Raw genomic sequence first — 113,725 nt, 5'->3', positions numbered from 1 at the left:
GCGATTCCGGTGGTCGACGGGAATACCGTCAAACGTGTCCCGCCGCCATCGGACGCGGTCGCGATGAAGTCCACGTTCCGGCCGCAGTTCATCGAGACCAATCATTCCCGCAACGTCCTCATCGAGGATGTGAAGATCAGGAACACTCCGTTCTGGATCGTTCATCCGCTCAACTCCCAGAACGTGCTCGTCAGGAACCTCGACATCTACAGCGACAAGACGAAGGACTTCGAGGCGACCGGCTGGAACAACGACGACGGTGTCGACCCCGAGTCCTGCAAGAACGTCGTCCTGGAAGGAAATCGCGTGACCACCAGCGACGACGGTGCCGCGATCAAGGCCGGCCGCAATGTCAACGGCAGGCTGCACCGGGCGCCGAGCGAGAACCTCATCATCCGGGACTCGGTGTACAACAACGACAACATCGGCACCTACTCCGCCGCGGTCTCGATGGGCAGCGAGATGTCGGGAGGCATCCGGAACGTGTTCATCGAACACAACGAGTTCGGTGGACCGGGGCTGGCGATGATATTGAAGATCAAGACGAACTCGTATCGGGGTGGGGCGGTCGAGAACATCTATCTCCGGCACAACCTGCTGAAGGCGGCGCGGTCGGCGATGGTCCAGCTCGACAGTAACTACTCCGAAACCGTGTCATTTCCCAACGCCGACATCTTCAATCCGACCGTACGGAACATCTACATCGACGACGTCGATACCGCGCCGACGATGACCCCGGGGAAGACCACGTTCCAGTTCTCCAGCGCCGCCTCGCGTTCTCCGGTGGAGAACGTCTACTACCGCAACTCCGTCTTCTACACGACGAGCACGCTGCAGGCGGCCTTCAACTCCAACAAGAACATCAAGAACCTGGTCGTGGAGAACGTCAGGTACATCGACCCCTCCAGCGGGGCGGAGACGGTGTACAACACGACGCCGTTGAACCTGCTCGATCAGACGACGGCACACGCCGGCGATGAGAACGTCCGGCTCACCGACGATCCGGACGTGGTCAACAAGGTCTCGTCGCACACCTTCACGGTCAGCGGCAAGGTCGACCTCGCGGCCTATCCCGGATTCGTGAGCGGTGGCACGGTCCGGATCTTCGTCGACCGGAGCACTACGGCGATCCCGGCGACCCTGAGCCCCGACGGTTCTTTCACGAGTGGACCGATCACGCTCGACGACGACCAGTACTGGCACACCGACCGTCACTATGTCGCGGTGAATCTCTTCAACGGCATCAACATCAACACTGTCGTTTATCCGGTGGAGGCAACGTGATCAGACGTCGAGCCGTTCTGCAGGGGATGGGCGGCCTGGGAATGGCAGGGCTGCTCGCCAACGCGCCGGCCGCACGTGCCGACGCGGCCACGGGAGCCATCGACCGTCGCGCACTGGTCGGACGGCATGACATCGAACGCACCGCGAGCGACCCGGATCTGCCGATCCAGGTCGGCAACGGGCGGTTCGCCTTCGGCGCCGACATCACCGGCCTGCAGACGTTCCTGCCGTTCGCCACCATGTCGGACTGGGGCTGGCACGAGGACGCGTTGCCGCCCGGCCAGAGCCCGGCGGACTACGTCGGAGAGATCTGGGACACTCACGGCCGCCCGGTCCGCTACTGGACCGACGACAAGCAACACCCGCAGCTGAACCAGTGGCTGCGGGAGAACCCGCACCGGATCAACCTCGGGCGCATCGGCATGCGGTTGCTCCGCGGCGACGGCCGGGAGGCCACGGAGGCCGACCTGACCGATCGTCACCAGCGGCTGGATCTGTGGTCCGGCACGCTGCACAGCAGGTTCGTCCTGGAAGGCGTGCCGGTCTCCGTGGAGACGGCCTGCCATCCCGAGCTCGACGTGGTGGGGGTGCGCGTCGACTCACCGCTGATCGCCGCGGGCCGCCTCACCGTCTTCATCGACTTCCCGTACGCCACCGCCGGGTCGAAGTTCTCCGCGCCGTTCGTCGGCGTGTGGGACCGGCCCGACGCACATCAGACGCAGCTGCGCCGCCGTGGTGCCCAGCGGGCCGACATCACCCATCGCCTCGACGCGACCACGTACCACGTGTCGCTGTTGTGGCAGGGGCCCGGGAGGCTGACACCCGACGCGACGCACCCGCACCGGTACGTCCTCGACGGCGGCCGCGCACGGCGGTTGGAGGTGGCCTTCGGCTTCTCACCCGACGAGCCGCGCCCGGCTCCGCCGGCACCGGCGGTGTCGGCGGCCTCCGCGGCGTGGTGGCCGAGGTTCTGGCGCTCCGGCGGCGCCATCGACCTGTCACAGAGCGCCGACTCCCGGTGGGTGGAGCTCGAACGCCGCATCGTGCGGAGCCAGTACGCCATGGCGGTCAACGAGGCAGGCGGCTGGCCGCCGCAGGAGTCCGGCCTGGTCAACAACGGCTGGTACGGCAAGTTCCACATGGAGATGTACTGGTGGCACGCCGCGCACTACGCGCTGTGGAACCGCTGGCCGATTCTCGACCGCAGCGCGGGCGTCTACGAGCACTTCCTCGCGTCGGCCCGGGAACGGGCCCGGGAGCAGGGCTACCGCGGGGCACGCTGGCCGAAGATGACGACCCCGGGTGGAGTGCAGTCACCCGGTCTGCAGAACGCCTTGCTGCTCTGGCAGCAGCCGCATCCCATCTTCTTCGCCGAACTGGACTACCGGGCCCACCCGGACAAGAGCACCCTGGCGAAGTGGCGCGAGGTGGTCTTCGCCACCGCCGACTTCCTGGCGTCGTACGCGTTCCACGACCCCGCGACTCACCGCTACGTGCTCGGCCCACCGCTGGTCATCGCGAATGAGGGCCCCGACCCGCGGTCGACGATCAACCCGACCTTCGAGCTGTCGTACTGCCGCTTCGCGCTGCGCACCGCACAGCGGTGGCGCCGGCGGCTGGGTCTGGCGCCCGACCCGGCGTACGCGGACGTGCTGGCCGGCCTGGCACCCCTGCCCGTGCAGGACGGCGTCTACGTGTTCCACGAGGGCATCCAGGACATGTGGACCCGGTGGAACAACAACCACCCCGACCCCGTGGCCGCGTACGGCATGTTGCCCGGGGACGGTGTGGACGTGCCCACGATGCGGGCGACGGCCCAGAAGGTCTACGCCACCTGGGACGTGGATAATCTCTACAGCTGGGACTTTCCGCTGCTGGCGATGAACGCCGCCCGGCTCGGCGACCCCGGCCGTGCCGTCGACTTCCTGCTCCACGAGCGGTTCGGCTTCACCGACACCGGCCTGCCCGCGAGCGGGTTCGCCGGTGTGCCCTCACCGTACTTCCCCGGAGCAGGGGGCCTGCTGTACGCGGCCGCCATGATGGCCGCGGGCTGGGACCGGGGGCCGAAGACCGCCGCGCCCGGGTTCCCGTCGGACGGCAGGTGGACGGTTCACAGTGAAGGCCTCAGCCCGGCGATATGAGCATGACGCGACCTCACGAACCACGGACCCCGGTCGCTACCGGCCCGTGTCACCGAAGAAATGGAGAGAACGAATGAGCGCGAACGAAGGACGCGTACGCGTCGGGCTGGTCGCCGGAGGGCTGGGGGCGTACTGGCCGCAGTTCCCCGACCTGCTGCCGCAGCTGCGACGGTCCGCCGAACGTGTGTCGGAGCGCATGCGCCTTCTGGGCGCCGACGTCGTCGACGCCGGCTTCATCTCCGACGAGCGCGAGGGCGCCGCGGCGGCGGAGAAGCTGCGCGCGGCGGGCTGCGACCTCATCGTCGGGTTCCTCACGACGTACATGACCGCGACCATGCTCGTACCGGTCGCCCAGCGCAGCGGGGCGCCGGTCCTGCTGATCAACCTCCAGCCGACCGAGTCGATGGAGCACGAGACGTTCGACACCGGGCAGTGGCTGGCCTACTGCGGTGCCTGCCCGCTGCCCGAGATGGCCAACGCGTTCCTGCGCTCCGGCATCCCGTTCCGCTCCGTGTCGGGGTACCTGGAGGACGAGCGGGCCTGGGACCGGATCGGCCGCTGGGTGCGGGCGGCCGGCGTACGCGCGGCGCTGCGGCACGGGCGGCACGGCCTCATGGGCCACCTGTACCCGGGGATGCTCGACGTCGCGACCGACCTGACGCTGGTGTCGGCCCAGTTCGGCGGCCACGTGGAGGTGCTGGAGTTCGACGACCTGCGGGTGCGGGTGGAGAAGGTCACCGACGCCGAGGCCGAGGCCAAGAAGAAGGAGGCCACGGACGTCTTCGCGCTGGACGAGTCGGTGAACGACGAGGACTTCGGCTGGGCGGCGCGCGTCGCGGTCGGCCTGGACCGGCTCGTGGAGGACTTCGGGCTGGACAGCCTCGCGTACTACCACCGGGGCCTGGACGGGGAGATCCACGAGCGGCTCGGCGCGGGCATGATCCTGGGCGCCTCGCTGCTCACCGCGCGCGGCGTCCCGGCGGCGGGGGAGTACGAGCTGCGCACCTCGCTCGCCATGCTGATCATGGACCGGCTCGGCGCGGGCGGCTCGTTCACCGAGTTCCAGGCGCTGGACTTCGAGCGCGGTCACGTCGAGATGGGCCACGACGGCCCGGCGCACCTCGCCATCAGCGACGGCCGGCCGCTGCTGCGCGGACTCGGCGTCTACCACGGCAAACGGGGCTACGGCGTGTCCGTGGAGTTCGACGTGAAGCACGGCCCGGTCACCGCGTTCGGCCTCCGGCAGGGCCGCGACGGCCGGTTCGCGTTCGTCGCCTCGGAGGGCGAGGTCGTGGGCGGTCCGCTCCTGCGGATCGGCAACACCACCTCACGCGTGGACTTCGGCGCCGACCCGGGGGAGTGGACCGACGCCTGGAGCGCCACCGGCATCTCCCACCACTGGGCGCTCGGCACCGGCCACCGGATCGCCGACCTGCGCGCCCTCGCGGACCTCATGGAGGTCGACCTGATCGACGTACGCCCGTAGCCAGGGCCTGTTCCAACGGAGTCGGGGGACTCGACCATCAGGAGACGAAGTGACGACTGTCTTCGGCATGTCCGGATTCCTCCGCAAGGCCGCGACCGCGGCCGGAATCCTCGCCGGCGCCGGCGCGCTGACCTTGTCGGTCATCGCGCCGGCCGGTGCGGAGCCGCCCGGCTCCGTCACGGCCACCGGCCTGCGGGCCGACGGCCTGAGCTCACCGCTCGGCATCGACGACGCCGCTCCGGCGCTGAGCTGGCGGCTCGCCTCCCACGAGCGCGGCGCGGCGCAGACCGGCTATGAGATCCGGGCCGCGAGCAGTGAGAACCGTCTGGCCCACCCCGACCTGTGGGACTCCGGCAGGGTGACCTCCACGGCGGTCGGCGCCGCGTACGGCGGCCCCGCGCCCGGGTCGCGGTCGCGTGTCTTCTGGCAGGTGCGTGTCTGGGACGCCCGCGGCCGCGCATCCTCGTGGAGCACCGCGGCGCACTGGGAGACGGGCCTGCTGAAGCCCGGCGACTGGAAGGCGCGGTGGATCTCCAATCCCGGCTGGGCCGCTCGGCGGCCCACCCCGGTCGCCGTCTCACTGCCCGCGCAGACCGCGCGGTACGTCCGGCTGGACGTCACCCGGCTGGGGCTGCCGATCAAGGAGGGGTGGCCGTACAAGGTCTCGCGCCTGCAACTCGCCGAGATCGCGGTCACCGACGCCTCGGCACCCGACACCGACCTGGCGCTGGGCGCGCCGGTGACGGCGACGGACGTCTACACCGCTCCGGGCCAGTGGGAGCCGCGGTTCGTCACGGACGGTTCGCTGACCACCGACAAGGCGCCGTTCGGCTACACGAGCCTGGAACACCAGGACCAGGATCTGACCACCCCGATCGACGTCACCATCGACCTGGGCGCGGCGCGGCACTTCGACCGGATCCTGCTCTACCCGCGGACCGACACGCTGACCGATGACGGCAGGACGCCGAACTTCCCGGAGGACTTCACCGTGCAGACCTCCGGCGACGGCACGGCGTTCGCCACGGCCGCCACGGTGAAGGGACAGGAGGCGCCGCCGCCGATGCACGGGCAGCCGGGCGCGCTGCCGGTCTTCGCCAAGGACTTCGCGGTGGCCCGGAAGGTCCGCAGCGCGCGGCTGTACGCCACCGGGCTCGGCGTGATCGACGCGTCGGTCAACGGCCGGTCGGTCGGCGACGCGGTCCTCGAACCGCCGAACACCGACTACGCCGATCGCATCGTGTACTCCACCTACGACGTGACCCGGCTGCTGCGCCACGGCGCCAACAGCGTCAGCGTCGAGGTGGGCAACGGAATGGCGAATGTGCCGTCCACGCCCGGGCGGTACGAGAAGCTCACCCGGTCCGACGGCACACCGGAGTTCCTCGGCCAGCTCGAGATCACCTACACCGACGGCAGCCGTACGACGGTCGCGACAGACTCCTCGTGGCGCACCGGGCTCGGCGCGACGACCTTCACCAACTGGTACGGCGGCGAGGACCACGACGCCCGGCGCGCGCCCGGCGACTGGACGGCCCCCGTGGAGGTGGCCTCGCCCACGAAGACGCTCACCGCCCGCGCGGACCCGCCGATCGAGATCGTGCAGACCCTGCACGCGAAGAAGATCACCGAGCCGAAGGCCGGCGTCTACGTCGTCGACCTCGGCACGAACTTCGCGGGCTGGGAACGCCTGCGGGTCAGCGGCCCGGCCGGCACCAAGGTCACGATGCGACCGGGCGAGCTGCTGAACAGCGACGGAACGGTCAGCCAGGCCACCACGGGCTCGCCCATCTGGGACACCTACACGTTGTCCGGCAAGGGCGTCGAGACCTGGCATCCGCGCTTCGTCTACCACGGCTTCCGCTACCTGCAGGTCGAGGGGCTCCCCACCGCGCCGGACCAGGACACCGTGACCGGCCTGGTGCTGCGCGCCGCCAACGACACCGCCGGCACGTTCACCAGCTCCAACCCGCTCATCAACGACATCCACACGATCATCGACCGGGCGATCCAGAGCAACATGTACTCCGTCCTGACCGACTGTCCCCATCGGGAGAAACTCGGCTGGCTGGAGGAGGACAACCTCGTCTTCGGCTCGGTCGCCCGGAACTACGACGTCGCCGCCTACTACCGCGAGCTCGTCCGCAACATGGCCGAGGCACAGACCGCCGACGGCCTCGTGCCGGACATCGCACCGGAGTACACGGTGTTCTCCGGCGGTTTCCGTGACGACCCGAACTGGGGCGGTTCGCTCGTCCTCGCGCCGTGGCAGCTGTACGAGACCTACGGTGACACGGCGACACTGCGGACCTACTACCCGAACATGCAGCGGTACCTGGACTACCTGTCGTCCAAGGCAGAGGGCGACCTGCTCGACTACGGCCTCGGCGACTGGATCACCTTCGACAACAGCACGCCCGTCGGCGTGACGGCCTCCTTCGGCTACTACCGGGTCGCCTCGGCCATGAGCGGCATCGCCCGGGTGCTCGGCAAGGCGGACGACGCGCAGCGCTACGCCGCGCTCGCCACCCGCATCGGCGCGGCGTTCAACGCCAGGTATCTCAAGGACGACACGTACGCGTCCGGCAGCCAGGCGAGCGACGCGCTCGCGCTCGACATGGGCGTCGTGCCCGCCGACCGGCGGCAGGCCGTGCTCGACCACCTGACCGCGAGCATCAAGGCGAACGGCTACCACCTGACCGTCGGGGAGATCGCGCTTCCGTCGGTGTTCCGTGTGCTGTCCGCGGCGGGCCGGGACGACCTGATCTACACCGTCGCCACGCAGACCGGCAACCCGAGCTACGGCTACCAGGTGACGCATGGCGCGACGTCGCTCACCGAGAACTGGGACGGCCCCACGTCCGGCAACTCGCAGAACCACTTCATGCTCGGCGCGATCGACGAGTGGTTCGGGTCCGGGCTCGCGGGCATCGGCCAGGCCGACGGCTCCGTCGCCTTCGAGCACCTGCGCATCCGCCCGGCCGTCGTCGGCGACCTGACCCACGCGGCCGCCTCGTACGAGACGCCGCGCGGCACCGTCACCAGCTCCTGGAGCCGCTCGGGAAGCACGCTCAAGCTCGACGTGACCGTCCCGCCGGGCGCGCCGGCGCGCGTCGAGGTCCCACTCCTGGGCGGCACCGGTCGGCCCGCGGCCCCGCCCGGCGCCACCTGGATCGGCGTCCAGGACGGCCGCGGCGTCTTCCAGGTCGGCTCCGGCCACTGGACCTTCACGGCGCGGGGGGCGGCATGAACATCATCGGCAGGCTCGCGGCCCTCTGCCTGGCCGTACTCCTCAGCGGGGCGGCGCTCGCCGCGCCCGCGCGGGCGGCGGTCGACACCGACCTCACGAACTTCGACCCGGCCGGGAACCAGGTCGTGCGCTTCGACACCGACGGGAACGCGGTGGACGCCCACGACGGGGCGATCACGAGGTTCGGCGACACCTACTACCTGTACGGCACCAGCTACGACTGTGGCTACCAGTGGCAGAACAACACCACGTTCTGCGGCTTCAAGGTCTACTCCTCGCCCGACCTCGCGCACTGGACCGACCGGGGGTACGTCGTGCCGCCGCGCGACTGCCGCTACTGCTTCCGTCCGCACGTCGTCCACGACGCCGCGACCCACCGGTACGTCATGTGGGTCAACGACCAGGACGCGGCGGACAGGTTCCGCGTCTACACGAGCGCCCGGCCGACCGGGCCGTTCACCGAACAACCGGTGCCCGACCTGCCGGACCAGACCCACTGCACCGCCGACCTCGACGTGTTCGTCGACGACGACGGCGCGGGCTACCTCGTCTGCAGCAACGCCGGCTGGCACATCGCGGTCATCAAGCTCACCTCGGACTATCTGCGGGCCGCCGGTCCGTACGACATCACCGGGGTGACCCGGGTCGAGGCGCCCTCGCTCTTCAAGCGGAACGGCGTCTACTACCTGACGATGTCCGACCCGAACTGCGGCTACTGCACCGGAACCGGCACGTCGTACCTCACCGCGAGCAGCCCGCTCGGCCCGTGGCACGGCCGCGATGCCTGGACCGCCGAGGACGGCGCGCTGGTCGCCCGCGGTGGCCTGTACGGCCTGTCACAGGAGGGCGAGGACTGGGCCGACTACACCTTCTCCTTCGACGTCGCGCCGTTGCCCACGGCCACCGGCACGGCGGCACAGGCCGGGTTCGCCCTGCGGATGAACACCGACGACCACGGCTACCTCTTCCTGCTGAACGGCGCGGCGTCCGGCAAGGGCACGCTGAGCGTGCTGCGCCGCGCGGGCGCCACGACGGCGAGCCACGTCGTGCCCCTGGCCGAGCCGATCGTCGCGGGGGAGTGGCACCACGTGTCGGTCACGGCGGCCGGCTCGACGTTCACCACCTCGATCGACGGTGTCCAGGTCGACACCTACACCGACGCGACGTACCCGGTGGGCAAGGTCGGCTTCCGTGAGTGGAACGGCGCGAACCTGGAGTCCGCGAGGTTCGACAACGTCCAGGTCACCTCCTCCTCCGGTGCGACGTTGCTGTCCGACGACTTCTCCGGCGGCTTCTCGCGATGGGTCGTCCCGACGTCCGGCGTGAAGATCAGCGACAACTCGTGCGGCGGGCAGCCCGCGCAGGTCGCGACCCTGCCGCAGCGCCACGGCACGCCGGACTACCTCTACTTCAGCGACCTGTGGGACTTCCACACCAACGAGGCCCTGGCCAACTTCTACTGGCAGCCGCTGTCGTTCGCCGCGGACGGTTCCATCCAGCCGCTGACCTGCACGAACGCGCGGATCCACCTGAATCCCGGCCGTCCGGGCCGGCAGCGGCCGATCCCCGGGCTCGACCAGACCAGCGGCGTCACCGGGTTCCGCACGGCCTGTGACATCGCGGGCGACGAACGACGCGAGCAGACCTTCACGGCCGGCCGGAGCGGACGCCTCACCTCACTCGCCGTGACGGCCTTCAAGGACGGGACCGAGGAGGGCCGGGTACTCCGCACGCCGCCGTCCGACCCGCTGACGGTCGAACTGCGCGACGGTTCGCGGACGGTGTGGTCGGCCACGGTCCCGGCGGACACGATCGGCTGGTCCGCCCGTGACGTCGTCCTCCATCCCCGCGTCCACGTCACACGCGGTCACCCGTACGCCCTCGTCCTCGCCTCGGCGACCACCGTCGGCTGTTACGGCTTCGCCTTCGACGACCAGAACCCCTATCCCGGTGGCACCGCGGCGGTGAGCACCGACGCGGGCGGCACGTTCACCCCCGAACCCGGCCGCGACCTGAAGTTCCACACGGAGGTCTCGTGAGACTCATCCCCTTCTGCGCGAAGGTCGCCGTGCTCGCGCTGGCGGCCGGGTGGACGGCGCTGCCGGCCCACGCGTCCCCGGCCGACTCGGGTGCGGCGCGGCTGACCGCCGCGGAACCGCGCACCGACGCTCTGCGCACCCCGCTCGGGATCGACGATGCCACCCCCACCCTGAGCTGGCGGCCTCGCGCCTCCGGGCATGATGAGGCACAGACCGCCTACCAGGTCGAGGCGGCGTCCTCCCCGGCCCGCCTGGACGATCCGGACCTGTGGGACTCCGGCAAGGTCGCCTCGGCGGACCCGAGCGCCTCCTACGCCGGCCGAGCGCCGGCCTCCCGGCAGCGGGTCTGGTGGCGGGTCCGGGTCTGGGACGCCCGCGGCACGGCCTCACCCTGGACCGCGCCGTCGTGGTGGGAGATGGGACTCCTCGACAAGGGCGACTGGTCGGCGAAGTGGGTCGGTGACGACCGGTGGATCAACCGCCGGCCCACCCCGGTGACGGTCACCGTGCCCGCACAGGACGCCCGGTACGTACGCCTGGACGTCACCCGGCTGGGCCTGCCGATCACCGAGGGCGGCTCGCTGCTGTCCCGGCTCCAGCTCGCCGAGATCGCCGTCTCCGACTCCGCTCATCCCGATGAGGACCTGGCCAGGGGCGCGGCGGTCACCGCGTCGGAGGTGCGCGACTACCCCGGCAAGTGGGAGCCGCCCTACCTGACCGACGGGTCGCTCACCACCGAGCGGGCGCCGTACGGGTACACGAGCCCGGCGTACTCCTCGCAGGACCCGGGGCACCACATCTGGCTGCAGCTCGACCTCGGCCAGAGCCGCCACTTCGACCAGGTGTCGCTCTACCCGCGCACCGACGTCATGACCGGCGACGCGAAGACACCGAACTTCCCGGTCGACTTCACCGTGCGGACGTCGGACGACGGAACGTTCACCACGGTGGCGACCGTCACCGGGCAGCGTCCGCCGCCCGCGTACCACGCCGACCTTCCCGCGCTCCCGCTCCTGGCCCGGCAGTTCTCCCTCGACCACGGCGTACGCAGCGCCCGGCTCTACGTCACCGCGCTGGGCCTCTACGAGGCCACGATCAACGGCCGGCCGGTCAGCGACGCGGTGCTGGAACCGCCGAACACCGACTACCGCAAGCGCGTCGTCTACTCCACCTACGACGTGACCCGGCTGCTGCGCGAGGGCGGCAACGCGATCGGCGTACGGCTCGGCAACGGGACCTACAACGTCGCCCCCACCGCCGACCGGTACACCAAGTACGTCGGCGCGCAGGGGCCGCCGCGGCTGCTCGCGCAACTGGAGGTGACGCTTTCGGACGGGTCGACCCGGCGCATCGTCACCGACTCCTCATGGCGCACCGCGCTCGGACCGACCACCTTCTCCCAGTGGTACGGCGGCGAGGACGAGGACGCGCGGTCGGCGAAGACGGGATGGGACCGCGCCGACGCCGACCTGAGCGGCTGGACGCCGGCCGTCGAGACCGCCGATCCGGGCATCACCCTGGCCGCGCGGATGTCCCCGCCGATCGTCCCGGTCGGCGCCGCGCACACCGTGCGGGTCACCCGGCCGGCCGCCGGGACGTACGTCTTCGACCTGGGCGCCAACGTCGTGGGCTGGCCGGTGCTGCACGTCCGGGGCCCGCGCGGAACGACGGTCACGGTCAAGCCCGGCGAGCGGCTGGGCGCGGACGGCCTGGTCGACCAGGGCACCATGATCGCCGGAGGCGACCGCACTCCGCCGATCGCCGACCACTACACGCTCGCGGGCGCCGGCACGGAGACGTGGCATCCGCGCTTCGTCTATCACGGGTTCCGGTATCTGCAGGTGACCGGCCTGCCTTCGCCGCCGTCCGCGAGCGTCGCCGACGCGGTCATCCTGCGCGCGGACAACGCGACGGCCGGTTCGTTCACCAGCTCCGACCTGCTGCTCAACGGGATACACCGCATCGTCGGCAACGCGATCGCCGGCAACATGTTCAGCACCCTCACCGACTGCCCGGACCGCGAAAAGCTCGGCTGGCTGGAGGAGACCCACCTGGAGCAGGGCTCGGTCACCCGTGACTTCGACGTCGAGGCCTACTACCGGGACCTTCTGCGGAACGTCGCCGAGGCGCAGCTGCCCGACGGCCATGTGCCGGACATCGCCCCCGAGTACGTGGTGTTCAGCGGCTCGGCCCGTGACGACCCCAACTGGGGGAGCGCCATCATCATGGCGGCCTGGCAGCACTACCAGGCCTACGGCGACCTCGCCACCCTGCGCACGTACTTCCCGGCGATGCGGAAGTACTTCGACTACCTGACGTCCAAGGCGAGCGGCTCCCTGCTCGACTACGGCTACGGCGACTGGGCGAGCACCGACTCCTCGACCCCGGTCGGGATCGCCGCGTCGTACGCGTACTACCGGGACGCGGTCGCGCTCGGCGCGATCGCGCGCCTGCTCGGCGAGGACGCGTCCGGCTACGAGTCCACGGCCCAGAAGATCGCCGGGGCGTTCAACGCGAAGTACCTGAAGAACGGGACCTACGGCTCGGGCAGCCAGGCGGGAGACGCCTTCGCACTCGACATGGGCGTCGTCCCGGCCGATCAGAAGAAGGCCGTCACCGACCACCTGGTCGCGGCCATCCAGGCGAAGGGCTACCACCTCACCGTCGGCGAGATCGCGCTTCCCGCGGTGTTCCGCGCGCTGTCCGCCGCCGGCCGGGACGACGTGCTCCTGGGCGTCGCTCAGCAGGTCACCGCGCCCAGCTACGGCTACCAGGTGGTCCACGGCGCGACCGCGCTGACGGAGTACTGGGACGGCCCCACCGGCTACGGCTCGCAGAACCACTTCATGCTCGGCGCGATCGACGAGTGGTTCAGCGCGGGCCTCGCGGGGATCCGCCAGGCCGACGGCGGCACCGCCTACCGGCAGCTGGTGATCCGGCCCGCCGTGGTCGGCGACCTCCAGGCCGCGAGCGGCACCTACGAGACACCGCGGGGCCGGGTCGCGAGCGCGTGGCGGCGCGAGGGTCGTACGCTCCGGCTCGACGTCACGGTCCCGCCGGGCGCCCCGGCGCGCGTCGAGGTCCCGCTGTCCGGCGGCAGGGCGGGCGCCACACCGGCGGGCGCGACGTACGTGGGAGTCCAGGACGGCCGTGCCGTGTACCAGGTCGGCTCGGGGCACTGGACCTTCACCGCGCCGGCCACTCCGGTGGCGGCGCCCGGCGACCAGCTCGCCGTCGAGCCGCCGTTCGGCACGTCCGTGCCGATCGTGTCCGGTCACCCGGCGAGCGCGCGGTTCCGCGTGACGAACCTGGAGGACCACGCGGTGACCGTACGGCCACGCGCGACGGCGTCGTCCGGCCTGTCCGTCTCGGCCCCGTCCGGCGCGGTTCGGATTCCCGCGCACGGTTCGGCGGCCGTCCCGGTCACGGTGAGCGCGGCCCCGGGCACGTCGAAGGGCATGGTGACGCTGGCGGTGGGTGCGCGGAGCGCGGTGATCCCGGCCGAGGTCACGGCGAACCTCGTGCGCGTCGCGACGATGTCGGCGTCGAGCACGCACAGCGGCTCGGACCCGGCGTGGGCGAATGACGGCGGCACCGGCTCCGAGGTCTGGCTGAACGGCGTCGGCGGCTGGAACGACGACACCGCGGGCGACTTCCCCGACACGCTCACCGCGACCTGGGCCGCTCCGGTCTCCCTGGGGCGGGTGCGCGTGCTGACCCTCGACAGCGGCAAGTCCCCGGCGTCGAAGGTGGGGCTGCGCGACTTCGACGTCGAGGCGCTCGTGGACGGCGACTGGCACACGGTCGCCACGGTGCGCGGCAATACCGCGGGCACCGTCGAGCGGACGTTCGGCCAGGTCTCGGCGTCGGCTCTGCGACTCGTCGTCCGCGACTCGAACGACCACAAGTACAGCCGGGTCATGGAACTGGAGGGCTACGGCTCGTGACGACACGCTGCCTACTAAGATTCTCTGAGTAACTCAGGAAAAATGTGAGGAGCGTTCGTCGTGGCCAAGCTGGAGATCATCGTCGCGAGCACCCGTCCCGGGCGGGTCGGCCTGCCGATCGGGCAGTGGGTCGAGAAGGAGGCGGCGGCGCACGGCGGCTTCTCCGAGGTCGAACTCGTCGATCTGGCCGAGGTGAACCTCCCGTTCATGGACGAGCCCAACCACCCGAGACTCCGCCGGTACACGCACCAGCACACGCTCGACTGGAGCGCGAAGGTCGCCGAGGCGGACGCGTTCGTCTTCGTCATGCCCGAGTACAACAGCGGCATCAACGCGCCGCTGAAGAACGCCCTCGACTACCTGAACCACGAGTGGCACTACAAGCCGGTCGGCCTGGTCAGCTACGGGGGCGTCTCGGGCGGGGTCCGCGCCGCCCAGATGGTCAAGCAGGTGGTGACGACGCTGCGGATGACCCCGATCCTGGAGGCCGTCGCCATCCCGTTCGTCGCGCAGTTCTTCGACGAGGAGGACAACCTCCTGCCGAACGACGTCATGATGGCATCGGCCAAGGCGATGTTCGACGAGCTGTTCCGGGTGGCCGAGGCGCTGCGCCCGCTGCGCGAGGCCGCCGAGACGAGATGAGGGAGGGCCATGGACGAGGTTCGCCGGGTCTGCCGGCGTTACCACGCCGCGATCGAGCTGATCGGCGCTCGCTGGAGCGGGGCGATCCTCCGCGTCCTGTTCACCGATCAGCACCGGTACGCCCAGATCAAGGCGGCGGTGCCGGGCCTCAGCGACACGATGCTGGCCGAACGCCTGCGCAGCCTGGAGGCCGACGGCCTCATCGAGCGGCGGGTGATCCCGTCCTCGCCGGTCCAGGTCGAGTACCACCTGACGGACAAGGGCCGCGACCTGGAGCCGGTGCTGGAGGCGGTGATCTCCTGGGCGCACAAGTGGATCCCGCTGCCGGATGACGCGCACGCCCCGGCGGCGGGATCGCGGGTCAGCGGTCCCCGCCCGGCGCCGGAGCGCTGACCAGGCGCGGCTCCGCCCGGCGAGCCACGCGGCCGACGCCGGCGACGGTGAGCCGGGTGACCGGGCCCCGGCGCGCCATGAGCGTCGCCTGGGCGAGGACGATCGCGGTCAGGACGGCGATGACCACGTCGTACGGCACGGCCGGCAACCCGGCGTGGACCATCGACAGGTGGCCGAGGAGGAGCAGGATCATGCTGCGGCCGACGACGGCGATCGCCGAGATGAGGCGCTCGTCCCTCCGTACGCCCCGGTCGGCCGCCAGGGCCCGGATGAGGCCGAGGGCCACCGCCAGGCAGACCGTCTCGGCCGCGAGCAGCGCGCCGGACGGCCGGCGCGCGGTGGCCAGGATCAGCGCGGTTCCGGCCGTCCAGCAGCAGCCGCTGAACACGCACGTCCACACGCGGCCGTGGCGGACCAGGAACGTGCGCTTGCCGAACATCGCGTCACCGCGGACGTCGCGGAAGTCCTTCAGCAGGATCCGGCCGACGAAGCCCGCGTACAGGCCCGCGAGCAGCAGCAGATCGCCCGGGCGCGCGCTCGCCCGTACGGCGAACACGCCCAGCAGGTACGGCACCGCGACGTAGCACGCGGGCAGTACCAGGGACGCCACCGCGCCGCGCTCGGCGAGGCGTACCGGGCGCAGTGAGTAGCCGGCGCTCAGCGCCAGGCCGGCGGCGGTGACGGCGACCGCCGGCCAGTGCAGCGTCGCGCTCACCGCGAGTGCGCCGGCCGCGCCGACCACGCCCGTCACCAGGAGGTCGTGGCGGCTCGCCGCGCCGGTCACCAGCGGGCGGCGCGCGTCGTCCGGCAGGTTCACCCGGTCGATCGCCTCGTCGGCGAGGTCGTTGCAGGCGACCGAGAAGACCAGGAAGCCGGCGACGACGGCCAGCACGCGGGCCAGGAGCAGACGGTCCTCGCCGTGCCCGGCCTGGGCCAGGCCGGTCGCAGCGAACATTCCGAGCAGCATGATGACCGCCGGGCGGGCGACGAGCACGAGCAGGCGCAGACGGCGGATCATTTGTTGCTCCCGAAGCCGTTCATGATCAGTACGAGGGCGGCGGTCACCGCGAGGGCGACGAGGCCGTAGAAGAGCGCGACGGTGATCATGGCGGCGGCCACGGCGGCGAGGCCGAGCAGGAGGGTGCGAGGCCACGACCGGCGGCGTGGCGGCGAGAGAGTCCCATCGGGGTTCATGCCCCCGAGCATCCGCCGCCGCGCCGCCGGGCGCCTGAGCACGATGACCCGAGTGCGGCTGAGTATTACTACCTACTCGATGCCCTCTTCCAGGGCGTAGCGGACGAGCTGGGCCTTGTTGCGCAGTTGCAGCTTCGTCAGGGTGTTGTGCACGTGGTTCTGCACCGTACGGGGCGACAGCACGAGGCGTTCGGCGATCTGCGGATAGGTCAGGCCCTTGGCGACCAGCCGCAGCACCTCGGTCTCCCGCGCCGTCAGCCGGGGCGTGTCCGGTGCCGGGCCGGCGGCGAGTTTGCGGTACTCCCCGAGCACCAGGCCCGCCAGCCCCGGGGTGAAGACCGCCTCCCCGGCGGCCGTCGCGCGCACCGCCGCGATGAGCTCCTCCAGCCGCGCCGACTTCACCAGGTAGCCGGTCGCGCCCGCGGTCACGGCGTCCAGGACGTCCCGGCGCTCGCCGCTCGCCGACAGGACGAGCACCCGGAGCGACGGCCCCCGCATCCGTGTGATGAGCTCCGCGCCGGAAAGGCCGGGAAGGTTCAGGTCGAGCAGGACGACCTGCGGGCGCGTCGCGGCGGCCACCCGCAGCGCCTGGGCCCCGTCGCCCGCCGTGCCCACCACCGCGAAGCCCGCCTCGGTAAGGTCCCGCGCGACCCCGTCGCGCCACATCGGGTGGTCGTCGACCACGAGCACGCGGATGCGGCCGTCCTCGGGCCCGCCGCCCGGGGGCCCGGCCTCGTACGGCCCCTCGCCGTACGGCTCGCGCTCATCGCGTGACACTGAGCTCCACCTCGGTCCCCTGACCCGGCGACGACGTGACCTGGGCCGTCCCGCCGATCTCCCGCATCCGGCCCACGATCGACTGTGCCACGCCGAGGCGCCCCGCCTCCACCGCCCGCGCGAGCCGGTCCGGCGCGAACCCGGCGCCGTCGTCGCGGACGCTCACCGTCACGACGTCGCCCTCGTCCTCGACGAGCACCCACGCCGAGGCGTCAGCGCCGGCGTGGCGGCGCACGTTGTCCAGCGCGGCGCCCACCGCCGCGCCGATCGCCTCCGCGGTGGCGGTCGGCAGCGGTACCGGGTCGGCCGGGCCGGAGACGGTGACGCGTTCGGCGGCGTACGGCTCCAGGAGGGTGCGCAGGTCCAGCTCTCCGGAGGCGGCGGCGGGGGGTGCGGCCACGAGCGTGCGCAGTGCCGTCTCGCCCTCACCGGCGAGCCGGCCGAGCTCGGCCGCCTCGCCGCCCAGCTCCCGGCCGCGCCGGCTCACCAGCGCCAGCACCTGCAGCACCGAGTCATGGACCTCGCGGGCGATCCGCTCCCGCTCCGCCGTGGCCGCCTCCAGCCGGGCCACGCGCTCCACGGCGGTCTCGGCGCGGGTGCCGAGGCGTACGACGTAGCCGCCGACCACCCCGGTGATCAGCAGGAGCACGACGCCGTTGAAGGTGTTCGGCGCGAGGGTCGCCCGCTCGGCCACGTCGGCGGCCGAGACGGCCGCCGCCCCGGCCAGACCCGCCCACGGTCCGCCGGTGACCGCGCAGGCGAGGACCGACGCCGCCGCCCACGACACCGGCAGGGTCGGCGAGCCGTGGTCGATGTGGAAGGCCGTGTCGACCCAGCGCGTGCCCAGAACCAGCGCCACCGCGACCAGGACGTCGGCCACGACGAACGCGCGGCGGCGCAGCGCGGGCCGCGCGTACACGGCGGTCGCCAGCGCGGTCCACCCGGCCATCACCGCGAGGGCGAGCAGACCGCCCAGCGGATGCGCGTAGCCGTGCCGGTGGCGGAGGATGAGCGCGGCGGCGTACACGAGCGTGGCCAGGCGGAACGCCGCGGTCGCCCGCCACAGCTGTACGACCACGGCGGAGCGGTCCGCCCGGTCAGGCGTTCCAGGCTTCGGTGAACTCCGCCTGGTTGATCTTGCCGTCCCGGTCCTTGTCGGCGTGCTCCCAGATCGAGTCGATCTCGTCGCCGGTGACCTGCTCGCGGCGCGCGGTCATGGCGAGCTTGAACTCCACGGCGGTGATGTAGCCGTCACCGTCGTAGTCGAATTCCTTGAACGTCGCGGCGGCGTCGTCGGGCGTGGTCACGGCGGGCTCCCGGTGCTCGAAGTACTGCGGCGTTCAGCATGAAAGCACACATTCAGGTCGACACACGCCGAAAACCCGGCGGCCGATGGAAGACGTCCCACCGGCCGCCGGGTTTTCGGCACGGTGTCAGGTGCAGGGGCCCTCATCGGACCAGACGTCGGCCGTGCCCGGCGTCTCGCCCTGGGTCCACCACTTGGCCTTGTACGTGTGCTTGGAGTAGGTCACCTCCATGCCGCCCGTGTAGACGCTCGTGGCGTTCCAGGCGGGCGCCGTGCACGCGCCCGGCGCGGGGTCGGTGGGCGGGGGAGAGGCCGGCGCGCCGCCGAACGCCGCGGTGAACTTGGTGAAGTCCCAGGCGCCCTGCGTGACGCTGGAGCAGGTGCCGGAGGTCTGCCCGTTGTTGTCCGGCGGGCTGCACTGCCGGTCCCGGTTCACCGACCAGAAGGTGAAGCGCGACAGGCCGTGTGAGGTGGCGTAGTCCAGCACCGCCTGGAAGTCGGCCTGCCGGAAGTACTCGCCGGTGTCGGAGCGTCCGTTCATCAGCGACACGCCCTCGTGGGCGTACGCGGTGGCGCTGCTCCAGCCGAACGTGCTCATCAGCGTCGAGTGGAAGCCCTCCAGCGCGCTGATCTGCGCCGCCGAGCCGTTGAACCCGCCGTCGAACGGCATGATCGCGTAGTTGGCGGGGGTGAAGCCCTGGCTCTTGGCCTCGGCCAGCATCTGCTTGCCGAACCAGCCCGTGCCCTCGCCGCCGGTCGTGCCGGCCGTGGTGACCGAGACGTACAGGCCGGGGTTGTTCTGTTGCAGGATCTTGGCCGCGCCGATCTCGTTGTGGATCGCCGTCGCGTTCTCGTACTCCGGCTCCTCCAGGTCGAAGTCGATCGCCTTGAGCGCGTACTTGCTGATCACCTGCTGGTACGCCGCCGCGGTCGAGGACGGGTCGCCGCAGGTCTGGCCGAGCTTGGTGCCGCCGTAGCCGCCGGCCGAGACGGTCACGTCGCCGCCGGCCGCCCGGATCCCGTCGATCACCGACTTGGCCTGCGTGTCGGAGGAGACGGGGTGGGTGCCGTCCCAGGTCGGGCTGCACCCGCCGCCGTTCGGGGCGAGGATGAACGCGAGCTGGAACGACTTCTGCCCGGTCGCGCTCATCACCGGGCCGAGGTCGGGCGGGCTGTTGTCGAACGGCATGACGTACGGCGCCGCGCCGTACCAGTTGCCACCGAGCGCGGCGGGGGCTGCCTGCTCACTCGCGGACGCGGCGGTCGCACCGGAGACGGCCGAGGCCGTGCCGAGCGCCAGGGCGGCCGCGCCGACCGCGGCGGTCGCGGCGGCGAGGAGCCCACGCCGCCGTCCGGTCGTGCCTGCCTTCCATCGCATGGTCGCTTCTCCTTCGGGGGGTTGAACGTACGGACCGGCCCGCAGTCCTGGCGGGGACCAACCGGGGGTGGAAGCGTTCTCTCAACCTTCTCTTAGGAAACCTTCCTGTTTGTTTCCTGGAGAGTACTCCCGAAAGAGCCGTTTGCAGAGACCTACGCCGAATTCCGCTGCGAATACGGGTGTCACAGCGGAAAACGGCACGACCGGCGCGACGTGTCGCCGTGGGCTGCGCATCGGTCGATGCGTGGAAGAGGGACTTCGTGAGGGGCCGGTGGAGTTCAAGCGCGGTGAGCGGGTCGCCGACGACGGTTGGTGGGTGCTGATCGATCCGGGACTCGCGCCGGGGAAACACCGTCTCGACATCCGCGTCTCCGGCATGGCGTCCCGGCTATGGACGCTCATCGTCTCCTGAGCCGTGCCGGCGTAGGGCGTCGAGGTAGGTGCTGATGGCGTCGCGGTTTCTCGTCAGGCAGGCGATCTTGGCGTCCATCTGCTCGCGCTGGTGCTCGAGGGCGGCGATGAGGTCCGGGTCCGCGTCGCGTACGTGGATCGTGCACGGGTCGTCCAGGCACGGGAGGATCTGGCGGATGATGCTCGTCGTCAGCCCGGCGTCGAGCAGCCCGCGGATCTGCGCCACCCGGCCGACCAGGTGCTCACCGTAGTCGCGGTAGCCGTTCGGCAGGCGCCCGGGCGTCAGCAGGCCCTGCTCCTCGTAGTACCGCAGCAGGCGTGGGGGGACTCCCGTCCGCTCGGCCAGCCGACCGATCCTCACGCTGCCTCCCGGTGGACGTCTTGCCTTCACACTAGTGTGAACGTTCGAGCATGGTCCTCCACCTCGCCGCAGCGAAGAGGAGGGGCGCCGTCGGCGGCCGGAACCGGCCGGGTCAGTGCCGTCGGGCATCGGCGGTGGACGATCCGTGCATGCCCGCCCGTACTCTCGGCGGCATCCATGCCTCTCCCGAAGACGGAGACTTCGTGACTGTTGTGACCGCGCCGGCGGCGTCCGCGACCGTACGCCGACCCGCGACCCTGGCCGTACTGTCGGTGGCGCAGTTCCTCATCGCCCTCGACTACTCGATCATCTACATCGCCCTGCCGAGCATCGCCGCCGACCTCGGGTTCGACTCGGCGCTCGCGCAGTGGGTGGTCAGCGCCTACGCGGTGCTGTTCGCCGGCTTCCTCGTCGTCGGCGGACGGCTGGCCGACCGTGTCGGCCCGGCCCGGCTCTTCATCGGCGCGATCGTCACCTTCGGCGTCGCCAGCGCGATCGGGGGCGCGGCCGAGGACGGCGTCGTGCTGCTGGCCGCGCGCGGCGTGCAGGGCCTCGGCGCGGCACTGCTGCAACCCGCGGTCCTCGGGCTCATCGGCACGACCTTCCCCGCGGGTCCGCAGCGCAGCCGCGCGCTGGTGGTCTGGGGTTCGGTCGGGGCGTCGGGCCTGGCCGCCGGGGCCGTCCTCGGCGGCCTGCTGACGACGGCGTCGTGGCGGCTCACCTTCGTCGTCAACGTGCCCCTCACCCTCCTGTGCGCGCTCGGCGCCGCCGTCTGGGTCGGGACCGGCCGGGGCCACCTGCCGACCGGCCGTATTCCAATGCTCGCCTCCGTGGTCGGCACCGGCACCGTGCTCACCCTCGTCATCGGCCTCAGCCTCGGCTCCGACCGCGGCTGGGGCTCCGCGCCGACGCTCGTCTGTCTCGGCCTGGCGGTCGCGTTGTTCGCGGTGTTCGTCCGCAACGAGCGGACCTCGCCCAACGTCCTGATCGAGCACGTCCTGCGGCGCACGCGCTCGCTGCGGTCCGGCGCGGCGGCGACCGCGCTGTACATGGCCAGCGTCGGTTCGGAGTTCTACCTGCTCACCCTGCTGCTGCAGACGACGAAGGGCTACTCGCCGCTCGAGGCGGGCGCCGCGTTCCTGCCGATGGCCGCGATGGTGACCGCCGGCAACGCCGTCGTGGGCCGTGCCGTACGGCGGATCGGACCGGACGGCGTTCTCGTCGGCGGGTTCGCCATCGCCACCGCCGGCCTGCTGTGGCTGGCGCTCAGCCTGGGCGGTTCCTCGTACGCCGCCGACCTGCTGCCCGGCCTGCTGATCAGCGGTTTCGGGCACGGAGTCATCTACACCGGGATGTTCATCATCGGCACCCACGACGTGCCGCCGGAGCACCAGGGCACGGCGGGCGCGCTGCTGACGACCTCGCAGTACCTCGCCGGCGCGCTCACCGTCGCCGTGCTGACACTCGCGCTCGGCCCGTCGCCGGACGACGCGCGGTTCCGCGTGGCCTTCCTGCTCACCACCGGGGCGGCGGCAGCGGGCATGCTCCTCGCCGCCGTGCGCCGCCGGACGGGTCATCCGGCGCCTTGACCCGCGTCGCCGCGCGCCGGCCGTGGCGGCCATCGCCTCGGTGGCCTTCTCGGTCTGGCCGACCAGCGCTGGGAGTCACGCTCACGGGGCTTCGGCCGAACGTGCTTCCGCCGCGAGCATGATCGAACATGTGTTTGAACTCGTCGCGTAGACTGAGGTCATGACGCTTGCGCTCCAGGGGTCCCTGCTGGACTGCGGCGACGAGATCGAGCTCGGCGCGCTCGGCTCGTCGGTGCGGCGCACGGTGCTCGACCGCGGAGCGTGGATCGACCTGCGGCCGGGCTGGGTGACCGGCTCCGACGTCCTGTTCGACCGCCTCGTCCGCGCCGTGCCGTGGCACGCCGAGCGGCGGCACATGTACGACCGCGTCGTGGACGTCCCGCGCCTGCTGAAGTTCTACGGCGAGGACGAGGAGCTGCCCAAGCCGATCCTGCGCGAGGCGCGCGACGCGCTGACCGCGCACTACGCGCGCGAGCTCGGCGAGCCGTTCCGCACCGCGGGGCTCTGCCTCTACCGCGACGGCGCCGACAGCGTCGCCTGGCACGGCGACCGCATCGGGCGCGGACGCCGTGAGGACACCATGGTCGCGATCGTCTCGGTCGGCGCGCCGCGCAGCCTGCTGCTGCGCCCGCGCGGCGGCGGTCCAACGCTGCGCCACGACCTCGGTCATGGCGACCTCCTCGTCATGGGCGGCAGCTGCCAGCGCACCTGGGAGCACGCCGTACCCAAGACCGCCCGCCCGGCCGGCCCGCGGATCAGCATCCAGTTCCGCCCCCGCGGCGTCCGCTGACCGCGCGGCGGCCTGTCTCCCTGATGGGGGAGTGGTCGGCGCGTGAGGTCCGATTCCGTCTGCGGCGTCCACTGATCGCACAGGGGTGGCCGACGCGCGAGAGCCTTCATCGGGGCGAGGGGTTGCCGGATCCGGCCAATCTCCTCCGCCCGTTCCGGTGCTCTCCGCACTCCTGAGCTGGGAAGAGCGGGGAATTCGCCGGTTCCACCGGCGCGGTCGGGATACTTTTCCACCTTTTCTAATGCGGACGCGGAAGATATCTACCTACTAATGGGTATCCACGCCGACCCGGAAGGAGAAGCCCCGCCGATCCCCCGCGGTTCCCTGCCGCCGCGACCGCCGGCGCGAACGCATGGCCCGCGGGAGTGCACGACAGTCCCCAGGTCTCCCCCTCCTTGGAGGATCACGTGGCACTACGCAAGCGCTCATCTCAGACGGCGCGCAGATCGCGTCTCACCGCCCTGTCCGCGGCGGCCCTGCTGTGCGGCGCGCTCCTGGCGACCGCCCGGCCCGCCGGCGCCTCCGCCGACCCGATCACCCATCCCGAACGTGACTGGCTGGGTTCGCAGGTGGCCAAGCACGAGCCGGGCTCCGGCCGGATGCTCATCCGGCCGAACGTCGTCCAGACCCCCGGCCTCGATGTGAGCGGCTGGCAGGGCAACGTCGACTGGGCCTCGGTGGCGGCGAACGGCGCCCGGTTCGCCTACGTCAAGGCGACCGAGTCGACGACCTACACCAACCCGTATTTCTCCCAGCAGTACACCGGCGCGTACTACGCGGGCATCGTGCACGGCGCGTACCACTTCGCCACGCCCGACACCTCGTCCGGTGCCGCCCAGGCCGACTACTTCGTCGCGCACGGAGGCGGCTGGTCCAAGGACGGCATGACCTTCCCCGGCATGCTCGACATGGAGTGGAACCCCTACGGCGCCGCCTGCTACGGCCTGTCCGCCGCCGGGATGGTGAACTGGATCCTCTCGTTCAGCAACGAGTACCACGCGAAGACCAGCCGCTGGCCGGTCATCTACACCGCGACCAGCTGGTGGAGCCAGTGCACCGGCAACACCGGCGACTTCTCCTCCACCAACCCGCTGATGCTCGCCAACTACAACGGCTCACCGGGCCCGATGCCCTACAACTGGGGCTTCCAGACCATCTGGCAGTACGCCGACTCCGGCGTCTTCCCCGGAGACCAGGACTACTTCAACGGCGACTACTCGCGCGTCAAGGCCCTCGCGAACGGTTGACCCGCCGGACCGGTTTCGGTCCCGCCGGGCGTGCCGGGCACGCCCGGCGGGACGCATCCTCCCCTGACCTCCGGCGCGAGCCGGAGCCCCCGCACCGCCGCCTCGGCGGCATCACCCAGGAAGAGAGGCAGCGCACCCTCCGGCGGCGGCCGGAGACCCGTGCGCGGACACCAGATGAACGAACACTCGATCACCCGGCGCAACGCCCTGCTCGCCGGCGCCGGCGCGGCCTTCGCGACGGCCGGCCTGGCCGGGACCGCGCGGGCTGCCGGGCGGAACACCGTACGGCCCGCCGCCCTGACGCCGGAGCAGCAGGCCGGGCAGCGGGTCATCTACTCCTACTCGGGCACGACCGTCCCGCAGTCGCTGCTGGACGCGATCTCCGGCGGCCGGGCCGCGGGCGTGATCTTCTTCGGCGACAACATCTCGAGCCTCGACCAGATCGCCTCGGTCTGTGAGCAGCTGAACGAGGCCAACGCCGCCAGCCCGGTCGGCGCGCCGCTGCTGCTGATGACCGACCAGGAGGGCGGCCAGGTGCGCCGCCTGCCCGGCGGGCCGGCGATGTCGGAGAAGCAGATCGGCCAGTCGTCCGACCCGCTCTCGGCGGCGACCAGCGCCGGGGACGAGGCCGGCGCGCTTCTCGCGAGCGTCGGCATGAACGTCAACCTCGCCCCGGTGCTCGACGTGTACCGCAAGACCGGCGACTTCGAGGACCAGTACGGCCGCTCGTACAGCAAGGATCCGGCCGTGTGCGGTGAGCTCGGCAGCGCGTTCATCACCGCGCAGCAGCGGCACAAGGTGGCGGCGACGGCCAAGCACTTCCCGGGCCTCGGCTCGGCGTCCAAGAACCAGAACACCGACTCCGTACCCGTCACGCTCACCGCCTCCGCGTCCACACTGCGCTCGGTCGATGAGGCGCCGTACCAACCGGCGATCAGCGCGGGCGTCAAGCTCGTCATGCTGTCCTGGGCCACCTATCCGGCCCTCGACCCGGACTACCCGGCCGGGCTGTCGTCGACCATCGTCCAGAACGAGCTGCGCGGACGCCTCGGGTACACGGGCGTCACCATCACCGACTCGCTCACCGCCGGCGGTCTGGCGAACTTCGGCACGACGGCGCAGCGCGCGGTCGCCGCCGCCAAGGCGGGCATGGACCTGCTGCTCGTGTGCGGGGAGAGCCCGACGTACGGCCAGAGTGCGGTCACCGGCCTGGCCGACGCGCTGCGGTCCGGCACGCTCGGCCAGAGCGCCTTCGACGCCGCGCGCAGCCGCGTCACCAACCTGCGCAACAGCCTGGCCTGACGGCGCGGCCGGGGGCCCGCGGGCCCCCGGCCGCTCGCCGACGGCGGGATCGGCGCGTCACCGCTCGTCCGGCGCACGCGCGGGGGACTCCCCCGACGGGAACAGGATCGGGCTGAGCAGGTGCCGGGTGCGCTCCGGCGACGGCGCGTTGGCCATCCGGGGTGCGATCACCGCACGCAGTTCGCCGATCAGCTGGGCGCGCTCCTCGTCGCTGAGCCAGATCGCGTGCTGCCGGTAGCCCACGAGGTCGGCGGCGGGATCGGCGTCGTCGCGGTCGAGGTAGGCGTTGTACTCCGCGAGCAGCGTGGCCATGGCCACGGCGAACACCCGGCGATGGTCCTCCACCGACACCGACGCGGCCGTCTCGGCGTCGACGGTCGCCCGCGCCCGGTGCAGCCGGTAACGGCGTTCGACCGCGCCGCGCGTCCGGTGTTCGTCCGCGACCTCGAGCAGGCCCCCGTCGGCCAGCAGGCCGACGTGCCGGTAGACCGTCGCCTTGGAGACGTCGGGCAGCAGGTCGCACAGCTGTGACGTCGTCAGTGTCCGGCCGCCGGACATCGCGTGCACGACCCGCAGCCGTACGGGATGCAGCAGCAGCTCCACGGCGTCCATGGCCCTATGTTCTCATGTCTGATACCTTTCTCAAACATGAGAATAACGGAGGGTGCGATGCCGCGTACGTCACCGGAGAGCCGGACCGCGCCACCGAGGGGACACCGCCACACCGTCGGCGGGCGGCGGCTGATGCTGCACCGTTCCGGCACCGGAGGCCCGGCGGTGGTGCTGCTGCCGGGGTCGGGCCTGGTCGGCCTCGACTACCTCAACCTGCACGACCGCATCGCCGAGCTGACCACCAGCGTGCTGTACGACCGGGCCGGCACCGGCTGGAGCGACCCGGCGGAGCTGCCCCGCTCCGCCGCCGAGGTGACCGACGAGCTGCGCGACCTGCTCACCGTCGCCGGCGTGCCGGAGCCGTACCTGCTCGCCGGGCACTCGCTGGGCGGGGCGTACGCGCGTCACTTCGCCCAGCGCTTCCCCGACGCGGTGGCCGGGCTGCTCCTGCTGGATCCCTTCCACGAGGACATGGTCACCCGCGCGCCCCGGCGGGTGCTCGACCTGCTGGCCGAAATGAAGAGCCGCGAGCTGCCCGAGCCGTCACGAGAGCAGCTCGACGCCGCACGCGGGCAGCTCCTCGCCTTCTTCGAAGCGTGGCCGGACGACGTCCGGGTCCCGCTCGCCGAACACCACCTCGGGTCCTGGCGGACCGCCTGGCAGGAGGACGGCAACCTCTACGACGAGGTGTCCGCCGAGCTCCGGAGCGGGCCGGGCCTGCCCGACGTGCCGACGATCGTGCTGAGCGCGATGGGGCGCGACGCCGTCCAGGCCCACCTGTGGCCGGAGGACCTGCTCCGGGAGATCAACGACGGCAAGCGCGCCCTGCACGCGGAACTGGCCGCCTCGGTCCCGCGCGGTGAGCACCGCGTCCTCGAGGACGCCGGCCACGGCTGGCTCCACGAGGAACGCCCCGACGCCGTGCTCCAGGCCGTCACCGACCTGCTCGCCTCGAACTAACTCAGGGTCGAGACGAAGCGCTCCGCGTCCGCCGCGGACATCCCGGTCTCGGTCTGGACGAGCGAGACCGCGCCCGGGAGGTCGCCGGCGTCCCGCATGGTCCGCGCCCGGTCGGCGACGCTGCCCTGGCCGCCCGGAGCGTACGGCAGGGGCTCGGGCAGCGGGCCGCTCTTGAGCGCGTCGACGATCCGCTTGGCGTCGACGAGACCCAGGCCCGTGGCCTGCCGGACCTCCTTGACGGCCAGGACCGGCTTGTTCTCCCCGAGCAGCGCCCGCACGCGTACCTGCAGGTCGGCCGGCAGCGCCATGGGCGGGTGCGCCCCGGGCGCCGCCTGCCCTCTCCCTCCCCGGGCAAGGCCCACCGAGATGATCCCGACGAGCAGGACGAGACCGGCCACGAGCGCCAATACAGTCATGGCCGGATTCTGCCAGAACAGGGGCTTATCGCCGGTGTGCTCTGCGGACGTCCATGACGCGCTCAGGCCGCGGCCGGAGGGGTCGGTCCTACGCCTGTGAAGGGATCGCCCCCCAGCGAAGGGACAGCCCGGTGGCGGCACGATCGGCGGTGATCTGCATCATGCTGCCGAGGATCGTCGCCCTGTCCGCCACCAGGGCCGTTCCGTCCGGCCCGTAGGTGATCCGGTCGCTGACCAGCACCGGCGCGCCCTCGTCCTCGTCCAGGTGCCGGGCCATGTGCGCGTCGAGTACATCGGGCCGGATCGTCTCCGATGCCCGGGCCACCACGACACCCACGTCGGCCAGGGCCGCGTACAACGACGTGGTGGTGAAATCCACGTCACCCAGCAGGTCCGCGTGCGGCTCGCGCACCCAGGAGACCTGATGAATCGCCCGGCGGCCGGCGAAGGCGCGAACCCGCTCCAGCCGCAGACCGGTCTCGGTCTCGCGGACCCGCAGCCGCGCCGCGACGCGCGCGGGCACGCGGAGCCGCGCACGCGCGACCACGATGGTGCGGACCTCGTGACCTTGCTCGCGCAGGTCGTCGGCGAAGCTCCGCAAAGATCCCAGCTGGTACGCCAAATGGGGCGGCGTGACGAAGGTGCCCTTGCCGGGGCGCTGGACGATCAACCCCTCGTCGCCCAGCTCCCGCAGCGCCTGGCGCAGCGTCATCAAGGTGACGCCGTACGCGGCGCTCAGCTCGCGCTGTGCGGGCAGCGCCTCGCCGGGGGCGTAGTGGCCGTCGCGGATCTTCGCGGCGAGGTCGGCGGCGATGGCCCGGTAGCGTGCCATGCTGCTCCCTCCTCATCGCCCTCGGGCCGCGCGCCTCGATCGTCGCCGGCGACGATCATCGTACGGCGATCGGCCCCGAAAGCGCGGCCCGCAGTGACGCCACGAACGCGCCGACCTCGGCGGGGCCGGCACCGTCGAGGATACGGCGCATGACGGCCGCGCCGACGATGACGCCGTCGGCGACCACCGCCGCCTCGGCCGCCTGTTCGGGCGTGGAGATCCCGAAGCCCAGAAGGACCGGCAGGTCGGTGACCTCCTTGACCCGGGCGGCGAGGGCCGCGGCGGACGGGGCGAGCCGGTCGCGTTCGCCGGTCGTGCCCATGACCGAGACCGCGTACACGAAGCCCTGGCTGCGCCGGCCGATCTCGGCGAGGCGGTCGTCCGGCGTCGCGGGCGAGGCGAGCAGGCTGACCTCGATGCCCGCTGCGCTCAGCCCGGCCAGCTCGTCGAGCGGCAGATCGGGAACGATCAGCCCGGTGACCCCGGCGGCGTGGAGGGCGCCGGCGAATCCCGGCCGCAGCGCGATGTTGGCGTACGTGCTCGCGACGAGCGGGATGCCGGCGGAGATCGTGGCCAGCTCCGCCAGGACGGACGCGGGGGTGGCGCCCCGGGCGAGCGCCGCGTCCGACGCCTCCTGGATCGTCGGGCCGTCCACCGTGGGGTCGGAGAACGGCAGCCCGACCTCGATCAGGTCCGCCCCGGCGTCCTCGAACGCGGTCAGATAGGCGGTCCAGTCCGGCCTGACCCCGGCGGTGATGTAGGGCATCAGCAGCTTCGTCACAGCTCCGCCTCCGTCATGAGGGTGGTGAGGTCCTTGTCGCCGCGCCCGGAGAGCGTGACGAGGACGGTCGAGCCGCTGGGCAGGACCGATGTCCCGGCGGCGTCGATCACCCAGGCCAGGGCGTGCGCCGACTCGATCGCGGGCGGTATTCCCTCCGTCCGGGCGAGCCGCACGGCTGCCGCGATCGCTTCCGCGTCGGCGACCGTGACGTAGCGGGCGCGCCCCAGATCCCGCAGGTACGCGTGCTCGGGGCCGACGCCGGGGTAGTCCAGCCCGGCCGCGATCGAGTGCGCCTCCCTGATCTGCCCGTGTTCGTCCTGGAGGAACAGCGACTGGAAGCCGTGGAGCACGCCGATCTCGCCGTTGGCGGCGCCGGAACCGCCTTCGGCCTCGACGCCGACGAGCTTCGCGTCCGTGTCGACGAAGCCCGCGAAGGTGCCCGCCGCGTTGCTGCCCCCGCCGACGCAGGCGACGACGTAGTCGGGGACGGCGGCGGGCAGTTCGGTCGCGCACTGCCGCCGGGCCTCGTCACCGATGACGCGCTGGAACTCGCGCACCATCGTCGGGTAGGGGTGCGGGCCGATGACCGAACCCACGCAGTAGTACGCCTCGTCGGCGTCGGCGACCCAGTCGCGCATCGCCGCGCTGGTGGCGTCCTTGAGCGTGCGGCTGCCAGTGGCCACCGGGACGACCTCGGCGCCCAGCAGCCGCATCCGGAACACGTTGTGCGCCTGGCGTTCCACGTCCCGCTCGCCCATGAAGACCTTCACGGGGAGCCCCAGCAGGGCGCCCGCCGTCGCAGTGGCGACGCCGTGCATGCCCGCGCCGGTCTCGGCGATCAGCCGCGTACGCCCCATACGCCGGGCCAGCATCGCCTGCCCCATCACATTGTTGATCTTGTGGGAGCCGGTGTGCGTCAGATCTTCCCGTTTGAGCAGAACGGTCACGCCGAGTTCGGCCGACAGCCGCAGGGCGGGCGTCAGCGGGGTGGGGCGGCCCGCGTAGACCGAGAGCAACCGGGCGAGGCTGCCCCGGAACCCGGGATCGGCCCATGCCTGGGCGAACGCGTCCGCCACCGCCTGGCAGGCGGGGATCAGGGACTCCGGTACGTATCGCCCGCCGTAGCCGCCGAACCGTCCGACGGCCTGGTCGGCCTCTGAGGCAACTGTTATAGAACTCATGAGAGAGTTATAGAACAGTCGCGTCGAGCCTGGCAACCCGGTTCCCCCGACGCCGAGCGCGGGCCCTCGGGGCGGAGCGGCAGGCGCCGGCCCTCGTCCAGGGAGGTGCTCAGGCCGGGGCGGGCCGGGTGGGCGCCGTCCAGCTGTCGAGCAGGCGGATCGCCTCTGCGGTCGGCGAGTTCGGCTCGACGTTGTAGACGCAGAGCGTCTGCTCGACGTCGCCGGCCGGTTGGAACGACTCGTAGGAGAAGACGAGGTCGCCGGCCAGCGGGTGGCGGTAGCGCTTGGTGCCGTGGGTGCGCCGAAGCACCCGGTGGTCGTTCCACCAGGTGGTGAACTCGGGCGAGCGCACGGTGAGCTCGCCGATGAGGTCGGCGAGCCGGCGGTCGCCGGGGTGGCGGCCGGCCTCCAGACGCAGCATCGCGACGGTCTCGGCGGCAAGTTGTTCCCAGTCGACCACCCGTTCCCGCGCGGCGGGGTCCAGGAGGTAGAAACGGGCGAGGTTCCGCTGGGGGACCGGCAGGGCGTCGAAGTCGGTGAGGATCGCCCGGGCGAGCCGGTTGGCGGCCAGGACGTCGGTCCGCCGGCCGAGGACGAAGGCCGGCACCCGGTCGAGGGTCTGGAGCGTCAGGTGCAGGCCGGGGCGGACGCGCTGCGGGCCGCCCGAGGCGCCGCGGCGCGCCGGAGCCGGGCGGGAGCACAGGTCGGTGAGGTGCTCGCGTTCGGCCTCGTCCAGTTCGAGGGCGCGGGCCAGAGCGTTCAGGACCTCGGGGGAGGGGTTCGCGGCCCGGCCCTGCTCCAGCCGCGTGTAGTACTCGGTGCTGATGCCGGCCAGCCGGGCGACCTCGTCCCTGCGGAGCCCCGGCACGCGCCGTGGACGGGCGTCGGCCGGTAGCCCCGCTCGGTCGGGGGTGATCCGGGCCCGGCGTGAGCGGAGGAAACCGGCGATCTCCGAGGTGCGGTCCATACCCCCAGTGTGGCCGTGAGCGTTGGGTGACCGGCCCGCGGAGGTGGTCCTGCCGGTACCTGTTTCGGCGTTACCCGCCTGGTCAGGGCATGCTGTGCCGCCGTGACGAGGCCTCCGGAGGTGGTGGAGTTGAGGAGCGCGGGGAACCGCCGGTCACCGGACCGCGACGGTCGCCCCGCGAACACGACTTCTACCGGAGGTACAGCACATGTCGAAGGAGTCCACGCCCCTGTCCGGCCGGGTGGCGGTGGTCACCGGGGCGTCCAGCGGAATCGGCGAGGCGTCGGCGGAACGGCTGGCGGTGCTCGGTGCGAAGGTCGCCGTGCTCGCGCGCCGGGCCGAGCGGCTCGAGGACCTGGTCGCCAGGATCGGTGCGCGTGGTGGCACCGCGCTGGCGGTGGCGGCCGACGTGACCGACGCGGAGGCGGTCCGTGCGGCGGCCGAACGGGTGGAGGCGGAGCTCGGCGCCGCCGGCCTGCTGTTGAACAACGCCGGAGTGATGCTGCCCGCGCCCGTCGAGGAACTGCGCACCGACCAGTGGCGGCACCAGATCGACCTGAACATCACCGGACTGATGAACGTCATCGGGGCGTTCGTCCCGCAACTGGTCGCGTCCGCGGCCCGGCTGGGCGTGGCCGACCTGATCAACACGTCGTCGATCGCGGCGCGGAACATCTTTCCCAACTTCGCCGTCTACTCCGCGACCAAGGCCTACGTCACGCAGCTGTCCCGGCACCTTCGGGTCGAGCTGGGGCCGAAGAACGTCCGGGTCTCGGCGATCGAGCCGGGCATCGTCGGCACCGAACTGCAGAGCCACGTGACCGACGAGGGCGCCCTGGAGTGGCTGAACGGTTCGAGGGAGACGATGGAGTGGCTCGCTCCACAGGACGTCGCGGAGACCATCGGCTTCCTCGCCGCGCTGCCGCCGAGGGCGAACCTCCAGCAGGTCACCATCATGCCCACCGGCCAGGCGGCCTGACGGTCGGCTCGAAGCACTCCGGGTCCGCCGGGTCCTCCCGGCCCAGGACAGGGCGCTGGCGTGTGGCCGGACGGTGAGCCGGGGGCCCGGCGAAACGCGACAGGAGCGCCCCCGTGCGGGGACGCTCCTGTGCGTGGTCGGCTAGGGGTTCAGTCGCGCCAGACCTTGCGGCGCTTCTCACCCAGCGGCTCGGTCGAGGACCAGATGCGGCGCCAGTGCGCCACCTGCTCGCCCGCCCCCGCGCCGGTCTTGCCGTTCTTGCCCGCCTTGGACTCCCCGGCCCGCTCCGCCGTGGGCTCCTCCCGCGCCAGCGCGCCCGGCCGGACCGAACGGGCGCCGCCCGGGACCTCCAGCCGGTCGTCCGCCGCCGCGCGCAGCGCGCCGTACCAGCCCAGGTCTTCCTCGGCCGCGAGCTGGCTGACCGCCTTCGCCATCCGCACCCGGAAGGCGCGGACGTCCTCGCCCTCCTCCGGCACGAGCGGACGGCCGTAGCGGACGGTCACCCGCGGCTTGCCCGGCTGCGGCCAGTTGCGGCCCCGGGGCATCGCGGCGTACGAGCCGCGCAGCGCGATCGGCACGCACGGGATGCCCTTCGTCACGCACAGCGCCGAGGCGCCGAGCTTGAAGGGGTTCATCCAGCCGTCCTCCGAGCGCGTGCCCTCGGGGTAGAGCAGCAGGCTCCAGCCCTCGTCCACCAGGTCGAGGGCGAGGCTGCGCAGCCGCCGCGAACCGTAGCGCTCGACCGGGAACGCGTTGAAGAAGATCGCGGTCAGGGTCGCGCGCCAGCGGACGTCGAAGAAGTAGTCCGACGCCGCGCCCACCGCGACCCGGTCGGCGAACCGCTCCGGCAGCGAGCCGAGGATCAGCGGGGTGTCCAGATGGCTGGTGTGGTTGGCCACGAAGACCACCGGGCCGCGCACCCCGTCGAGGTACTCGGTGCCCTCGACCACCGGCGTCGTCTGGCTCCACACGACCGGCTTGAGCAGCGTCCGGCGCAGGCCCGCACGGGCCCGGACGGCCGTGCGGGTACGGGCCCACGCGGTCGGGAACTCCCGCTCCTCATGCTCCAGCTCGTGCGGCTGCGCCGACTTGGGCACCGTGGAACGGCCGCGCCAGTCCCGCCCGTGCCGCAGCAGCTTGACCTCTCTGCGGATGCTCATCGGTCGCTCACCCCGTACGCCGGCCGCTCGTGCTGGAGACGCGCCGAGATCGCGCCGCGGCGGGTTCGCTCCCGGCTCATCGGACGTCCGCCAGGGTCAGCGGCGGGGCGTGCTGATAGGTGATCGACGGGCTGGAGCCGACCGTGTCCTTGGCCATCTCCAGGGCGTCCGCGAGCGTCGTCGCGGAGCGGAAGCCCATGCGCGCGGTGGTCTTCCGGTTGCCGCCCACGAAGATCACGTCACCGAGGTGCTCCAGCGCGTGGGCGCCCCAGTACCACATGTAGAACGGGTGCACGCCGTGGTACGCGTAGCTGTTCCGGTAGAGCTGGATGTACCAGGGGTCGGTGGCGAACTGCTCCTCGTACTTGGTCTCCAGCAGCACCGGGTCGGTGCTCTCGGTGAGGATCTCCTCGAAGAAGTCGATGTAGCTCGGGTGGTGCACCGGGTGGAACTCGTTCGGCACCGGGTGGTAGAAGATCGCCACACCGCCCTGCCGGACGATCGGCTTGTTCTTGTACAGGTTGAAGAAGTAGCCGAGCCCGAGCGACATCACCAGGATCGGGTTCATCACGGAGTTGACGTTGTACGGGCAGATGTAGGGGAGCCCGTAGATCGCGACGTCGGACTGGCCGTTCACCTCGGTGAGCTGCTGGCGGTGCACGTTGCTCAGCGTGATCGGGTGCACCTCGGACTGCAGGCCCGCGTGGACGCCCGTCACCCCGTACGGCGCGGCGGTCGACTGCCAGATGCGCCGCCGGGTCTTGGCCGGCAGCAGCTCGTTGGCCCGCTTCACCGCGACGTACGACGCCTGGTCGCGGACGTTCCACTCCCACTCGCGCTTGTTGAGGAAGCCCATCGAGGACGGGAACGTCTCGTTGTTGAGCGTCGTCTCGATCGTGAAGACCTTGACGTGCTCGTCGATCAGGCCCTTCATCCGCTCGTACGAGTGGTGCATCGCGGAGTTCGGCGGGTCGTTGAAGGAGTTCGAGTGCCGCAGCGTGTGCACGTTGTGGTGGTGCTTGAGGCTCTTGTAGCTCGCCAGCCCGACCGACACCGACTTCGCGCCGCCGCTCATCGCCGTCAGCGTGATGTTGACGTAGACGATCAGGTCGCTCTCCGCGGCCCGGCGGTTGATCTCGACGTCCTCGCCGTGCTTGGTCTTGCCCATGTGCAGGAGGTTGTCGTGGTCCTCCGCGTCATGGTTCTTCAGGTGGTCGGGGAAGAACGCCTGGAAGACGCGGTCGCCGACGGTGCGCCGCAGCTCGGCCGGGGTCATCCGGCGGTGCAGGGCGTTGCCCGCGATCAGCTCGACGTCGTCCACGCCCTTGGCCGCGGCCATCTCCAGCACCTGCTCGATGATGCGCTGCCGGACGTCCGGCGTCTGCATCGGCGGCAGCGGCAGCGACAGGTCATCGAAGACGATGGTCAGCCGCATCCCGGGCGTGAGGAGCTCGGGCAGCGGCTCGGTGCCGTGCGGGTTGAGCAGCGCGTGCTTGATGGCGGCGTCGACGTTCCGGATCCCGGGCAGGGAGTCCGGCGGGTAGATGACCTTCGCCCCGAGCGGCAGCCGCTCCAGCCGGAAGCCCTCACCCTGGTGCATGAGCAGCGGTGGTGTCCGCTCATCCACGTCGAGTACGAAGCCTGGTCTGCTCACTCTCAACCTTCCTAACGAGCCGGGGCGAAGGCAACCTTGACGGTGCCAAGACGTCCGGCGTCGGCCGCATGCGTAAGGGCCTCCCGCCAGCGGGCGAGAGGATAGGTCGTGCCGACGTATCCGTCGAGGGGCGCGGACTCGGCGAGCCGGATGGCGTCGGCGAAGTCGGCTCCGTCGGCGCCGGAGGCGTACGCCCCCACCAGTTGCAGCTCGCGGTACCACAGCGGGGTCAGGTCGACGTTGCCCCCCGGCATGCCGGACACCACGACGGTACCCCCGGCCTGGACCAGCCGGAGCGCGGTGTCGAGGCCGCCGGCGCCGCCGGTGCATTCGAAGGCCACGTCGACGCCGCCGAGGAGGAAGTCCCCGCCGCGCTCGGGCGAGTGCATCCGCGCGGTGGTGACGCGCCGCAGCGCGCGTACGGCCTTGCCGGGCTCGATGATCGCGGTGGCGCCGAGCGCCTTGGCCTTCTCCTGCTGGTGACCGTGCTTGGCGACGACGTACACCGCGCCGACGTCGGTCAGCTGACGCAGCGCGAGCAGCGTGAGCAGGCCGACCGTGCCGGCGCCGATGATGACGGCGGTGGACCCGGACGCGACCTTCACGCGGCGCACCGAGTGCACCGCGCAGGCGAGCGGCTCGGCCAGGACCGCGCGGTCGTCGGGGAGCGAGTCGGGCACGACGTGCAGCTGCCGGGCGTGCGCGACGAACTGCCGGCTCCAGCCGCCGCCCGTGTCGGCGCAGAACCCGGTCTGCAGCCCGGCGGAGATCCGGCCCGCGGTGATGTGGTCACAGCGGCTCTGCTGGCCGGAGGCGCACCAGCGGCACTCGGCGGTGCCGCGCGCGGCGCACGAGAGCACCGGGTCGATCACCACCCGCGAGCCCTTGGGCACGCCGGGCACGTCGTCCTGCGTCTCGCCGACGATCTCGTGACCGGGGACGAACGGCATCGAGGTCATCGGCGACAGGTACGGGGAGGAGCGCCCGGTCAGCAGCCCGAGGTCGGAGCCGCAGATGCCGGACAGCCGAGGCGTCACGCGCGTCCATCCCTCGCCGGGCAGCTCGGGCGCCTGCCGGTTGACGAGGCGCATCGGCGAGACGTTGCCGGCGATCATGCCGCTCATCTTGCCGCCGGCGCGGGTCGCCGTGAGGCCGCGCGCCGCCAGGAAGCGGGCCGGCGAGCGGTGGTACTCCAGCGCGAGGATCATCGGGCGCTCACCGTTCCGGTGATGGTGTCCATGAGCACGTCTCCGCGTCCGCGGGTATGGGCGCCCCACTCGTAGATGCGCCAGTGCTTGCGTTTGGCATGGCGGTACAGCGACGGGTCCGGGTTGACCGCGCCCGGGTTGCCGACCGCCTCCAGGAGCGGCCGGTCGGAGTAGCTGTCCGCGTAGGCGTAGGAGCCGTCGAGGTCGATGCCGGTGTCGGCGGCGTGCCGGCGCAGCCAGGCGGCGCGGGCCTCGTCCACGAGCGGCGGCGAGTCGAGGTAGCCGGTGAGCACGCCGTCGCGGGTGTGCATCCGGCTGGCCACGACCTCGTCGAACAGGCCGGCGAGCGGGCGCACGAACACGTCCACCGTGCCGGTGATCAGGATGGTCTTGTGCCCGGCGGCCCGGTGCGCGCGGATCCGGCGTACGGCCTCGGGCATGACCCGCTGCAGCAGCGCGTCGCCGAGGGTGTCGTCGACGAGGTCGCGCAGCTGCGCCATGTCGGCGCCCTCGTAGCGGCGCAGGAACGCGCGGACGAAGTCGCCCCGGTCGCGGCGCTCGGCCCGCAGGTAGCGGGGGAGCGAGCGGGCCAGGTCGGCCAGTTCGCCGCCCCACTGCGACCGCGGCAGCGACGACAGCCGGGCCCACAGGTAGGACTCGATGAGGTTGGAGGCGACGATCGTGCCCTCGAGGTCGAACACGGCCGCGATGTCGGTGCGCTCCGGCAGCGCGGGCGCGGCCGAGCGGCGGCTGCCGCCGCCGCGTCCGCGCGAGAAGCCGCGCATCAGCTCGGTCACGCTGGGGGAGTGCACCTCCTGCAGGTAGTGCCCCCAGTCGATGACCGACGGGTCGAAGCCGAACTCGTCCACCAGCTCCGGCGGGATCGTACGGTGCAGCGCGTGCGTGCGGCTGTCGTCGTAGATGACCTCGGCCTGGGTGTAGGCCTGGTAGAGGTCGGCGTAGCGGCGCAGGAAGTCGAGGTTGGTCTGCTGCCGGTGCACCGCGGTCATCCACTCGCGGGTCTTGCCCGAGGCCGGCAGCCGCAGCAGCGCGCGCTCGGCCATCGCGGTGGCGCGCTCGCTGCCGCTGAGCATCATCTCGACCTGCCGGCTGCCGGGGAACCGCCACTGCGGCACCCGGATGTGACCGCGCTCGCCGGCCGGCATCGGGTGCTTGCGGAAGTAGTCGCGGACGTTCTCGTACAGGCCGCGGAAGGGCAGCGGGTTGCGCGAGCCGGACCCGACGTGGAAGTAGGCGGGCGTGCCGCGCTCGGGTGGCGCCGCGGCGACCGCGAGCGTGGCGTTGACGACGTGGTCGACCGGGATGATGTCGACGACGCTGTCGGGCAGGCCCGGGAACTCCGGCAGGATGCCCCGCCCGTACGCGATGATCAGCGGATCGGCCATCTTGTAGCCGTCGATCCAGCCGGGGTGCGGGTGGCGCAGCGAGCTCTCCACGATCGCCGGGCGGACGATCGACAGGCGGCGCTCGCCCCACAGCTCCTCGGCCGCGCGCTCGCCCAGGGCCTTGGTGAAGGTGTAGACGTCCGGCCAGCCGAGGCTCTGCGCGCGGGCGCGGCCGTAGTCGACCAGGCGGTCGGTGACCCACTCCTGGCGGGCCTCCTCGGCGGCGGCGACGACCGACTGCGGGCCGGCCTTGCGGTGCTCGCCCTGCGCCCGCGACACCGACTTGCGCAGCACCTCCGGGCGGCGCGAGTCGCGCTCGACGTCGGCGCGGGTGGCCAGCGCCCCCTCCAGCTCGGTGCGCCAGTCGACCGTGTGGTCGAGGCGGGCCTCCGGCACCACGCCCTTGCGCACGCCCGCGACGTACGCGGTCGACACGTGCACCACGTGCGGGTCGGCGCCGGCCTTGCGCAGCGCCTCGTAGAGGGTGACCACGCCGGAGACGTTCGTGCGGAACGCCTCGTCGATGGGCGGGTCGAAGGAGACCGTCGACGCACCGTGAACCACCACGTCGATGTCGCCCGGCAGCGTCACCTCGCCCAGGTCGCCCTCGATCACGGTGACGCGTTCGGCGGCGATGCGGCGCAGCTCCTCCTCGCCGAGCCGCTCGCGCAGCTCGCGGAAGACGGGCTTGCGGAGCAGGCCGTCGAAGCGACGCTGCGCCGGCTGGTTCGGCCGGGGCCGGATCAGCACCGAGACGCGGGTCTCCGGGTGAGAGGACAGGAGCTTCTCGAGAGTCGCCTGTCCGAGGAAGCCGGTGGCGCCGGTGAGAAGTACGTGTGAGCTGCCGAGACGGTGGAACTCATGTCGGTCTGGCGTCATCCGCTGGCTTTCTCCGATCGTGGGCATGAGCCGTCCCGTCGCGAGCTGTACCGGGCAAGAGTAACGGCTGGAAGTCCGGCGACCAACGGCCGGGAGGGTCTGACCGAATTCAGGTCTCGTTCATTCTCCCGTATCCGAATCCACCAGAACGTCGTTCATGGATCCGGACCGGAAGATCTCCACGCTGATGGGGGCCGAAACGAAGCCCGCGTCGCGGATCGCGACGCCGACGGCCTGGTCCTCGCGGGCGCGTTCGACCAGCTCAGGGTCGATTTCGAGACGCACGGCGTCGCCAAGGTCACGGACGCGCAGGTCGCGCACGGTGCCGCCCAGGACGCCGCGGACGGCCGCCTCGGCCCGCTCGATGCGCGCCAGCCGGGCGGGTGTGACCGAAATCCCGTACGCGACGCGGCTCGCCATGCAGGCCGCCGCCGGCTTGTCCCAGACGGGCAGGTCCCAGTGGCGCGCGATGGCGCGGACCGCCGCCTTGTCGAGCCCGGCGTCGGCGAGCGGGGTGCGGGCGCCGCGCTCGGCCGCGGCGCGGATGCCGGGCCGGAACCCGGCGACGACGTCGGAGGCGTTCGTGCCGGTGGTGATCGTGTCGTAGCCGAGGTCGGCGGCGAGAGCGTTCGCGGTGTCGAGCAGGACGCTCTTGCAGAAGTAACAGCGCCGCGGGCCGTTCTCGCGGTAGCCGGCCACGTCCATCTCGTTGGTGGCGGGCGTGTGGTGCGTGACGCCGAGGCCGGCGCAGAACTCCCGCGCCGCGGTGAGTTCGGCGGCCGGCAGCGATGGCGAGACCGCGGTGACCGCGGCGACCTGACCGGCACCGAGCGCGCGCACCGCGGCGGCGAGGACGACACTGGAGTCCACACCACCGGAGAACGCGACGAGAGTTCTGCCGTAGCCTGCCATCTCGGCCAGCAGATCCTGGGAGAGGACCGCAACGTCCACCATGCAACACCTATCAGTCGAGGGACTCCGATGACGGTATCTCAGCCTGACGGAGTCACCGACCTGGGCTTCGCACGTCTCGACACCGCACGCGCCGCACGTACCGGCGACCCGGAGGTGGTGTTCGGGCAGGGCAAGACGCCTGGGCAGATCGTCGCCGCGCTGCGCGCCCTGCACGAGGCGCATCCCGACCGGGCGATCCTCGCGACCCGCCTGTCCGAGGAGGCGCTCGCGGAGTGCGCCGAGCACCTGCCGGACGCCGTGCTGGACCCGGTCGGCCGCACGGCCGTGCTCGGCCGGACCGAGACGCGGGGCCGGGTCGCGGTTGTCGCCGCCGGCACGTCGGACCTGCCGGTGGTCCGCGAGTGCGCCACGACCATCGGCGTGTTCGGCGCCGAGCCCGACGAGATCGTGGACGTCGGCGTCGCCGGCATCCACCGGCTGCTCGCCCAGCGCGAGCGGATCGGCGAGGCCGACGTCGTCGTCGCCGTGGCCGGCATGGAGGCCGCCCTGCCGTCGGTGCTCGCCGGCCTGGTCGGCGCGCCGCTGATCGCCGTGCCGACCAGCGTCGGCTACGGCTGGAACCTCGAAGGCGTCACCGCCTGGCTCGCCACGGTCAACAGCTGCGCGCCCGGCGTCGTCTCGGTCAACGTCGACAACGGGTTCGGCGCCGGGGTGGCCGCCGCCCGGATCGCGCGCAGGACCGCGCGGTGAAGGCGCTCTGGGTCGACGCGGGCAACGGCGCGGCCGGGGACATGCTGCTCGCGGCGCTGCTCGACGCCGGCGCCGACGTCGAGGCCGTGCGCTCCGGGCTGCGCGGCCTCGCCGTGGGCCCGCTCGAGGTCGAGGTCGCGCCGGTGCGGCGGCACGGCCTGCGCGCCCTGCACGCCGACGTGCGCGTGCCGCCGGACGACGTGTCGCGGAACCTGTCGGACGTCACCGCGATCCTGTCGGAGGCCGCGCTGCCGGACGGGGTGCGCGCGTTCGCGCTGGCCGTCTTCGAACGGCTGGCCCGCGCCGAGGCGCGCGTGCACGGCGTGGACGTCTCGCGGATCCACTTCCACGAGGTCGGCGCGCTGGACGCGATCGCCGACGTCACCGGCTGCGCGCTCGCCCTGCACAGCCTGGACCTGCTCGACGCGCCGGTACGCGTCGTGTCGCCGGTGGCGGCCGGGTCCGGCGTCGTCCGCGCCGCGCACGGACCGCTGCCCGTCCCGGTGCCCGCCGTGCTGGAGCTGCTGACGGAGGCCGGGGCGCCGCTGCGGTCGCACCCGGCCACCATGGAGCTGTGCACGCCGACGGGCGCGGCCCTGCTCGCCACGCTCGCCACCGGCTGGGGACCGATGCCCGACTGCGTGCCCACGGCGGTCGGCGCGGGCGCCGGCACCGCCGACCCCGAGGGGCACCCCAACATCGTCCGCGTCGTCGTGGGATCGGCCTCGTCGTCGTCCGCCGGCTGGGAGTCCGCGGAGCTGCACCGCGTGGACAGCACCATCGACGACCTGGACCCGCGGCTGTGGCCGGACGTGCTGGAGGAGCTGCGCACGGCGGGCGCGGCGGACGCCTGGTGCTCGCCGGCGCTGATGCGGAAGGGACGGCCGGGCCAGGTCCTGAGCGTCCTGGTCGAGCCGGCGCGCCTCGACGCGGTGTGCCGCGTGGTGTTCGAACGGACGACGAGCCTCGGCGTGCGGGTGTCCTCGGTCGAGCGCCGCTCGCTGCGGCGCGACCGTGTCGAGGTGGACGTCGGCGGCGCCGTCGTGGGCGTCAAACGGGGGCTGCTCGGCGGCCGGGTGGTGACCGCGCAGCCGGAGTACGACGAGGCCCGCGCGGCGGCGCTCGCCTCGGGCCGCCCGGTGCACGAGGTGCTGAACGAGGCGCGGGCCCTGGCGTCCGAGGGCTGAGAGGGCCTCGGGCGGGATCACTCCTGCCCGGCGCCCCCGGGGGAGACCGGCCGTTCGACGAGGGTCTCCAGCACCACCGTGGCCCGCGTCCCGCTGACCCCGTCGATGGCGTAGATCCGGCGCAGGACGTCCTGCAGCCGCTCGGTGGTCGCGGTCCTGACCTTCAGCAGCACCGATGCGCTGCCGGCGATGACGTGCGCCTCCAGGACCTCGGGGATCGCGGCGAAGTCCTCGCCCGAGTCGCCCATCCAGGCGACCGAGTCGACCATCACGTAGGCCAGGACGGCGTCGCCCAGTGCCGCCGGGTCCACCTCGACGGTGGTGCGCCGGATCACGCCGCGCTCCCGCAGCTTCCGCACGCGTTCGTGCGCCGCTCCGGCGGAGAGGCCCACGGCCCGGCCCAGCGCGGCGTAGGACTGGGTGGCGTCCTGCTGGAGGCACGTCAGGAGGACGCGATCGGTCTGGTCCACGAGACTCCGTTCGGTTTCATGCCTAGGATGTCATATCCCATCCTGTTATCGTCCTTGGTGGTCGAAGCATATTCGGCGTTTGCCTGGATGGGGAGGACCTCGATGAGCGGCGAGCGGCTCGCGCTGTACGAGATGTTCGACGACCGGTTCCGTACCGGCCGGTGTATGTACGGTGATGACCGGTTGGAGGTCCTGTACACCGGCTGCCGCTGGGCCGAGGGACCGATCTACCTGCCCGCCTGGCGCCAGCTGATCTGGAGCGACATCCCCAATGACCGGCTGCTGCGCTGGGACGAGGAGACCGGCGCCGTCAGCGTCTTCCGCCGCTCCGCCGGGCACGTCAACGGCAACACTCTCGACGGTCAGGGCCGGCTGGTCAGCTGTGAGCAGGGCAACCGCCGCGTCACGCGAACCGAACACGACGGCACGGTCACCGTGCTGGCCGAGCGCTGGCGGGGCAAGCGCCTGAACAGCCCGAACGACGCGACGGTCAAGTCCGACGGTTCGATCTGGTTCTCCGACCCGGACTTCGGCATCACCAGCGACTACGAGGGCTATCACGCGCAGAGCGAGATCGGCGCGGGCAACGTCTACCGCATCGATCCCGCCACCGGCGAGGTGCGGCTGGTCGCCGACTGCTTCGATGCTCCGAACGGGCTCGTCTTCTCGGCCGACGAGCGGCGGCTCTTCGTCTCCGACACCCGGGCAGGCCGCATCCGGGTCTTCGACGTACGCGACGACGGCACGCTGTCCGACGGCCGGATCTTCGCCGAGGCGCGGGGCGCCGCGCGCTTCGACAACCTCCGCTTCGACGACGCCGGCCGGCTCTGGGCGGCCGCGATGGACGACGGGGTGCACTGCTACGACCCCGACGGCACGCTGATCGGGCGGCTCAACATCCCCGAGAGGGTCGCCAACATCACGTGGGGCGGGGCCAAGCGCAACCGCCTGTTCATCACCGCGCGGACCGGCCTCTACTCGGTGGTCATGGGCGTCACCGGCACCCACCCGACCGGACCGGGGCGCAGGCCCTGGGCGGCCACCGTGGCGGCGTCGTGATCGGTGTGCGCGGCACGACGCGTGTGCTCGGAATCATCGGAGATCCGCTGGCCCATGCCCGTGCGCCGGAGATGGTGAACGCCGTCATCGCCGAGCGCGGCGCGGACGCGGTGCTCGTCCCGATGCTCGTCCACGTGGGAGAACTCGCGCCGGCCGTCGCCGGCCTGCGCGCGATCGGCAGCTTCGGCGGGGCGGTCGTGACGATGCCGCACAAACAGGCGATCGTGCCGTTCGTCCAGCGGCTCGAGCGGTCGGCCGCGGAGACCGGTGCGGTGAACGTGATCCGCCGGGAGGCGGACGGCACGCTCACGGGCGACATGCTCGACGGCGGGGGTTTTCTCGCCGGCCTGCGCTCGATCGGCCAGGACGTCGTCGGACGGCGCGTGCTGCTGCTCGGCGCCGGTGGCGCGGCGATCGCGATCGCCGTCGCGGTCGCGCGCGCCGGCGCCGACTCGATCACGATCGTCAACCGCACCCACGCGCGCGCCGAGGATCTCGCCGCTCGCGTCGAGGCGCTCGGCGTCGCCGTGAGGGTGGCGAACGACGCGCGCGGCGACCACGACGTGGTGATCAATGCCACGAGCGCGGGCATGCGGCCTGACGACCCGATGCCGCTCGACCCCGCCGTGCTCCGGCCCGGCATGGTCGTATCGGACATCATCGTCGGGCCACGCAGAACGCCGCTCGTGGAGGCGGCGGAGGCCCGCGGCTGCGTCGTCCAGAACGGGGACGCGATGCTCGCCGGACAGACTCAACTGATGGTGGACTTCCTGCTCGGAGGCTCCGCGGCGGGGTGACGCGGGGCTCCTGGCGGGTCCATCTCCCAGGACCGCCGAGCGGGGCCGGTCAGCTCGGGGCGGCGGCGACCATGAGCCACTCCGCCTCCTTGACGGAGTAGTCGAACTCCGCCCGCAGGTGCTCGACGACCGCCGGCATGTGCCCGGCGCCGTACACCACCGCCACCGTGATCGGCCGCTCGCGATGCTCCTGGTAGAGCGCGGACAGCCGACGGTTGAGCGCGTCGTCCCGCCGGTCGACGACGCGGTCGCGGAACCACCGCGCGGCGCGTCCCTCCACCCAGCGCTCGTCGTACGACTCGGCCTGGTCGCGGCTCGGGAGCTTGAGCGGATCGCCGTACCGCCCCAGGAGGCGCAGCGCGACCGCGCCGAAGGCGTCCTCGGCCGTGTGCCGGACCCGCTCGGCGGGCGTCCGTGCGGGAGGCGGCACGGCCTCCCAGAAGACCGGGATGCCCAGCGACCCGAGGTCGAGCGCGTTGTTCTGGTCGACGAGGTGGTCGAGGCGCAGCCGGGACATCCGCTCCTGCAGGGGCACCGTGCCGGCCGGCGGCCCCTCGGCGACGATGATCGCGCACTTTCGCACGCGCGCCGTGACCTCGGCGTAGAAGGAGGGCTCTCCCACGTGGACCATGGGAAAGAGCATGAACCGTAGCGGGCTCGTGCGGCACGTCAGCGTGATGACCGCCGACCGCAGCCCGACGATGCTCGACTCGATGAACTGCACCGGGCCCCCTGTCGTGTCGGCCGCCCCACCAGTGAGACGGCCGGCGCCCCCGTGCGGTTCACTCCGGGCGGCGACCCCAGGCCGCGACCATCGGCGCGGTGGCCAGGTCCATGCCGCCCGCCGCGACGTTGGCCAGGTGCCGCTCGACCTCCTCCTCGGTCGCGTGGCCGCCGGCGACCAGCCCGTCGCGGATGTGGGCGATGGTCGCCGTCTCCAGCAGGTCGCAGGCAGGGGAGGCGATCGGGAAGTGCGCCTCGGCCGCAACGTCGGTCAGCCCGGCCGCCCGGAGCGACGCGGGGAGCCGCCGGCCGTACGCGAGGTCGGCGCCGCGTTCGGCCAGCATCGCGCGGAACCCGGTGCGGATCCGGTTGGCCAGCCGCTCGCGCGGCCCGTCTTCGTACGGGGAACTGAGCGGCTGCAGAGCGGGGTCGGCGTCCTCCAGGAGGATCCAGCCGCCGGGCCGCAGCGCGGCGACCATCGACCGCAGTGCACGCTCGCGGTCGGCGACGTGCACCAGCACCAGACGCGCGTGCACGAGGTCGAACGCCTCGTCCGGCGGGTCGTCGCCGGCGACGTCGTGCCGGCGCACCTCCACGACCTCGCTCGCGGCCGCACGCGTCCAGCGGACGTCGATGTCGGTCGCCAGCACCCGTCCGGTGGGGCCGACGCGCTCGCCGAGCGCCGTCGGGACGGACGGCCCTCCGGCCCCGACCTCCCAGCACCGCCACCCGGCCGCGATCCCCAGCCCGTCGATCCGCCGGAACGTCGGTGGGTCGAATATCGCCGACAGCGCCTCGAACCGCGTCCCGGCCTCCGCCCGCGCGTTGGCGAGCAGGTAACCGTCCTCATCCGTCATGGAGACGATGATGCCCCCGTTCCCGCCGGCAGGCGGCCGTCAGGGGTTGGAGTAGACGCGGTCCGGGGTGAGGAGGACGGCGGTACGGCCCTCCTCCGCCATGACGCGGTCGTAGGTGTCCCAGTCGTCGTGTTCGCCGCCCGCGGCGGTGAAGACGTCTCTCAGCAGCCGCCGGAGGCCGTCCGGGCCGAGGCCGTCGAGCGGGTCGGCGGGCCCGGCGAGCTCCACCGGCCCCTCCGCCGTGACCCACTGCCATCCGGCCCGGATCGTGACGGTGGCGCGTGGGCGCTCGCGGAGGTTGGCGAGTTTCCGCGTGCCGCCGCGTACGACGAAGCCGACGACGTCGTGGCCGCGCACCGGATGCGGGAGCACGCCGGCGTTGACCACGGTCGACTGCACGCTGGTGTCGGCCCGGAGCGTGGAGACGACCACCAGGCCGTGTTCCGCGGCGACCAGCCCACTGAAGTCAGTGATATCGGTCATCATCGGACCGTAACCGATGATGTCGGCTCTGTTCCGGGCGCCGCGCCGCTACGGTGGTGCGCCGAGCCCGGCGGTACGAGCGACCGGCGGGCGGATCACGCATGCATTCAGCACGGAGGGCAAGCGAAGGGTCATGAGTGGCTTCCGGAAGTTCATCCTGCGCGGGAACCTGGTCGACCTCGCCGTAGCGGTAGTGATCGGGACGCAGTTCAGCGCCCTGGTCAAGCAGTTCGTCGACTCGTTCATCAACCCGCTCCTCTCGCTGGTCGGGGGCAAGCCCAACTTCGACGGCCTCGTGCTCCATGTCGGCAGGACCTCGTTCAAGTACGGCGCGTTCCTCACCGTGGCGATCTCGTTCCTGATCTCGGCGGCGGTCGTGTACTTCGTGATCGTGCTGCCCGTCGCCCGCCTGCTCCGGCTGTTCGAGCGTGACGTGGAGGCCACCGAGCGCGAGTGCCCGGAGTGCACGCGCAACATCCCGATCCGGGCGCGGCGCTGCCCGGAGTGCACGGCGGAGATCGTCGCGCCCGGTCCGACGCGGACGGTGCCCGCGCCGCGCTAGCCAGGGTCCGCGGACGGGGGCTTCGAGACGGCCCCCGGAAACCGATCGATCACGATTCGGCATTGAAACCGTGCGCCTGACGTTCACGTCATAGGTGAACTTGCCATGCTCTGTTACCCGGCCGATGCCCGCAGGGCTCGCCGGGACCCGGGGGGAAGAGGTGTTGGGACAGATGAACGAGGGCGTCAGCCCGCTGTGGAAGGCCGGCGGCAAGCCGCTGTCGCAGCTCACAAGCGAAGAACTGACCGAGGCGATCCAGTACGTCGGAGGGCGCGACGAGACCGACGCTCCGTTGCTGAAGGCGCTGCGCGAGCTTCAGGCCCAGCGCGCCCTCGACGAGGAGCCTCAGGAGCAGCAGGACGACTCCGGCCCGCCGCTGCTGGCCTGCGGCTGACCCGGGCGGCACGCGGCCGCCGGCGCCTCGGCACAGGTCGCGTCTCCACCTGAGGCGCCACGCGGCGAGCGCGTGTCGTCGCCCGGAAGCGCCGGGCCGGTTAGGGTCGCGGTGTCATGGCGCGAACACGAGGACGGGCGGCGGCCGCCGCGCTGGTCGCCGGTACGCTGACGGCCGCGTCGTGCGGGCATCACGTGCCGACCACGCCGCCGATACGGGTCGGAGCACCGCGGATCGCGGCCTCCACGCTGAAGCTCGCGCCGGCCGAGGCCGACGGCCTGACGCGCTTCGACAGCTGGCCGAAGGCCTGTGAACTGCTGACCGCCGATGACCTCAAGGCCGTTCTGCCGCAGGTCACCAAGGTCGAGCAGACACCGCACGAGCAGCAGATCCGCGTCACCAACCTGGGTGAGGCCGCCGGCGACGACGACCGCGACGCCCCCGGCACCGCCTGCGACACGCGGTTCTGGGTCGCCGGCGACGAGAAGAGACCGCGATCCCAGCCCGACCTCGTGCGCGTCGAGGACGTCGCGGTCGGCGACAGCGACACGGTCCAGGACAACTACGACACCCTCGCCAAGGGGCGGCCCCGCGTGCCCGGGGGACTCGGCGCGCGCGAATGCGTGCTGGTGGGCACCGACTACTACTGCCGCATGTCCCACATCGCCTTCTCGGTCGGCACGGGGCCCACGCTCTTCATCGACAGATTCACCGGGCAGCCGAAGCGGACCGACGCACACGCCTACTGGGTGCACACCGTGCTCCCCGAACTCGTACGGTCGGTCGCCTCCAAACTCCCCGTTACCTGAGCCGCGGGAAGGCACGGGGCCGCGGTACGGAAAACGCACTCCATCCGCCTCCGGGCCGAACGGGAAAGTGTCGCGCATGGGCGTGAATCCACGAGCGGGCCACGAGGTGCGGTCCCGCATCGGGTTCCGGTCATCGCAATGGCCGGCGCGAGCTCCGTAACGGCGGCGGCGGTGGTGCGCTTTCCTCCGCGCGGGCGGGGCCGCTAAGATCATCTGTGGTGGAGAAAGCCGATGTCAGCGTCACGATAGACGACGGCGGTCGAATCTCGATTAAACCCTGATTACCCGATAATAGGCCGCGACTATAACATATTTTCGGTCTTTCCGGAACACCGGTGACCTCTGCTGGCCTTGAGTCTTGAGTCCGCCTCGGAAAACTCCGCACAATCCAATCGCCGGCGGATTCACGAATTGTGTTATCAACGAGCGCTGCCCGTCCCCCACTCACGGGAGGTTCTGTTGGGAACATCACCGGACGCGTTGCGACACTCGGCGGTGGTCGCGGCTCCGGACCACGCCGCCGGCCGTACGGACGTTCGCCGTCGCACCGGCGTGCTGCTCACGGCCGCCCCGCACCGCGCCGTCGCGGACTTCGCGGGCGAGCGGCGCCTGGCCGCCGACCTGGAGGAGTGCACGGCGGGCGTCGCGTCCGCCGTCGTCGGCGACGTGCCGATCATCGGCGAGACCGTGACCGAGATCCTCGGGGGCGGCAAGCGGCTCCGTCCGCTGCTGGTGCTCGCCGCCGCGTACGCCGGTTCGGGGGAGCGGGAACGTTCCATCCCGTCGGGCGTCGTCGTCGAGCTGCTGCACCTGGCGAGCCTCGTGCACGACGACGTCATGGACGAGGCGGCCCAGCGGCACGGCGTCACCAGCGCCAACGCTCGCATGGGCAACGTACGCGCGGTGCTCGCCGGCGACTATCTGCTCGCCCGCGCCCTGGCCGTCGCGTGCGAGCTGGGCCGGGCCGAGGGCTCGCTGGCGGCCGGGACGTTCATCCGGCTGTGCGACGGCCAGGCGCGCGAGTCCGCCGCGCTGTTCGACCCCGCGCGGTCGGAGAACGACTACTACGCGGCGATCGAGGGCAAGACCGCGGCGCTGTTCGCGACCTCCTGCCGGCTGGGCGCGATGGCCGGCGGCCTCGGCGAGGAGGCGACCGCCGCGCTGGCCGAGTACGGCCTGCAACTCGGCATGGCGTACCAGATCGTCGACGACCTGCTCGACCTCACCTCGACCTCGGGCACGATGGGCAAGCCGGCCGGCCACGACATCGCCGAGGGCGTCTACACGCTGCCGGTGCTGTGCGCGCTGCGGGAGCGGCCGGAGCTCGCCGGCGTCCTCGCCCGCGTCCGGCCCGATGGCGTCAACGGCGCTCCCGCCGACCCCGAGGCGGTGCGCGAGGCGGCCGGCCTCGTACGCGACAGCGGCGGCATCACCGCCGCGCACCGTGCGGCCGAACGGCGCACCGACCGGGCGATCGCCGCGCTCTCCGGCGCCGCCGGCGAGGTCGGCGCCGAGCGGATCGCGATGCTGTCCGACCTCGCGGCCGTGCTGGCGGGCCGGGGAAGCTGAGGAGCCGCCGCGCCGGCCTCTCTCTCGTCCGCCGCGCCCTTTCGCGCGGCGCCCACGACTGCGAGGCCGTCGCGGCCGGTGCCTACGCCCGCGGGGCCGTCGCGGTCGGCGCCGGGCGGCTCAGTACCAGTGGTGCGCCTGCCAGAAGCCCCAGGCCTTGCAGGGGTTTCCGTAGCGGGAGCCGACGTAGGCGAGTCCCCAGGCGATCTGGGTCATCGCGTTGTTGCGCCAGTCGGCGCCGGCCGAGGCCATCTTGGAGCCCGGCAGGGCCTGCGGGATCCCGTACGCGCCGCTGCCGGGGTTGGTGGCGTGCTCGTTCCAGCCGCTCTCGTGGTTCCACATCGTCAGCAGCGAGCCCCAGCAGCCGCCCCAGCCCTTGAGCGCGTTCATCTTCTTGGCGTAGGCCTGGTTCTCGGCCGCGCTCGGGTTGTGGCTCATGCGCCTCTTGAGCGCCTCCCACTCGCGCTTCTCCTTGAGCGCCTTGGCGCGGGCGGCCGCCTTCTTCTTGGCCGCCTTCTCCGCCGCGACCGCCTTCTCGTAGGCGCGGCGCTTGGCCTGCGCCTCGGCACCGGCGACGACGGGGTCCATCTGGTACCCCGACAGCTCCTTGAGCATCTCGTTGGTGGACATGTCGGCCGCGCCGGGCGGCGGCTTGCCCTTGCCGAAGTTCGTCTTCGCCACGATGACGAAGACGAGGACGATGACGAGCGTCATGATCACGGCAGTGCTCGTGGCCGCCCGCTTGGCCAGGCGAAGAGCGCGTACGCCCTTGGGCTCCGTGAGGTCTTCGGCGTACGGATCGCGCTCTGCGTCGTATGAACCGGTGAGTTCATCCAAGTCGTAGGCGCGCGGGGGTCGCCGCGTCTCCTGGTGCCGATGTTGCATAGCACCATAGCTTGCACTATCTAAACGCTTCTATGGTCGTTTGTCCGTGTAGTTGGGGTGCAGATCTCATCCGTCCCGGGACGAACGGCGTCGCCGGAGTCGGACGGCCGTGGGGGAAACGCTCCGAGTCCGGCCCGGGCCGGCGCCCCGCCGTGAGCAGGTCGGCGCCGCCGTGCTCGGCCCGGCCGGCGGCGGCTTCTCGGCAAGATCGTCGGGCACGCCGCCCGGGCGCGGCCGGTCCAGGACGGCGTCGCTGAGCCCGGCCACGTCCGCGGCGGTCGCTCAGCCGTGTCCCGTGGCGTTGCCGGGCGCCGCTCCCGTCATGATCGCCACCGCCTCGGCCATGTCGACGTCCCCGGGCTCCACGACGGCCACTCGCCGGCCCAGGCGCTGGATGTGGATGCGGTCGGCGACGTCGAACACGGTCGGGATGTCATGACTGATCAGGATGACCGGAAGCCCGCGTTCGCGCACCCCGCGGATCAGGTCGACCACCATGCCGGACTCCTTGACGCCGAGCGCGGCGGTCGGCTCGTCCATGATGACGACGTGGCGGGCGAACGCCGCGCTGCGGGCGACCGCCACGCCCTGCCGCTGACCGCCGGACAGCGTCTCCACCGCCTGGCTCATCGAGCCGACCCCGATCTTCAGGTCCCGCAGGTGCGCGTTCGCCTCGGACTGCATCCGCCCGGTGTCCAGCATCCGGAAGACCTTCCCGAGAACGCCCTTCCGCCGCACCTCACGTCCGAGGAACAGGTTGGCCGCGATGTCCAGCGCCGGCGCGACCGCGAGGTCCTGGTAGACGGTCTCGATGCCCGCCCGCCGCGCGTCGACCGGACTGTGGAAGCGCACCGGGCGCCCGTCGAGCAGGATCCGTCCCTCATCCGGGACGAGCGCGCCGGAGAGCGCCTTGATCAGCGTGGACTTGCCGGCGCCGTTGTCACCGATGACCGCGAGGATCTCACCCGGCAGCAGCTCGAAGTCCGCACCGTCCAGCGCGGTCACGTGCCCGTACCGCTTGACCAGCCCGTAGGCCTCCAGAATCGGGCCGTCCTGGTCGGCTCGCTCAGTCACGAGCCCTCCTTCGCCGCTCGCTCACATGCGCCTCCTTCGTGCGAGCCGGTCGACGCCGACGGCGAGGATGACCAGGATTCCGGTGATCAGTACCTGGTACACGGCCGCGACGCCCATCAGCTGCAGGCCGTTGCGGATCACTCCCACGATGAGCGCGCCGAACAGCACGCCGACGATGCTGCCGCGCCCGCCGAACAGGCTGACCCCGCCCAGCACGACCGCGGTGATGCTGTCGAGGTTGTCGGTCTGGCCGGCCTGCGGGTCGCCGACCGTCGTACGGCCGACCAGGAGCAGCCCGGCGAGGCCGTACACCGCGCCCGCGATCGTGTAGACGGTGATGAGCAGGCGGCGGTTGGAGATGCCGGTGAGCCGCGCCGCCTCCGGATTGTCGCCGACCGCGTACACGTGGCGGCCCGCGGCGGTGAAGCGGAGCACGTACCAGGCGACGGCGAACAGGGCGAGCATGACCACCGACCCGTACGTCACGTCGGTGTTGCCGAGCGGGAACGTCTGCCCGAGCGCGGTCAGCGCCTTCGGCAGCCCCGTCACGGTCTGCTCGTGGGAGTAGATGTGGGTGAGGGCGAACGCGATGTTCAGGGTGCCGAGCGTGACGATGAAGGCGGGCAGCCGCGCCATCGTCACCAGGCCGCCGTTGACCGCTCCGAACGCCGCGCACACCACGACGCCGATGACGATCGCGAGGGGCGCGGGGACGTGGCCGCCGACCGCGAGGCGGGTCATCACGATCGTGCCGAACGCCATGACGGCGCCGTTGGACAGGTCGATGCCGGCGGTCAGGATCACGATCGTCTGGCCGACGGCGAGCGTGCCCACCTCCATCACCTGCTGGACCACGAGGGAGAGGTTGCCGCCGGTGAGGAACCGGTCGGTGTTCAGCGAGAAGAACAGGCAGGCGAGGAGGAGCGCCGCGAGGGGGCCGACGGTCGGTACGGCGGCGAACCGGGCGACCGTCGCGGGGACGTCACGGCCCCGCCCGGCCCGGTCCGCGACGGCGGGGCCGCTCGTCTCCGTGCTGGTGGTTTCCGGCATCGGCGTCAGCCCCAGCAGTTCGCCAGGCCGAACCCGACGTCTTTGGACTCCAGGCCCGCCTGCGGCTTCGCGGTGATCAGGTTGACGCCGGTGTCGGTGTAGCCGCTCGCCTTCTTGCCACCGTGCGCCCAGGCGACGATGGAGTCCACGCCCTGGGCGGCCATCTTCAGCGGATACTGCTGGGCGGTCGCCGCGATCTGCCCGGCCTGCACCGCCTTGACGCCCGTGCACCCGCCGTCGATGGAGACGATCATCGTGGAACCGGTCCGGCCGGCCGCCTTCAGCGCGGTGTACGCCCCGAGTGCCGCCGGCTCGTTGATGGTGTAGACGAGGTTGATGCCGGGGTCCTTCTGCAGGCAGTTCTCCATGGCGGTCTGGCCCTTGGCCTGGTCCCCGGCGGTGTACTGGGTGCAGACGATGCTCGGATCGCCGTCCTTGATGCCGTAGCCCTGCAGGAAGCCGTTGTGCCGGAGCACGCCGACGGTGATGCCCGGGTTCAGGTCGAGCATCGCGATCTTGACCGGCTTGCCGCTCTCGACGCTCTTGGCGTACCGGCCGATCAGCGTGCCGGCGGTGAGGTTGTTCGTGGCGAAGAGCGCGTCGGCGGCGCTCTGCGGGTCCGGCGGCGTGTCCAGGGCGATGACGTCGATGCCCTTGGCGCGCGCCTTGGCGAGGCTCGGTACGATCGCCTTCGTGTCACTGGGCACGATGAGGATGCCCTTGACCCCGGCGGCGGTCATGTTCTCCATCGCGGTGACCTGGCTGGCGTTGTCACCGTCGAAGCGGCCCGCCGCGGTCATCAGCTTGACGCCCTTGGCCTTGGCCTCCTTCTCGGCACCCTCCTTCATCTTCACGAAGAACGGGTTGGTGTCGGTCTTGGTGATCAGGCCGATGGTGATGTCCTTGCCGGAGCCCTTCGCTCCGCTGCCGCATCCGGCCGCGACGAGCGTCAGGGCCACGAGTGCGGCGAGGCTTCCGGAGAGGGGACCTGGTGTGGGGAATCCACGTCTCATACCGACTCCTCCCAGCGCGCCGCGCTGGCCGTGCGGCGCATGTTCTTGACAGTGGGCGGCACGCAGGAAACGTTTTCTGGAAACGTTTCCCAGAACGTAGATCGGCTTTGGGGACCTGTCCAGAGGGAGAATCGACCGGCTTAGGGCCTGTCTCGAAGTCCCCGTTCGTGGCGAGGCGTCGTCTGGGCGCCGCGCGGTGGGACAGCGGGGCTGTGAGACAGGTGCCAGGCGGGAGAGAGCGGCATGCAGGACGGCGAACGGCGGCGTTCGGTGACCATGCGCGACGTCGCGCGGCAGGCCGGTGTGGGCCTGGCCACCGTGTCCCGGGTGATCAACGGCAAGCCGGGCGTGGCCCCCGAGCTGGTCCGCCGGGTCACCGAGACCGCCCGCGCCCTCGGTTACCGCCACGACGTCACCGCCAGCAGCCTGCGGCGGGCCGATCGGCGCACGGCCACCATCGCACTGGTCCTGGAGGACGTCGCGAACCCGTTCTCCTCGGCGCTGCACCGCGCGGTCGAGGACGCCGCTCGGGAGGAGGGCATCCTCGTCCTGGCGGGCAGCAGCGACGAGCTGCCCGAACGCGAACGCGAACTCATCGACGCGTTCACCCTGCGGCGGGTGGACGGCCTGATCGTGCTGCCCACGGGGAGCACGGACGAGCAGCTCGCCGCCGTCCGCGGGCACGGCACACCGATCGTGTGCGTCGACCGCCTCGTGGAGATCGACCGCGTCGACACGGTGACCGTCGACAACCGCGACGGCACGTGGTCCGCCGTACGCCGCCTGCGGGCGCTCGGGCACCGCCGGATCGCCTTCCTCGGCGACCTGGACTCGATCTGGACGGCGCGGCAGCGGTTCGCGGGGTTCGCCGACGCGCACGCGGAGGCGGGACGGCCGGTCGAGGAGCGGCTGGTCCGCCGCGGCCTGCGCAGCGAGGAGGCGGCACACGCGGCGACGACCCGGCTGCTGACCGGCGGCGAGCCGCCGACGGCGGTGTTCGCGGCGCAGAACCTGCTGACGATGGGCGCCCGCCGCGCGCTGCAGGGCCTGGGCGTCCAGGAGGAGGTGGCGCTGATCGGCTTCGACGACTTCCCGGTCGCCGACCTGCTGACGCCGGGCGTCTCGGTGGTCGCCCAGGACCCGGCGACGGTCGGCCGGACCGCCGCCCGCCTGCTGCTGTCCCGCGTCCGTGGCGGTGACGACCACCGGCCGGCGCGGCACGTGGTGGTGCCGACCCGCTACGTCGCCCGCGGCTCCGGCGAGATCCCGCCGAGGACCTGATCCGGCCGCCGCCCGGGAACCGCCCTGCTCAGAGCACGCGGACGGCGACCAGGCCTACTGCGCGGGCTCATCCGTGATCGTCGTGATGTCCTTCCTCGGGCAGCAGGACCTCGGCGAGGTGGACGGCGTCACGGCCGGTGAGCTGCGCGATCTGCGTACGGCAGCTGAACCCGTCCGCGAGCACGATCGTGCCGGGCGCGGCGTCGCGGACCGCGGGCGCGAGACCGCGTTCGGCGATCTTCACGGACACGTCGTAGTGCCCCTTCTCGAAGCCGAAGTTGCCGGCCAGCCCGCAGCAGCCGGACTCGGGCCTGGTGACCTCCACCCCGGCCTTGGCGAGCAGCCGCAGGTCGGCGTCCTGGCCCAGCTCGGCGTGCTGGTGGCAGTGGATCTGCGCGATGGCGGTGCGCCGCCGGTGCGGCGGCGTCCAGCCGGCCTCCTCCAGCAGCTCGGCGAACGTGCGGATCCTCAGGTCGGCGAGGCGCTCGTCGCCCGGTAGCAGCTTCTCCCAGTCGCCGCGCAGCGCGGCCGTACAGCTCGGCTCCAGGCCGACGATCGGGATGCCGCGCGCGGCGTACGGGTGGATCGCCTCCAGCGACCGGCGGGCGACGCGGCGCGCCATGGCGAGCTGTCCGGTGCTCATCCACGTCAGCCCGCAGCAGACCTGGCCCTGCGGCACGATCACCTCGTACCCGGCGTCCTCCAGCACCCGTACGGCGGCCCGCGCCGCCGAGGGCGTGAAGTGGTTGGTGAAGGTGTCCGGCCAGAGCAGCACCTGCTTCCGGTCGCCGCCGGGCGCCCGGTGGTGGCGTCGGAACCAGCGCGTGAACGACTGCTTCGCCGGAGCGGGCAGGTCGCGTTCGGGAGCGACGCCGCCGAGGCGCTTGCCCAGCCCGGCGAGCGACCGGGCGAGACGGCCGGGGGAGGAGGCGGCACGGAGCGGGCCGCGGGCGAGCCGCAGCCACACCGGCAGCCAGCCCATCGAGTAGTGCGCCATCGGGCGGAGCCGCCGCCGGTAGTGGTGGTGCAGGAACTCCGACTTGTACGTCGCCATGTCGACGTTCACCGGACAGTCGGAGGCGCAGCCCTTGCAGGCCAGGCACAGGTCGAGGGCCTCGTGCACGGATTCGGAGCGCCAGCCGGCGGTGTCGAGGTCGCCGCGCAGCATCTCCTCCAGCGCGCGGGCCCGGCCCCGGGTGGAGTCCTTCTCGTCGTGGGTGGCGCGGTAGCTCGGGCACATGACGCCGCCGTGGTCGCTGCGGCACTTGCCGACGCCGACGCACCGGTGCAGCGCCTGCCGGAAGTCGCCGTTGTCCGCGGCGAACGGCAGGAACGTACGCGGGCGCGGTCGCATGCCCTCGGTGCGCAGCCGGTCGTCGACCGGCTCGGGGTCGACGAGGACGCCGGGGTTCATCCGGCCCTCGGGGTCCCACACGCCCTTGAACTCGCGGAAGGCCTTGAGGGTGTCGTCGTCGTAGACCAGCGGCAGCACCTCCGAGCGGGCCCGGCCGTCGCCGTGCTCGCCCGACGGGGACCCGCCGTGGGCGGCGACGAGCCGGGTGGCCTCCTCGATGACCTCGCGGAAGGTCTTCCGCCCGCGCTCGGTGGCCAGGTCGAAGTCGATGCGGATGTGCAGGCAGCCCTCGCCGAAGTGCCCATAGGCCGCGCCGTGCACGCCGAACCGGGCGAACAGCGTGCGCAGCTCGCCGAGGTACGCGCCGAGGCGGTCGGGCGGCACCGCCGAGTCCTCCCAGCCGGGCCACGCCTGCGAGCCGTCCGGAGCCCGGGTGGCCAGGCCCGCGCCGTCCGTACGGATCTTCCAGACCGCGGCCTGCCGGAGCGGGTCGGTCTCGACGACCGCGCCGGGGAACTCCCGCGCCAGGGCCCGCGCCCGCTCCTCCGCGTCGTCCCCGGTGAGCTCGATGAGCAGCCAGGACGTCCCCTCCGGCAGGCCGGAGCGGTCGCTGCCGCGCGCCATCTGGACGATCTGCGCGTCCAGCCCCTCGCAGGCGTCGGGCCCGTACTCCAGCACCCGCGGAACGGCCTCGCCGGCCACCACGAAGTCGGGGAACCCCGCGATCACCAGGACCTTGGTCTCGGGCTCGGAGACCAGCCGCAGCGTCGCGCCGAGCGTGAACGCGCAGGTGCCCTCGCTGCCGACGAGCGACCGTGCGACATTGAAGTCGTTCTCCGGCAGCAGGTGCTCGAGGCCGTAGCCGGAGACCTGGCGGGGGAAGCGCCCGAGCGACGTGCGGATCGTGGCCAGGTGCCGGTCGCGCAGCGCCCGCAGCTCCTCGATGAACGGGTCGGCGGGCTCCTTGCCGTGGGCGCCGACCGTCAGCGCCGTGCCGTCGTAGCGCAGCACGTCGAGGGACTCGACGTTGTCGGACGTGCGGCCGTAGACGAGCGCCCGGGTGCCGCAGGCGTTGTTGCCGATCATCCCGGCGAGCACACAACGGCTCCGGGAGGACGGGTCGGGGCCGAACCGCAGGCCGTGCGGGGCCGCCGCCCGGTTGAGATCGTCCAGCACGACGCCGGGCTCGACGCGGGCGATCCGCCGCTCGGGGTCGAGCTCGAGGATCCGGTTCATGTGCCGGGAGAAGTCCACGACGAGGCCCTCGCCGATCGCGTTGCCGGCGATGCTCGTGCCCGCGCCGCGCGCGGTGATCGCCACACCGTGGTCACGCGCCGCGCGCACGGCGGCGGCGACGTCGTCGGCGGACCGGGGGAACACCACGCCGAGCGGCACGCGCCGGTAGACGGACGCGTCGTAGGAGTACTCGGCCCGGCACCGTACGGAGAAGTCGACCTCGCCGTCGATCCCGGCGCTCAGGTCGTTTTCGAGTGTGCTCATCATGCCCAGCGTCGCAGATGGGGGACCGGCGGTGACGAGCGGGCCGCTCAATCGCCGCGCCCGCCGGGGCTCGCGAAGGCCCGCAGCAGTTCGAGCAGCGCGGCGCGCAGTTCGCCGGGGGTGAGTTCGAGCTCGCCGGCGCCGGCGAGATGGTCGAAGATCAGGCCGTCGAGACAGGCGACGAAGATCGGCGCCTGCCGTGCGGGCTCGGTCGCGCCCGCGGCGGCGAGCAGCCCCTCGGCGATGACGCGGAAGCGAGCGCCGGCCGCGACGAGTGAGGCGCGCAGCTCCCCGCGGCGCGTGGCCTCCAGCGCGAGCTCGTACCGGGCCAGCATCCGCGTGCGCCCGGTGGCCACGTAGCGCTCGATCATCGTCGCCAGCGCCTCGACGGCGCCGGTCGCGTCCATTTCGGTACGGCACGAGGGGACGGGCAGCGTCGCGATCTCGGCGGCGTCGAGCTCGGCCAGCCGGTCGACGGTCGCCGCGAGGAGCGCCTGCCGGGTCCGGAAGTAGTACGAGCAGGATCCCTCGGGCACGCCCGCCGCCCGGTCGACCGCGCGGTGCGTCAGCCCGCGCAGGCCCTCCCGCGCCAGCGTGTCGATGGCCGCGTCGGCCAGCCGCTCTCGCCGTGTGATGGCCACCGTCGCTCTCCCCCCCGTTTCTCTACAAATGTAGAGTAAAAGAGGGGCGCTACAGATGTAGAGGGAGCGGTCATGGAACGGACGGCGATCATCGCGGGCGGGGGCATCGGCGGGCTCGCGGCGGCGGTGGCCCTCGGCCGGCGCGGCTGGCGGGTCGAGGTGCTCGAGCGCGCCCCGGCGATCGGCGAGGTCGGCGCGGGGCTGTCGCTGTGGCCCAACGGCGTGCGGGCGCTGGACGCGCTGGGACTGGGCGAGCGGGTGCGCGAGAGCGCGATGCCCGAGACGGAGGGCGGCGTGCGGGACCGGTCGGGCCGCTGGCTGGTGCGCAGCGACACCGCCGAGCTGGAGCGCCGGTACGGCCCGGTCGTGATGATCCACCGGGCGCGCCTGCTCGACCTCCTGAGAGAGGCGATCCCGCCCGGCGCCCTGCGCCTCGGCGCGGAGGTCTCCGGTGTCCGCGACGACGGAACCCGGGTCGAGGTCACGCACGGGGCAGGCGTGTCCCGCGCCGCTCTCCTGGTGGGCGCCGACGGCCTGCGCAGCGCCGTGCGCCGCTGCGTCTGGCCCGAGGCGCCCGGCCCACGGTACGCCGGCTACACGGCCTGGCGACTGGTCGTCGATCCCCCCGAGGGACGCCCGGACACGGGCGGCGAGACGTGGGGGCGCGGCGAGCGGGTCGGCGTCGTCCCGCTCGCCGGGGGCGGGATCTACCTGTTCGCCGTCGCGAACGCTCCGGAGGGGGCGCGAAGCCCCGACGGAGAGCCGGCCGAGCTGCGGCGGAGGTTCGGCGGCTGGCACGATCCGATCCCCGCCCTGCTCGACGCCGTCTCCGAGGAGGCGGTGCTGCGCAGCGACATCTACGACCTGCCGCCGCTGAAGTCCTACGTGAACGGCCGGGTCGCCCTGCTCGGCGACGCCGCGCACGCGATGACCCCGGACCAGGGCCAGGGCGCCAACCAGGCACTGGAGGACGCCGTCACGCTGGCCGCCCTCCTCGACGCCGATCCGGCGGTGCCGTCCGCGCTGGCCGCCTACGACCGGGAGCGCCGGCCCCGCACCCAGACGATCGCTCGCCGCTCCCGGAGTACGGGCGTCGTGGCGCAGTGGAGCTCGGCGCCCGCGGTCGCGGTACGGAACCGGCTGCTCCGCCTCGTCCCGCCGGGAGCGGTGCTGCGGGCGCTCGGCCCGGTGCTGAACTGGCGCCCCCCGGACACACCGTGACCGAGGCGGTCGGTGAGGCGCTCTTGACCGGGAGGCATACCGGGTAGCCCCCGGAAGAGAAGGCCCGATTCCGGTGTGCTCGGCGGGCCCGATCGCGTCCCGTTGAGGCGCCGGCCAGGCGGCTTCGGCGCCCGGTACCCCGTACCGGCTGCCTTCCGCACCCGAGACGAGAGCGGGCGTCGTCCTGGCCGCCGAGCTCGTGCGCTACCCCTCTGGCGTCGCCGTGGTGGTGGCTAAAAACCCGAGCAGTCTTCTTTCGGCGGTAAGGAAGCAGTGGTTCAAGCTGCTACGTCGGGTAGAGCGGGAACGGGCAAGTACCCTAGACGCGATCGCATTAGCGCGCTAAGCCGTGAGGTAGTCAGTATGCAGCGGTTGCGTTTCGTCGCAGGTTCACCACGCTTGATACAAGACAGGGATGTCTACTTCATAACTGGCGATGAGCTAGAGCTAGGCTTACCGTTGGTTGCGACCCTGTGTCTTACCTGCGAAGTTAGAGATGGTCAGTTACTTAATGCATCACAACTTCTCCAGCAAGGCGCAGCAATCGTCCAGTACGAATTGAGCTAGTTGCTCAATAGAGGCCGGACGGATCCCAATATGAGGTTACCGAACGCTGTCGGGTGTACCGCCCTGCGATAGTCCTGGACCTTCATCATGACCAGCGGCGATGGCGTTGAGGTGAGCGGTTGCTAGCCTGCCTTCATGCTTGGAATCTCGCACACTACGTCGTTCCATGCCCTCGATGGCCTACAGCTTAAGGGGACCCTGGTCATGCCGCCCGAGATTCGGGGTAGCGCCACGGTGCTGGTACATGGTGGTGGCGTCACCCGTGATGAGGGCGGGTTCTTCACACGACTTGCTGAGGGTTTGGCCGACGCCGGCCTGCCGTCGCTGCGCTTCGACTTTCGCGGTCACGGCGAGAGCGCTGGGCGTCAAGAGGATCTCACGATCTCGGGTGTCGTAAACGACATCCGTGCGGCTGTCGAGCACGTGCGTGCTGAGACAGGCAGCGGCCCCGTAAACGTCATCGGCGCAAGCTTCGGTGGCGGCATCACGGCGTTCTACACCTCTCGCTACCCCGAGGCCGTTCGTCGGATGGTGCTGTTCAATCCCCTACTCAACTACAAGCGGCGTTTTGTCGACGACAAGCCGTACTGGCACGATGACCACATCGACGAGATGGCCGGCGACGAGCTGGCCGCTCAAGGTTTCGTGGCGCACTCACCGAGCTTCAAGTTGGGTCGGCCGTTGCTCAACGAGGTCTTCTACGTGGAGCCGCACCGCGCGCTCGGGGATGTTACCGCACCGACGCTTATCATCCACGGCACCGGCGACACGTTCATTCCCGTGCAGTCCTCCCGGGACGCCGTGAGCCAGTTCGGCGGCGAGTCGAAGCTCATCGAGATTGAGGGCGCCCAGCACGGCATCGCGGTCCACGATGATCCGCAGTACGCCGACCCGCAAACGCAGGAGTGGCAGGCGTTCGCCATCCGCACGGTGGCCGAGTGGCTCAGCGAAGCCTAGGCGAGCACCGCCGCGCGTAGCTCTCGCACCTGTGCGCGGTCGTGCCACGGCTGGAGCTGTCCGGCTACGCGCAGCACTTCCTGGTGTGTCCGGGCGGAGCTGGTCTCCCGCGCGAGCGTCAGTGCTTTGAGAGCTGCGGAGGATGCTTCGTCCGGCGCTTCTGCGGTGGCGAATGCTTCGCTCTTAAGGGACAGGAAGTAACCGTAGTCCCGACGGGAAAACGTGTCTTCAGACAGCCACGTCTCATACAGGTCCAGCGCTTGATCAGGCTGGCCGGCCTCGCAGTAGCAGATGGCGACTTGCAGTGCGAAGAGTGCTTCGTCGTAGTGCGCAGCTATCGGCGTGCTGCCCTTATCGGGCGACTCCTCGGCGAGTAGAGCGCGCGCCTGGTCGAGCTTCGGTTCCACGAGCGCCAGGTCGCCGCTGAGCATAGCGTGGCCGCGGGCCTCCTGCTGGGCTGCCTCGGCACGTACCTGGGCGGGGAGGCACCACGGTCCTTCTTGCACTGCCTGGGCCAGCGTCAACATTCGTAGTGCGTCGCGCTCATCCCATGCGGCCTGGCTCTTCTTCAGCAGCACGTAGCCCTGCATCGGCAGGTCGCTGGCGGCCTGTGCCCACTCCACAGCACGGTCACGCCAGTAATTGGCCAGCTCGGGCATGGCGACGTCGCGGTATAGCCAGCCGGCGAACTCTGCGGCCTGCGAGCCGACCCTAAGCAGTTCGTGTCGTACCGAGGGCTTGGAATCACCGGCCATCTGTTCGACGGCGGCAATTAGACCAAGCACGATAGGGATGGAGTGCTTGGGGCCGCGTGTGCCGTCCTTCTCGGCACACGCGTTGAGCTGGCGGCGGAAGTAGCCCACCATTGCATGGTCGGTGTAGCGCCGCGCGTTGTTCAGCGCAACAGCGATGTGTTTCAGCTCATCGAGTCCGATAGCAGGCAGTGTGACTGCCGCCATGCCTCGCTTGAGAAATGTGCGGCGCAAGAGCTCGCTCATGCGCAGCCATTCATCATCCGCAAAACGGTCCGTTATGTGTGATTCAACGCCGTATGGTGACGCATCCTCTGATGCGTCTATTCCCACTCGCGAGAACCAGAGTAGCTCGGCGGGAATGTGCAGGGTATGCGCCCACTGGCTAAGTCTGTCCAGATCCTGGACGGGCGGGCCGTTCTCGATGCGGCTTAGTTGGGTCTGGGTAAGGAAGAACCACGAGGCCGCGACGCTTTGCGAAATTGGGCGGCCATGGTACGGGTGTGTCCTAAAGGCTCGCACGACCCGGCCCATATGCTGGCTAGCCAGTGCTTCGTGTAGTTGGGGTGACTCCCAGAACCACGTTGGAACCTCGGGCGCGCAGACCAAGACATCTCGGGCCTTTCGGCGACACGAGCCGCACAGGGCATCGTTGTTATCGCGGGCCAGGAGGGTGCTGCACTGGCGACAAGAGTGCTCCGCGGGTTGGGCATCCATCCGCTTCGCCTTCGTTGAGGTCGGGGGTTACGGCCGTGCTTTTGCAGTCTAACGACGTTACCGGCGACCGTCGCGGACGGTTATGCATGCACTGCATATCGGCCACGCCTGCCACGCATGCGCATTGACGTTAGCTCCGGTGATGGTGGTGACTGACCCACCGAACCACCCTCGGCCGGAGCCAAACGATGACGATCGGCAGTCCGCCCACCAGCAGACCCTCAGCGAAGAACGATGCGTTGTCGGAGATCGGCAGGCATCTCCAGGCGACGCACGGCTTCATCACGGAGCTGGCCGCCGGGTGGTTGCACGTCATCCGTTCGGGTGCTGGCGTCGTGGCCCGGGTGACGGTGAGCGGCAGCAAGATTTATGTGTTCGGCGACCTGTACCTCGGGCGAACGGACGACCCTTCCAACGCCGCTGCGCGCCGGCCTGGTTGCCACGCCGGGCGAGATCATCGCCTACCGGCAGCAACAGTCATGAGGCTTAATGGGTATCCGGCTCGTGGTGAGGCGTCTTCGACCACCTTAACAATGAGCCGTCGCGCACCGCTCCGCACCAAGGCCGGCAAACATCTGTCAGCACTGCAAGTTGCCATGCAGGCCACCCGGCATGCTGACCCGCTATGAGCCGCTCCATATTGGACCGCCGCGGTTGGTGGTGACGAATCCGAAAACGACGCACCTGCAAGAAGTCATCTATGCCGCACCGCGCGACTTGGACACGCCGAACGAGGAGTGGTGCTTTTGGTGGGCTTGGGGTGACCCGATTTGCCCGTGGAACAAGTCCAAGAGGCGGCACGACGGATTGCCATCATGCTGCGGCCGTAACGACTCGGCCGCGTAAGCCGCAGGGCCGGTGTTGTACCGCGGAACTGGTTCTCTTGACCCGTGTTACCAGCGCCCACAGAGCACCGCTCCGACACCGGCCCTGCACCAACCGACAGTTCAGAGGTGAGGCATGAAGGACGTGAGTGAACTCAACTGCTTGCGGCTCGCTGCCTTGCCGAGCGCTGTATCGACTGCCCGTCGGCATGCCGAGTTCCTGCTCGCCAGATGGGGCATGGCGAGCCTGGCAGACACCACGGCGCTGATCGTTTCCGGACTCGTGACGAATGCTGTGAAGGCCGTAGGAGTCGTCGATGAAGCTCCAAGTTGGAGCGACCTGCGCGAGCGCCTCACGACGATTTGTCTGTGTCTCTATTGCTGTCCGAGCGGCGTCGTCGTCGAAGTGTGGGACAGCGAATCACGCCCGCCCAAGCGTAAAGAAGCGGACGAGCGCGACGAAAGTGGCTGCGGTATTCAACTCGTCGAGGCGCTGAGTAAGCAGTGGGGCTATCGCTGGCCGAAGACCGGCGGCAAGTGGGTGTGGTGTGAGCTGACAATTCAAGACGCCAGGTCCTTATCCTCAATCACCGATAGCGGAGGCGAGCTACTGGACGAACGGCTCATTCTGACGATTCCCAAGGAGGATGTATGCACGAACTGATCATTACGCCGTTCCTGGACGACTACGTGGTGCTCTGTCCGGGCAACCACGGTGGCCTCCGGTTGCCCCTGCACCAGTACCGCGAACTCGTCCAGGTCGCGGCAGACGGCGGTCGCTGTCCACCCTGGTTGGCCGACGCTGTGCGTCAGGGATGGCAGTTCGATATCAGTGGCCGGCCGCTCAACGAGTTGGCGGTCGTGCGAGACGAATCGCCGCACGGCTACGTCCGCGCCACCTATGAATTGAACCTCGGCTGTAACTACGACTGCGAGCACTGCTACCTCGGGCTGAAGCGCTTCGAGGGCCTGGCCTGGCCGGAACGCGAGCGGCTGCTGTACATCCTGCGGGATGCCGGCGTCGTGTGGCTCCAGCTCACCGGCGGCGAGCCGATGATCGACAAGCTGTTCCTCGACGTCTACGGCACTGCCTACGAGCTGGGCATGATGCTCACTATCCTGACCAACGGCTCGCGGCTGGCCAATCCGAAGATTTTGGAGCTGCTCACCACCCACCGGCCGCACGAGATCACGATCAGCGTCTACGGCGCGACCGAGGCGAGCTACGACGGACTGACCCGACGCCGGGGCGCGTTCAAGGCGTTCAGCCGCGGTCTGGCCTCGGCCCACGAGGCGGGCTTGCCCCTGAAGCTCAGTCTGATCATCACCAAGACCAATGCCCATGAGGTCGAGCAGATGCAGGCCATGGGTGACGCGCTCGGCATCCCGCACCACCTGTACGTGAACATGTCGCCGACGATCTACGGCGGCGCGGAGACGCTGCCCTCACAGTCCGTCGAATACCTACGAAAGCGCAAGCCGTTCACCGGCTGCAATGCCGGACACACCTTCTTCCACGTCGACCCGCACGGCATGGCCAGCATCTGCAAGATCGGGCGCGACCCGAACATCTCTCTCATCGAAGAAGGTGTCGACGGGCTCGTTCGACTCGGCGAGATCGCGGACTCCCTGCTGCTGCGCCAAGGCGGCTGTACCGGCTGCGGTCTTCAGGGAACGTGCGGCACCTGCATGCCGCTGGTGCAGCTCTACCGCAAAGCCAAGGCTCCGCTGGCGGCCTACTGCCAGCACCGAGAACCGAGAGAGGAGGTAGCGGGATGACCGTCGATCTCATGATCGGGCCGAAGCCGACCGAGGCGCTGCCGGCGCCGATGTTCGTCGACGACCTGGACGCCCTGGTCGAGTCGGCCATGTGTTCGTGCTCGGCCGGCGACGACCAGCCGTACTAATCATCACCAGAGGCAGGGCCGCCCTACGATGTCGCGGGGCGGCCCTCCGCCGTGGCAACGAGGGGACCGAAATGGCAGTGGAACGCATCCATTGGGAAGACCTTCCCCGCGCGACGCGGGAGTCCGTCGAGCAGCACACCGGGACAGTGTGGTCGGCGAAGACGGTGTCTGAGGGGCTGAACTCCGCAGTAGCGGCGGTTCTTTCCACCGAGGCCGGTCCGGTATTCGTCAAGGGACTGCATCGTGACTACCCGCGACGATGGAACCAGGATATGGAAGCAATGATCAACGCGTACGTCGCGCACCTTTCGCCGCGGCTGCTGTGGCGAGTGCAAGGCGAATGGGACGTCCTGGGCTTCGAGCTGGTGGACGGTGAGCACGCCGACTACCGGCCAGGCTCCGCTGACCTGCCGAAGGTCGCCGCGACCATTACGGCGCTCGGGACGATCCAGTGCCCGGACGTACCGGTGAAGCTCGCCGAGCATCGTTGGCGGACGTACGTGGATACGCCCGAAGAGCTGGAATGGCTCAAGGGCGATCGGTTGCTGCACACGGACTACAACCCGCTCAACGTCCTTATGGTCGATGGGCGGGCGTTGCTCATCGACTGGGCCTGGCCAACACGCGGCGCCGGCTGGATCGATCCGGCGTGCTGCATTCTGCGCCTGCTGGCAAGCGGCCACAGCGCGGACTCGGCCGAGCAAGTGGTGGCAGATGTACCGGCATGGCAGGCGGCGCCGGTGGAGGGGGTATCGGTCTTCGCCCGTGCCTGTGCTCGGATGTGGGAAGAAATCGCGGACGGCAACCCCGTGGATTGGACACTCGCGATGGCAGAGGCTGCGAACGGCTGGGCGATGCGCTGGAGAGCGTTGTCACCCCGGTAGCTGAACGCGGCCGTTTTAGGCCGATATCCGCCCGTTATCGCGGCGCGTGGTGTGGCGATGTCAGTATGTCATCCGTGGCACGCGTAACCGTGAAGCTCAGCCGGGACCATCTTCAGGGCCTGATTCGTTCGCCCTTGCAAGGGCTGACTGAACTCATCTGGAACGCCTTGGACGCTGACGCCACGGAAGTTGAGGCAGACGTCGAGCGGGATGGCATCGAAAAGGTACGGTCGGTCACTATTGCCGATAACGGCCATGGCATGACCGAAGAAGAGGCTGACCGAACGTTCGGCGCGCTGGGCGAGTCTTGGAAGCGCTCTGCGGTTGTGACTAGAGAAAAGCGGCGCGTACTGCACGGCAGTAACGGCAAGGGACGGTATTCCGCCTTCGGTATCGGCAGGCGCGTTGCTTGGAGTTCTGTTGCGAAGGATGACGCGGGCGAACGCAAACAGATTGTCATTAGCGGCACCCAAGAGAGCCTTGACGAGTTCGACCTACTGCCAGCGGTGCCAACCTCGGAACGGACGGGCACTCGGGCACGGATCGAGGCGATTCATCCGGAAGCGGAGAGCGCCCTCGACCGCCCCTCGGTGATTCATCAATTGGCAACTACCTTTGCGCTCTATCTCGAATCGTATCCTGCCGACATACGGTGGCAGGGACAGCTTGTAGATCCGAAAGACCTTCAAGACTTTAGAAAGGAGTACGACCTCTCCGAGGTGCTTGGCGACGGCCGTCAGGCTTCGGTGGTTGTCATTGAATGGAAGAAGCCGGTGCGTCGTGCGCTGTATCTATGTGATGCGGATGGGATGGCGCTTCACGACATGCTGCCCAGCGTGCAAGCCCCTGGTTTCGACTTCACGGCGTACGTTCGGTGGCAAGGCTTTCGCGAGCTAGGTCACGACATTCTACTGGCTGACCTCGGTCATGAAGTCATGGCTCCGATTATCGATGCTGCCCGCGATGCTTTGAGGCGGCATTTCAAGGAGCGTATCGAAGCCAAGCGCAGCGAGATGGTGCGCAGATGGAAGGCGGAACGGAGTTATCCGTACGCCGGTGAGCCGGCCAATGAGATCGAGGCCAGCGAGCGTGAACTGTTTGAAGTCGTTGCGGTAAGCGCGGCGAAGTCAGTTGAGGCGGCTGAGACAAGCGCGCGGAAGCTCTCTTTGCGGCTCATCAAAGAGGCGCTGGAAACCAATCCAAGCAACCTTCGCACGGTGCTCGCTGAAGTCGTCGACCTGTCGGAGGAACAGTTAAAAGAGCTCGCCCAACTCCTGCAACGGACTCCGCTGACCTCAGTGATCGTGACGGCCCGCATGATCACTGACCGGCTGGCGTTCATTAACGGCCTGGACGCGTTGCTGTTCGACAAGGCTTCGAAGCAGCAGACACTCGAACGGCGGCAGCTTCATCGCATTCTTGCGGAGGAGACATGGTTGTTTGGTGAGGAGTACTCGCTCACCGGCGACGATGATCGGCTGCTTGTGGTGCTGCGGAAGCATCTGGAGCTCCTGGGCGAAGACGTCGAGTTGGCCGGCACCGAGCCGCTCACGCGGCTGGATGGCACGGAGGCGGTTCCGGATCTAGTGTTGTCGCGGCCGATGCAGAACCGCGACAACCGGCTAGAGCATCTCGTAGTCGAGCTGAAACGACCTAATGTCACGATCCGCCGGAAAGAGTTGCAGCAGATCGAAGACTACGCCTTTGCCGTAGGGAAGGACGAGCGGTTTAACCAGCCCAACGTGCATTGGGAATTCTGGGTCATCGGCAACAAGCTCGACGACTACGTGACCGAAGAGGCTACGTCACCCGACAGACCACCGGGCGTGGTCAAGCAGACCAAGCGGTACCGCGTTATTGCCAAAACGTGGGCAGAAGTCATCTCCGACGCCAAGCACCGGTTGAAGTTCCTGAGCGATAGCTTGCAGTACCGCTCTGGCCGTGACGAGGGCATCGAGTATCTGAGGCGGGCGCATGAGAAGCTGCTGCCGGATGCGTTGAAGAAGGACGAGTCCTAGCTGGCGGCTGCTTGCACCGATGGCCGGAAGAGGGGGACACGATCAACCGCAGCGGCGCGGGCCTTGGCTGCCAGCCAGTCCGCGATGTTGCCCTGCTGCTCCAGGAGGAACAGCAGTTCGTGTATTTCAGCCAGCACGACCACCTTGGATGCCAGCGCCTCAACGCACTGACTGATGGCGCCGTGAGTGTAGCCGGATGCCGAAATATAAAGACCGCGTACGTCGGCACGGTTGTGCACGCGGACGAGATGCTGCGCGGTCACACCAGGTCCCAGCGGCGCGTTCCACCACTTGGCTTCGACAAGGTACTGCTGGCCGGCAAGCTCAATCAGCCCGTCGATCTGCTCGACGACTTCACCGTCCTCCTTGACGGTGAAGGACTCGCGCACCCGGAGGCCGTCCAGCGCGAACAACTCGTTGAGTAGCTTCTCGAAGGCGATCCCCCGCTGGTGAGCGTTGGTCATGGACGCGAGGCCAGCGAGCCGTTGCCTCAACGCCTCACGCTCGGCGCGCTGGCGCTGCAACGCTTCGGCCGCCTCACGCTGTTGCCAGAGGCGCTCGGCGCGCTCGCGCTCCTGCTCTTGGCGCATGCGGGTGAAGGAGTCCTTTGTATTGACCAGGCTGCGAACGTCCGCCACCAGTCCCTTGGCCGTGAGCTGATCCTCTGACCAGCAGGTGGAGAACGCCTCGAACTCGCAGACTCGTCGCACAACCTCACGCCGCGGCCCGAGCGAGCGGTCACCATCCTGATTGAGACGGTTGAGCACCGTTCGCGCGATGGCGTATTTGCTGATGGAGCCACGGTCCGCAGCAACCTGTCGACGCAGATCGGCTGTCATCGGCTCCGGTACGCCAGCGCTACGGAAGAAGTCGAGAACGTCCAGCTTGGAGCGGACGAGCCGTGGGATGGTGTCGATCAGGAGGCCGAGGAGCTCCGAGGGGTAGTGAAACGGGTCGTTGGACACGATGGACTCACCAGTCAGGAGGCGTTCGGGGTAGATGTCCTAGTCTGCCACTTGATCGCGGATGCTACCGCGTTGTTGCGTGGTAGAAGCTGGGCCGCCGGGGGGAATCAGTCCTGTAGTCGGCAAAACGTCGCAGTTAAATCAATCACCGCCAACGTTTTCGAGTGGAAGAGTTCCCAGCCAATCGCAATACATGTTGGAAAGTTACTTATATATGCGAGGAGTGTATGACCAATTCTGGGATCTGAAATCTTGGCGGGATCTACTCCTAGCTTGATTGATCCGTGCCAACAGCTCGACCGGCTCTTCCATCTGCTCGGCCTCAACCGCCGCCGGCTGTCTTCCTCTGGCCACCGCCAGACCACCCCACCATGATCGACCCGGGATAAGGTGGGGCCAGGCCGGGGAGCGAGATAGGAACCGACGAATCTGGTCGGCGTACTCCTGGTAACAGGACGTAACCCATTACCGCCCCCGGCCGCAGACTCGCTAACGCGCTCGAAACGCAAGGACACACCGGACACACAGCCCAGCCCCGGCCGCAGATCATTTCACGCCGACACGGCGTCCCCAAGCCCGGATGACTCTCTAGATCATGCTGAACTGGTGGAACGCCCGCGCCTAGGTGCCCGTTCTCCGCGAACCGGATCACCTACAACGCCAGGGAGTTCAGGACGGCCCGGCCTGACCGCCCGCCCGGCAAGCGACGACCGCGTCAGTCGCCGAACTCGTTCTGTACGCCGGGCGGTGTCACGGCGGCGATGTAGTGCTGTGGCCCGTGGTCCTCGAAGGAGTACACCACGGGCAGCGCGCCCAGCGGCCGGACCCGGCTGCCGGCGAAGGCCAGGGCGGCCAGGCCGAGGCCGCCGAGGAAGGTGGCCGCCTGCCCGGCGAAGCGGGTGTGCTCGCGCAGGGCGCCGCGGTGGACGTCGTACGCGTGGCCGAGGTGGCGCGACAGGCCCAGCACCCCGTGGCGCAGGTGCGGCACCTCGTATCGGTACTCGCGGCCGAAGTGGCGGTACGGCCCGGCGGTCCTGGGCGGGAGATGCGGGACGACGTCGTTGTCGTAGACGTAACGGATCACCTCGCGGGCGAGGAACGGGTCCGCCTCGCAGGCGCGGGCGAAGCGGGGGTCGCCGATCATGGGCTGGCCGTACGTGTAGACGGCCCGGAGCCGGCCGGCCACGTCGTCCTCGTCACGGAACTTGCGCTCGTGCCGGAGCATGACCGCCATCATCGCGGCCATCGCACCGCCGAGGCTGTGACCGGTGACGTACAGCGCCTCCAACTCGGCCATGCGCGCGACGTCCGGCTCGTCGGGGAGGAGGGCGCGCACCGAGCGGCCCCGGCAGGCACGCTTCAACGCGGCCAGGACCTCATAGCGCGTCGCCCGTACGTTGCGGTAGAAGCCGGCGTGCACGGTGGCGCGCGGGTCGCCGAACCGGTACGGCATCCGCTCCGGCTGGACGTCGGCGTCGGTCATCCAGGCGATGCCGTCCGTCGGCGGGGTGCCCCGGTAGCACAGGATCGCGACCCGTCCGCTCGCGCTCTGCACGAGGAACGCGGTGGACCGGACGAACATCGCGTCGACCGACGTGCCGATCATCCGGCAGTGGTTCTGCTCCAGGCCCATCCGCGCCATGATCATCGAGACGGTCTCGGCGCCGGCGTAGGCGTAGGCCGCGCAGGTGGCCAGGACGTGGGCGATGACGGGGTCTGGGTGCCGTGGGGCGCACAGCAGCCGCTCCTCCAGATCCGGGTGGACGGGGAAGCCGGGTGTCGTGCGCGGTCCGTACGGCCTGAGCCGCGCGTACGACGGGCCACGGGTGTCGCGGGTCCACAGGCCGCCGATCTCGAGCTGCTCCCGCAGGCGTTCCTCCCACGCGGGCAGGGGCGGCGCCCCCGGAGGCACCGCGTCGGCGGGCCGGCCGGCGACGGGCGGGCCCGGATGCGGATGCCGGCCGTCGGTCGTCACACCGCACCTCCGGCTCGTCGGTGAGCACTGTCTCGTGGTCAGCACCGTCTCGTGTGAGCACCGTCTCGTGTGAGCACTGTCAACCGGAGGTGATTTCCCGGAGCCCCGGAGCGAACCCCAAGCGCGCGTAATGCCGGGTCGCGGGCCCTGTCTACAGGTGGGGACGGCACGGGTGCGCGCGCCCGGCCTTCGCCTCCCACTCGTTCACCTCGGCGGTCGCTTCGTTCGGCGACCCGGCGGTGAGGAACATCCAGTACTTGATCATCACGTCATGGGCGGTGTCGAGCGGGTAGTTCTCGGACCAGTCCTGCAGGTACAGCCCGCGAGGCGTGATGCGGACACCCCAGGAGTTGCCCTGCCAGGACTCTCCCTGGATCGACACGCCGTTGGCGAACCCTCTCAGCGGTTTCTGGTATTGGGGATGGGATGCCCGTTGGCAAAGGCCTCGTGAATGGTGTGCGCGACATACTGGGGCGTCCAGTTGTCGGGAAAGAATGAGTTCTCGGTTGGTTTGCTCACCCACTGCCCGTCCGGCGCCTTCATCTCAATGCGCGCGGCGTAACAGCCGTTGACGTCCTTCCGGACGACCTGGCTGACCCGGCGATCCGTCGCGTCCTGGCCCACGAACCGGTGATGCCATCCGCTCGCCACCCAGTTGCACCCTACCGAAATGGCGATTTCTTGAAAGTGGTCTTATCGGAAGTCGCGGCTGCGTGTCATCGTGGTCACGGGGAGGCGTCGCAGGCGGGTGGCGACCAGATTCGTGGCGCCGTCGTGGCGTTCGAGACGCGCGTGGACGATCATCGCCTGGGCCTGGAAGGCCATGGTCCGGTAGCGCTCCCAGATCTGGGGGCGGCAGACGACGTTGGCCATCCCGGTCTCGTCCTCCAGGTTGAAGAAGATCACCCCACCCGCCGTCCCCGGGCGCTGCCGGTGGGTCACCACGCCGGCGACCACGATGTTCGTCTCGCCGGGTACGTCGGCGAGTGCGCCCAGGGGGACCACGTCGCGCTCATCGAGCAGATGCCGTACGTGGGCGATCGGGTGATGCCCCGCCGTGCCGGTGGCCCACAGGTCGGCGATGGTCTCCTCGATCGGGGTCATGGCGGGCAGTTCGGGAGCGGACGTGCCCGGCGTCGTGCCCGGCAGCCGTTCGGCGCGCCAGGACGACGAGGCCGGGGGAGTGGCACCGCGCGAGAGCGCGCCCGCCGCCCACAGCGCCTCACGGCGGCCGAGGCCGAAGCAGCCGAACGCACCCGCGGTGGCGAGGGCCTCCAGGGCCGCGGTGGGCAGCGGCACCCGCCGGACCAGGTCCTCCAGGCTCTCGTACGGCCGTCCGGCGGCGATCCGTTCCGCGCCCTCGGCCCCGAGGCCCCGTACGTACTCCAGGCCCACCCGGACCGCAGGCTGCTCGGCGGAGGGCGAGTGCGGGGACCCGCCGGCGGGGGCGTACGGGCCCTCGAGCGTCGCCTTGGCCGCGCTCGCGTTCACGTCCACGCCGAGGACGCGGACCCCGTGCCTCCGCGCGTCGCCGATCAGGGTCTGCGGAGCGTAGAAGCCCATCGGCTGGTTGGCCAGCAGCGCCGCGGTGAACGCCGCGGGGTAGTGCCGTTTGAGGTACGCGCTGGCGTACACGAGATGGGCGAAGCTCTGCGCGTGCGACTCGGGGAAGCCGAAGCTCGCGAAACCGAGGATCTTGGTGTAGACCTCCTCGGCGATCTCACCGGAGATGCCGCGCTCGGCCATGCCGGTCAGCAGGCGTTCGCGGAGCTTCTCGATGCGCTCGGGCGCGCGCTTGGCGCTCATCGCCTGCCGCAGCGCGTCCGACTCCGCCGGGGTGAACCCCGCGCAGTCCACGGCGAGCTGCATCATCTGCTCCTGGAACAGCGGCACGCCCATGGTGCGCGACAGGGCGTTCCGCATGAGCGGGTGCGGGATGTCGGGCGGCTCCTGCCCGCTCCGGCGGCGCAGGTACGGATGGACCGACCCGCCCTGGATCGGCCCGGGCCGGATCAGCGCGACCTCCACGACCAGGTCGTAGAAGCGGTCGGGCTTGAGCCGGGGGAGCGTGGCCATCTGGGCGCGCGACTCGACCTGGAACACCCCGACCGTGTCGGCGTCGCGCAGCATGGCGTACACGTCGGGGTCCTCTTCGGGGATGTTGTGCAGGTCGAAGCGGCGGTCGTGGAAGGCGGCCACGAGGTCGAACGTGTCGTGCAGCACCGACAGCATGCCGAGCCCGAGCAGATCGAACTTGACCAGTCCCTCGGCGGCGCAGTCGTCCTTGTCCCACTGCAGCACGGTGCGGCCCGGCATGCGGGCCCACTCGACCGGGCAGACCTCCCCGATCGGCCGGTCGCAGATGACCATGCCGCCCGAGTGGATACCGAGGTGACGCGGCAGGCGCTGCATCCGGTCGGCCAGCGCGGTGACCGCCTCCGGGATGCCGTCCGGCGGCAGCGGCTCGTGCGGGGAGAGCTGCCGCGACCAGGCGTCCTGCTGGCCGGGGGAGAAGCCGAGGGCGCGCGCCGCGTCGCGTACGGCCATGCGGGGCCGGTAGCTGATCACGTTGGCGACCTGCGCGGCGCGGTCCCGGCCGTACTTCTCATAGACGTGCTGGATGACCTCCTCGCGGCGGCGGTGCTCGATGTCCAGGTCGATGTCGGGCGGCCCGTCGCGGCCGGGCGACAGGAACCGCTCGAACAGCAGGTTGTGCTTGACCGCGTCGACCCCGGTGATGCCGAGGGCGAAACAGACCGCGGAGTTGGCCGCCGAGCCGCGGCCCTGGCACAGGATGTCGGCGTCGCGGCAGAACTCCACGATCTCCTGGACGATCAGGAAGTAGCCGGGGAAGCCGAGGCCGTCGATGACGTTCAGCTCCTCGTCGATCTGCCGGTACGCCCGGCGCGCCCGCCGCCGGGGCCCGTACCGCTCGGCGGCGCCCTCGGCGACGAGGTGCCGCAGCCAGGTCGACTCGGTGTGTCCCTCGGGCACGAGCCAGTCCGGCAGGTCGGGCGCGACCAGTTTCAGGTCGAAGACGCAGGACCGGGCCAGCTCGACGGTGCGCTCGACCACACCGGGGAACCGCGCCGTCCGCGCCCGCATCTCCCGCGCCGACCGCAGGTGCGCGGTGCCCGTGGCCGGCAGCCAGGACTCCAGGTCGTCCAGCCCCCGACGGGCGCGTACGGCGGCGAGCGCCTCGGCGAGCGACGCGTCCTTCGGCGCGGCGTAGTGCACGTTGTTCGAGGCGACGACGCCGATCCTGTGCCTTTCCGCGAGGTCGTACAGGGCGTCGTTGCGCGCGTCGTCCAGGGGCTGGTCGTGGTCGATCAGCTCGGCGTAGACGTTCTCCCGCCCGAACATCTCGATCAGCGTGCGCAGCCCCGCCTCCCGGTCGTCGCCGCCGTGCACCAGGCTCTTGCGGCAGCCGGTGAGCACCGCCCAGTGCCCGCCGTGCGCGTCCGCCAGGTCGGCCAGGTCGTAGACCGGCCTGCCCTTCTCGCCACCGGCGAGCTGCGCGCGGCTGATCGCGCCGCTCAGCCGCCCGTACCCCTCGGCGTCCCGGGCCAGCACCAGCAGGTGCCGCCCACCGGGGTCGGGCTCGCCCTGTTTCGCCGGCAGGTCGAGGCTCAGCTCCGCGCCGAAGATCGTGCCGACGCCGGTGCCCTTGGCGGCCTCCTTGAGCTGCACCGCCCCGTACATGCCGTCGTGGTCGGTCACGGCCACGGCCTCCACGTCGAGCCGGATCGCCTCGTCGATCAGCTCGCGGGGGCTGGAGGCGCCGTCGAGGAAGCTGTAGGAGGAGTGACAGTGCAGCTCCGCCCAGCCGCCTGGGCCTTCACGCCGCCGCGCCGGAACCACCGGCGGCGGCGCGGCCGCCTTCGGCTCACGGCCGCCCCACGACAACCGCCGCTCGAACTCCCGCCACGGAATGTCCGGGTTGTTCCAGCCCATCGGGTCACTCGCCCTCTTCGTTCGCTCCAGTTCATTGGGTCACTCGCCCTCTTCGTTCGCTCCGCGGACGAGCTCGTTCCTCGCCCGTCCACTCCGCTCACTCATCGGGGTCGCTCCAGCCCATTCGGATCCCCTACGCGTATCCGGCTTCGACGTGCCAGTGGCCGCCCTCGAAGACGAGCAGGTGGGCCCGGTCGTCGCCGGTGACGACCTGGAACCGGGCCCGGCGGTGCGCGCGGGCCGGGTCCCACCAGCGTTCGCGGGCCGGCCAGGGGCCCGCCCACGCCGTCACCAGGTGACGGCGCCCGGCGATCTCCACCTCGTGCGGCGGCGCGGACACCGCGCACCGGGCGTCCACCAGGACGGGCGAGCCGTCGGCGTCGGTCACCGTCGCGGGCAGCGGCTCGGGGTGGACGACGGCCGGCGGCGGGTCGGGGACGCGGCCCGGCCACGGCCCCTCGGCGGCCGGTTCCGGCGGCAGGTCGCCGAAGGGCACCCGGACGACGCGTTCGCCCGGCCCGCGCCCGCCGGCCGGGAACGGCCGGGTGATCGCCTGGTGGCCGAGCATCGCCTGGACCCGCGCCGCGGCGCGGGCGATCTGGTCGGAGACCGTGGCCTCACCCCACAGGGCCTCCTGCCGTCCGTCGTCGGCGACGAGCTGGTCGGGCAGGAGCCGCAGCAGCACGACGCCGCCCTCCTGGCCGTCCTCGCCCTGGGTCTCCCAGGACGAGAGCTGCCAGCGGACCCGTTCGGCGACGGCGAGGGCGGACAGCGCCCCGTCGTGCCGCCAGAGCCGGGTCAGCGTACGGCCGTCGGCGCCGGTCACCTCGACCCCGACGCGGACGCAGGTCAGCGCCTCGGCGGCGAGCGCCTCATGCAGCCGTTCGGCGAGGGACTTGGCGGCGAAGACGACCTGTTCGGCGGCCACGGCGGGCGGGTCGAACTCCGTCGACACGCTCAGGTCGGCGAGCGGCGGCCGCGGGGCCGGCGGCCGGGGGTACAGCCCGCGGGCCAGCCGGTGCGCCCGTATCTCGTCGACGCCGAAACGAGCCGTCACGTCGCGTACCGGCAGTGCCGCGAACGCGCCGAGCGTGCGGATGCCGAGCCGGGAGAGCAGGCCGGTGAGCTCGGGCCGGCCGAGGACGCTCACCGGGTACGGGGCGAGGAAGGCGGGTGTCCCGCCCGGGGGCACGACGACGCCGCCCTCACCGGCCCGCGCCGCCAGCTCCGCCGCGAACAGGCCGTCGGCGATGCCCGCACCGCAGTCGAAGCCCTGCTCGACGACGGTGTCCTGCACGTGGACCCGCAGCGACTCCTCGTCGCCGGCCCCCGTCGTACCGCCGCCGTGGTAGCGGGCCGCGCCGCGAACCGGGATCGCGCAGATCCCCGGGCGTACGACCTCGACCCACGGGGTGACGCCGGAGACGGCCGCCGCCACCGACTCGAAGAGCCGCCCCTCGGCGTCGGTGTCCCGGTCGCGTACGACGAGCTCGGGGCAGTGCCGCTGCGCGTCCCGCACCCGCTGCCCGCGCCGTACACCCGAGGCGCGCGCCGCCGCCGAGCACGCCTCGACCTGGGCGCCGGAGACGACGGCGGCGGGGGTGGCGGCGTCCAGTCCGATCGCGGTGACCGGCCAGTCGGGACACCAGACCACGAGAGCGCGCGGCGGAATCACCCGGCCACCGCCACCGGGGCGCGGGACGGTGTCTCCGGGATCGCCTCCGGGATCTCCGCGGCGGGGGCGACGGTGCCGTCCGGCGCGGGGAGCCAGAGCCAGACCCGCCGGCCGGGACCCGCGGCGCCGCGGCCCGAGGAGACCACCAGGGCACGGCGGCCGCGCAGGTGCCCGGTGCCGGTGCCGAGCCCGGACCAGTGCCCCTCCTCGACGCGGAGCCGGAGGTTCGCCCCCTCCCAGGGCCCGGTCACGACCAGCGCGCACCCGTTACGGCGGGCCAGCGCGGTCAGCCGGCGCACCACCTGAGGGGCCGGCCGGTCCGGGGGCCGGGTGAGCACCAGCGCGCAGCCGTCGGTCAGCGCCGCGACGACGTCGGCCCACCGCCGGCCCGGATCGTCCACGAGCAGAACCCTCATCGGGTCGCCCCCCATCGACGCGGCGGCGGGAATGTGCGCCTCCGGCAGCCCGACGACGGCACACCACCGCTCCTCCAGACCGGCCGTCAACGCCAGGGCGAGAGCGGGCGAACCCTCGACCACGGTGACCGACCCCGGCCGCAGCCCACCCTCGGGAACCACCTCGTGCAACACGGGCAGCACCGGCACCAACGCAGGTCGTGACAGAGTCGACAATCCCTCTGTGACCTGCGTCGATAGCTCACTCACGCGACCATCATCGAACAAAGGTTCGAGCTAAATCAAGTTCGTGGGTGCTGGCTTCCCAGGCAGACGCCGGCGATCGGAGGCTCATCCATGGACGAGCCCGGGTTCGAGCAGGACCTGGTACGAGCGCTGCTGCGGGAACAGCATCCGGATCTCGCCGACCTCGAACTCCGCGATGTCGTCGGTGGCTGGGACAACCAGCAGTGGCGCCTCGGGGCGGAGCCGGCCGTGCGCCTGCCGCGCACCGAGCGCGCCCCGGCTCTGCTGCGCACCGAGCAGAAGTGGCCGCCCGTTCTGGCCGAGCGCCTGCCGCTGCCGACGCCCGCCCCGGTGCGCGTCGGCGAACCTTCGGCCCTGTTCGGGCACACCTGGACGATCATGCGCTGGGTCGAGGGCGAGCCGGCGGACCGAGCGCCGATCACCCGCGCCGACGCGGCCGAGACCCTCGCGGGTTTTCTCCGGGCCCTGCATCGGCGGGCCCCGCGGAAGCCCCGGCCGGCTCCACGCGCGGCATCCCGCCGGCGGGGATACGGGACGGGTTCACCAGGGCGTGGAGGTCGTGGCCGGCGACGCGAGCGCCGATGCCGCCCGAGAGATCTGGGAGAAGGCCGTCGCGGCGCCCGCGTGGGGCGGGGCGCCGACCTGGCTGCACGGCGATCTGCATCCCGCGAACGTGGTCGTGCGGCGCTGCACCTGATCAGCATCGGACGCAACGGCAGGCTCGGTCTCCCCGGGGGCAAACCGACGTGGGAACCGGCAGGCCGAGCCGCGCTCGAACGCGCCCTGGCCGTGAACTGACGCGCAGACCACGTCGATCGATCGTGCCTCCTGCCCGAGACGTCGCAGTCCTCGCAACGCCGAGGAGCGCTGGAAACCTCGCCGGCTTCGGCTGGGAACTTCACAGGTCATAACAGCTCATCCGCCGGCTGCCGCCGGGAGCCGTATCGTCTCCGCGAACCCGGCGGACGCGGCGTGCGCCGAGCGACGCGACGGGCGGTGCGCGACGGGACCCGGTCCGTTAGGGTTCGCCCGGTCGCGACACGGCGACCCGGACGAACGGAGCGCCGGATGAACGTCACGAGCGACGGGAAGACCCCCGAGGCCTCGCCGCGGGACTCCTCGTTGGTCCTGCCTCTCATCAAGCGAGCCGAGCCGCCGTCCGGCGACCCGGTCTCCCTGCCGGACCCTCCGGTCATGGAACACCTGGTGGGTGACCTGTTCGTCGCTTACGTGCTGGACCTGCCGGACATGTTCCAGTACGTCAATGAGAGCGGCTGCGGCGACCTCGGTGTTCAGCTGGAAGAACTGCGCTCTCTCGCGGTGCACAACCTCACCCGGCGCCGTCCGAAGCCGGAGATCAGGCAGATTCCGGGGGGCGTCGGGTTCGTGCTCGACGGAGACCTCGAAGCGAGCCTGCTGCTGGTGCCCTGGCTGTGGGACCAACTCGACCCGCAGATCCCCGGCGATCTGATCGCCGCGGTGCCCACGCGGGACGTGCTCATGGTCACCGGCAGCGACGTCGATGGAGGGACGGACGCGCTCGCCGGCGGCGTCGAGCGCGTCTGGCGGGCGGCGGACCGGCGCCTGCTGTTGACCCGTGACCTGCTGACCCGCCGTGACGGCACCTGGCACGTGTGAGCCGCCCGCCCCCCCCGTACGGCTACAGCACGTCGGCGAGCCGGTCGATCTGGTCGGCGTCGCGGGCCCAGCAGTACAGCACCACCTCGTCCGCGCCCAGGTCGGTGAACGCGGTGAGCGCGTCGTGGACCTGCCGTGGCGTGGTGAGCAGGCCGACCCACCCGGGGTCGTCGAGGAACGCGTAATAGGCGCCCATCGCCTCCCGGGCGTCCTCGATCGTGCTCTCCGGGCCGAGCGCGACGTTGACCTGGGCGACCAGACGCGGCCGTCCGGCGCGGCCCGCCGCCGACCAGGAGCGCTCCACGCTGCGGAACAGCCCGTCGGCCATCGCGGGCGGCGACGCGCACAGGTAGCCGTCGCCCCAGCGGGCGACGCGTTCGAGGGCGGCCGGGGCGAAGGCGCCGATGAGCACCTCCGGGCCGCCCTCGCGGGCGGGCGCCGGGCCGATCGGACCGGCGCCCTGGCCGTACGGCTCTCCCGACCAGACCCGCCGCAGGGTCGCGAGCTGCGCGTCCAGACGGCGTCCGCGCGTACGGATGTCGGTGCCGGCCGCGAGGTGGTCGTCGGCCCGGCCGCCGACGCCGACGCCGAGCGTGAAGCGGCCACCGGACATCAGGTCCAGCGTCGCGGTCTGCTTGGCGAGGAGCGCCGTCTCGCGCAGCGGGCCGAGGAGCACCTCGGTCTGCAGGCGGATGCGCGTCGTGGCTCCGGCGAGGGCGGCGAGCGTCACGAGCGGCTCGGGATTGGCGTACACGAGACGGTCGAGCAGGCCGAGCGTCGAGAAGGGGCCGGCGTCGGCGCGCCGCGCCCACGACAGCAGCGACGGCGGATCGGTGATCGGCAGGCCGAGACCCACGTTCATGGAAGAACCTCCGGAAGGGCATGCGAACAACGGTTGTCGCCCCTCCGCCGCCGCGAACCGCGGCGGGCTCCCGTTCTGCGACGTCGTTCTCGGGGAGCACGCGGATCGCGATCATCGTATCGGACGCGCGGCGCCGGCCGGCGCGTCGTGTGGTCAGCTGCGGACGGCGCAGAGGACGCGGTTGTTCCCGTGCTGCCAGAGCGTGCCGACCTCGCCGAACCCCGCGTCGTGGAGTGCCGCGACGTGCGCCGCCAGCGTGCCGGACTCCGAGCCGTGGTGCCCGGCGGCGGCCGAACGGTCCGGGGCGAGCGCGGCCAGCGCCGGATCCGCCGCGGCGGCGTCCCACCACTGCCGCCAGTCCTCGGGCCTGTCGTCGCCGAACCGGCGATGCGTGGCGCGGTCGGCCAGGGCGCGTTCGAGCCGCCGCAACGTGGGCTCGCCGGCGTCGAGGTGGTCGCCGTTGAGGAACAGTCCGCCCGGCCGCAGCGCCGACGCCAGCTCGGTGTACGCGGTGCGGAGGGCGGGCTCGGGCAGCCAGTGCAGCGCGGTGGTGCTGACCGCCGCGTCGGCCGGACGGCCCAGCTCGAGCGCGGCCGCCCAGCCCGGTGTGCCCAGGTCGTGGTCGGCGAACCGCAGCGCCATCCGGCCGGAGTGGGCGCCCCGGCCGAGCGCGAGCAGGAGCGGGTCGGTGTCGATCGCGACGACGGTGGCCTCCGGTATGCGGTCGAGCAGCCGGGCGGACAGCGAGCCGGGCCCGCAACCGAGGTCGAGGACGAGCGGGTCCGGCCGTCCGGCGCCGGCCTCGACCGCGTCGATCAGCGCGGTGAAGCGCTCCTCGCGGTCGGGCAGGTAGCCCTCCTGCTGGCGGTCCCAGCGGGAGATCCATGCCTGTGCCACTGTGGTTGTGAGCATGTGCGACTCCTGTAACTGTCGTCGAAGATTTCGACAGTCACAAACTAGATGAAGCGGTGTAACTGGTCAAGTGAATTTCAACAGTCACATGGATCTGGTCGTCGGCATCGCCGTCGGTCTGGTGAACACGCTCACCGAAGGAGAGCGGCGGGGTCGCCCGTACACCCCGCCGGTCGGTGAGGCGCGGCGTACGGCCCTCATCGAGATCGGCGCCGGCGACCTCGGCGAGCAGGACACCACGGTCCTCGCCGAGATGGCCGTCGAGCTGCGCGCGGTCTTCACCGCGGTCGCCGACGGCGACATCGACGCCGCCGCCCACCAGGTCAACCACCTGCTCGACGTGACCCACGCGCGCCCCCACCTGAACCGCCACGACGGCGAGCCCTGGCATCTGCACTTCCACGGCGCCGGCGGCACCGTGTCCACCGACTGGGTGGCCGGCTGCGCGACCGGCCTGGCGGTGGTGCTCGGCAGTGAGTTCCACGACCGGCTGGGCGTGTGCACGGCGCCGCACTGCGACCGCGTCTACGTCGACACCTCCCGCAACGGCACCCGCCGGTTCTGCTCCACCGCCTGCCAGAACCGCGTCAAGACCGCCGCGTTCCGCGCCCGCGGCCGGTGATGCCGGCCGGGGCGCTCGCGGGCCCCGACGTCGTGGACCTGTTTTACCTGCGGCACCTTTATGTCACATCGAATGGGCCTTGACGTGCAACCGGTTGCATGGAACTTTAAGCGCAACCTACCGGCGAAAGGCGCGAATGCTCACGCCTGGAGGAGGGTGAACGATGCACTTGTTCCACTGGACCGTGTTGCCGGCCTCTTTCAAGAATCGGCTTCGGCAGCGGCTGAACATCACTTCTCCACGGGAGTGCCTGACCATCGGGAAGGTGCGGATGCTTCCGGTCGAGACCGATCCCCCCACCCGCCGCTGGATCCGCCGTGTGACCGCCGCCGCCTGCGCATTCGCCGCAGCGGTCGCGGTGACGGGCTTCGGCGCCTCGCCCGCCTCTGGTGCGACCGGCACGCCGGCCGCACCAGAGGCGAGCGGCCTGCCGCCAGGCCATGAAGTGGCCCTGTTCGACAGCACGTATCGCAGTCTTGCCGAGCGGGTCACGGCGCGCGGGTACGCGCCAACGTCGCTGGCGGGCTACTACGCGGCGATGTACACGCGGGATTCCTCCGTCAACGCGCTGGCGCTGCTGCTGGGTGGAGACGACGCGAAGGCGCGAGCGATCCTGCGTTATATCTTCCGATACAGCGCGGCGTCGGGGCAGGCACGGATGCCGCACCGGATCTACCAGGAGTCGGACACGCTGGCCGCTGCCGGTGAGCAGACAGACGTCTCCGCCCCGACGGTGAGTTTCCGGGGACCCCGCGCGCAGGCAACGCAACCGATTCCGGCGCCCGGCCTGGTCACCGCCACCGACGTGTGGCTGGACAGAACCTCCCAAGCGCGTGGGACGGTGCGCGCGACACTGCTCGCCGGTACCGGCCCGGATGCCCAGGTCGTGGATACCACCAGCATTGCCGTCTCGCAGATCCCGGCCGGCGGCGGCTGGGTGACGCTGCGGTTCCTGCCGCCGCTGTTCAGCAGCCCACCGGCGGGTGGTTACTCGCTGCGGCTTGAAGCGCCGGACACCCCGCCAGGCTCGGTGACCTGGCGCGGAGCCGCGGACGGCACGCTTTCCTACCGGGAGCGGGTCACCGATTTCAACATCTCCGGCTACGACATGTACGACGAGACCGACCAGGCCTACAGTGTGCTTCTGGTCTGGGCCCGCTACGTGCGGGCCAACCCGAGCGACCGGGCCTTCGTCGCCGAGACCTGGCCCTACGTGCGCCGCTACGCCAACTACTACCTCGACACACCCGGCTACCTCGACGCGAGCCTGGACCTGATCCGCAACCCGATCCTCGACGACGAGGGCTATCACAACACCTATGACCTGCTGACGAACGTCTTCACCTCCCAGGCGTTGCACGAACTCACCCCGATCGCTGATCGCCTCGGGGATCCGGCCGACGCCAGGCGATGGCAGTCGATCTCCGAACAGATCGAGCGGGGCATCGACACCAACCTCGTGACCACCGTTGACGGAAAGCGGATCTACGGCGAGAAGTACGAGGTCACCGAAGGCAACCGTTTCCACCCCGGCTACTCCTTCGCCAACCTCGCCCCGATCGCGGTCGACTGGTACGCCTTGGACACGCAGACCATGGCCGACACACTGCGGGCCTACCTCACCCACGAGAGCAGGGACTGGTCCGGCGTGCAGATGCCGTCCTCGATGCATGACTACGCTTTCACCGGCCACAACGACTGGGTGCTCACCAAGGGACTGGCCTGGGAATGGCGCTTCGACCAGGAGAACCGTAACCAGGACCGCATTTCGGCACTGGACGCGTTCCTGCGCCATTACTACCCGGACGAGACACAGCCGATCTCCGAGGGGTGGATCCTCGACTCCGACGAGAACCTGCGGGTCACCGACCCGGGCAACCAGGAACACGCCGGCTGGTACGCCATCGAGATGCTCGAGACCTATCCCGGGCTGCGTGGGACCGCGCGTTCGCTGAACGCGTCGATGCGCCGCACCCCGAGCCTGTACGCCACTGCACCTACCAGCGTGGTCGCAGGCACCCCGTTCACCGTCACCGCGACCCTCTACAACACCACCCGCGAACCGGTCGACTATCAGGCGCTGCGGCTACGCTCGCCCGCCGGCTGGACTGTGAGCCAACCCTCGGTAGGCGGCGGGCAACTGGCCCCGGGCGATCCGATCCCGGTCACGTGGACGGTCACTCCACCCGCCGGCGCGCCCGTCGGACCGGCGACCCTGACCGTGACGACCCGAACGACCGCCCGGCGCGGTGGTGCCCAAAGCGTGTCCGGCGGCGTCACGGTTACCGTCGCGAGGCGATGATCCACGACGGCACGCCTGTCACCAGCGCAAACGGCCCTGCTCCACCACCTGCCAGAACCACGCCAAGGCCGCCGCGTTCCGCGCCCGCGGCCGGCGAGCGACGGGTCAGCGCGGCGAGGCCGTCCACGTGCCGAGGAGCCGCAGGGCCTCCTCGGCACCGCCGTCCTCGCCGGCGTTGTACACGTGCAGCTCCTGGCCCGCCTGGCCCGCGGAGACCGGGAGCTGGAGGGTCTCATAGCGCAGGGTCAGCTCTCCGACCGCCGGATGGCGGAAGCGCTTGGTGCCGCTGCCGCACACCATCACGTCGGCGGACGCCCACAGCGCGCCGAAGTCCTCGCTGCGCACCGAGAGCTCCCCGACCAGCTCGCGCAGCCGCTCGTCGTCGGCGTGCCGGCCCGCGGCGAGCCGCAGCACCGCCACGGTCTCCCGCGCGCGCTGTTCCCAGTCGGGGAAGGTCTCCCGCGAGGCCGGGTCCAGGAACAGGTAACGCGCGTTGTTGTGGTCGCGGCGGCCATCGCCGAGCCCGCCGAACAGCTCCGAGCCCAGCCGGTTCCAGGCCAGGATGTCCTGGCGGTGCCCGGTGATCAGGGCCGGCAGGCCGTACATCGCGTCGAGGAGCCGCTGCAGCTCCGGCCGGACCCGCTCCGGGCGCCGCCGCGACGACCGGCGGACCTTCCGCGGCGCCCCGGTCAGCGCGCGCAGGTGCTCGCGTTCGGTACGGCCGAGGCCGAGCACGTCCGCGAGCGCGTCGAGGATCTCCGGGGACGGCTGCGTCGCGCGTCCCTGCTCCAGCCGTACGTAGTAGTCGACGCTGATCCCGGCGAGCTGCGCCAGCTCCTCCCGCCGCAGGCCCGGCACGCGGCGGCGCGTGCCCACCGTGATCCCCACGCTGTCGGGGGCCACCCGTGCTCGGCGTGAGCGCAGGAACGCGCCGAGCTCCCGGCCGTCGTCATCCATGCTCTTCAGTATGTGCACTTCGCGCACGTTGAACCTGGCCCTGTGAATACCAGGACACCGACGCCGATGGAAACGCCGGGTACTGGTTCCGCGCGCCGCGCGGCGCGACAACGGGATACATGAACGTTCTCATCGTCACCGCACACCCCGAGCCGCGCTCGCTCAACGGCGCGCTCACCGCGTTCGCCGCCACCGAGCTGCGCAGCGCCGGCCATGACGTCCGCGTCTCCGACCTGTACGCCATGCGTTGGCGGCCCGCCGTCGGGGCCGGGGACTTCCCCGGCCACGCCCCGGACGAGCGGCTCGACGTGATCGGTGCCTCCGGCCGCGCGTACGCCGAGGGGCGCCTGGCGCCGGAGATCGCCGCGGAGCAGGACAAGCTGCTGTGGTCCGACGCGCTCATCCTGCAGTTCCCGATGTGGTGGTTCTCGATGCCGGCCGTGCTCAAGGGCTGGGTGGACCGCGTCTTCACGCACGGGTTCGGGTACGGCGTGGGCACGAAGGGCCGGGCCCTCTACGGCGACGGCACGCTCGCCGGCCGCCGGGCCATGGTGTCACTGACCATCGGCGCCGCCGAACGGTCGTTCTCTGCCCGCGGCGTCCACGGCAGCCTGGACGAACTGCTGTTCCCGATCCAGCACGGGCTCCTCTACTACACCGGCATGGACGTGCTGCCGCCGTTCGCCGTCTGGGACTCCATCGAGGTGAGCGACGCCAGGTTCGCCGCGGTCACCGAGGCGTACGCGGAGCGGCTGCGCGGCCTGTTCACCGACGAGCCGATCGCGTACCGGCCGCTGGCGGGCGGCGACTACACGCGGACGATGGAGCTGCGCCCCGAACTGGAGCCGGGCGCCGGCGGCCTGGCGGTCCACCTCAGGCGCCACGGCCCCAGATGAACAGGCCCGCGCCGATGAAGAGCACGCTGAGCAGGCTCGACAGCGTACGTACGTGGTTCCACGCGGTCCACCGGGAGGAGTAGTCGGACCAGACGCGCGCCAGTTCCCCGGCCGACGGCCGGGCGGCGTCCAGCGCGTCGTTCATCGGGATGTTGACCGCGAAGCTCGGCACGAGCGTCCCCAGGACGTAGACCGCCGCCGCGGCGAGGAACAGCAGGCCCGCCGTGCGCTGCCCGAGGACGAGCAGCAGCACGCCCGTGACGGCGCCCGCGACCGGCATCAGCAGGAACGCCATGAGGAACAGGGGATTTTGGATCTTCACGTTGATGGCGCGCATCGCGGCGATGGCCTGGCCCGGCTTGACGGCGTCGAGCCCGATCATCACCGATATCGAGTAGGCGAAGAAGACGCCGGCCAGTGCGGCGGCGAACAGCAGCGTCGCGGTCGCGGAGACTCCCGTCAAAATCTTCATGCCGCTCAGTGAACCGCCGGCCGCGCCGCCGCGGCCATGGGCGAGACGCTCACGCGCATGTCCGTGCGTCCAGGGAGGTCATCCCGTGCGCGGGCTACCCGGCGGTCCGTTGAGCGGCCACGTCGACAGGTGATCTTCCGCTTGTGCGCGTCACTTCGGAATGAGGCCGGTCGCGGCGGCGATCCGGCTCAGGGCCCGGTGCAGGGCCGCCGCCTCGGCGGGGTCGACCGCGCTCAGCAGTTCCCCGTCGTTCTGCCGCGCCAGCGAGAGCGTCCGTTGCCGCAGTTCCCCAACCGAATGATATGGCCGCCTCACTGAATTCTCGTCGGTTCGGCGGGCTCGTCGCGCTTCTCGGGCGCGACCCGGCCACTGGGGGTGCTACCAGGCCGCGGTACGGATCCGGGAGCACCCACCGCCGGGCCGACCGCCCCGGACGACGCCGCTGACGAGCACCTGCCGACGCGACCTCTAAAGTGAGCGCATGGACCCGCTCGCGCGCATACTCGACGGGCCGAGGGCCCGCGACGCGTTCCTGCTGCGGTCGATCCTGACACCCCCGTGGTCGCTGCGGATCGAGGACCGGGCGCCGCTGACCGTGGCGTCGGTCGTGCGCGGCGAGGCGTGGCTGGTGCCCGACGACGACGCCGCCGTACGTCTCCGGCCCGGCGACGTCGCGGTCATCCGCGGTCCCCACCCGTACACGGTCGCCGACCATCCGGCCACGCCGCCCCGGGTCGTCATCCACCCCGGGCAGTGCTGCACCACGCCGGAGGGGGAGTCGCTGTCCGCGGCCATGGCACTCGGCCTGCGGACCTGGGGCGACCGTACGGATGACGAAGCCGGGGCCACCACGCTGTTCACCGGCGTCTATGAGTTCGAGGGCGAGATCAACGGGCGGCTGTCGCGGGTGCTGCCGCAGCGCATCGTCCTGCCCGCCGAGGACTGGGACTCCCCGCTGCTGCCGTTGCTGGGGGAGGAGCTGCACCGCGACGCGCCGGGCCAGCAGGCGCTGCTCGACCGGTTGCTGGACCTGCTGCTCACCGCCGTCCTGCGGGCGTGGTTCTCCCGCCCGGAGGCCGAGGTGCCGGGCTGGTACCGCGCGCAGGGCGACCCGGTGGTCGGCGCGGCGCTGCGGCTGCTGCACGACGAGCCGGCTCACCCGTGGACCGTGGCCGCGCTGGCGGCGCGGACGGGCGTCTCACGGGCCGCGCTGGCCCGGCGGTTCAGCGACCTGGTCGGCGAGCCGCCGATGACGTACCTCACCGACCTGCGCCTGGCGCTGGCCGCCGACCTGCTGCGCGAGCCGGACGCCACGGTCGCGGCGGTCGCGCGGCGGGTCGGCTACGGCAGCGCGTTCGCGCTCAGCGCCGCCTTCAAACGTGAGCGGGGGGTCAGCCCGCAGGAGCATCGCGCCGCGGCGCTCGGCTGAGGGCCTCAGCGAGCAGCGGCGCGAACCCCTCGGGGCGTTCGTGCGCCGGAAGCGGGTCGACGAAGAACGTGCGGACGCCGATCGCCTCGGCGCCGCCGTCGGCCCGCCGGTTATCGCCCACCATGAGCGTACGGGCGGGATCGGCGTCCAGGCGCGCGCAGGCGGTCTTGAACAGCACGGGGTCGGGCTTGCAGTGGCCCTCCTCGTACGACAGCAGGACGGTGTCGAACAGGGCGGCGACTCCGTGGGCGGCGAGCACGGGTCGCGGGTCCCAGCCGATGTTGCTGACCACGGCCGTGCGGATCCCGTGCTCCGTCAACGCGCGCAGGGTGGGGAGCGTGTCGGGGTAGGGCGTCCAGGCCTCGGGCAGCGTGCGGCTCTCGTACACGGCGTCGGCCAGTTCGGGCCACGGCCAGCCGGAGTGGCGGATCAGCCAGGTGTACGCGCCCCGGTGCGCGGCGGCCTCGAGATCACGTCGCTCCCAGGTGGCACGGATCTCCTCGGGGATGTCCGCCGGAAAGTTCCCGCCCGGCAGCCCGCCGGATCTTTCCAGCCGCCGGGCCCACTCGTGGATCTCCGCCTCCGTCAGCTCGATCCCGGCGTCCGCGAGCAACCCGGCCAGCCACCGGTCGGACGGGCCGGCCACCATGAGGGTTCCGGAGAAGTCGAACAGCACCGCTTCCACTGGTTCAGACATGAGGCCGGACCCTACCGCCCGTGCCCGGCGAGGCGCCTCACCACCTCGATGGCCGGTGAGGCGCTGACGCCGGGATCAGCCGCGGTCGGAACGGCCGCGCAGGCGCGCGAACAGCCGCCGGAACATGCCGGCCAGCACCACCTTGACCATGGTGCTCGCCTTGATGGCGCTCGCGGGCTCGGCGGACGACGCCGAGGATGAGGCGGGGGCCGCACCCGCCGTCCCCGTCGGCGCGGCGGCCTTGCCCGCGTCGCCCGCCGTCTTCGCGCCGGTGGCCGCCGCGCCGGATCCCGGGCCCGAGTTCGCGCCCGCGTCTGATTCCGCGCCCGCGCCCGCGTCCGCGTTCATGGTGGGCTCCGTGGCGGCCGAAGGCTTGGTCGTCGCCGGTGGCTCGGTTGCGACCGGGGCTTCGGCCTCGGTCGTGCCCGCGGATGTGCCCGCCTCGGACGGCGCGGCGTCGGCCGCCGCCGTCTCGGTCGCCGGAGCCTCCGTCGCCGGGGCCGCCGCCGGGGTCTCGGTCGCGGTAGTGTCCGGCGTCCCGGCGGCGGGAGCGCCGGGCGTCCCGCTCTCCGGCTCCGCCTCGATGCGCTCGCGCACTCGTGCCGCCAGGTCGCCCACCATCCGGTTGGAGACGTCGGCCATGATGCCGCGCCCGAACTGCGCCAGCCTGCCGGAGATCGTCAGGTCGGTCTTCAGCAGGACGCTGGACCCGCCGTCCCTGGGCTCCACGCGCATCGTCGCGGTCGCCTTCGCCGTGCCCGATCCGCGGGCGTCCTTACCCTCGGCGACCAGCACCGCGACCCGTGCGGTCTCATCCTTCTCGGTGATCCGGGCGGTCCCGGTGAAGGACGCTGTCACCGGGCCGAGCTTGATCTTGACCTTGCCCTTGTACCGGTCGTCGCCGAGGTCCTCGGTGAGCTCGGCGCCGGGGAAGCAGGTGGCGACGTTGTGCGGGTTCTGCAGGAAGCCGAAGACCCGGTCCGGGTCGGCGTCGACGTCGAAGGAGTTCTCGATGAGCATGGGGGTCCTTCCGGGGGAGAGGCCGTCGCCGCGAATCGACTCCACGACGCGCGCGGGCCGTCCTCCACGGCGTTCGCGATCACGGCGGAGCCGGGATCGTACCGCCCTCACCGTCGCCGTTCACACCCCGACAGCGCCGTTCGCCGGAGCGGAGGCCGGCGGGCTCCCCCCGGACGACGGCCGCCGGCGCGCCTCGGTGTGACGATCAGGACATCCATCGTCGATACGAGGTCCGGTGACACAGCCACGGCAGCCGGGACGCGTCCGTTCACGGGCGCCCGCCGCACGACCCGCGCATGCGCCACACTGCCGCGCCGGCAGGCCCTCACCTGCTTCAAGCCCATCCGGCCTGGCCGGTGCACCTAGTCGGCGAGCGCCGGTTTGGAGACGATGTCGTCGGCGAGCGGCGCGACGGCCGCGATGATCTGGTCGATCGTCGGGCCGGGCACGCCCGCACCGCGCAGCGCGTCGACGAGGTGTCCCGCGACGAGGTCGAAGTGCTCCTGCCCGATCCCGCGCCCCCGGTGCACCTCCTTCATCGGGGCGCCGGTGTAGGCCATCGGCCCGCCGAGCGCCGCACCGAAGAACTCCACCTGCCGGCCCTTGAGCCGGGGCAGGCTCGTGCCGACGAAGAAGCCGGAAAGCCGGTCGTCGGCCAGGATCCGGACGTACAGGTCGTCGACCACGCTCACCAGCGCCGCCTCGCCGCCGATCGACTCGTAGATGGTTGCCTCTGCCACGGTCACTCCTTCGCTGGACTTGTCGTCGTGCGGTCCATGACAGAGCGAGGCGGTTACGTCACCGTCAATCGGTCGTAAGCGGGATGAGACACTCCGTGCACAAGCGAGGACCGCGCGCCGTGAGACCGGCCGTTTCCGGGCGCGGCCGGGGAAGCGCCGTAGGGTGCGCCCGTGTCCGCGTGGGTGCGGTGTCAAGCGCAGGGGTCTCTTACGGGACGGTCCGTCATGGGCGCCCGAGGCCGGGGAAGCGCCGTAGGGCGCCCCCATGTCCGCGCGAGTCAGCGCGGTGTCTCCCACGGGACGGTCTGCCAGGGGCCGTCCGTGGCCTCGGTGAGGGTGCGGTGGGTGGCGAGCGCCGCGTCGTAGCCTTCGTCGCCGAGACGCAGCGCCTGGCCCAGCGCCCATGCCGCCGACAGCTCCGCCCACGAGCCGTACCGGCGCCGGCACCGCTCGCCGGCCTCGGCGATCAGCCGTTCGGCGGTGGCCTGGTCGCAGAAGTGCGCCTCCAGCCCCCAGCGTGCCATGTGCACGGCCCGGCACAGGTCGTGGGCCGACGTGTCGCGGACCGGCCCGTGCGGGGCGGGGAGGCCGTCGGCGCGGAGCCGTTCCTCGTACCGGCCGATCCGCTCGCCCAGGTCCGCCGCGGCGTCTGCGCCGTGGTCCGCGTACCCGCCGATCCGGTCGCCCAGGTCCGCCGTGGTGTCCGCGTGGTCCGCGTACCGGCCGATGCGCTCGTTCAGGTCCGCCACGGTGTCCGGGCCGTGGTCCGCGCCGCCGAGCAGCGCGTTCATCGCGCCCCGCCACTCCTCGGCGTTCGTGACGTCCCACAGGTCGCGCAGCGAGCGCAGACCGCGGATGTAGTCCCCGTACACCGGACCGGCGTCGTTCCAGGGCACCGAGGCCTGGACCGCGAGGGGCGCGCCGCAGGCCAGGCCGAACGCCAGCGCCCCGTCGGCCGGGCCGTCGATCCTCGCCAGGAGACGCCCGCCCGCGGGCCGTACGGCGTCGCGCGCCGCCTCCGCGAGCGCGTCGGAGGAGAAGGACCATTCGAGGGCCGGCACGCCGCGGTTGAACAGCACCCGCCACTCCGGGTCGGGCCACTCCCGTACGAGCGTGGCGATCGACCGCATCAGGCACACCGTGCCGGGCTGGCGGGGGATCGCGCCCCGCGTGAAGACCTGGGCGTGGTCGCGGTCGTCCACGCTGCGCACCAGCCACTGGATGACGTCGTGCCGCCCGGCCACCACGTCGTCGGCGCGTCTCTTCGGCGCGAGCACGAACAGGTCGAGGCCGGCGAGCAGCCGCAGGTACGCGGCGGCGTCACCGCGTGCCTTCGCCTCGGCGAGCCGTTCCTCCACCGGGTAGCGCGGCTCCCAGCGGGGCGGGCGCGCGTCGTCGAGGTTGAACCGCACCTTGCGGGTGAGCTCGTGACCACTGCCGAGGGCGCGCTCGCAGTCCGCGAGCACCTCCTCGTACAGCGCGACGGCCTCGTCGAGCCGGCCCGTCTCCTCGTACAGCAGGGCGAGGTGGTTGCGCGACCGCAGCGTGTCGATGTGGTCGGGGCCGAGCGCCCGCCGCCGCCCGTCGACCACCGCGCACAGGGCCGCGACGGCCTCGGCGTGGCGGCCGAGCTCGCGGTAGGTCAGCGCGACGTTGCTGCGGGACAGCAGCGTCGCGGGGTGGTCGGGGCCGAGCACGCGTTCGCGGTCGGCGAGCGTGTGCTCGTACGCCGCGACGGCCTCGTCCTTGCGGCCGGAGTCGTCGTAGGCCAGCGCGAGGAGGTTGCGGACCGCCATCGTCTCGCGGTCGTCCCGGCCGAGGATCCGCTCCCAGTCCGACACGACGCGTTCGAGCAGCGGGACGGCGTCGGCCGGGCGGTCCACCTCGCGGTACGCCTCGGCGAGGTCGCGGCGGCACCGGACGGTGTCGGGGTGGTCGGCGTCGAGGAGGCGTTCGCAGCCGGCGAGCGCGTCCTCCAGCAGCGCGATGCCCTCCGCGTGCCGTCCGGCGGACAGGTACACGTGCGCGAGGCGGATGCGGACCCGCAGCACGTCGCGGTGGTCGGGGCCGTACAACCGCCGGAGGCCCGCCAGGGCGTCCTCGGTCAGCTCGACCGCCTCCGCGGTCCGCCCGGTGTCCTTGTAGATCGCGCCGAGCGTGGCCGCGGACATCAGCGTGTCCGGATGGCCGGGTCCCAGGACGCGCTCGCGGTCTTTGAGCGCGCGCTCGTACGCCTCGGTGGCCTCCGCCGTCCGGCCCAGGTCGTCGTAGAGCGACGCGAGGTTGGCCCGGATGGTGAGGACGCCCTCGTGATCGGCGCCCATGACGCGCTCGGCGTCGCGCAGGGCGGTCTCCATCAGGGGTACCGCCTCGTCGAGCCGGCCGGCGTCACGGTAGGCGAGCGCGAGGTTGTTGCGGGCGGCGATGGTGTCCAGGGCGTCCGGCCCGAGGGCGCGCTCGCGGGCCGTGAGCACCTCCAGGAGCAGTTCGATGGCCTCGTCGACGCGTTCGGCGGCGGAGTAGGCGTCGGCGAGATGGTTGATCAGCGTGATCGACATGGGATCGTCGCGGCCGAGGCTGCGCTCGGCCTGGGTGAGGGTCTGGATGCAGACCGCGATCGACCGGTCGAGGCGGCCGGCCTCGCGGTAGGCGGAGGCGAGGTTGTTCCCGGCGATCAGCGTGTCGTGGGCGTCGGGTCCGAGCAGCCGCCCGCACTCGGCGAACGCCTGCTCGCCCAGGGTGATCGCGTCGTCCACCCGGCCCGCCTCGTAGTACGCGTGGGCCAGGTTGATCCGGCAGGTGAGCGTGTCCGGGTGGTCGGGGCCGAGGAGGTGCTCGGCGGTCGCGAGGGCCTGCAGATCGTCCAGGACCGCGTCGTCCAGCGGGCCGCCCGTCCGGTAGGAGTTCTCAAGGATGTCCTGGAAGTCGTCTTCCACCACCGGGGGAACCTCCGTCGACACTGGGCACGGCCGAAACCGACCAGTACAACAATCCACCGTAACGGTCGAACCGTAATCAGATCGGACGAACCCGTACAGGGATCCCGTTGAGCACGGCGTTGCCGGACAGCGGGTCGCGGATCCGCGGGTCGGTGAGGGCGTTGGCGCTGACGCCGGCGTGAGCCGCCGCGACCGAGGCGCGTGTGCCGGACCGCCCGTGTCCCCAGCCGTGCGGGAGGCTGACCACGCCCGGCATGACCTCGTCGGTGATCTCCACTTCGACCTTCACGGTGCCCGCGTCGCTGCTCACCTCGGCCGTGCCCGCGTCGGCGAGGCCGAGCCGCCGTGCGTCGTCGGGGTGGACCTGGAGCGTGCAGCGGTTCGAACCGCGGACGAGGCCCGGCAGGTTGTGCATCCAGCTGTTGTTGGACCGCAGGTGACGGCGGCCGATCAGGACGAGCCCGGCGGCGCGCCGCTCGGCGAGGCCGTCGCGCAGGCGCCCGACGTCTTCGGCGATGGGCGGCGGGCACAGCTCGATCCGCCCCGAGGGCGTGCGCAGCACCTCGGGCAGCCGCGGGCGCAGCGGCCCGAGGTCGATGCCGTGCGGCGCGCGCCGGAGCGCCTCCAGGGACAGGCCGCCCGGCACCGCGCCGAAGCCGTCGCCGTACGCCCCGAGCCGCAGCATGAGGTCCAGGCGCCGCAGGGCCGGGCTCTCCCCGGTGAGCCGGGCCAGGAGCGCGGCCGGGTCCGCGCCGTGGACCGGCGAGGACGGGTCGGCGGTGGCCGCGCCCAGAGCGCGCGTCATGATCGACTCGTCCGCGTCGGCGTCCTGACCGGAGGCGATCCGCGTGAGCCGCGCGAGGATCGCGCACTCGTCCGGCTCGCCGGCCGGCAGCGGCAGGGCGGGCGGTGAGTAGCGCGCGGTGTTGCGGACGGCGAGGTCACTGAGGGCGAAGTCGTAGTGCGGGGACCGGCTGGGCGGGGGCGGCGGCAGGACGACGTGCGCGTGCCGCGTGGTCTCGTTCAGGTACGGATCGACACTGACCAAGAACTCCAGCGCGCCGAGCGCGTCGCCGAGCCGGTCTCCGCCGGGCGTGGACAGCACGGGGTTGCCCGCGACGGTCACCAGGGCGCGCACCTGGCCTTCGCCGGGCGTGACGATCTCGTCGACCAGCGTCGTGGCGGGCAGCTCGCCGCGGACCTCGGGCAGCCCGCGGACCCGGCTGTGCCAGCGGCCCAGCCGGAACCCGCGCCGGGACCGCGCGCCCGCCGGCCGGTGCGGCGCGAGCGGGAACATGGCGCCGCCGGGGCGGTCCAGGTTGCCGGTGAGGACGTTGAGGACGTCGACCAGCCAGCTCGTCAGCGTGCCGAACGCGGCCGTGGACGTGCCGATCCGCGCGTACACCGCGGCGCTGGGCGCGGCCGCCAGCTCCCGCGCCAGCCGCCGGATCTCCGGCGCCGCGACGCCGCAGACGCCGGCGACGCGCTCGGGGGTGAAGTCGCGGGCCAGGGCGGCGACCTCGTCCGCGCCGTCCGCGTCGTCCCGGCGTACGGCCAGGCCCTCCTCGAACAACGTGTGCACGACGGCGAACAGCAGGTACGCGTCGGTGCCCGGCCGTACGGCGAGGTGCCGGTCGGCGAGCCGCGCGGTGCGGGTGCGGCGCGGGTCGACCACGACGAGCGTGCCACCGCGCTCACGGAGCGCCCGCAGCCTGCCGGGGAAGTCCGCGGCGGTGCACAGGCTGCCGCCGGAGTCGACCGGGTTGGCGCCCAGAATCAGCAGGTAGGACGTGCGGTCGAGGTCGGGCACGGGGATGGCGAGCGAGTCACCGAACAGCAGGCCGCTCGAGACGTGCTTGGGCATCTGGTCGACGGTGCTCGCGCTGTAGACGTTGGTGGTGCCGAGCGCCCGGACGAGCGGCCCGGCGTACAGCCCTCCCGCGAGCGTGTGGGCGTTCGGGTTGCCGAGGTAGATCGCGAGCGCCTGCCGCCCGTGCCGGCCGGCGACGGCGGTCAGCCCGCGCTCGACCGCTGCGAACGCCTCGTCCCAGGTGACCTCGCGCCAGTCGCCGCCGGTGCGGACCACGGGCGCGCGCAGCCGGTCGGGGTCGTTCTCCAGCTCGTCGAAGGTGGCGCCCTTGGGACAGATGAAGCCGTGGCTGAACACGTCGTCGCGGTCGCCGCGCGCCGCGGTCACCCGGCCTTGGGTGATCGTCAGCTCCAGCCCGCAGGTGGCCTCGCAGAGCGGGCAGATCCGGTACGCGGTCGCCATGGGCGCTCCCCTCATCCGCCCCCACGATACGAGCCCGCGCGGACAGGGACTGCGCTACGCGCGCCCCTATCCGCGCGGGCTCTGCACGCCGGGGCCGCGATGGAACCGCGTTCGGTCAGGGGCCGGCGCGCCAGCCGTCGAGTACGCGGTCGACGTCCGCGCGGATGCGCTCGCGTGCCTCCGCGCGGGGGACGCCGGACATCAGCAGCCTGTCGTAGTCGGTGTTCTCGTGGCGTACGGACGCGACGACGGCCGCCCGGACGGCGGTCTCGTCCAGCGCGCGCCCGGCGGCCGAGCGCCCGACGCGGCCGCTGCCGCGGGTGCCGGTGTGAAGCGCGATCGCCTCGGCGCGCCCGGCCGGGCAGCCGGGGAACATCCGCCGGATCTCGCGCGCCGTCCGCGCCTGGAGCTCCACGTCCTCGGCCGCGCGGCGTTCGCGGTCGCGCTCACGCCGTCGCGCGCGGACGTCCTCGTCGGCGAGACACTGCTCCTCGGCCAGCTCCAGCGCGCGCTCCTCCACGAGCAGGCCCTGGCGGTCGTACCGCTTGCGGCGGCGGTTGAAGCGCACCACCACGGCCGACAGGCCGCTCGCCTTCTTCGCCCGCCGGGTCAGGGCGGCGTCACCGGCCGGCAGGAAGACCAGGTGGTCCATGTCGGTGCAGGTCAGACAGGTCGGTCTGCCGTCCTCCATGACCAGGAAGTCGCCCGTTCCGTGGCAGCCGGCGCAGGTCCACTCCTTGAGCGGCACCATCACCACCAGGTCGGGTGCCGCGCTCTCCCGCTGGATCACCCGCTCGCGTTTCGCCTCGGACAGGTCCGGTGAGAGCCAGTGAGTCCGGAAGGCGCGCTCGGCGGCCTCGTCACCGTCGGCGGTGAACCGCAGCGGAGCCCGGTCACGCGTGGCCGAGACGTACGGCACCTCGACCGGCCGCAGGCCGCCGTCCTCGGCCCACCGGCGCAGGGCCGTCATCACCTTGGCGAGCCGGTCGGGGCGCACGTTGAGCGCCTGCTCCAGGTGGCCGAGCCGGCCCTGCCGCCACTCGTCGACGCGGTTCGCGGGCAGCCAGCCGATGCCGTGCAGGACGTCGAGGGCAGAGACGGTGTTCGCGCGCGCCAGCGCGGCCTCGGCGGCGGAGACGACCCGGCTCTGGAGGGACTCACGGCTCATGAGCGCCCAAATTTATCCGATCGGTCGGCACTGCCATGCTGGAAAGGTGATCGGACCTCAGCGATGGCGGGTCGCTCCGGTGCTGGTGTTCGCCAAGTTCGCCGGGGCGCTGCTGCTCGTGTTCCTCGCCGTCCTCTCGGGAGACGAGCGTGAGCGGCTCCTGCTCTGCGCCGCCGGGGCGCTGGCCCTCGGCGTGTACGGCCTGCGCGACGTGCTGGCCCCGGCCCGGCTGTCCGCCGACGCCGAGGGAGTAACCGTCGTGCATGGGTTCGCCGGTCACCGGCGCATTCCGTGGGACGAGGTCGAGCACGTCGTGGTGACCGAGCGCCGGTCCCACGGCCTGCGCACCGAGCTCCTGGAGATCGACACGGGGGAGTCGCTGCACCTGTTCAGCCGGCACGATCTCGGCGCACCGGTCCAGGATGTGGAGGAGGCCCTGCGGGAGCTGTGGCCCTCAGCCGAAGAGGAGCATGCGGACGCCGAGGCCGAGGAGCAGCAGCGACGTGAGGAGAGCGAGTGTCCGCCGCACCGGCCTGCCGCCGAGGAGCGCGCCGACCGAGTGGACGGCGAGAGCGACCGCCGGGAACCAGAGCAGCGCGCAGCCGACGACGATCAGCGACAGGACCAGTGAACGCGTCAGCGGGTCCGCGTCCGGAGGAACGAACTGGGGAAGCAGGCTGAGGAACAGCACCGGCGCCTTGGGGTTCGTGACGTTGACGAGGAACCCCTGCCGGAAGGCCGCGGCCGGGCCGCGCGCCGCCGTCTTCTCGGCCGCCGGGTCGACGCGGTCCCTCATGAAGGTGAGCAGCGAGCGCGCGCCCAGGTAGAGCAGGTAGACACCGCCCGCGACCTGGAGAGCCGTGAACAGGGACCGATGGGCGACGAACACGGCCGCCACGCCTGCCACCGCGGCGGCGGTGTGCACGAGCGATCCGGTGGCCACTCCCAGGCCGGTGCACACGCCGGCCCGGCGGTCCGCGATCGCGTTCCGCGCCACGGCGGCGAAGTCCGCGCCCGGCGCCGCGATCAGCCCGGCCGCCACGGCGGTGAAGGCCAGAGTCCGGTCGGGGATCACACGTTTCGCCGGAGAGCGTGCGTCCGGGTCAGATCGACGAAGGCGCCGACGAGCCGGTCGAGGCGCTCGCGCAGCGCGGAGTCGGCCAGGTCGTCGTCGGCGGTCAGCGCGGTCTCGGCGTACGCGAGGGGAAACATGTCCGGGTAGACGTGCGCGCCGAGGCCTTCGAGTGGCACACGCAACGCCCACAGTCCGCGGACACCGCCGACCGCTCCGGTCGAGGCGGAGAGCAGGAGCCCGTTTCGGCCGGTGAACGGCCACGGGCGGATCCGCGAGGTCCAGTCGATGAGGTTCTTCAGCACGCCGGAGACCGAGTAGTTGTACTCCGGGGCGGCGATGATGAAGCCGTCCGTCTCGGTGAGCAGGTCTCCGAACCTGCGCGCGCCCTCGGGGACGCCGTCGGTCTCCAGCGCGTCGGTGTCGAGCGGCGGCACCGTGAGGTCGCCGAAGCCGACCGTGCGCACTTCGGCGCCGTGGGTCGCGGCCATACGCGCGGCCAGCGCCGCCAGGCGCACGTTGAACGACTGCTTACGCAGGGACGCCCCGAGGACCGCGACCCGTGCCGGGCGCGGCGAGACCATTGTGGTTGACATGTCATCGAAAATACGCGGCTGATAGATGACATGTCAACGACCTGCTAGGGTGGTCAGCGTGGACGACGTGCGCTGGCTGAATGACCGGGAGTTCCGCGCCTGGATCGGTTACCGGCGCATGCGGGGTCTGCTGGACCTGCGGATCGCGCGGGACCTGGCGGACGACTCGGGCCTGTCCGAGCCGGACTACGACGTGCTGTCGAACCTCGGCGAGGCGGAGGGCCACCGCGCCCGGCTGAACGACCTCGCCGCGCGCATGCTGTGGTCCAGGAGCCGGCTATCGCACCACATCACGCGCATGCAGGCGCGCGGCCTGGTCGTGAAGGAGGACTGCCCCGACGACGGTCGCGGCGCGTTCGTCGTCCTGACCGAGAAGGGGTGGGGGACGATCGAGGAGGCGGCGCCCGCCCACGTGGAGTCGGTGCGCCGCCATTTCATCGACCTGCTCACCGAGGACGAGATCACCACCCTCGGCGACATCACCGCACGTGTCCTCGCCCACCTTACGAACTCCTAAGACCTGTCTCGAAGTCCCGCCGTCCTACTGCACCGCTCGACGGACGGGCCTCCCGCTTGCGCAGGTCCTCAACCAACCTGCCCGGGCACTACACCCAGCGGTTCAGTACGTGGTCGCGGGCCTCGGCGTAGCGCTCGCGGAGCGCGGGGTACGGGTCGGCCTCGTACGTGGTCAGGCCCGGGCGTTCCCAGCATGGCGGCTCGGACGTCTCCGACAGGGACCAGGCCGCCTGGACCGCCGCGCCCTCCGCGACGTACTCACCGGCCGGCGGCACCAGCACCGGCCGGCCGAACACCGTCGGCGCGATGCGCCGTACCGCGTCCGAACGGGCCGCGCCGCCGATGAGGAGTACCCGGTCGGCTCGCACGCCCTGGCGGAGCAGGGACTCCAGCCCGTCGGCCAATCCGCAGAGCATGCCCTCGACCGCGGCCCGTGCCAGGTGGGCCGGTGTCGCGTTGTCCAGGCGCAGCCCGTGTACCGCGCCGGTCGCGTCGGGCCGGTTCGGCGTGCGTTCGCCCTCCAGGTAGGGGACCAGCGCGAGGCCGTCCGCGCCGGGCGGGGCGGACAGGGCCAGCCGGGACAGCTCCTCGTGGCCGACCCCCAGCAGCCGCGCGGCGGCGTCCAGCACGCGGGCGGCGTTGAGCGTGCACACCAGGGGCAGGAAACGGCCGGTCGCGTCCGCGAAGCCGGCCACCTCTCCCGAGGGGTCGGCGCAGGAGGACTCCGCGACGGCGAAGACCGTACCCGACGTGCCCAGCGACACGACCACGTCGCCCGGCCGGATGCCGAGTCCGAGCGCCGCGGCCATGTTGTCGCCGGTGCCGGCCGACACGAGCACGCCCGACGCCGTACGCCCCGCGGGCTCGGCCGGGGCGAGCAGCCGCGGAACGGCGGGAACGCGGCCCAGGGCGAGCTCCAGGAGGTCGGGCCGGTACTCGCCGTCCGCGGGCGACCAGTAGCCGGTGCCGGAGGCGTCGCCGCGGTCGGTCGTGAGCTCCCCGGTCAGCTTCCAAGTCAGGTAGTCGTGGGGCAGGCAGACCGAGGCGGTCCGGGCGGCGGCCTCCGGCTCGTGCCGGGCCAGCCAGCGCAGCTTGGTCACGGTGAACGACGCGACCGGCACGCTGCCGACCGCCTCGGCCCACGCGCCGGGCCCGCCCAGCTCGGCGACGAGTTCGTCGGCGGCGCCCGCCGAGCGCGTGTCGTTCCACAGCAGCGCGGGCCGTACGACCTCACCGTCGGCGGAGAGACAGACCATGCCGTGCTGCTGCCCGCCGATGCCGAGGGCGGCGACGTCGTCGAGTCCTCCCGCCGCGGCGATCGCCTTCTCCAGCGCCGCTTGCCACGCGGCCGGGTCGACCTCGGTGCCGTCCGGGTGCGGGGCCTGGCCGACCCGTGCGATCTCACCGGTCTCAGCATCGGCGACGACCACCTTGCACGACTGGGTGGAGGAGTCGACACCCGCGACCAGAGTCATCGGGCGCCGAGGATGTGCTCGACGGCGAGCTGGTCGAGGCGCTCGTAGTGGTAGCCGCGCGCCGCCGCGGCGTCCAGGTCGAAGTCGTCGGCCGCGAGGGAGTCGAACGTCTCACCGGGCTCGAGCGTGGGCACGGACAGCTGGTCCACGCGCGAGGCCGCGAGCGCCTCCTGGACCTCCGGGTCGGCGCGGAAGGCGCGGGCCCGCTCCTTGAGGATGAGGTACGTGCGCATGTTCGCCTCCGCGCTCGCCCACACGCCCGAGATGTCCTCGGTGCGGGTCGGCTTGTAGTCGAAGTGGCGCGGCCCGTCGTACCCGCCGTTCTCCAGCAGGTCGACGAGGAAGAAGGCGTTCTTCAGGTCGCCGTGCCCGAAGACCAGGTCCTGGTCGTACTTGTTGCCGTGCTGGCCGTTGAGGTCGATGTGGAAGAGCTTGCCGTGCCACAGCGCCTGGCCGATGGCGTGCACGAAGTTGAGCCCGGCCATCTGCTCGTGCCCGACCTCGGGGTTGAGGCCGACCATGTCGGCGTGCTCCAGCGAGCCGATGAACGCCAGCGCGTGGCCGACCGTGGGCAGCAGGATGTCGCCGCGCGGCTCGTTCGGCTTGGGCTCCAGCGCGAACCGGATGCCGTAGCCGCGCTCGGTGGAGTAGGAGGCCAGCGTGTCGATCGCCTCGCGGAACCGGTCGAGCGCGGCCCGTACGTCCTTGGCGGCCTCGGACTCGGCACCCTCACGGCCGCCCCAGAACACATAGGTCTTCGCGCCCAGCTCGGCGGCCAGGTCGAGGTTGCGCATCACCTTGCGGATCGCGTAGCGCCGGATGTCGCGGTCGTTGGAGGTGAACGCGCCGTCCTTGAACACCGGGTGGGTGAACAGGTTGGTGGTCGCCATCGGCACGACCAGGCCGGTCTCGTCGAGGGCCTTGCGGAAGGAGGCGATCGCCCGGTCGCGGTCCGGCTCGACGGCGAGGAGGTCGTCGTCGTGGAAGGTCACGCCGTACGCGCCGAGCTCGGCCAGCCGGTGCACGGTCTCCACCGGGTCGAGCGGCGGCCGCGTGGCGTCGCCGAACGGGTCGCGCGCCGGCCAGCCGACGGTCCAGAGACCGAAGGTGAACCGGTCCTCGCGCGTGGGCTGGAACGTACTCGACATGCTGGCTCCTTAATTCGTACGCGACCTGGACTAATTAAAGCGCGCAGGCCCGAAGTGTCAACATGCCTGGGCGAACGGGATTAGTCTTTGACGATGCGCCAAGCGCCCCTGCGCCACGGCACCATGCGCGAACGCAACCTGGCCGTGGTGCTCGGTGAGATCGCCCGCCGCCAGCCGGTCAGCCGTGCCCGCCTCGCCGAGGCGACCGGCTTCACCAAGACGACCGTGTCCAGCCTCGTCGCGTCGCTGGCCGGGGCCGGGCTGGTGCGCGAGGACGGGCCCGTACGCGACGGCGAGCGCGGCCGTCCGGCGACCGCGGTATCGGTCAACGGCGACCGCGTCGCGGGCCTCGGACTGGAGATCAACGTCGACTACCTGGCCGCGTGCGTGCTCGACCTCGGACGCCGGATCCGGCACCGCCACATCGTCGCCGCCGACAACCGCGACCGCGCCCCCGAGCGCGTCATCGCCGCGCTGACCGGCCTCGCCGCCCGCGCGATCTCCGCCGCGGGCGACCAGGGGCTGTCGGTGGCGGGCGCGGTCGTGGCGCTGCCCGGCACGCTCGACCAGGGCGGCGGGCTGGTGCGCAGCGCACCCAACCTCGGCTGGGACGACGTGGCGGCCGGCGAGCTGCTGGACGCCGGTCTGCCCCCGCTCCCGCTGCCCGCCGACTACGACAACGAGGCGAACCTCGCCGCGCTCGGCGAGCTGTGGTTCGGCGACGGCCCGGCGCTGGGCTCGTACGTGCACGTGTCGGGCGAGATCGGCATCGGCGCGGGCATCGTCGTGGACGGCCGGGTGTTCCGCGGCGCGCACGGCTTCGCCGGCGAGCTCGGCCACGTCGTGGTCGACCCGGGCGGACCGCCCTGCGCCTGCGGCGGGCGCGGCTGCCTCGAACAGGTCGCCGGGCAGGAGGCGATCCTGCGCGGAGCGGGCATGACCGCGGCCACCGCGACGTCTTCGGCGAGCCCGGACGGCCCGCTGTCGGCGCTGGTCGCCCGGCTGGAGCGCGGCGACGAGCGGGCGCTGGCCGCCGTACGCCGGGCGGGAGAGGCGCTCGGACAGGCCCTGGCCACGGCGGTGAACCTGCTCGACCCGGACACGATCGTGCTCGGCGGCATCTTCTCCGGCCTCGCCCCGTGGGCGCGCCCCGCGACGGAGGCGGCGCTGGCCGGCGGGGCGGGCCTCGTCCGGCGTTCGCCGCCGCGGATCACGGTGTCGCGCCTCGGCGGCGACGCCGCCGCCCTGGGCGCGGCGTCCCTGGTGGTGGAACGGGTCCTGGACGACCCCGCACGGCTCGTGATCCGGTGTTAGCGCACCGGGCCGTCAGCTCGCCGCGTCGTTGGCACGGCGTTTTCCCAGGAAAGCCGCTGCGGGGATCGCGAGTGATCGGCTCGGCCCGTGGCCCTCGCGGGCGCTACCGGCCGGTCAGCTCGCACCAGCGGTTCTGCGCGACCTCGGACCATTCGGTGTGCCGGTCGGCGAACAGCCGGCGCGCCTGGTCGCCGATCCAGCCCTCGGGCAGCAACGCGGCCGGCAGCCGGGGATCGAGGAACGGGAACCGCCGCCACGCGTGCACGAGGCGCGTCTGGGCGAGCATCGTGTCGTGCGCCGAGGCGGGCTCCAGACCGCCGAACGTCTCGACGAAGGCGGCGTACTGCGCGGCGACGGCGTCGAGGTCCCACGCCCGCCGCACCATCTCGTGTTCGCTGCCGACCGCGGCGAACCGGGCGGTGAACGACATGGCGCCCTGGTCGAGGCCGAGCCCCTTCACGACCGACAGCACCTCCGGCTCGCGCGCCGGCATCGGAGAGATCCACATGCCCGGGCCCGGCGAGCCGAAGCCCGCCCAGGTCAGCTTCGTACGGAGCCGGTGCCGGAGCCGGCGCTTGGACTCGGGAACCGAGACGTAGAGGATCAGCCAGACGCCGTCCCAGGCGGGAGGCGGGGTGCCGAAGGCGTAGATGCGCTCGGCGCCCTCGCTGAGCAGCCGCCGGCCGGACGGCGTCAGGAACCAGCGCACGCTGCGCCCCACGCGCTCGGAGGACAGCCATCCGTCGCCCGCCGTGCGCGCGAGGGCCTGGCGCGCCGACTTCTCCTCCACCCCGAGACTGTCGAGCATCTCGACGATCGTGGCGGTCCAGACCGGCGCCTCCCGCGGCAGGACGAACTCACCGAGGACCGTCAGCAGCAGGGAACGCGCGCTCGTCTCGCCCACCGCATGGCGCCGGGTCAGCGTGGGGCGGGTGGCGGTCACCCGTGTCACTCTACAGAGGCGTCATGCATCATGGCCCCTAAGTAAAAACTCGCTGTCAACGAACGGACGGCTTCGTGCTCGATGGTCATGTTCTCGTCGATGCCCACACACATCCGGCGCGGCTGCCGACGCTGAAACGCGCCTGGCACGACTGGGCGGCCGACTTCGGCGACGCCGAGGTGCTGGGCCGGGTGTACGACGAGGAGGGCGCCGTGGTGCCCGCGCGGTTCGGTGAGCTGCTGGACGCCGAGGGCGTCGACGTCGTGCTCATGTTCAGCGAGTACAGCCCGAAGGCGACCGGGATCCAGCCCATCGAGGACCTGCTGCCGCTCGCCGCCCACGACCCGGCGCGCATGCGACCGGTCGCCAACCTCAACCCCCACCTGCACTTCCCGGTCGCGGAGGAGGTCGAGCGTCAGCTCGGCCTCGGCGCCGTCGCGCTGAAGCTGCACCCGGTGCACGGCGGCTTCCCGGCCAACGAGCGCGCGCTGTACCCGGCGTACGAGGTGTGCCGCGACCGCGGCGTGCCGGTCGTCGTCCACTGCGGCACGAGCAGCTTCCCCGGGTCGATGAACTCCTACGCCGACCCGGTGCTGCTCGACGAGGTGCTGCGGGACTTCCCGACGATGAACCTCGTCCTCGCCCACGGCGGGCGCGGCTGGTGGTACGACGCGGCGGCCTTCCTGGCCCTGTCCCGCGAGACCGTGTGGATCGAACTGTCGGGCCTGCCCCCGAGGCGCCTGCCCGAGTACTACGCGCGGCACGACTTCGCCCGGCTGAGCCGCCGCTTCATCTTCGGCACCGACTGGCCCGGAGTCCCGGGGATCGCGTCGAACGCCCGTGCGGTCGCCAAGCTGTGCCCGGACGAGGAGACCGCCGCACTGGCCCTGGGCGGCAACGCCCTGCGCGTCTACCACCTCGACTGACCGGCGTCCGGTACGGAGCGCAGCGGACCACCGGACGCCGGTCAGTCCTCGCTTCTGGTCTTCACCTCGAGGTGGTGCTGAGCCTCGATCCGCCGTGGGGAGAGGGCGACCACCGTTGCGTCGGCGGCCACCACTCTCGGCCGGCGGACGTACCCCCGGTAGGACATGCCCTTCACGGTGATCCTCATCGGCGAGAAGTCGTCCGGGGCGAGCGAGCAGAACCCCGTTCGCACGACATCCTGGAAAAGCGTGTCGGAGACCACCAGACCCAGGTCGCCGTGCCGCCGGCCGGCGAGCACCTCGCGTACCGGCCCGGCGTCGAGAAGCCGGCTGACCACGATCGGAGCGTCGCCGATCGGGCCGAACGGCCCCGGGGCGAGCGTGCCGTGGTGCAGGGCGAGACGCAGCCGCAGAGACGCCTGCCCGACGCGCGCGTCGTTCAGGTCCGACAGGGCCGTCTCCAGCCCCTGGACGAACGCGCCGACCGCTCCGGGCACGTCGACCTCGGGCGGCAGCACGGCGAGCTCACCGTCGCCCCGGACCTGCTTGTGCCACAGCCCCCGGTCGAGCCCCGCGCGCGACGCGGCGGCGTCCAGCACGTGCCGCAGGTCCGTCTGGGCGCGCAACTGCTCCATGGCGCTGCGCGTGCTGTACCTCTCGACGTCCACCGCGACCAGGAGGCGGTAGACCAGGCGGGTATCGCTGATCATCTTCGCTCACTGGTCCGGCATGCGGGCGATGTTCTTCAGCGCGGTCAGGTCGCAGATCATGATGCTCCCGTAGCCCGTGCGGATGACCTCCTGCGACCGCAGCTTGCGCACCTCCTTGCCGATGGTGTCGGTGTCCGCGCCGACGAAGGCGCCCAGCTCCTCCTGGGTCAGGCCGACGTCGAAGGTGATGCCGTCCAGAGCGCTGTGCCCGTAGGCCTCGGCCAGCTCGACGAGGACGCGGGCGAGCCGGATCCGGCTGGAGTAGCCGTTGAAGTCCACCCGCCGGCGGTTCGCCCAGCGGAGCCTCCGGCTGATCATGCCCGACACCGCGATGTGGGCGTCCGGGCAGGAGCGCAGGAACTCCACGAACTCGCCGCGGCCGATGACCCGCAGGACTCCCGCCCCGCAGAGCGTGACGGTGGCCGAGCGCGGCCCGCCGTCGATCGCCGCCATCTCGCCCACGATGTCGCCGGTGACCCGGATGCCGAGAAGGGCCATGCGGCCGTTCTCCAGGCTCGCGGTGACCTTGGCCACCGCGCTGAGGAAGAGCAGGACGTGCGTCGATCGCTCGCCTTCGCGCAGCAGGACGCTGCCGGCTTCGTAGTGCCGCAGCGTGCCGAGCTGGAGCAGCTCGGCACGCTGCGTGGCCGGAACGACGTCGAGCAGAGTGCCGCGGGCCTCCGTCCGCGCCGGTAGGGCGGTCTGTGTCATCGTCTCCTCCGTGAGGTCATGCCGAGTGCCTGGCTTCAGCTTCCTCTGTGTAAGACGACACAAACACCGCCATCGCCGGAAAGTCGGCGAAGCCGGGAACAGGGCCACGGTGGGAGACGGGAAACCCCCTCTCGCCGCCCTACCGCTGCCGCGGACCTCGGCCGTACGGGCGGGGCCCGTGGGTCAGACGCGGCGCCAGCGCGCCTCGCAGAAGGAGTACACGCCGAACACGATGAGGCCGAACGCGACCAGGACCAGCAGCCACGGCCCGGCTCCGGTGTGCGAGAACTGCCGTAGCGTGCCGTCCACGCCCTTGGCCTTGTCCGCGTCGAACGTGATGGCCGCGTAGGCGATGAACCCGCCCGCCGCCGCGTACACGAGCGCACGGGTGGACTTGCCGATGACGCCCACCGTCGTGACCGCCCTGCGGACGCCGGGGCTCATCTCGTGGGTGCGCAGCTTCTTCTCGAACTTGGTCCGGAGCGCGGCGACGGCGATGCCGACGCCGATGGCGACCAGCCCGAGCCCGGCGATGAGCACGAGCCAGCGGCCGGCCGGCAGGTCGTGCATCGCCTTGCCGGTCCAGTCCTTGCTCTTCTTGTCGCTGGAGCCCGGCCCGCCCGCGCCGACCGTGAAGGCGACCGTGCTCGCGCAGACCACGGTGTAGAACACACCGCGGGCGAGGGAGGACAGGCGCTTGGTGGCCTTGTCGCCCTCGGGCACGGACTGGCCCCAGATCGCCTCGCTGAAGCGCCAGATCGCCATGCCTGCCAGGCCGACCGCCAGCAGCCAGAGCAGGACCGTGCCGCCGGGTGTCCGGGCGACGGTCTGCAGCGCCCCCTGCCGGTCGGCCTCCTTGCCGCCCTTGCCGAAGGCGATCTGGACCGCCAGCACGCCGACGATGATGTAGATGACGCCACGCGCGGCCAGCCCGGCGCGGCCGAGCGCGCGGAACGCACCGCTGGATGACACCCGGCTGCCCGTGACCTTGAAGCGCGCACCCTGTGCGGTCATGCTCCCTACCTCCCGAAGTCTGCAGCCAGACTCCCCGGAGGAGACAGGGTCAAACACGCGTGCGAACCGTCAGGGCGTGAAGCCGCGCTCCCGCAACGCGTCGCGCAGGACGTACCGCTGGACCTTGCCGGTCGCCGTGGTCGGCAGCGAGTCGAGGAACAGCACCGCGCGCGGGCGCTTGAACGCCGCCAGCCCCTCGCGGCAGAACGCGATGATCTCCTCCTCGGTCACCGCCGCGCCCTCGGCCCGTACGATGCCGGCGACCGGTTTGTCCAGGCCGTCGCCGTCGGGCATCGCGACCACCACCGCCTGCGCGACGTCCGGATGCTCCAGCAGGCGCGCCTCCACCTCGCTCGGCGAGACCCAGATGCCCGCCGCCTTGATCATGTCGTCGGAGCGGCCGAGGAACCGCAGCGAGCCGTCCTCGTCGGCGACGTAGGTGTCGCCGGTGCGCAGCCACTCGCCCTGGAACACGCGGCGCGTGACCTGGGTACGGCACCAGTAGCCGGTCGCGATCGAGTCGCCGCGCACCATGAGATGCCCCGGAGTGCCGTACGGGACGTCGGCGCCGGCGTCGTCGACGATCCGCACGTCGTAGCCCGGCACCGGCAGGCCGGTCGAGCCGGGACGCACCTCGCCGGGACGGTTGGAGACGAAGATGTGCAGCGCCTCCGTCGCCCCGATGCCGTCGAGGATCTCCACGTCGAACCGTTCGGCGAATCGCCGGAAGATCGGCGCGGGCAGCGGCTCTCCCGCCGAGACCGCCTGCCGTACGGACGCGAACGTCTCCGGCGGCAGGTCGGCGGACAGCAGCGCGGCGTAGAAGGTCGGCACGCCGAAGAACAGCGTGGGGCGTTCGGCGAGCAGCCGCTCGGCGATGCCGGCGGGCGTGGGACGGGCCGGTTCGAGTACGGCCGACGCTCCCGCGGAGAGCGGGAAGAAGCAGGAGTTGCCGATGCCGTAGGCGAAGAACAGCTTGGGCACGGACAGGCAGCGGTCGTCCGGCCGGATGCCCAGCACCCGCGCGCCGTACGTCTCGCAGACCGACCGGATCGACGCGTGCCGGTGGACCGCGCCCTTGGGCAGGCCGGTGGTGCCGGAGGTGTAGAGCCACAGCGCGGTGGAGTCCGGGCTCGTCGGGTACGGGTCGCCGGCGCCGTCGCTCTCGGCGATCTTGCTCAGCAGGTGGCTCTGCGCCCAGGCCGGCGCCCGTGGCGGCGCCTCCCCGGTGAGGGCGAACACCGCGAGGTCGGACGCTGACGCGGCGGCCTCCTCCGCGGCGGCGGCGAACTCCGCGCCGGCCGCCAGCACGCGGGCCCGTGAGTCGCGCAGCACTCCGCCGAGGTCGTGCGCGGTCATCATGGTCGACACGGGGACGGGCACCGCGCCGATCCGCATCGCGCCGAGGATGAGCGCGAGCATGTCGGGGGAGTCCGGCATGAAGATCATGACGCGCTCTTCGGGCCGCACGCCCAGCTCGCGCAGGCCCGAGGCCATGCGCCGGACCCGGTCGAGCAGCTCCGCGTAGGTGAGGGTCCCCCCGGGCCCGGTCACCGCCGTGCGGTCGCCGCCGCCGGATTCGACATGCCGGTCGACGAGGTAAGTGGAGGCGTTGAACACCGGACCACGCCCTTTTAGAGGAAGTGAACGTATTCGTAGTCGAACGGCTTGCCGTTGATTCCGTTACGCGGGGGTTCGAGCCAACTTGCGATCTTACCCGGCTCGTACACCGGATGCATGAGGGACGCGACGAACGCCTTGTCCGCGTCGGTCGGGAGCCAGGCATCCTTGCGCGCCTCCCATTCGGCGTCCGTCAGTACCTCGCCGGTGGGCGAGGCGTTGATCCCGGCGAACGCCCCGACGTACCGGTTGAACGCGCGGTCCGGCAGAGCGAGCCGGTGGGGGAGACCGGCGTCGGCGAGGATGCGGTTCCAGCGCTTGACGCCGCTCTCGCAGTCGGCGATGTACTCGTTCCGCAGGTCGGTGTTGAGCGCGGTCAGCGCCTCGACCTCCACGCGCGCCGGCCGGCCGTCCTCGACGGCGTCCACGTACGCGCCCCGGTCGGTGAGCCGGTGGTCGTCCTTGCGGCGTTCCTCCTGCCAGCGGCCCTTGAGCCCGGCGGAGAAGTAGTTGGCGACGTTCGTGGAGGTCTCGCCGCCGAACAGGTCCAGGCTGACGCTGTAGTGGAAGTTCAGGTACTTCTGGATCACGTTCAGCGGGATCGCGCCGTACGGGCCGGCGTCGTCGGTGTCGTGCTCGACCATCAGCCGCGCGGTGCGCCCGACGACGCGGTCCACGCCCGTGGTGCCCACGAACATGTGGTGGGCCTCCTCCTTGAGCATGAACTCACACGTGCGCGACAGCGGGTCGAAGCCGCTCTCCTTCAGCGTGCCGAGCTGGTACTTGCCGTCCCGGTCGGTGAAGTAGGTGAACATGAAGAACGACAGCCAGTCGGGCGTCTCCTCGTTGAACGCGCCCAGGATGCGCGGGGAGTCCTCGCTGCCGGAGTTGCGGCGCAGCAGTTCCTGGGCCTCCTCCCGGCCCTCGCGGCCGAAGAAGGCGTGCAGCAGGTAGACCATCGCCCACAGGTGACGGCCCTCCTCGACGTTGACCTGGAACAGGTTGCGCAGGTCGTACAGGCTGGGCGCGGTGTAGCCGAGGCGGCGCTGCTGCTCGACGCTCGCCGGTTCGGTGTCGCCCTGGATCACGATGAGGCGCTGCAGCGCCGAGCGGTACTCCCCGGGCACCTTCTGCCAGGCCGGCTCGCCCTTGTGCTCGCCGAACGCGATGCGCCGGTCGGGGCGGGGCTCGGCGAGGAAGATGCCCCAGCGGTACTCGCTCACCGGCACGTGCCCGAAGTGCGCCCAGCCCTCGCGGCCGACGTTCACGGCGGTGCGCAGGTAGACGTCCTCGGTCGGCAGCTCGGGCCCCATCTCGGCCCACCAGTCGCGGAACCCCGGCTGCCACGACTCCAGCGCCCGCTGCAACCGCCGGTCGTCGGCCAGCCCGACGTTGTTCGGAATCTTCTCCTGGTAGTCCGCTGTGCTCATTGGTCGCTCACCCTCCTCACTCGCTCCGCGGCCGGCTTGCTTCGCGGCGCCGCCCACTCCGCTCGCTGCGTCGGGCTCGCTCCGTGCTCATTGGTCGCTCACCCTCCTCACTCGCTCCGCGGCCGGCTTGCTTCGCGGCGTCGGGCTCGCTTGCATCATGTCCTTCTTCGGTCGAAGGTCGCTCGTACACCGGTGCCGTACTTGCTCAGGGCACCTTCGGGCCCGGACGCGCCGGGCCGGGTGAAGATCCAGTTCTGCCACGCGGAGAGGCGGCCGAAGATCTTGGTCTCCAGCGTCTCAGGTCCGGCGAACCGATGGTTGGCCTCCATGCCGGTCAGCGCGTCGGGGCTGAGCGAGGCGCGTTCTTCCAGCGCGATGCGGATCTCGTCGTCCCAGTCGATGTCGTCGAGGGCCAGCGTGACCAGGCCGAGCTCGTCGGCCTCCTCCGAGCCGAGCCGCCGCCCGCGCACGTCGCGCAGCGGCTCGTCCTCGCCGTGGAAGCGCGACGCCAGCCGGCTCCAGCCGTTCGCCATCGGGAACGCGCCGAAGTTCGCCTCGGTGACCACGATCTCGGCGCCCTCGAGCATGTACTGCCGGTCGCACGCGAGCGCCGTCTCCAGCAGGGCGCCGGCGAAACAGCTCCCCGGCTCGATCAGCGCGACCAGGCTGCGGCTCGTCACGTCGAGCCGCTTGAGCGTCCGCTTGTAGTAGTGCCGGATCTCGGCGGCGAGCCAGTCCTTGTCGCCGGTCATCGCCTCCTCATGCGCGAGCACGGCGTCGATGTCGCCCGTCGTCTTGAGCACCCAGGTGCCGCGCTCGGGCTCGTTGGTGCGCAGCCAGAGGATGAGGTCGTCGAGCTCGCGGGTCATGGCGAGCGGCCAGAAGTCCGCGTCGACGACCGCGGGCGGCACCGCGTCCTCCGGCGCGCGGATCGTGATGGTCACCCGGTCGCCGTCGAGTTCGGCGGTCACGTGCCGGTACACGATCCGGTCGGGGGTGATCTCGGGTTCGAGCATCGGGAGGCTGACGCCGCCCTCGCCGGTGCGCGTCGACTCGGCGGCGGCCTGCCGCGCGCGCTCGCGTACGGTCTGCTCGAATCTGCTGCGGGGGACCGCCTCGTCGACCAGGCCCCACTCGACCGCGGTGCGGCCCTTGACCCCCTCCGGCTTCGTCGCGAAGACGTCGGCCCGGTCGCGGCGCACGCGGCGCTTGTCCACGACCCGGGTGAGCCCGCCGGTGCCGGGCAGGACGCCGAGCAGCGGCACCTCCGGCAGCGACACCGCCGCCGAACGGTCGTCGATGAGCAGGATGCGGTCGCACGCGAGCGCGATCTCGTAGCCGCCGCCGGAGGCGGTGCCGTTCACCGCGGCGATGTAGGTCTGGCCGGAGTGCTCGGAGGCGTCCTCGATGCCGCACCGGGTCTCGTTGGTGAACTTGCAGAAGTTCACCTTCCAGGGATGGCCGGCGGCGGCCAGCATGCGGATGTTGGCTCCGGCGCAGAACACCTTGTCGTCGCCGCTCGTGATGACGACGGCGCGCACCTCGGGATGCTCGAACCGCAGCCGCTGCACGGCGTCGTACAACTCGATGTCGACCCCGAGGTCGTAGGAGTTGAGCTTCAGCTCGTAGCCGGGCCGCAGCCCGCCCTGCTCGTCGACGTCCATCACGAGGTAGGCGACCTCGCCGTCGAACTCCATCCGCCAGTGGCGGTAGCGGTCGGGACGGGTCTGGAACGACACCGATGGCTCGGAGCCTGACATGGTCTCCTCCTCGCTCGGTCTTCCGATCATTCTAAAGTTTCTTCGACCTGCGTCTAGGTTTTGTAGAAAAAAGAGGACAGGGGTATCCGCGGGGCCTGTGGGCGGGGGCCGGCCGGGCAGGCGCCGACGGAGAGATGGGTGTTCCGTTCGGCTTGTCCCGTGCCCCGGCAGGGACGAGAGTGGAGGCGGCGGCCTAACGCCGGCCGCCCATGCCGCGGAGGTCGTCCTCATGTCCGCCTCGTCCTATCCGGAGGAGCTCGCCCGGCTCATCGCCGTGCTCGACTGGGCCGTGGAGATCCAGCCCGAGGGCGACCGGATCGTACGGCTCTGCGCCGTCGAGCCGTACGACGTGCCCGTCCGCCTGGCCCGTGAGGCGACCCGGCTGGCGTACGCGTTCGTGCGGATGGCGGGGCAGCTGGAGGAGCCGGTGGGGATCCCCGAACTCGATGAGTACCGTACGCGGGCGCTCGGGCTGATCCGGTACCACGTGTACATGCTGCACGACTCGCTCGACCTGGCGTTCAACAGCACGCTGCGGCACCGCCGCGCCGACCCGCGCGCCGCCTCGCACGGCTTCGACCGGCCCGGCGCCGACCTGCGCGCGCTGTGCCTGGAGGTACGCGCGGCGCAGCATCGGTACGCCCACCCGGGCTGAGCCACCCCCACCACACCAGCGTGGCCACACTCGCGAGGAGAGCGAGAACAGGCGCCGGGGAGGGCCCAGGCCGCCGGCGAGATGGCATTGCGGCATGGTAGTTGCCCAGCCGGCGGACGGGCCAGGCGGTGCCGGGCGTACGGGTCACGCCGGCACCGGCACGATGGTGTTCTGGCTGTTCGGCCACGTAAAAATGTCAGTGGTCGAACGTATGATCGAGGCATGGCCGAGAACGTGATGTTCGATGTCCGCACCCGTCCGAGCCTGACCGCCGCCGAGATCGCCGCCCTGGGCCTGTCGCTCGCCCACCTCGGAGCCGGCCCCCAGTCCGCCACCGCCCGCCGCGCCCTGCGGCACCTGTTCGACGACGTGGAGGCGCCGAGCGAAGTCGTCGCGACCACGCTGGCCACGCTGACCAGCCCCCTCGACCCGGCCACCGCCCGCCGGGCCCGCACCGCGGCCGGCGCGATCACCGCGCGGCTGGTCGTCCGCCTCCACTACGCCGACGCGCGGGGAGACGTGACGATCCGCGAGGTGGAGCCGGTGACGTGCCTGGTCCACCGCGAACACTGGTACCTCGTGGCCTGGTGCCGCCTCCGCCAGGGCGTCCGTGCGTTCCGCTTCGACCGCATGCTGGCCGTGGAGGCGACGGAGATCCCGGCCCGTCCCCACCGCGCGGAGCGCTTCCTGCCGTTCCAGCCGAGGTCCAAGCCGCCCGCCCTGTCCCACCGCTGACCGGACGCCGGACACCGCGCCGCTCCCGACGGCACCACCGGGAGCGGCGCGCGGCCTGGCCCGCCGAAGGACGGGAGGCAATTTCCCGATCAGCCGGCATACCCCTGGCACGCTCGAGCGTGTCTAGGGTCGTGAGGCATGACATCGCTGTACGAGCCGCCGCTCTTCGCCGCCCTGAGAGGTTCGGACCGGGTTCTGGTGGCCGGTGCGGGCGGCGGCTTCGACGTCTACGCCGGGCTGCCGCTGGCGTTCGCGCTGATGGATCTCGGCAAGTCCGTGCGGCTGGCGAACCTGTCGTTCAGCGCGCTCGACCTGATCGACGTCGATGACTGGTGCGAGCCGAATCTGGCCGCCGTCACGCCCGTCACGAGGGGGCACGACGGGTACTTCCCGGAGCGGACACTGGCGCGCTGGCTCGACGCGCAGGGTATGCACTCGACGGTGTACGCCTTTCCCCGCACAGGCGTGCGCCCGCTGCGCGCGGCGTACCGGGAGCTGGTGCGAAGGCTGGACCTCGACGCCGTCGTGCTGGTCGACGGCGGCACCGACATTCTGATGCGCGGCGACGAATCCGGCCTCGGCACCCCGGAGGAGGACATGACCAGCCTCGCGGCGGTCGCCGGGCTGGAGGTGCCCGTACGGCTGGTGACGTGCGCCGGTTTCGGCATCGACGCCTACCACGGCGTGTGCCACGCCCACGTACTGGAGAACCTCGCCGCCCTCGACCGCGACGGCGCGTACCTGGGCGCGTTGACGATCCCGAGCGCCGGCCGGGAGGCGAGGCTCTACCTCGACGCGGTCGCGCACGCGCAGCGCCACACGGCCATGCGGCCCAGCATCGTCAACGGCCAGATCGCCGCCGCGATCCGCGGCGAGTTCGGCGACGTCCGGTTCACCGAACGCACCCAGGGGAGCGAGTTGTTCGTCAACCCGCTGATGGCGATGTACTTCACCGTCGACCTTCCGGGCCTGGCGCGCCGGCAGCTCTACCTCGACCGACTCGCTGAGACGGACACCCAGTACGAGGTGCGCGCGGCGATCGAGTGCTTCCGCCGAGACGTTGAACGCCGTCCGCGACGGAGCATCCCGCACTAGATTTCGATGGGCCCTGACGGGCCGCTTCCGGCGGATGAGAATGGGTGGGTGTGCTG

The 113,725-nt window shown here is 71.5% G+C and carries 101 protein-coding genes and 3 pseudogenes (1 of these 104 cut by a window edge); 46 read left to right on the top strand and 58 right to left on the bottom strand.

Going from position 1 to position 113,725, the window contains the following annotated elements; all coding sequences use genetic code 11:
- From ABEA10_RS32470 to ABEA10_RS32435, 8 genes are all read left to right on the top strand, one after another.
- Nucleotides 1–1,284 carry the 3' portion of a glycoside hydrolase family 28 protein gene (locus ABEA10_RS32470; protein WP_345470440.1) on the top strand. 1,083 nt of this gene lie to the left of the window's left edge, so 1,284 of the gene's 2,367 nt are visible here — the last part of the coding sequence; its start codon lies off the left edge, out of view; it ends in the stop codon at nt 1,282–1,284.
- Nucleotides 1,281–3,425 (top strand): hypothetical protein, encoded by a 2,145-nt coding sequence (locus tag ABEA10_RS32465; RefSeq protein ID WP_345470438.1) that lies wholly within the window; start codon nt 1,281–1,283, stop codon nt 3,423–3,425. Before ABEA10_RS32470 ends, ABEA10_RS32465 begins: the two co-directional genes overlap by 4 nt.
- Before the next feature lie 73 nt (nt 3,426–3,498).
- Nucleotides 3,499–4,911 carry an L-fucose/L-arabinose isomerase family protein gene (locus ABEA10_RS32460; protein ID WP_345470436.1) on the top strand — a complete coding sequence of 471 codons (1,413 nt, stop codon included), beginning with the start codon at nt 3,499–3,501 and terminating at the stop codon, nt 4,909–4,911.
- 49 nt (nt 4,912–4,960) lie between these two features.
- Nucleotides 4,961–8,161, top strand: a complete 3,201-nt coding sequence (locus ABEA10_RS32455; RefSeq protein WP_345470435.1) for a family 78 glycoside hydrolase catalytic domain — start codon at nt 4,961–4,963, stop codon at nt 8,159–8,161.
- Nucleotides 8,158–10,200, top strand: coding sequence for a family 43 glycosylhydrolase (locus ABEA10_RS32450; protein WP_345470433.1), 2,043 nt, complete (start codon nt 8,158–8,160; stop codon nt 10,198–10,200). Before ABEA10_RS32455 ends, ABEA10_RS32450 begins: the two co-directional genes overlap by 4 nt.
- The gene (locus ABEA10_RS32445) at nt 10,197–14,147 is read left to right on the top strand and encodes a family 78 glycoside hydrolase catalytic domain (protein ID WP_345470430.1); all 3,951 of its coding nucleotides are present in this window, start codon (nt 10,197–10,199) and stop codon (nt 14,145–14,147) included. Before ABEA10_RS32450 ends, ABEA10_RS32445 begins: the two co-directional genes overlap by 4 nt.
- A 60-nt stretch (nt 14,148–14,207) precedes the next feature.
- The gene (locus ABEA10_RS32440) at nt 14,208–14,789 is read left to right on the top strand and encodes an NADPH-dependent FMN reductase (RefSeq protein WP_329258908.1); all 582 of its coding nucleotides are present in this window, start codon (nt 14,208–14,210) and stop codon (nt 14,787–14,789) included.
- A 9-nt stretch (nt 14,790–14,798) separates the two neighbouring features.
- Nucleotides 14,799–15,182: a winged helix-turn-helix transcriptional regulator gene (locus ABEA10_RS32435; RefSeq protein ID WP_329258913.1), complete on the top strand. Its 384-nt coding sequence runs from the start codon at nt 14,799–14,801 to the stop codon at nt 15,180–15,182.
- On the opposite strand, the gene ABEA10_RS32430 is transcribed toward ABEA10_RS32435, so the two are convergent.
- The 6 genes and pseudogenes from ABEA10_RS32430 to ABEA10_RS32400 form a co-directional block, all read right to left on the bottom strand.
- Entirely contained in the window at nt 15,151–16,200 is a 1,050-nt protein-coding gene (locus ABEA10_RS32430) for a UbiA prenyltransferase family protein (protein WP_345470426.1), read from the bottom strand. The genes ABEA10_RS32435 and ABEA10_RS32430 overlap by 32 nt on opposite strands.
- Nucleotides 16,197–16,376 carry a hypothetical protein gene (locus tag ABEA10_RS32425; protein ID WP_345470424.1) on the bottom strand — a complete coding sequence of 60 codons (180 nt, stop codon included), beginning with the start codon at nt 16,374–16,376 and terminating at the stop codon, nt 16,197–16,199. Before ABEA10_RS32425 ends, ABEA10_RS32430 begins: the two co-directional genes overlap by 4 nt.
- Nucleotides 16,377–16,448: 72 nt before the next feature.
- Nucleotides 16,449–17,072 (bottom strand): response regulator, encoded by a 624-nt coding sequence (locus tag ABEA10_RS32420; RefSeq protein WP_345470459.1) that lies wholly within the window; start codon nt 17,070–17,072, stop codon nt 16,449–16,451.
- A gap of 67 nt (nt 17,073–17,139) precedes the next feature.
- A pseudogene (gene macS, locus ABEA10_RS51325) lies at nt 17,140–18,237 on the bottom strand (MacS family sensor histidine kinase); the annotation flags it as partial.
- 13 nt (nt 18,238–18,250) lie between these two features.
- Nucleotides 18,251–18,460, bottom strand: coding sequence for an EF-hand domain-containing protein (locus tag ABEA10_RS32405; RefSeq protein WP_345470423.1), 210 nt, complete (start codon nt 18,458–18,460; stop codon nt 18,251–18,253).
- Between the two features lie 126 nt (nt 18,461–18,586).
- Nucleotides 18,587–19,837: a carbohydrate-binding protein gene (locus ABEA10_RS32400; RefSeq protein ID WP_345470422.1), complete on the bottom strand. Its 1,251-nt coding sequence runs from the start codon at nt 19,835–19,837 to the stop codon at nt 18,587–18,589.
- A gap of 244 nt (nt 19,838–20,081) precedes the next feature.
- On the opposite strand from ABEA10_RS32400, the gene ABEA10_RS32395 reads away from it, so the two are divergent.
- Nucleotides 20,082–20,249: a hypothetical protein gene (locus tag ABEA10_RS32395; protein WP_345470420.1), complete on the top strand. Its 168-nt coding sequence runs from the start codon at nt 20,082–20,084 to the stop codon at nt 20,247–20,249.
- On the opposite strand, the gene ABEA10_RS32390 is transcribed toward ABEA10_RS32395, so the two are convergent.
- A complete protein-coding gene (locus tag ABEA10_RS32390; RefSeq protein ID WP_345470419.1) occupies nt 20,226–20,609 on the bottom strand; it encodes a MerR family transcriptional regulator in 384 nt (127 codons plus the stop codon). The genes ABEA10_RS32395 and ABEA10_RS32390 overlap by 24 nt on opposite strands.
- Before the next feature lie 203 nt (nt 20,610–20,812).
- Between ABEA10_RS32390 and ABEA10_RS32385 the strand changes: the two genes are divergently transcribed.
- The 4 genes from ABEA10_RS32385 to ABEA10_RS32370 all read left to right on the top strand — a co-directional run bounded on the left by ABEA10_RS32385 (nt 20,813) and on the right by ABEA10_RS32370 (nt 25,537).
- Complete coding sequence (locus ABEA10_RS32385) at nt 20,813–22,198, top strand: MFS transporter (protein WP_345470417.1); 1,386 nt, start codon at nt 20,813–20,815, stop codon at nt 22,196–22,198.
- Nucleotides 22,199–22,358: 160 nt separating this feature from the next.
- Entirely contained in the window at nt 22,359–22,988 is a 630-nt protein-coding gene (locus tag ABEA10_RS32380) for an alpha-ketoglutarate-dependent dioxygenase AlkB (RefSeq protein WP_345470415.1), read from the top strand.
- A gap of 407 nt (nt 22,989–23,395) precedes the next feature.
- Nucleotides 23,396–24,235, top strand: a complete 840-nt coding sequence (locus ABEA10_RS32375) for a lysozyme (protein ID WP_345470413.1) — start codon at nt 23,396–23,398, stop codon at nt 24,233–24,235.
- Nucleotides 24,236–24,409: 174 nt separating this feature from the next.
- Nucleotides 24,410–25,537 (top strand): glycoside hydrolase family 3 N-terminal domain-containing protein, encoded by a 1,128-nt coding sequence (locus ABEA10_RS32370; protein ID WP_345470411.1) that lies wholly within the window; start codon nt 24,410–24,412, stop codon nt 25,535–25,537.
- A gap of 57 nt (nt 25,538–25,594) precedes the next feature.
- Here ABEA10_RS32370 and ABEA10_RS32365 read toward each other — a convergent pair whose 3' ends face one another.
- On the bottom strand, nt 25,595–26,149 hold the full coding sequence (locus tag ABEA10_RS32365) for a helix-turn-helix domain-containing protein (RefSeq protein WP_345470409.1): 555 nt from the start codon (nt 26,147–26,149) through the stop codon (nt 25,595–25,597).
- Nucleotides 26,150–26,206: 57 nt separating this feature from the next.
- On the opposite strand from ABEA10_RS32365, the gene ABEA10_RS32360 reads away from it, so the two are divergent.
- A complete protein-coding gene (locus tag ABEA10_RS32360; RefSeq protein WP_345470407.1) occupies nt 26,207–27,109 on the top strand; it encodes an alpha/beta fold hydrolase in 903 nt (300 codons plus the stop codon).
- On the opposite strand, the gene ABEA10_RS32355 is transcribed toward ABEA10_RS32360, so the two are convergent.
- The 5 genes from ABEA10_RS32355 to ABEA10_RS32335 all read right to left on the bottom strand — a co-directional run bounded on the left by ABEA10_RS32355 (nt 27,106) and on the right by ABEA10_RS32335 (nt 31,286).
- On the bottom strand, nt 27,106–27,525 hold the full coding sequence (locus ABEA10_RS32355; RefSeq protein WP_345470405.1) for a hypothetical protein: 420 nt from the start codon (nt 27,523–27,525) through the stop codon (nt 27,106–27,108). The two genes, ABEA10_RS32360 and ABEA10_RS32355, sit on opposite strands and share 4 nt — an antisense overlap.
- Before the next feature lie 88 nt (nt 27,526–27,613).
- Nucleotides 27,614–28,357 carry a GntR family transcriptional regulator gene (locus tag ABEA10_RS32350; RefSeq protein ID WP_345470403.1) on the bottom strand — a complete coding sequence of 248 codons (744 nt, stop codon included), beginning with the start codon at nt 28,355–28,357 and terminating at the stop codon, nt 27,614–27,616.
- 55 nt (nt 28,358–28,412) lie between these two features.
- On the bottom strand, nt 28,413–29,138 hold the full coding sequence (gene trpA, locus ABEA10_RS32345; protein ID WP_345470401.1) for a tryptophan synthase subunit alpha: 726 nt from the start codon (nt 29,136–29,138) through the stop codon (nt 28,413–28,415).
- Nucleotides 29,135–30,319, bottom strand: a complete 1,185-nt coding sequence (trpB, locus tag ABEA10_RS32340) for a tryptophan synthase subunit beta (RefSeq protein ID WP_345470399.1) — start codon at nt 30,317–30,319, stop codon at nt 29,135–29,137. The genes trpA and trpB overlap by 4 nt, the downstream gene beginning before the upstream one ends.
- Before the next feature lie 109 nt (nt 30,320–30,428).
- Complete coding sequence (locus ABEA10_RS32335; protein WP_345470398.1) at nt 30,429–31,286, bottom strand: helix-turn-helix domain-containing protein; 858 nt, start codon at nt 31,284–31,286, stop codon at nt 30,429–30,431.
- Nucleotides 31,287–31,494: 208 nt separating this feature from the next.
- Between ABEA10_RS32335 and ABEA10_RS32330 the strand changes: the two genes are divergently transcribed.
- Nucleotides 31,495–32,265, top strand: coding sequence for an SDR family oxidoreductase (locus ABEA10_RS32330; RefSeq protein WP_345470397.1), 771 nt, complete (start codon nt 31,495–31,497; stop codon nt 32,263–32,265).
- Between the two features lie 149 nt (nt 32,266–32,414).
- On the opposite strand, the gene ABEA10_RS32325 is transcribed toward ABEA10_RS32330, so the two are convergent.
- From ABEA10_RS32325 to larE, 5 genes are all read right to left on the bottom strand, one after another.
- Nucleotides 32,415–33,425, bottom strand: a complete 1,011-nt coding sequence (locus ABEA10_RS32325) for a lysophospholipid acyltransferase family protein (RefSeq protein WP_345470395.1) — start codon at nt 33,423–33,425, stop codon at nt 32,415–32,417.
- Nucleotides 33,426–33,501: 76 nt separating this feature from the next.
- Nucleotides 33,502–35,079 carry an NPN-dependent hydroxyacid isomerase, LarAH14/15/16 family gene (gene larAH / locus ABEA10_RS32320; RefSeq protein ID WP_345470393.1) on the bottom strand — a complete coding sequence of 526 codons (1,578 nt, stop codon included), beginning with the start codon at nt 35,077–35,079 and terminating at the stop codon, nt 33,502–33,504.
- An 11-nt stretch (nt 35,080–35,090) separates the two neighbouring features.
- Nucleotides 35,091–36,287 (bottom strand): zinc-dependent alcohol dehydrogenase, encoded by a 1,197-nt coding sequence (locus ABEA10_RS32315; RefSeq protein ID WP_345470391.1) that lies wholly within the window; start codon nt 36,285–36,287, stop codon nt 35,091–35,093.
- A complete protein-coding gene (locus tag ABEA10_RS32310) occupies nt 36,284–38,572 on the bottom strand; it encodes an HAD-IB family hydrolase (protein WP_345470389.1) in 2,289 nt (762 codons plus the stop codon). The genes ABEA10_RS32315 and ABEA10_RS32310 overlap by 4 nt, the downstream gene beginning before the upstream one ends.
- Before the next feature lie 120 nt (nt 38,573–38,692).
- Nucleotides 38,693–39,526 carry an ATP-dependent sacrificial sulfur transferase LarE gene (gene larE / locus ABEA10_RS32305; protein WP_345470387.1) on the bottom strand — a complete coding sequence of 278 codons (834 nt, stop codon included), beginning with the start codon at nt 39,524–39,526 and terminating at the stop codon, nt 38,693–38,695.
- Between the two features lie 27 nt (nt 39,527–39,553).
- On the opposite strand from larE, the gene larB reads away from it, so the two are divergent.
- Nucleotides 39,554–40,237, top strand: a complete 684-nt coding sequence (gene larB / locus ABEA10_RS32300) for a nickel pincer cofactor biosynthesis protein LarB (RefSeq protein WP_345470385.1) — start codon at nt 39,554–39,556, stop codon at nt 40,235–40,237.
- Nucleotides 40,234–41,424 (top strand): nickel pincer cofactor biosynthesis protein LarC, encoded by a 1,191-nt coding sequence (gene larC / locus ABEA10_RS32295; RefSeq protein WP_345470384.1) that lies wholly within the window; start codon nt 40,234–40,236, stop codon nt 41,422–41,424. The genes larB and larC overlap by 4 nt, the downstream gene beginning before the upstream one ends.
- Nucleotides 41,425–41,441: 17 nt before the next feature.
- Here larC and ABEA10_RS32290 read toward each other — a convergent pair whose 3' ends face one another.
- Nucleotides 41,442–41,894: an Lrp/AsnC family transcriptional regulator gene (locus tag ABEA10_RS32290; RefSeq protein ID WP_345470382.1), complete on the bottom strand. Its 453-nt coding sequence runs from the start codon at nt 41,892–41,894 to the stop codon at nt 41,442–41,444.
- A gap of 102 nt (nt 41,895–41,996) precedes the next feature.
- Between ABEA10_RS32290 and ABEA10_RS32285 the strand changes: the two genes are divergently transcribed.
- Together ABEA10_RS32285 and ABEA10_RS32280 are read left to right on the top strand one after the other, a co-directional pair.
- The gene (locus ABEA10_RS32285; protein WP_345470380.1) at nt 41,997–42,953 is read left to right on the top strand and encodes an SMP-30/gluconolactonase/LRE family protein; all 957 of its coding nucleotides are present in this window, start codon (nt 41,997–41,999) and stop codon (nt 42,951–42,953) included.
- Nucleotides 42,950–43,750 carry a shikimate dehydrogenase family protein gene (locus tag ABEA10_RS32280; protein WP_345470378.1) on the top strand — a complete coding sequence of 267 codons (801 nt, stop codon included), beginning with the start codon at nt 42,950–42,952 and terminating at the stop codon, nt 43,748–43,750. Before ABEA10_RS32285 ends, ABEA10_RS32280 begins: the two co-directional genes overlap by 4 nt.
- Nucleotides 43,751–43,799: 49 nt before the next feature.
- On the opposite strand, the gene ABEA10_RS32275 is transcribed toward ABEA10_RS32280, so the two are convergent.
- From ABEA10_RS32275 to ABEA10_RS32265, 3 genes are read right to left on the bottom strand one after another with little or no spacing between them, the layout of a single operon-like run.
- Nucleotides 43,800–44,474, bottom strand: coding sequence for a hypothetical protein (locus tag ABEA10_RS32275; protein ID WP_345470376.1), 675 nt, complete (start codon nt 44,472–44,474; stop codon nt 43,800–43,802).
- Nucleotides 44,475–44,532: 58 nt separating this feature from the next.
- On the bottom strand, nt 44,533–45,330 hold the full coding sequence (locus ABEA10_RS32270) for a methyltransferase domain-containing protein (protein WP_345470375.1): 798 nt from the start codon (nt 45,328–45,330) through the stop codon (nt 44,533–44,535).
- A gap of 39 nt (nt 45,331–45,369) precedes the next feature.
- Entirely contained in the window at nt 45,370–45,813 is a 444-nt protein-coding gene (locus ABEA10_RS32265) for a TIGR03618 family F420-dependent PPOX class oxidoreductase (RefSeq protein WP_345470374.1), read from the bottom strand.
- Between the two features lie 133 nt (nt 45,814–45,946).
- Here ABEA10_RS32265 and mscL point away from each other — a divergent pair, with 133 nt between their 5' ends.
- The 4 genes from mscL (at nt 45,947) to ABEA10_RS32245 (ending at nt 49,147) form a co-directional block, all read left to right on the top strand.
- On the top strand, nt 45,947–46,375 hold the full coding sequence (mscL, locus tag ABEA10_RS32260) for a large conductance mechanosensitive channel protein MscL (protein WP_345470372.1): 429 nt from the start codon (nt 45,947–45,949) through the stop codon (nt 46,373–46,375).
- A gap of 172 nt (nt 46,376–46,547) precedes the next feature.
- Entirely contained in the window at nt 46,548–46,769 is a 222-nt protein-coding gene (locus tag ABEA10_RS32255) for a hypothetical protein (protein ID WP_345470370.1), read from the top strand.
- A 116-nt stretch (nt 46,770–46,885) separates the two neighbouring features.
- Nucleotides 46,886–47,578, top strand: a complete 693-nt coding sequence (locus tag ABEA10_RS32250) for a hypothetical protein (RefSeq protein ID WP_345470368.1) — start codon at nt 46,886–46,888, stop codon at nt 47,576–47,578.
- Nucleotides 47,579–48,037: 459 nt separating this feature from the next.
- Nucleotides 48,038–49,147, top strand: a complete 1,110-nt coding sequence (locus ABEA10_RS32245) for a polyprenyl synthetase family protein (protein ID WP_345470367.1) — start codon at nt 48,038–48,040, stop codon at nt 49,145–49,147.
- 120 nt (nt 49,148–49,267) lie between these two features.
- Here the strand turns inward: ABEA10_RS32245 and ABEA10_RS32240 are convergent, their stop codons facing one another.
- From ABEA10_RS32240 to ABEA10_RS32225, 4 genes are all read right to left on the bottom strand, one after another.
- Nucleotides 49,268–50,032: an aggregation-promoting factor C-terminal-like domain-containing protein gene (locus tag ABEA10_RS32240; protein WP_345470365.1), complete on the bottom strand. Its 765-nt coding sequence runs from the start codon at nt 50,030–50,032 to the stop codon at nt 49,268–49,270.
- Nucleotides 50,033–50,314: 282 nt separating this feature from the next.
- Entirely contained in the window at nt 50,315–51,106 is a 792-nt protein-coding gene (locus ABEA10_RS32235) for an ATP-binding cassette domain-containing protein (protein WP_345470363.1), read from the bottom strand.
- A 21-nt stretch (nt 51,107–51,127) separates the two neighbouring features.
- Entirely contained in the window at nt 51,128–52,156 is a 1,029-nt protein-coding gene (locus ABEA10_RS32230; RefSeq protein WP_345470361.1) for an ABC transporter permease, read from the bottom strand.
- A 5-nt stretch (nt 52,157–52,161) separates the two neighbouring features.
- Complete coding sequence (locus ABEA10_RS32225; protein WP_345470359.1) at nt 52,162–53,169, bottom strand: sugar ABC transporter substrate-binding protein; 1,008 nt, start codon at nt 53,167–53,169, stop codon at nt 52,162–52,164.
- Between the two features lie 243 nt (nt 53,170–53,412).
- Here ABEA10_RS32225 and ABEA10_RS32220 point away from each other — a divergent pair, with 243 nt between their 5' ends.
- Nucleotides 53,413–54,450, top strand: coding sequence for a LacI family DNA-binding transcriptional regulator (locus ABEA10_RS32220; protein WP_345470357.1), 1,038 nt, complete (start codon nt 53,413–53,415; stop codon nt 54,448–54,450).
- 67 nt (nt 54,451–54,517) lie between these two features.
- Here ABEA10_RS32220 and ABEA10_RS32215 read toward each other — a convergent pair whose 3' ends face one another.
- Both ABEA10_RS32215 and ABEA10_RS32210 read right to left on the bottom strand, forming a co-directional pair.
- Nucleotides 54,518–57,304, bottom strand: a complete 2,787-nt coding sequence (locus ABEA10_RS32215; RefSeq protein ID WP_345470355.1) for an FAD-binding and (Fe-S)-binding domain-containing protein — start codon at nt 57,302–57,304, stop codon at nt 54,518–54,520.
- 47 nt (nt 57,305–57,351) lie between these two features.
- Entirely contained in the window at nt 57,352–57,945 is a 594-nt protein-coding gene (locus ABEA10_RS32210; protein ID WP_345470353.1) for a TetR/AcrR family transcriptional regulator, read from the bottom strand.
- A gap of 72 nt (nt 57,946–58,017) precedes the next feature.
- Here ABEA10_RS32210 and ABEA10_RS32205 point away from each other — a divergent pair, with 72 nt between their 5' ends.
- Together ABEA10_RS32205 and ABEA10_RS32200 are read left to right on the top strand one after the other, a co-directional pair.
- Nucleotides 58,018–59,166 (top strand): FAD-dependent monooxygenase, encoded by a 1,149-nt coding sequence (locus tag ABEA10_RS32205; RefSeq protein ID WP_345470351.1) that lies wholly within the window; start codon nt 58,018–58,020, stop codon nt 59,164–59,166.
- Between the two features lie 771 nt (nt 59,167–59,937).
- Nucleotides 59,938–60,690: an alpha/beta hydrolase gene (locus tag ABEA10_RS32200; protein ID WP_345470349.1), complete on the top strand. Its 753-nt coding sequence runs from the start codon at nt 59,938–59,940 to the stop codon at nt 60,688–60,690.
- Here the strand turns inward: ABEA10_RS32200 and ABEA10_RS32195 are convergent.
- On the bottom strand, nt 60,687–61,976 hold the full coding sequence (locus ABEA10_RS32195) for an NsdA family TPR-like regulatory protein (protein ID WP_486303803.1): 1,290 nt from the start codon (nt 61,974–61,976) through the stop codon (nt 60,687–60,689). The genes ABEA10_RS32200 and ABEA10_RS32195 overlap by 4 nt on opposite strands.
- A gap of 371 nt (nt 61,977–62,347) precedes the next feature.
- Here ABEA10_RS32195 and ABEA10_RS32190 point away from each other — a divergent pair, with 371 nt between their 5' ends.
- From ABEA10_RS32190 to ABEA10_RS32165, 6 genes are all read left to right on the top strand, one after another.
- Nucleotides 62,348–62,788 carry a hypothetical protein gene (locus tag ABEA10_RS32190; RefSeq protein ID WP_345470345.1) on the top strand — a complete coding sequence of 147 codons (441 nt, stop codon included), beginning with the start codon at nt 62,348–62,350 and terminating at the stop codon, nt 62,786–62,788.
- A gap of 331 nt (nt 62,789–63,119) precedes the next feature.
- On the top strand, nt 63,120–63,647 hold the full coding sequence (locus ABEA10_RS32185; RefSeq protein WP_345470343.1) for an ATP-binding protein: 528 nt from the start codon (nt 63,120–63,122) through the stop codon (nt 63,645–63,647).
- Entirely contained in the window at nt 63,635–64,762 is a 1,128-nt protein-coding gene (locus ABEA10_RS32180; RefSeq protein WP_345470341.1) for a radical SAM protein, read from the top strand. Before ABEA10_RS32185 ends, ABEA10_RS32180 begins: the two co-directional genes overlap by 13 nt.
- Nucleotides 64,759–64,890, top strand: coding sequence for a hypothetical protein (locus ABEA10_RS32175; RefSeq protein WP_345470339.1), 132 nt, complete (start codon nt 64,759–64,761; stop codon nt 64,888–64,890). Before ABEA10_RS32180 ends, ABEA10_RS32175 begins: the two co-directional genes overlap by 4 nt.
- A gap of 71 nt (nt 64,891–64,961) precedes the next feature.
- The gene (locus tag ABEA10_RS32170; protein ID WP_345470337.1) at nt 64,962–65,774 is read left to right on the top strand and encodes a hypothetical protein; all 813 of its coding nucleotides are present in this window, start codon (nt 64,962–64,964) and stop codon (nt 65,772–65,774) included.
- A gap of 74 nt (nt 65,775–65,848) precedes the next feature.
- A complete protein-coding gene (locus tag ABEA10_RS32165) occupies nt 65,849–67,792 on the top strand; it encodes an ATP-binding protein (RefSeq protein ID WP_345470335.1) in 1,944 nt (647 codons plus the stop codon).
- Here the strand turns inward: ABEA10_RS32165 and ABEA10_RS32160 are convergent.
- The 7 genes from ABEA10_RS32160 to ABEA10_RS32130 all read right to left on the bottom strand — a co-directional run bounded on the left by ABEA10_RS32160 (nt 67,789) and on the right by ABEA10_RS32130 (nt 76,951).
- The gene (locus ABEA10_RS32160) at nt 67,789–68,757 is read right to left on the bottom strand and encodes a restriction endonuclease (RefSeq protein WP_345470333.1); all 969 of its coding nucleotides are present in this window, start codon (nt 68,755–68,757) and stop codon (nt 67,789–67,791) included. The genes ABEA10_RS32165 and ABEA10_RS32160 overlap by 4 nt on opposite strands.
- Nucleotides 68,758–69,472: 715 nt before the next feature.
- Complete coding sequence (locus ABEA10_RS32155; RefSeq protein WP_345470331.1) at nt 69,473–70,732, bottom strand: lipase family protein; 1,260 nt, start codon at nt 70,730–70,732, stop codon at nt 69,473–69,475.
- A gap of 151 nt (nt 70,733–70,883) precedes the next feature.
- Nucleotides 70,884–71,114: a hypothetical protein gene (locus ABEA10_RS32150; protein WP_345470329.1), complete on the bottom strand. Its 231-nt coding sequence runs from the start codon at nt 71,112–71,114 to the stop codon at nt 70,884–70,886.
- 17 nt (nt 71,115–71,131) lie between these two features.
- Nucleotides 71,132–71,383 (bottom strand): EndoU domain-containing protein, encoded by a 252-nt coding sequence (locus ABEA10_RS32145; RefSeq protein WP_345470328.1) that lies wholly within the window; start codon nt 71,381–71,383, stop codon nt 71,132–71,134.
- 42 nt (nt 71,384–71,425) lie between these two features.
- On the bottom strand, nt 71,426–74,686 hold the full coding sequence (locus tag ABEA10_RS32140; protein ID WP_345470326.1) for an error-prone DNA polymerase: 3,261 nt from the start codon (nt 74,684–74,686) through the stop codon (nt 71,426–71,428).
- 133 nt (nt 74,687–74,819) lie between these two features.
- Entirely contained in the window at nt 74,820–76,361 is a 1,542-nt protein-coding gene (locus ABEA10_RS32135) for a DNA polymerase Y family protein (protein WP_345470324.1), read from the bottom strand.
- Nucleotides 76,358–76,951 carry a hypothetical protein gene (locus ABEA10_RS32130; RefSeq protein ID WP_345470323.1) on the bottom strand — a complete coding sequence of 198 codons (594 nt, stop codon included), beginning with the start codon at nt 76,949–76,951 and terminating at the stop codon, nt 76,358–76,360. The genes ABEA10_RS32135 and ABEA10_RS32130 overlap by 4 nt, the downstream gene beginning before the upstream one ends.
- Nucleotides 76,952–77,113: 162 nt before the next feature.
- Between ABEA10_RS32130 and ABEA10_RS32125 the strand changes: the two are divergent.
- The 3 genes and pseudogenes from ABEA10_RS32125 to ABEA10_RS32115 form a co-directional block, all read left to right on the top strand.
- Nucleotides 77,114–77,476: pseudogene (locus ABEA10_RS32125) on the top strand (phosphotransferase); the annotation flags it as partial.
- 97 nt (nt 77,477–77,573) lie between these two features.
- Nucleotides 77,574–77,720: a phosphotransferase gene (locus tag ABEA10_RS32120; RefSeq protein ID WP_345470461.1), complete on the top strand. Its 147-nt coding sequence runs from the start codon at nt 77,574–77,576 to the stop codon at nt 77,718–77,720.
- A 371-nt stretch (nt 77,721–78,091) separates the two neighbouring features.
- Nucleotides 78,092–78,661, top strand: a complete 570-nt coding sequence (locus tag ABEA10_RS32115; protein WP_345470321.1) for a DUF1444 family protein — start codon at nt 78,092–78,094, stop codon at nt 78,659–78,661.
- Nucleotides 78,662–78,683: 22 nt separating this feature from the next.
- Here ABEA10_RS32115 and ABEA10_RS32110 read toward each other — a convergent pair whose 3' ends face one another.
- Both ABEA10_RS32110 and ABEA10_RS32105 read right to left on the bottom strand, forming a co-directional pair.
- Nucleotides 78,684–79,523: an LLM class flavin-dependent oxidoreductase gene (locus ABEA10_RS32110; protein ID WP_345470319.1), complete on the bottom strand. Its 840-nt coding sequence runs from the start codon at nt 79,521–79,523 to the stop codon at nt 78,684–78,686.
- Nucleotides 79,524–79,676: 153 nt separating this feature from the next.
- On the bottom strand, nt 79,677–80,435 hold the full coding sequence (locus tag ABEA10_RS32105; protein WP_345470317.1) for a class I SAM-dependent methyltransferase: 759 nt from the start codon (nt 80,433–80,435) through the stop codon (nt 79,677–79,679).
- An 88-nt stretch (nt 80,436–80,523) separates the two neighbouring features.
- Here ABEA10_RS32105 and ABEA10_RS32100 point away from each other — a divergent pair, with 88 nt between their 5' ends.
- Together ABEA10_RS32100 and ABEA10_RS32095 are read left to right on the top strand one after the other, a co-directional pair.
- A complete protein-coding gene (locus ABEA10_RS32100) occupies nt 80,524–81,057 on the top strand; it encodes a CGNR zinc finger domain-containing protein (RefSeq protein WP_345470316.1) in 534 nt (177 codons plus the stop codon).
- A 163-nt stretch (nt 81,058–81,220) separates the two neighbouring features.
- Nucleotides 81,221–83,359, top strand: coding sequence for an NEW3 domain-containing protein (locus ABEA10_RS32095; protein ID WP_345470315.1), 2,139 nt, complete (start codon nt 81,221–81,223; stop codon nt 83,357–83,359).
- A 105-nt stretch (nt 83,360–83,464) separates the two neighbouring features.
- Here ABEA10_RS32095 and ABEA10_RS32090 read toward each other — a convergent pair whose 3' ends face one another.
- Nucleotides 83,465–84,316, bottom strand: a complete 852-nt coding sequence (locus ABEA10_RS32090; protein ID WP_345470314.1) for a helix-turn-helix transcriptional regulator — start codon at nt 84,314–84,316, stop codon at nt 83,465–83,467.
- Between the two features lie 119 nt (nt 84,317–84,435).
- Between ABEA10_RS32090 and ABEA10_RS32085 the strand changes: the two genes are divergently transcribed.
- Nucleotides 84,436–85,212 carry an NAD(P)H-dependent oxidoreductase gene (locus ABEA10_RS32085; protein ID WP_345470312.1) on the top strand — a complete coding sequence of 259 codons (777 nt, stop codon included), beginning with the start codon at nt 84,436–84,438 and terminating at the stop codon, nt 85,210–85,212.
- Here the strand turns inward: ABEA10_RS32085 and ABEA10_RS32080 are convergent.
- Together ABEA10_RS32080 and ABEA10_RS32075 are read right to left on the bottom strand one after the other, a co-directional pair.
- Nucleotides 85,190–85,684, bottom strand: a complete 495-nt coding sequence (locus ABEA10_RS32080) for an anthrone oxygenase family protein (protein ID WP_345470310.1) — start codon at nt 85,682–85,684, stop codon at nt 85,190–85,192. The genes ABEA10_RS32085 and ABEA10_RS32080 overlap by 23 nt on opposite strands.
- A 150-nt stretch (nt 85,685–85,834) precedes the next feature.
- Entirely contained in the window at nt 85,835–85,999 is a 165-nt protein-coding gene (locus ABEA10_RS32075) for a hypothetical protein (RefSeq protein ID WP_345470308.1), read from the bottom strand.
- 166 nt (nt 86,000–86,165) lie between these two features.
- Between ABEA10_RS32075 and ABEA10_RS32070 the strand changes: the two genes are divergently transcribed.
- Nucleotides 86,166–87,113 carry an AraC family transcriptional regulator gene (locus tag ABEA10_RS32070; RefSeq protein ID WP_345470306.1) on the top strand — a complete coding sequence of 316 codons (948 nt, stop codon included), beginning with the start codon at nt 86,166–86,168 and terminating at the stop codon, nt 87,111–87,113.
- Here ABEA10_RS32070 and ABEA10_RS32065 read toward each other — a convergent pair.
- From ABEA10_RS32065 to ABEA10_RS32040, 6 genes are all read right to left on the bottom strand, one after another.
- Entirely contained in the window at nt 87,076–87,810 is a 735-nt protein-coding gene (locus ABEA10_RS32065; RefSeq protein WP_345470305.1) for an HAD family hydrolase, read from the bottom strand. The genes ABEA10_RS32070 and ABEA10_RS32065 overlap by 38 nt on opposite strands.
- A gap of 75 nt (nt 87,811–87,885) precedes the next feature.
- Nucleotides 87,886–88,830 (bottom strand): SRPBCC family protein, encoded by a 945-nt coding sequence (locus tag ABEA10_RS32060; RefSeq protein ID WP_345470303.1) that lies wholly within the window; start codon nt 88,828–88,830, stop codon nt 87,886–87,888.
- A 362-nt stretch (nt 88,831–89,192) separates the two neighbouring features.
- Nucleotides 89,193–89,570, bottom strand: a complete 378-nt coding sequence (locus tag ABEA10_RS32055; RefSeq protein ID WP_329259090.1) for a group I truncated hemoglobin — start codon at nt 89,568–89,570, stop codon at nt 89,193–89,195.
- Nucleotides 89,571–89,848: 278 nt separating this feature from the next.
- Complete coding sequence (locus tag ABEA10_RS32050) at nt 89,849–92,509, bottom strand: tetratricopeptide repeat protein (protein WP_345470301.1); 2,661 nt, start codon at nt 92,507–92,509, stop codon at nt 89,849–89,851.
- A gap of 76 nt (nt 92,510–92,585) precedes the next feature.
- Nucleotides 92,586–94,781: a molybdopterin oxidoreductase family protein gene (locus ABEA10_RS32045; RefSeq protein WP_345470299.1), complete on the bottom strand. Its 2,196-nt coding sequence runs from the start codon at nt 94,779–94,781 to the stop codon at nt 92,586–92,588.
- A gap of 115 nt (nt 94,782–94,896) precedes the next feature.
- Complete coding sequence (locus tag ABEA10_RS32040; RefSeq protein WP_345470297.1) at nt 94,897–95,949, bottom strand: DUF2293 domain-containing protein; 1,053 nt, start codon at nt 95,947–95,949, stop codon at nt 94,897–94,899.
- Between ABEA10_RS32040 and ABEA10_RS32035 the strand changes: the two are divergent.
- Nucleotides 95,852–96,385 (top strand): annotated as a pseudogene (locus ABEA10_RS32035) (PH domain-containing protein); the annotation flags it as partial. The gene ABEA10_RS32040 and the pseudogene ABEA10_RS32035 overlap by 98 nt on opposite strands.
- Nucleotides 96,386–96,403: 18 nt before the next feature.
- Here the strand turns inward: ABEA10_RS32035 and ABEA10_RS32030 are convergent.
- The gene (locus ABEA10_RS32030) at nt 96,404–97,024 is read right to left on the bottom strand and encodes a LysE family translocator (RefSeq protein ID WP_345470294.1); all 621 of its coding nucleotides are present in this window, start codon (nt 97,022–97,024) and stop codon (nt 96,404–96,406) included.
- Nucleotides 97,021–97,617, bottom strand: coding sequence for an NADPH-dependent FMN reductase (locus ABEA10_RS32025; protein ID WP_345470292.1), 597 nt, complete (start codon nt 97,615–97,617; stop codon nt 97,021–97,023). Before ABEA10_RS32025 ends, ABEA10_RS32030 begins: the two co-directional genes overlap by 4 nt.
- 58 nt (nt 97,618–97,675) lie before the next feature.
- Between ABEA10_RS32025 and ABEA10_RS32020 the strand changes: the two genes are divergently transcribed.
- Complete coding sequence (locus tag ABEA10_RS32020; protein ID WP_345470290.1) at nt 97,676–98,134, top strand: MarR family winged helix-turn-helix transcriptional regulator; 459 nt, start codon at nt 97,676–97,678, stop codon at nt 98,132–98,134.
- Between the two features lie 88 nt (nt 98,135–98,222).
- Here the strand turns inward: ABEA10_RS32020 and xylB are convergent, their stop codons facing one another.
- Together xylB and xylA are read right to left on the bottom strand one after the other, a co-directional pair.
- Entirely contained in the window at nt 98,223–99,608 is a 1,386-nt protein-coding gene (xylB, locus tag ABEA10_RS32015) for a xylulokinase (protein WP_345470288.1), read from the bottom strand.
- Nucleotides 99,605–100,756, bottom strand: a complete 1,152-nt coding sequence (gene xylA / locus ABEA10_RS32010; protein WP_345470287.1) for a xylose isomerase — start codon at nt 100,754–100,756, stop codon at nt 99,605–99,607. Before xylA ends, xylB begins: the two co-directional genes overlap by 4 nt.
- 93 nt (nt 100,757–100,849) lie before the next feature.
- Here xylA and ABEA10_RS32005 point away from each other — a divergent pair, with 93 nt between their 5' ends.
- Nucleotides 100,850–102,070 (top strand): ROK family protein, encoded by a 1,221-nt coding sequence (locus ABEA10_RS32005; RefSeq protein WP_345470285.1) that lies wholly within the window; start codon nt 100,850–100,852, stop codon nt 102,068–102,070.
- 103 nt (nt 102,071–102,173) lie between these two features.
- Here ABEA10_RS32005 and ABEA10_RS32000 read toward each other — a convergent pair whose 3' ends face one another.
- A complete protein-coding gene (locus ABEA10_RS32000) occupies nt 102,174–103,013 on the bottom strand; it encodes a PaaX family transcriptional regulator (protein ID WP_345470283.1) in 840 nt (279 codons plus the stop codon).
- 74 nt (nt 103,014–103,087) lie between these two features.
- Here ABEA10_RS32000 and ABEA10_RS31995 point away from each other — a divergent pair, with 74 nt between their 5' ends.
- Complete coding sequence (locus ABEA10_RS31995; protein WP_345470281.1) at nt 103,088–103,939, top strand: amidohydrolase family protein; 852 nt, start codon at nt 103,088–103,090, stop codon at nt 103,937–103,939.
- A 41-nt stretch (nt 103,940–103,980) separates the two neighbouring features.
- On the opposite strand, the gene ABEA10_RS31990 is transcribed toward ABEA10_RS31995, so the two are convergent.
- From ABEA10_RS31990 to boxC, 6 genes are all read right to left on the bottom strand, one after another.
- The gene (locus ABEA10_RS31990) at nt 103,981–104,649 is read right to left on the bottom strand and encodes a hypothetical protein (protein ID WP_329259119.1); all 669 of its coding nucleotides are present in this window, start codon (nt 104,647–104,649) and stop codon (nt 103,981–103,983) included.
- A gap of 6 nt (nt 104,650–104,655) precedes the next feature.
- Nucleotides 104,656–105,360: a Crp/Fnr family transcriptional regulator gene (locus ABEA10_RS31985; RefSeq protein WP_345470279.1), complete on the bottom strand. Its 705-nt coding sequence runs from the start codon at nt 105,358–105,360 to the stop codon at nt 104,656–104,658.
- Nucleotides 105,361–105,543: 183 nt separating this feature from the next.
- Nucleotides 105,544–106,374 carry a DUF1206 domain-containing protein gene (locus ABEA10_RS31980; RefSeq protein WP_345470277.1) on the bottom strand — a complete coding sequence of 277 codons (831 nt, stop codon included), beginning with the start codon at nt 106,372–106,374 and terminating at the stop codon, nt 105,544–105,546.
- A gap of 69 nt (nt 106,375–106,443) precedes the next feature.
- Entirely contained in the window at nt 106,444–107,994 is a 1,551-nt protein-coding gene (locus tag ABEA10_RS31975) for a benzoate-CoA ligase family protein (RefSeq protein ID WP_345470275.1), read from the bottom strand.
- Between the two features lie 14 nt (nt 107,995–108,008).
- On the bottom strand, nt 108,009–109,424 hold the full coding sequence (gene boxB, locus ABEA10_RS31970) for a benzoyl-CoA 2,3-epoxidase subunit BoxB (RefSeq protein ID WP_345470274.1): 1,416 nt from the start codon (nt 109,422–109,424) through the stop codon (nt 108,009–108,011).
- Between the two features lie 155 nt (nt 109,425–109,579).
- On the bottom strand, nt 109,580–111,184 hold the full coding sequence (gene boxC / locus ABEA10_RS31965) for a 2,3-epoxybenzoyl-CoA dihydrolase (RefSeq protein ID WP_345470272.1): 1,605 nt from the start codon (nt 111,182–111,184) through the stop codon (nt 109,580–109,582).
- Between the two features lie 229 nt (nt 111,185–111,413).
- Here boxC and ABEA10_RS31960 point away from each other — a divergent pair, with 229 nt between their 5' ends.
- The 3 genes from ABEA10_RS31960 to ABEA10_RS31950 all read left to right on the top strand — a co-directional run bounded on the left by ABEA10_RS31960 (nt 111,414) and on the right by ABEA10_RS31950 (nt 113,669).
- On the top strand, nt 111,414–111,839 hold the full coding sequence (locus ABEA10_RS31960) for a hypothetical protein (RefSeq protein ID WP_329259135.1): 426 nt from the start codon (nt 111,414–111,416) through the stop codon (nt 111,837–111,839).
- Between the two features lie 222 nt (nt 111,840–112,061).
- A complete protein-coding gene (locus tag ABEA10_RS31955) occupies nt 112,062–112,574 on the top strand; it encodes a helix-turn-helix transcriptional regulator (protein ID WP_329259141.1) in 513 nt (170 codons plus the stop codon).
- Nucleotides 112,575–112,712: 138 nt separating this feature from the next.
- Entirely contained in the window at nt 112,713–113,669 is a 957-nt protein-coding gene (locus ABEA10_RS31950) for a DUF1152 domain-containing protein (RefSeq protein WP_345470269.1), read from the top strand.
- The last annotated feature ends 56 nt before the right edge of the window (nt 113,670–113,725 follow it).

It is taken from the genome of Actinoallomurus oryzae (genome assembly GCF_039541955.1).
In the GTDB taxonomy this organism is placed as follows: Bacteria; Actinomycetota; Actinomycetes; order Streptosporangiales; family Streptosporangiaceae; genus Actinoallomurus; species Actinoallomurus oryzae.
This window is presented reverse-complemented; position numbering and strand designations above follow the sequence as displayed.

Bases quoted from the DNA above. Each gene is read 5' to 3' on its own strand.
- ABEA10_RS32460 (WP_345470436.1), top strand. From the start codon at position 3,499: ATGAGCGCGAACGAAGGACGCGTACGCGTCGGGCTGGTCGCCGGAGGG.
- ABEA10_RS32450 (WP_345470433.1), top strand. From the start codon at position 8,158: ATGAACATCATCGGCAGGCTCGCGGCCCTCTGCCTGGCCGTACTCCTC.
- ABEA10_RS32435 (WP_329258913.1), top strand. From the start codon at position 14,799: ATGGACGAGGTTCGCCGGGTCTGCCGGCGTTACCACGCCGCGATCGAG.
- ABEA10_RS32430 (WP_345470426.1), bottom strand. From the start codon at position 16,200: ATGATCCGCCGTCTGCGCCTGCTCGTGCTCGTCGCCCGCCCGGCGGTC.
- ABEA10_RS32425 (WP_345470424.1), bottom strand. From the start codon at position 16,376: ATGAACCCCGATGGGACTCTCTCGCCGCCACGCCGCCGGTCGTGGCCT.
- ABEA10_RS32400 (WP_345470422.1), bottom strand. From the start codon at position 19,837: ATGCGATGGAAGGCAGGCACGACCGGACGGCGGCGTGGGCTCCTCGCC.
- ABEA10_RS32380 (WP_345470415.1), top strand. From the start codon at position 22,359: ATGACGCTTGCGCTCCAGGGGTCCCTGCTGGACTGCGGCGACGAGATC.
- ABEA10_RS32370 (WP_345470411.1), top strand. From the start codon at position 24,410: ATGAACGAACACTCGATCACCCGGCGCAACGCCCTGCTCGCCGGCGCC.
- ABEA10_RS32365 (WP_345470409.1), bottom strand. From the start codon at position 26,149: ATGGACGCCGTGGAGCTGCTGCTGCATCCCGTACGGCTGCGGGTCGTG.
- ABEA10_RS32360 (WP_345470407.1), top strand. From the start codon at position 26,207: ATGCCGCGTACGTCACCGGAGAGCCGGACCGCGCCACCGAGGGGACAC.
- ABEA10_RS32355 (WP_345470405.1), bottom strand. From the start codon at position 27,525: ATGACTGTATTGGCGCTCGTGGCCGGTCTCGTCCTGCTCGTCGGGATC.
- ABEA10_RS32350 (WP_345470403.1), bottom strand. From the start codon at position 28,357: ATGGCACGCTACCGGGCCATCGCCGCCGACCTCGCCGCGAAGATCCGC.
- trpB (WP_345470399.1), bottom strand. From the start codon at position 30,319: ATGAGTTCTATAACAGTTGCCTCAGAGGCCGACCAGGCCGTCGGACGG.
- ABEA10_RS32335 (WP_345470398.1), bottom strand. From the start codon at position 31,286: ATGGACCGCACCTCGGAGATCGCCGGTTTCCTCCGCTCACGCCGGGCC.
- ABEA10_RS32330 (WP_345470397.1), top strand. From the start codon at position 31,495: ATGTCGAAGGAGTCCACGCCCCTGTCCGGCCGGGTGGCGGTGGTCACC.
- ABEA10_RS32325 (WP_345470395.1), bottom strand. From the start codon at position 33,425: ATGAGCATCCGCAGAGAGGTCAAGCTGCTGCGGCACGGGCGGGACTGG.
- ABEA10_RS32315 (WP_345470391.1), bottom strand. From the start codon at position 36,287: ATGATCCTCGCGCTGGAGTACCACCGCTCGCCGGCCCGCTTCCTGGCG.
- ABEA10_RS32310 (WP_345470389.1), bottom strand. From the start codon at position 38,572: ATGACGCCAGACCGACATGAGTTCCACCGTCTCGGCAGCTCACACGTA.
- larE (WP_345470387.1), bottom strand. From the start codon at position 39,526: ATGGTGGACGTTGCGGTCCTCTCCCAGGATCTGCTGGCCGAGATGGCA.
- larB (WP_345470385.1), top strand. From the start codon at position 39,554: ATGACGGTATCTCAGCCTGACGGAGTCACCGACCTGGGCTTCGCACGT.
- ABEA10_RS32285 (WP_345470380.1), top strand. From the start codon at position 41,997: ATGAGCGGCGAGCGGCTCGCGCTGTACGAGATGTTCGACGACCGGTTC.
- ABEA10_RS32270 (WP_345470375.1), bottom strand. From the start codon at position 45,330: ATGACGGATGAGGACGGTTACCTGCTCGCCAACGCGCGGGCGGAGGCC.
- ABEA10_RS32265 (WP_345470374.1), bottom strand. From the start codon at position 45,813: ATGACCGATATCACTGACTTCAGTGGGCTGGTCGCCGCGGAACACGGC.
- mscL (WP_345470372.1), top strand. From the start codon at position 45,947: ATGAGTGGCTTCCGGAAGTTCATCCTGCGCGGGAACCTGGTCGACCTC.
- ABEA10_RS32255 (WP_345470370.1), top strand. From the start codon at position 46,548: ATGAACGAGGGCGTCAGCCCGCTGTGGAAGGCCGGCGGCAAGCCGCTG.
- ABEA10_RS32250 (WP_345470368.1), top strand. From the start codon at position 46,886: ATGGCGCGAACACGAGGACGGGCGGCGGCCGCCGCGCTGGTCGCCGGT.
- ABEA10_RS32240 (WP_345470365.1), bottom strand. From the start codon at position 50,032: ATGCAACATCGGCACCAGGAGACGCGGCGACCCCCGCGCGCCTACGAC.
- ABEA10_RS32230 (WP_345470361.1), bottom strand. From the start codon at position 52,156: ATGCCGGAAACCACCAGCACGGAGACGAGCGGCCCCGCCGTCGCGGAC.
- ABEA10_RS32225 (WP_345470359.1), bottom strand. From the start codon at position 53,169: ATGAGACGTGGATTCCCCACACCAGGTCCCCTCTCCGGAAGCCTCGCC.
- ABEA10_RS32220 (WP_345470357.1), top strand. From the start codon at position 53,413: ATGCAGGACGGCGAACGGCGGCGTTCGGTGACCATGCGCGACGTCGCG.
- ABEA10_RS32215 (WP_345470355.1), bottom strand. From the start codon at position 57,304: ATGAGCACACTCGAAAACGACCTGAGCGCCGGGATCGACGGCGAGGTC.
- ABEA10_RS32205 (WP_345470351.1), top strand. From the start codon at position 58,018: ATGGAACGGACGGCGATCATCGCGGGCGGGGGCATCGGCGGGCTCGCG.
- ABEA10_RS32200 (WP_345470349.1), top strand. From the start codon at position 59,938: ATGCCGCCCGAGATTCGGGGTAGCGCCACGGTGCTGGTACATGGTGGT.
- ABEA10_RS32195 (WP_486303803.1), bottom strand. From the start codon at position 61,976: ATGGGCCGGGTCGTGCGAGCCTTTAGGACACACCCGTACCATGGCCGC.
- ABEA10_RS32190 (WP_345470345.1), top strand. From the start codon at position 62,348: ATGACGATCGGCAGTCCGCCCACCAGCAGACCCTCAGCGAAGAACGAT.
- ABEA10_RS32185 (WP_345470343.1), top strand. From the start codon at position 63,120: ATGAAGGACGTGAGTGAACTCAACTGCTTGCGGCTCGCTGCCTTGCCG.
- ABEA10_RS32180 (WP_345470341.1), top strand. From the start codon at position 63,635: ATGCACGAACTGATCATTACGCCGTTCCTGGACGACTACGTGGTGCTC.
- ABEA10_RS32175 (WP_345470339.1), top strand. From the start codon at position 64,759: ATGACCGTCGATCTCATGATCGGGCCGAAGCCGACCGAGGCGCTGCCG.
- ABEA10_RS32170 (WP_345470337.1), top strand. From the start codon at position 64,962: ATGGCAGTGGAACGCATCCATTGGGAAGACCTTCCCCGCGCGACGCGG.
- ABEA10_RS32140 (WP_345470326.1), bottom strand. From the start codon at position 74,686: ATGGGCTGGAACAACCCGGACATTCCGTGGCGGGAGTTCGAGCGGCGG.
- ABEA10_RS32115 (WP_345470321.1), top strand. From the start codon at position 78,092: ATGAACGTCACGAGCGACGGGAAGACCCCCGAGGCCTCGCCGCGGGAC.
- ABEA10_RS32110 (WP_345470319.1), bottom strand. From the start codon at position 79,523: ATGAACGTGGGTCTCGGCCTGCCGATCACCGATCCGCCGTCGCTGCTG.
- ABEA10_RS32105 (WP_345470317.1), bottom strand. From the start codon at position 80,435: ATGCTCACAACCACAGTGGCACAGGCATGGATCTCCCGCTGGGACCGC.
- ABEA10_RS32100 (WP_345470316.1), top strand. From the start codon at position 80,524: ATGGATCTGGTCGTCGGCATCGCCGTCGGTCTGGTGAACACGCTCACC.
- ABEA10_RS32095 (WP_345470315.1), top strand. From the start codon at position 81,221: ATGCACTTGTTCCACTGGACCGTGTTGCCGGCCTCTTTCAAGAATCGG.
- ABEA10_RS32090 (WP_345470314.1), bottom strand. From the start codon at position 84,316: ATGGATGACGACGGCCGGGAGCTCGGCGCGTTCCTGCGCTCACGCCGA.
- ABEA10_RS32085 (WP_345470312.1), top strand. From the start codon at position 84,436: ATGAACGTTCTCATCGTCACCGCACACCCCGAGCCGCGCTCGCTCAAC.
- ABEA10_RS32080 (WP_345470310.1), bottom strand. From the start codon at position 85,684: ATGAAGATTTTGACGGGAGTCTCCGCGACCGCGACGCTGCTGTTCGCC.
- ABEA10_RS32070 (WP_345470306.1), top strand. From the start codon at position 86,166: ATGGACCCGCTCGCGCGCATACTCGACGGGCCGAGGGCCCGCGACGCG.
- ABEA10_RS32065 (WP_345470305.1), bottom strand. From the start codon at position 87,810: ATGTCTGAACCAGTGGAAGCGGTGCTGTTCGACTTCTCCGGAACCCTC.
- ABEA10_RS32060 (WP_345470303.1), bottom strand. From the start codon at position 88,830: ATGCTCATCGAGAACTCCTTCGACGTCGACGCCGACCCGGACCGGGTC.
- ABEA10_RS32045 (WP_345470299.1), bottom strand. From the start codon at position 94,781: ATGGCGACCGCGTACCGGATCTGCCCGCTCTGCGAGGCCACCTGCGGG.
- ABEA10_RS32040 (WP_345470297.1), bottom strand. From the start codon at position 95,949: ATGAGCCGTGAGTCCCTCCAGAGCCGGGTCGTCTCCGCCGCCGAGGCC.
- ABEA10_RS32025 (WP_345470292.1), bottom strand. From the start codon at position 97,617: ATGTCAACCACAATGGTCTCGCCGCGCCCGGCACGGGTCGCGGTCCTC.
- xylB (WP_345470288.1), bottom strand. From the start codon at position 99,608: ATGACTCTGGTCGCGGGTGTCGACTCCTCCACCCAGTCGTGCAAGGTG.
- xylA (WP_345470287.1), bottom strand. From the start codon at position 100,756: ATGTCGAGTACGTTCCAGCCCACGCGCGAGGACCGGTTCACCTTCGGT.
- ABEA10_RS32005 (WP_345470285.1), top strand. From the start codon at position 100,850: ATGCGCCAAGCGCCCCTGCGCCACGGCACCATGCGCGAACGCAACCTG.
- ABEA10_RS31990 (WP_329259119.1), bottom strand. From the start codon at position 104,649: ATGATCAGCGATACCCGCCTGGTCTACCGCCTCCTGGTCGCGGTGGAC.
- ABEA10_RS31985 (WP_345470279.1), bottom strand. From the start codon at position 105,360: ATGACACAGACCGCCCTACCGGCGCGGACGGAGGCCCGCGGCACTCTG.
- ABEA10_RS31980 (WP_345470277.1), bottom strand. From the start codon at position 106,374: ATGACCGCACAGGGTGCGCGCTTCAAGGTCACGGGCAGCCGGGTGTCA.
- boxB (WP_345470274.1), bottom strand. From the start codon at position 109,424: ATGAGCACAGCGGACTACCAGGAGAAGATTCCGAACAACGTCGGGCTG.
- boxC (WP_345470272.1), bottom strand. From the start codon at position 111,184: ATGTCAGGCTCCGAGCCATCGGTGTCGTTCCAGACCCGTCCCGACCGC.
- ABEA10_RS31960 (WP_329259135.1), top strand. From the start codon at position 111,414: ATGTCCGCCTCGTCCTATCCGGAGGAGCTCGCCCGGCTCATCGCCGTG.
- ABEA10_RS31955 (WP_329259141.1), top strand. From the start codon at position 112,062: ATGGCCGAGAACGTGATGTTCGATGTCCGCACCCGTCCGAGCCTGACC.
- ABEA10_RS31950 (WP_345470269.1), top strand. From the start codon at position 112,713: ATGACATCGCTGTACGAGCCGCCGCTCTTCGCCGCCCTGAGAGGTTCG.